104 protein-coding genes, 2 pseudogenes and 2 riboswitches (2 of these 108 running past the window's edge) are annotated in these 115,343 nt (G+C 66.9%); of the genes and pseudogenes, 38 read left to right on the top strand and 68 right to left on the bottom strand.

What is annotated here, in order from left to right; genetic code table 11:
- A protein-coding gene (locus GDI_RS17860; protein ID WP_231854166.1) for a sensor histidine kinase crosses the window boundary here: on the top strand, positions 1 to 438 show its final stretch. 1,800 nt of this gene lie to the left of the window's left edge; only the last 438 of its 2,238 coding nucleotides appear in the window; its start codon lies off the left edge, out of view; it ends in the stop codon at positions 436 to 438.
- Complete coding sequence (locus tag GDI_RS17855) at positions 435 to 1,376, top strand: response regulator (protein WP_012228534.1); 942 nt, start codon at positions 435 to 437, stop codon at positions 1,374 to 1,376. The genes GDI_RS17860 and GDI_RS17855 overlap by 4 nt, the downstream gene beginning before the upstream one ends.
- On the opposite strand, the gene GDI_RS19400 is transcribed toward GDI_RS17855, so the two are convergent.
- Both GDI_RS19400 and GDI_RS17850 read right to left on the bottom strand, forming a co-directional pair.
- The gene (locus tag GDI_RS19400; protein WP_231854165.1) at positions 1,260 to 2,621 is read right to left on the bottom strand and encodes a DNA cytosine methyltransferase; all 1,362 of its coding nucleotides are present in this window, start codon (positions 2,619 to 2,621) and stop codon (positions 1,260 to 1,262) included. The two genes, GDI_RS17855 and GDI_RS19400, sit on opposite strands and share 117 nt — an antisense overlap.
- Positions 2,622 to 3,061: 440 nt before the next feature.
- Positions 3,062 to 3,439, bottom strand: a complete 378-nt coding sequence (locus tag GDI_RS17850; protein ID WP_049762937.1) for a winged helix-turn-helix transcriptional regulator — start codon at positions 3,437 to 3,439, stop codon at positions 3,062 to 3,064.
- A 92-nt stretch (positions 3,440 to 3,531) separates the two neighbouring features.
- Here GDI_RS17850 and GDI_RS17845 point away from each other — a divergent pair, with 92 nt between their 5' ends.
- A complete protein-coding gene (locus tag GDI_RS17845; RefSeq protein WP_012228526.1) occupies positions 3,532 to 4,137 on the top strand; it encodes an FMN-dependent NADH-azoreductase in 606 nt (201 codons plus the stop codon).
- A 79-nt stretch (positions 4,138 to 4,216) separates the two neighbouring features.
- Here the strand turns inward: GDI_RS17845 and crcB are convergent, their stop codons facing one another.
- Both crcB and GDI_RS17835 read right to left on the bottom strand, forming a co-directional pair.
- A complete protein-coding gene (gene crcB / locus GDI_RS17840; RefSeq protein ID WP_012228524.1) occupies positions 4,217 to 4,639 on the bottom strand; it encodes a fluoride efflux transporter CrcB in 423 nt (140 codons plus the stop codon).
- A 217-nt stretch (positions 4,640 to 4,856) separates the two neighbouring features.
- The gene (locus GDI_RS17835) at positions 4,857 to 5,675 is read right to left on the bottom strand and encodes a universal stress protein (RefSeq protein ID WP_012554482.1); all 819 of its coding nucleotides are present in this window, start codon (positions 5,673 to 5,675) and stop codon (positions 4,857 to 4,859) included.
- A gap of 225 nt (positions 5,676 to 5,900) precedes the next feature.
- A riboswitch (Fluoride riboswitch) is annotated at positions 5,901 to 5,964 on the top strand.
- 65 nt (positions 5,965 to 6,029) lie between these two features.
- Between GDI_RS17835 and GDI_RS17830 the strand changes: the two genes are divergently transcribed.
- Together GDI_RS17830 and GDI_RS17825 are read left to right on the top strand one after the other, a co-directional pair.
- Complete coding sequence (locus GDI_RS17830) at positions 6,030 to 7,604, top strand: MutS-related protein (protein ID WP_012554481.1); 1,575 nt, start codon at positions 6,030 to 6,032, stop codon at positions 7,602 to 7,604.
- Complete coding sequence (locus GDI_RS17825; protein ID WP_012228517.1) at positions 7,601 to 9,127, top strand: MutS-related protein; 1,527 nt, start codon at positions 7,601 to 7,603, stop codon at positions 9,125 to 9,127. Before GDI_RS17830 ends, GDI_RS17825 begins: the two co-directional genes overlap by 4 nt.
- 60 nt (positions 9,128 to 9,187) lie before the next feature.
- On the opposite strand, the gene GDI_RS17820 is transcribed toward GDI_RS17825, so the two are convergent.
- Entirely contained in the window at positions 9,188 to 9,886 is a 699-nt protein-coding gene (locus GDI_RS17820; RefSeq protein WP_012228516.1) for a DUF4142 domain-containing protein, read from the bottom strand.
- A 158-nt stretch (positions 9,887 to 10,044) separates the two neighbouring features.
- Between GDI_RS17820 and GDI_RS17815 the strand changes: the two genes are divergently transcribed.
- Positions 10,045 to 10,644 (top strand): hypothetical protein, encoded by a 600-nt coding sequence (locus GDI_RS17815; protein WP_012554477.1) that lies wholly within the window; start codon positions 10,045 to 10,047, stop codon positions 10,642 to 10,644.
- Here the strand turns inward: GDI_RS17815 and GDI_RS17810 are convergent.
- The gene (locus GDI_RS17810; RefSeq protein WP_012228514.1) at positions 10,625 to 11,041 is read right to left on the bottom strand and encodes a hypothetical protein; all 417 of its coding nucleotides are present in this window, start codon (positions 11,039 to 11,041) and stop codon (positions 10,625 to 10,627) included. The two genes, GDI_RS17815 and GDI_RS17810, sit on opposite strands and share 20 nt — an antisense overlap.
- Positions 11,041 to 12,396 carry a PQQ-dependent sugar dehydrogenase gene (locus GDI_RS17805; protein ID WP_012554476.1) on the bottom strand — a complete coding sequence of 452 codons (1,356 nt, stop codon included), beginning with the start codon at positions 12,394 to 12,396 and terminating at the stop codon, positions 11,041 to 11,043. The genes GDI_RS17810 and GDI_RS17805 overlap by 1 nt, the downstream gene beginning before the upstream one ends.
- 267 nt (positions 12,397 to 12,663) lie before the next feature.
- Positions 12,664 to 12,742, top strand: a riboswitch (Fluoride riboswitch).
- Between the two features lie 87 nt (positions 12,743 to 12,829).
- Here GDI_RS17805 and GDI_RS17800 point away from each other — a divergent pair.
- Positions 12,830 to 14,152: a voltage-gated chloride channel family protein gene (locus GDI_RS17800; protein WP_173363426.1), complete on the top strand. Its 1,323-nt coding sequence runs from the start codon at positions 12,830 to 12,832 to the stop codon at positions 14,150 to 14,152.
- A gap of 192 nt (positions 14,153 to 14,344) precedes the next feature.
- On the opposite strand, the gene GDI_RS17795 is transcribed toward GDI_RS17800, so the two are convergent.
- The 4 genes from GDI_RS17795 to GDI_RS17780 all read right to left on the bottom strand — a co-directional run bounded on the left by GDI_RS17795 (position 14,345) and on the right by GDI_RS17780 (position 19,929).
- On the bottom strand, positions 14,345 to 15,874 hold the full coding sequence (locus tag GDI_RS17795) for an efflux transporter outer membrane subunit (RefSeq protein ID WP_041249594.1): 1,530 nt from the start codon (positions 15,872 to 15,874) through the stop codon (positions 14,345 to 14,347).
- A 197-nt stretch (positions 15,875 to 16,071) separates the two neighbouring features.
- Positions 16,072 to 16,983, bottom strand: coding sequence for an HlyD family efflux transporter periplasmic adaptor subunit (locus GDI_RS17790; protein ID WP_012228510.1), 912 nt, complete (start codon positions 16,981 to 16,983; stop codon positions 16,072 to 16,074).
- A 217-nt stretch (positions 16,984 to 17,200) separates the two neighbouring features.
- Positions 17,201 to 19,426, bottom strand: coding sequence for an FUSC family protein (locus tag GDI_RS17785; RefSeq protein ID WP_012228508.1), 2,226 nt, complete (start codon positions 19,424 to 19,426; stop codon positions 17,201 to 17,203).
- A complete protein-coding gene (locus tag GDI_RS17780) occupies positions 19,423 to 19,929 on the bottom strand; it encodes a MarR family winged helix-turn-helix transcriptional regulator (RefSeq protein ID WP_012554472.1) in 507 nt (168 codons plus the stop codon). The genes GDI_RS17785 and GDI_RS17780 overlap by 4 nt, the downstream gene beginning before the upstream one ends.
- A gap of 271 nt (positions 19,930 to 20,200) precedes the next feature.
- On the opposite strand from GDI_RS17780, the gene GDI_RS17775 reads away from it, so the two are divergent.
- Complete coding sequence (locus tag GDI_RS17775; RefSeq protein ID WP_012228504.1) at positions 20,201 to 22,645, top strand: TonB-dependent receptor; 2,445 nt, start codon at positions 20,201 to 20,203, stop codon at positions 22,643 to 22,645.
- A 40-nt stretch (positions 22,646 to 22,685) separates the two neighbouring features.
- The gene (locus GDI_RS17770; RefSeq protein ID WP_041249912.1) at positions 22,686 to 23,786 is read left to right on the top strand and encodes a glycerophosphodiester phosphodiesterase; all 1,101 of its coding nucleotides are present in this window, start codon (positions 22,686 to 22,688) and stop codon (positions 23,784 to 23,786) included.
- A gap of 9 nt (positions 23,787 to 23,795) precedes the next feature.
- On the opposite strand, the gene GDI_RS20675 is transcribed toward GDI_RS17770, so the two are convergent.
- On the bottom strand, positions 23,796 to 24,005 hold the full coding sequence (locus tag GDI_RS20675; RefSeq protein ID WP_408735219.1) for an extensin family protein: 210 nt from the start codon (positions 24,003 to 24,005) through the stop codon (positions 23,796 to 23,798).
- Positions 23,959 to 24,351: pseudogene (locus tag GDI_RS20670) on the bottom strand (extensin family protein); the annotation flags it as partial. The gene GDI_RS20675 and the pseudogene GDI_RS20670, both read right to left, overlap by 47 nt.
- Before the next feature lie 288 nt (positions 24,352 to 24,639).
- Between GDI_RS20670 and GDI_RS17760 the strand changes: the two are divergent.
- The 3 genes from GDI_RS17760 to GDI_RS17750 all read left to right on the top strand — a co-directional run bounded on the left by GDI_RS17760 (position 24,640) and on the right by GDI_RS17750 (position 27,444).
- Positions 24,640 to 24,888 (top strand): DUF2171 domain-containing protein, encoded by a 249-nt coding sequence (locus GDI_RS17760; RefSeq protein WP_012228485.1) that lies wholly within the window; start codon positions 24,640 to 24,642, stop codon positions 24,886 to 24,888.
- A 449-nt stretch (positions 24,889 to 25,337) separates the two neighbouring features.
- Positions 25,338 to 26,198: a glucose 1-dehydrogenase gene (locus GDI_RS17755; RefSeq protein WP_012228481.1), complete on the top strand. Its 861-nt coding sequence runs from the start codon at positions 25,338 to 25,340 to the stop codon at positions 26,196 to 26,198.
- Positions 26,191 to 27,444 (top strand): AGE family epimerase/isomerase, encoded by a 1,254-nt coding sequence (locus tag GDI_RS17750; protein ID WP_012554468.1) that lies wholly within the window; start codon positions 26,191 to 26,193, stop codon positions 27,442 to 27,444. The genes GDI_RS17755 and GDI_RS17750 overlap by 8 nt, the downstream gene beginning before the upstream one ends.
- Before the next feature lie 115 nt (positions 27,445 to 27,559).
- On the opposite strand, the gene GDI_RS20015 is transcribed toward GDI_RS17750, so the two are convergent.
- From GDI_RS20015 to GDI_RS17680, 15 genes are all read right to left on the bottom strand, one after another.
- On the bottom strand, positions 27,560 to 27,952 hold the full coding sequence (locus tag GDI_RS20015; RefSeq protein ID WP_162098037.1) for a hypothetical protein: 393 nt from the start codon (positions 27,950 to 27,952) through the stop codon (positions 27,560 to 27,562).
- Positions 27,949 to 28,845: a VOC family protein gene (locus GDI_RS17740; RefSeq protein ID WP_041249593.1), complete on the bottom strand. Its 897-nt coding sequence runs from the start codon at positions 28,843 to 28,845 to the stop codon at positions 27,949 to 27,951. Before GDI_RS17740 ends, GDI_RS20015 begins: the two co-directional genes overlap by 4 nt.
- A gap of 120 nt (positions 28,846 to 28,965) precedes the next feature.
- Positions 28,966 to 30,726, bottom strand: a complete 1,761-nt coding sequence (locus tag GDI_RS17735; protein WP_012228477.1) for an AMP-binding protein — start codon at positions 30,724 to 30,726, stop codon at positions 28,966 to 28,968.
- A gap of 15 nt (positions 30,727 to 30,741) precedes the next feature.
- A complete protein-coding gene (locus GDI_RS17730) occupies positions 30,742 to 31,989 on the bottom strand; it encodes an MSMEG_0569 family flavin-dependent oxidoreductase (RefSeq protein WP_012228476.1) in 1,248 nt (415 codons plus the stop codon).
- Positions 31,986 to 32,291: an MSMEG_0570 family nitrogen starvation response protein gene (locus GDI_RS17725; RefSeq protein ID WP_012554464.1), complete on the bottom strand. Its 306-nt coding sequence runs from the start codon at positions 32,289 to 32,291 to the stop codon at positions 31,986 to 31,988. Before GDI_RS17725 ends, GDI_RS17730 begins: the two co-directional genes overlap by 4 nt.
- Entirely contained in the window at positions 32,284 to 33,459 is a 1,176-nt protein-coding gene (locus tag GDI_RS17720; protein ID WP_012228473.1) for an MSMEG_0565 family glycosyltransferase, read from the bottom strand. Before GDI_RS17720 ends, GDI_RS17725 begins: the two co-directional genes overlap by 8 nt.
- On the bottom strand, positions 33,456 to 34,442 hold the full coding sequence (locus tag GDI_RS17715) for a sll0787 family AIR synthase-like protein (protein WP_012228471.1): 987 nt from the start codon (positions 34,440 to 34,442) through the stop codon (positions 33,456 to 33,458). The genes GDI_RS17720 and GDI_RS17715 overlap by 4 nt, the downstream gene beginning before the upstream one ends.
- Positions 34,442 to 35,032, bottom strand: coding sequence for an MSMEG_0567/Sll0786 family nitrogen starvation N-acetyltransferase (locus GDI_RS17710; RefSeq protein WP_012554463.1), 591 nt, complete (start codon positions 35,030 to 35,032; stop codon positions 34,442 to 34,444). The genes GDI_RS17715 and GDI_RS17710 overlap by 1 nt, the downstream gene beginning before the upstream one ends.
- Entirely contained in the window at positions 35,029 to 36,144 is a 1,116-nt protein-coding gene (locus GDI_RS17705; RefSeq protein ID WP_012228467.1) for an MSMEG_0568 family radical SAM protein, read from the bottom strand. The genes GDI_RS17710 and GDI_RS17705 overlap by 4 nt, the downstream gene beginning before the upstream one ends.
- On the bottom strand, positions 36,141 to 37,100 hold the full coding sequence (locus tag GDI_RS17700) for a Nit6803 family nitrilase (protein ID WP_012228466.1): 960 nt from the start codon (positions 37,098 to 37,100) through the stop codon (positions 36,141 to 36,143). The genes GDI_RS17705 and GDI_RS17700 overlap by 4 nt, the downstream gene beginning before the upstream one ends.
- Before the next feature lie 105 nt (positions 37,101 to 37,205).
- Positions 37,206 to 37,688, bottom strand: a complete 483-nt coding sequence (locus GDI_RS17695; protein ID WP_012228465.1) for an MSMEG_0572/Sll0783 family nitrogen starvation response protein — start codon at positions 37,686 to 37,688, stop codon at positions 37,206 to 37,208.
- Positions 37,689 to 37,937: 249 nt separating this feature from the next.
- On the bottom strand, positions 37,938 to 39,341 hold the full coding sequence (locus tag GDI_RS17690) for an aminotransferase-like domain-containing protein (protein WP_012228463.1): 1,404 nt from the start codon (positions 39,339 to 39,341) through the stop codon (positions 37,938 to 37,940).
- 247 nt (positions 39,342 to 39,588) lie between these two features.
- Positions 39,589 to 40,200 (bottom strand): hypothetical protein, encoded by a 612-nt coding sequence (locus GDI_RS19900; protein WP_157871084.1) that lies wholly within the window; start codon positions 40,198 to 40,200, stop codon positions 39,589 to 39,591.
- A gap of 683 nt (positions 40,201 to 40,883) precedes the next feature.
- Positions 40,884 to 42,629 (bottom strand): glycoside hydrolase family 32 protein, encoded by a 1,746-nt coding sequence (locus tag GDI_RS17685; protein WP_041249910.1) that lies wholly within the window; start codon positions 42,627 to 42,629, stop codon positions 40,884 to 40,886.
- Positions 42,630 to 42,666: 37 nt separating this feature from the next.
- A complete protein-coding gene (locus GDI_RS17680; RefSeq protein ID WP_157871083.1) occupies positions 42,667 to 43,689 on the bottom strand; it encodes a LacI family DNA-binding transcriptional regulator in 1,023 nt (340 codons plus the stop codon).
- A gap of 220 nt (positions 43,690 to 43,909) precedes the next feature.
- On the opposite strand from GDI_RS17680, the gene GDI_RS17675 reads away from it, so the two are divergent.
- Positions 43,910 to 44,698 carry an SDR family NAD(P)-dependent oxidoreductase gene (locus GDI_RS17675; protein WP_012228446.1) on the top strand — a complete coding sequence of 263 codons (789 nt, stop codon included), beginning with the start codon at positions 43,910 to 43,912 and terminating at the stop codon, positions 44,696 to 44,698.
- A 43-nt stretch (positions 44,699 to 44,741) separates the two neighbouring features.
- Here the strand turns inward: GDI_RS17675 and GDI_RS17670 are convergent, their stop codons facing one another.
- The 6 genes from GDI_RS17670 to GDI_RS17645 form a co-directional block, all read right to left on the bottom strand.
- On the bottom strand, positions 44,742 to 45,290 hold the full coding sequence (locus tag GDI_RS17670) for a VOC family protein (protein ID WP_157871082.1): 549 nt from the start codon (positions 45,288 to 45,290) through the stop codon (positions 44,742 to 44,744).
- 40 nt (positions 45,291 to 45,330) lie between these two features.
- Positions 45,331 to 46,326, bottom strand: a complete 996-nt coding sequence (locus tag GDI_RS17665; RefSeq protein WP_012228444.1) for a Gfo/Idh/MocA family protein — start codon at positions 46,324 to 46,326, stop codon at positions 45,331 to 45,333.
- 72 nt (positions 46,327 to 46,398) lie between these two features.
- Positions 46,399 to 46,710, bottom strand: coding sequence for a putative quinol monooxygenase (locus GDI_RS17660; RefSeq protein ID WP_012228443.1), 312 nt, complete (start codon positions 46,708 to 46,710; stop codon positions 46,399 to 46,401).
- A gap of 35 nt (positions 46,711 to 46,745) precedes the next feature.
- Positions 46,746 to 47,753: an autoinducer 2 ABC transporter substrate-binding protein gene (locus tag GDI_RS17655; protein WP_012228442.1), complete on the bottom strand. Its 1,008-nt coding sequence runs from the start codon at positions 47,751 to 47,753 to the stop codon at positions 46,746 to 46,748.
- Positions 47,754 to 47,812: 59 nt separating this feature from the next.
- On the bottom strand, positions 47,813 to 48,817 hold the full coding sequence (locus tag GDI_RS17650; protein WP_012228441.1) for an ABC transporter permease: 1,005 nt from the start codon (positions 48,815 to 48,817) through the stop codon (positions 47,813 to 47,815).
- Complete coding sequence (locus GDI_RS17645; protein ID WP_231854164.1) at positions 48,817 to 49,572, bottom strand: ABC transporter permease; 756 nt, start codon at positions 49,570 to 49,572, stop codon at positions 48,817 to 48,819. Before GDI_RS17645 ends, GDI_RS17650 begins: the two co-directional genes overlap by 1 nt.
- A gap of 61 nt (positions 49,573 to 49,633) precedes the next feature.
- On the opposite strand from GDI_RS17645, the gene GDI_RS19390 reads away from it, so the two are divergent.
- Positions 49,634 to 50,626 carry an IS481-like element ISGdi9 family transposase gene (locus GDI_RS19390; RefSeq protein WP_012224956.1) on the top strand — a complete coding sequence of 331 codons (993 nt, stop codon included), beginning with the start codon at positions 49,634 to 49,636 and terminating at the stop codon, positions 50,624 to 50,626.
- On the opposite strand, the gene GDI_RS17635 is transcribed toward GDI_RS19390, so the two are convergent.
- The 4 genes from GDI_RS17635 to GDI_RS17620 form a co-directional block, all read right to left on the bottom strand.
- Positions 50,554 to 50,877, bottom strand: coding sequence for a hypothetical protein (locus tag GDI_RS17635; protein ID WP_041249591.1), 324 nt, complete (start codon positions 50,875 to 50,877; stop codon positions 50,554 to 50,556). The two genes, GDI_RS19390 and GDI_RS17635, sit on opposite strands and share 73 nt — an antisense overlap.
- Positions 50,870 to 52,438 (bottom strand): sugar ABC transporter ATP-binding protein, encoded by a 1,569-nt coding sequence (locus GDI_RS17630; RefSeq protein ID WP_012228439.1) that lies wholly within the window; start codon positions 52,436 to 52,438, stop codon positions 50,870 to 50,872. Before GDI_RS17630 ends, GDI_RS17635 begins: the two co-directional genes overlap by 8 nt.
- 158 nt (positions 52,439 to 52,596) lie before the next feature.
- Positions 52,597 to 53,862, bottom strand: coding sequence for a sensor histidine kinase (locus GDI_RS17625; RefSeq protein WP_012228438.1), 1,266 nt, complete (start codon positions 53,860 to 53,862; stop codon positions 52,597 to 52,599).
- Between the two features lie 7 nt (positions 53,863 to 53,869).
- Positions 53,870 to 55,210 (bottom strand): sigma-54-dependent transcriptional regulator, encoded by a 1,341-nt coding sequence (locus GDI_RS17620; protein ID WP_012228437.1) that lies wholly within the window; start codon positions 55,208 to 55,210, stop codon positions 53,870 to 53,872.
- A 131-nt stretch (positions 55,211 to 55,341) separates the two neighbouring features.
- On the opposite strand from GDI_RS17620, the pseudogene GDI_RS19385 reads away from it, so the two are divergent.
- The 7 genes and pseudogenes from GDI_RS19385 to GDI_RS17585 all read left to right on the top strand — a co-directional run.
- Positions 55,342 to 56,571 (top strand): annotated as a pseudogene (locus GDI_RS19385) (efflux RND transporter periplasmic adaptor subunit); the annotation flags it as partial.
- A 100-nt stretch (positions 56,572 to 56,671) separates the two neighbouring features.
- Positions 56,672 to 57,358 (top strand): ABC transporter ATP-binding protein, encoded by a 687-nt coding sequence (locus GDI_RS17610; RefSeq protein ID WP_012228435.1) that lies wholly within the window; start codon positions 56,672 to 56,674, stop codon positions 57,356 to 57,358.
- A gap of 14 nt (positions 57,359 to 57,372) precedes the next feature.
- Positions 57,373 to 59,811, top strand: coding sequence for an ABC transporter permease (locus GDI_RS17605; RefSeq protein WP_231854367.1), 2,439 nt, complete (start codon positions 57,373 to 57,375; stop codon positions 59,809 to 59,811).
- Between the two features lie 36 nt (positions 59,812 to 59,847).
- Complete coding sequence (locus GDI_RS17600) at positions 59,848 to 62,289, top strand: ABC transporter permease (RefSeq protein WP_012228433.1); 2,442 nt, start codon at positions 59,848 to 59,850, stop codon at positions 62,287 to 62,289.
- Positions 62,290 to 62,398: 109 nt separating this feature from the next.
- Positions 62,399 to 63,769 carry a TolC family outer membrane protein gene (locus GDI_RS17595; RefSeq protein ID WP_231854163.1) on the top strand — a complete coding sequence of 457 codons (1,371 nt, stop codon included), beginning with the start codon at positions 62,399 to 62,401 and terminating at the stop codon, positions 63,767 to 63,769.
- Between the two features lie 301 nt (positions 63,770 to 64,070).
- The gene (locus GDI_RS17590; protein WP_012228431.1) at positions 64,071 to 66,356 is read left to right on the top strand and encodes a TonB-dependent receptor; all 2,286 of its coding nucleotides are present in this window, start codon (positions 64,071 to 64,073) and stop codon (positions 66,354 to 66,356) included.
- Positions 66,357 to 66,630: 274 nt separating this feature from the next.
- Positions 66,631 to 67,005: a VOC family protein gene (locus tag GDI_RS17585; RefSeq protein WP_012228430.1), complete on the top strand. Its 375-nt coding sequence runs from the start codon at positions 66,631 to 66,633 to the stop codon at positions 67,003 to 67,005.
- A 5-nt stretch (positions 67,006 to 67,010) separates the two neighbouring features.
- Here the strand turns inward: GDI_RS17585 and GDI_RS17580 are convergent, their stop codons facing one another.
- Together GDI_RS17580 and GDI_RS17575 are read right to left on the bottom strand one after the other, a co-directional pair.
- The gene (locus GDI_RS17580; RefSeq protein ID WP_012228429.1) at positions 67,011 to 67,229 is read right to left on the bottom strand and encodes a hypothetical protein; all 219 of its coding nucleotides are present in this window, start codon (positions 67,227 to 67,229) and stop codon (positions 67,011 to 67,013) included.
- 196 nt (positions 67,230 to 67,425) lie between these two features.
- Complete coding sequence (locus GDI_RS17575; RefSeq protein WP_012228424.1) at positions 67,426 to 70,083, bottom strand: TonB-dependent receptor plug domain-containing protein; 2,658 nt, start codon at positions 70,081 to 70,083, stop codon at positions 67,426 to 67,428.
- Positions 70,084 to 70,624: 541 nt separating this feature from the next.
- Between GDI_RS17575 and GDI_RS17570 the strand changes: the two genes are divergently transcribed.
- From GDI_RS17570 to GDI_RS17555, 4 genes are read left to right on the top strand one after another with little or no spacing between them, the layout of a single operon-like run.
- Positions 70,625 to 73,018 (top strand): TonB-dependent siderophore receptor, encoded by a 2,394-nt coding sequence (locus GDI_RS17570; RefSeq protein WP_012228421.1) that lies wholly within the window; start codon positions 70,625 to 70,627, stop codon positions 73,016 to 73,018.
- 7 nt (positions 73,019 to 73,025) lie between these two features.
- Complete coding sequence (locus GDI_RS17565) at positions 73,026 to 73,298, top strand: hypothetical protein (protein ID WP_012228420.1); 273 nt, start codon at positions 73,026 to 73,028, stop codon at positions 73,296 to 73,298.
- A 20-nt stretch (positions 73,299 to 73,318) separates the two neighbouring features.
- The gene (locus GDI_RS17560) at positions 73,319 to 74,749 is read left to right on the top strand and encodes a PepSY-associated TM helix domain-containing protein (protein ID WP_012228418.1); all 1,431 of its coding nucleotides are present in this window, start codon (positions 73,319 to 73,321) and stop codon (positions 74,747 to 74,749) included.
- Positions 74,725 to 75,045 (top strand): DUF3325 family protein, encoded by a 321-nt coding sequence (locus tag GDI_RS17555; protein ID WP_012228417.1) that lies wholly within the window; start codon positions 74,725 to 74,727, stop codon positions 75,043 to 75,045. The genes GDI_RS17560 and GDI_RS17555 overlap by 25 nt, the downstream gene beginning before the upstream one ends.
- Before the next feature lie 293 nt (positions 75,046 to 75,338).
- Here the strand turns inward: GDI_RS17555 and GDI_RS17550 are convergent, their stop codons facing one another.
- Complete coding sequence (locus tag GDI_RS17550; RefSeq protein ID WP_012222260.1) at positions 75,339 to 76,175, bottom strand: IS5-like element ISGdi1 family transposase; 837 nt, start codon at positions 76,173 to 76,175, stop codon at positions 75,339 to 75,341.
- A 75-nt stretch (positions 76,176 to 76,250) separates the two neighbouring features.
- On the opposite strand from GDI_RS17550, the gene GDI_RS17545 reads away from it, so the two are divergent.
- The 3 genes from GDI_RS17545 to GDI_RS17535 all read left to right on the top strand — a co-directional run bounded on the left by GDI_RS17545 (position 76,251) and on the right by GDI_RS17535 (position 81,552).
- Entirely contained in the window at positions 76,251 to 77,408 is a 1,158-nt protein-coding gene (locus GDI_RS17545) for a GAF domain-containing protein (RefSeq protein WP_012228416.1), read from the top strand.
- A 14-nt stretch (positions 77,409 to 77,422) separates the two neighbouring features.
- On the top strand, positions 77,423 to 80,347 hold the full coding sequence (locus GDI_RS17540) for an EAL domain-containing protein (RefSeq protein ID WP_012228411.1): 2,925 nt from the start codon (positions 77,423 to 77,425) through the stop codon (positions 80,345 to 80,347).
- A 92-nt stretch (positions 80,348 to 80,439) separates the two neighbouring features.
- A complete protein-coding gene (locus GDI_RS17535; RefSeq protein ID WP_012228409.1) occupies positions 80,440 to 81,552 on the top strand; it encodes a metallophosphoesterase in 1,113 nt (370 codons plus the stop codon).
- 310 nt (positions 81,553 to 81,862) lie between these two features.
- Here GDI_RS17535 and GDI_RS17530 read toward each other — a convergent pair whose 3' ends face one another.
- Entirely contained in the window at positions 81,863 to 82,855 is a 993-nt protein-coding gene (locus GDI_RS17530; RefSeq protein ID WP_012228405.1) for an IS481-like element ISGdi9 family transposase, read from the bottom strand.
- A 93-nt stretch (positions 82,856 to 82,948) separates the two neighbouring features.
- On the opposite strand from GDI_RS17530, the gene GDI_RS19895 reads away from it, so the two are divergent.
- From GDI_RS19895 to GDI_RS17500, 6 genes are all read left to right on the top strand, one after another.
- On the top strand, positions 82,949 to 83,599 hold the full coding sequence (locus GDI_RS19895; RefSeq protein WP_012228404.1) for a PIN domain-containing protein: 651 nt from the start codon (positions 82,949 to 82,951) through the stop codon (positions 83,597 to 83,599).
- Entirely contained in the window at positions 83,596 to 84,408 is an 813-nt protein-coding gene (locus GDI_RS17520) for an NACHT domain-containing protein (protein WP_012228403.1), read from the top strand. Before GDI_RS19895 ends, GDI_RS17520 begins: the two co-directional genes overlap by 4 nt.
- A gap of 19 nt (positions 84,409 to 84,427) precedes the next feature.
- Positions 84,428 to 85,252 carry an IS5-like element ISGdi2 family transposase gene (locus GDI_RS17515; protein ID WP_012553437.1) on the top strand — a complete coding sequence of 275 codons (825 nt, stop codon included), beginning with the start codon at positions 84,428 to 84,430 and terminating at the stop codon, positions 85,250 to 85,252.
- Between the two features lie 150 nt (positions 85,253 to 85,402).
- Positions 85,403 to 86,701, top strand: a complete 1,299-nt coding sequence (locus tag GDI_RS17510) for a hypothetical protein (protein ID WP_012228402.1) — start codon at positions 85,403 to 85,405, stop codon at positions 86,699 to 86,701.
- A gap of 86 nt (positions 86,702 to 86,787) precedes the next feature.
- Positions 86,788 to 87,780 carry an IS481-like element ISGdi9 family transposase gene (locus GDI_RS17505; RefSeq protein WP_041249588.1) on the top strand — a complete coding sequence of 331 codons (993 nt, stop codon included), beginning with the start codon at positions 86,788 to 86,790 and terminating at the stop codon, positions 87,778 to 87,780.
- Between the two features lie 222 nt (positions 87,781 to 88,002).
- On the top strand, positions 88,003 to 89,286 hold the full coding sequence (locus GDI_RS17500; protein ID WP_041249587.1) for a DEAD/DEAH box helicase: 1,284 nt from the start codon (positions 88,003 to 88,005) through the stop codon (positions 89,284 to 89,286).
- 79 nt (positions 89,287 to 89,365) lie between these two features.
- Here GDI_RS17500 and GDI_RS17495 read toward each other — a convergent pair whose 3' ends face one another.
- Together GDI_RS17495 and GDI_RS20420 are read right to left on the bottom strand one after the other, a co-directional pair.
- Positions 89,366 to 90,118 (bottom strand): hypothetical protein, encoded by a 753-nt coding sequence (locus GDI_RS17495; RefSeq protein ID WP_012228399.1) that lies wholly within the window; start codon positions 90,116 to 90,118, stop codon positions 89,366 to 89,368.
- Positions 90,088 to 90,342, bottom strand: coding sequence for a hypothetical protein (locus tag GDI_RS20420; RefSeq protein ID WP_231854162.1), 255 nt, complete (start codon positions 90,340 to 90,342; stop codon positions 90,088 to 90,090). The genes GDI_RS17495 and GDI_RS20420 overlap by 31 nt, the downstream gene beginning before the upstream one ends.
- A 272-nt stretch (positions 90,343 to 90,614) precedes the next feature.
- Here GDI_RS20420 and GDI_RS17490 point away from each other — a divergent pair, with 272 nt between their 5' ends.
- Positions 90,615 to 91,301 (top strand): hypothetical protein, encoded by a 687-nt coding sequence (locus GDI_RS17490; protein ID WP_041249586.1) that lies wholly within the window; start codon positions 90,615 to 90,617, stop codon positions 91,299 to 91,301.
- A gap of 53 nt (positions 91,302 to 91,354) precedes the next feature.
- Here the strand turns inward: GDI_RS17490 and bfr are convergent, their stop codons facing one another.
- Positions 91,355 to 91,843 carry a bacterioferritin gene (bfr, locus tag GDI_RS17485; RefSeq protein WP_012228393.1) on the bottom strand — a complete coding sequence of 163 codons (489 nt, stop codon included), beginning with the start codon at positions 91,841 to 91,843 and terminating at the stop codon, positions 91,355 to 91,357.
- 211 nt (positions 91,844 to 92,054) lie between these two features.
- On the opposite strand from bfr, the gene GDI_RS17480 reads away from it, so the two are divergent.
- Positions 92,055 to 92,897, top strand: a complete 843-nt coding sequence (locus GDI_RS17480; RefSeq protein WP_012228391.1) for a DUF3667 domain-containing protein — start codon at positions 92,055 to 92,057, stop codon at positions 92,895 to 92,897.
- Here the strand turns inward: GDI_RS17480 and GDI_RS17475 are convergent.
- From GDI_RS17475 to GDI_RS20410, 6 genes are all read right to left on the bottom strand, one after another.
- Positions 92,836 to 93,672, bottom strand: a complete 837-nt coding sequence (locus tag GDI_RS17475; protein WP_231854161.1) for a hypothetical protein — start codon at positions 93,670 to 93,672, stop codon at positions 92,836 to 92,838. The two genes, GDI_RS17480 and GDI_RS17475, sit on opposite strands and share 62 nt — an antisense overlap.
- 173 nt (positions 93,673 to 93,845) lie before the next feature.
- Complete coding sequence (locus tag GDI_RS17470; protein WP_041249584.1) at positions 93,846 to 94,586, bottom strand: hypothetical protein; 741 nt, start codon at positions 94,584 to 94,586, stop codon at positions 93,846 to 93,848.
- Positions 94,587 to 94,848: 262 nt separating this feature from the next.
- Complete coding sequence (locus tag GDI_RS17465) at positions 94,849 to 95,331, bottom strand: hypothetical protein (protein WP_012554426.1); 483 nt, start codon at positions 95,329 to 95,331, stop codon at positions 94,849 to 94,851.
- Positions 95,331 to 95,750, bottom strand: coding sequence for a hypothetical protein (locus tag GDI_RS17460; RefSeq protein ID WP_231854160.1), 420 nt, complete (start codon positions 95,748 to 95,750; stop codon positions 95,331 to 95,333). Before GDI_RS17460 ends, GDI_RS17465 begins: the two co-directional genes overlap by 1 nt.
- A 50-nt stretch (positions 95,751 to 95,800) precedes the next feature.
- Positions 95,801 to 96,346, bottom strand: coding sequence for a phage tail protein (locus GDI_RS20415; protein ID WP_012228386.1), 546 nt, complete (start codon positions 96,344 to 96,346; stop codon positions 95,801 to 95,803).
- Positions 96,347 to 96,703 carry a hypothetical protein gene (locus GDI_RS20410; protein WP_012228385.1) on the bottom strand — a complete coding sequence of 119 codons (357 nt, stop codon included), beginning with the start codon at positions 96,701 to 96,703 and terminating at the stop codon, positions 96,347 to 96,349.
- Between the two features lie 297 nt (positions 96,704 to 97,000).
- Between GDI_RS20410 and GDI_RS17450 the strand changes: the two genes are divergently transcribed.
- On the top strand, positions 97,001 to 97,750 hold the full coding sequence (locus tag GDI_RS17450; protein ID WP_012228384.1) for a YfdX family protein: 750 nt from the start codon (positions 97,001 to 97,003) through the stop codon (positions 97,748 to 97,750).
- A 48-nt stretch (positions 97,751 to 97,798) separates the two neighbouring features.
- Here GDI_RS17450 and GDI_RS17445 read toward each other — a convergent pair whose 3' ends face one another.
- The 16 genes from GDI_RS17445 to GDI_RS17370 all read right to left on the bottom strand — a co-directional run bounded on the left by GDI_RS17445 (position 97,799) and on the right by GDI_RS17370 (position 112,491).
- Positions 97,799 to 98,515, bottom strand: a complete 717-nt coding sequence (locus GDI_RS17445; protein ID WP_041249583.1) for a hypothetical protein — start codon at positions 98,513 to 98,515, stop codon at positions 97,799 to 97,801.
- Entirely contained in the window at positions 98,512 to 98,988 is a 477-nt protein-coding gene (locus GDI_RS17440; RefSeq protein WP_012228379.1) for a GNAT family N-acetyltransferase, read from the bottom strand. Before GDI_RS17440 ends, GDI_RS17445 begins: the two co-directional genes overlap by 4 nt.
- Positions 98,985 to 99,329, bottom strand: a complete 345-nt coding sequence (locus tag GDI_RS17435) for a hypothetical protein (RefSeq protein ID WP_041249582.1) — start codon at positions 99,327 to 99,329, stop codon at positions 98,985 to 98,987. Before GDI_RS17435 ends, GDI_RS17440 begins: the two co-directional genes overlap by 4 nt.
- Before the next feature lie 151 nt (positions 99,330 to 99,480).
- Positions 99,481 to 101,013: a hypothetical protein gene (locus tag GDI_RS17430; protein WP_012228375.1), complete on the bottom strand. Its 1,533-nt coding sequence runs from the start codon at positions 101,011 to 101,013 to the stop codon at positions 99,481 to 99,483.
- 106 nt (positions 101,014 to 101,119) lie between these two features.
- The gene (locus tag GDI_RS17425) at positions 101,120 to 102,121 is read right to left on the bottom strand and encodes a hypothetical protein (RefSeq protein WP_157871081.1); all 1,002 of its coding nucleotides are present in this window, start codon (positions 102,119 to 102,121) and stop codon (positions 101,120 to 101,122) included.
- A complete protein-coding gene (locus GDI_RS17420; RefSeq protein ID WP_012228372.1) occupies positions 102,118 to 102,576 on the bottom strand; it encodes a hypothetical protein in 459 nt (152 codons plus the stop codon). Before GDI_RS17420 ends, GDI_RS17425 begins: the two co-directional genes overlap by 4 nt.
- The gene (locus GDI_RS17415; protein WP_012228371.1) at positions 102,576 to 103,211 is read right to left on the bottom strand and encodes a hypothetical protein; all 636 of its coding nucleotides are present in this window, start codon (positions 103,209 to 103,211) and stop codon (positions 102,576 to 102,578) included. Before GDI_RS17415 ends, GDI_RS17420 begins: the two co-directional genes overlap by 1 nt.
- Entirely contained in the window at positions 103,211 to 106,843 is a 3,633-nt protein-coding gene (locus GDI_RS17410) for a hypothetical protein (RefSeq protein ID WP_012228370.1), read from the bottom strand. Before GDI_RS17410 ends, GDI_RS17415 begins: the two co-directional genes overlap by 1 nt.
- Positions 106,844 to 106,849: 6 nt before the next feature.
- Entirely contained in the window at positions 106,850 to 108,736 is a 1,887-nt protein-coding gene (locus GDI_RS17405; protein ID WP_012228369.1) for a phage adaptor protein, read from the bottom strand.
- Positions 108,733 to 109,236, bottom strand: a complete 504-nt coding sequence (locus tag GDI_RS17400) for a hypothetical protein (protein ID WP_012228368.1) — start codon at positions 109,234 to 109,236, stop codon at positions 108,733 to 108,735. The genes GDI_RS17405 and GDI_RS17400 overlap by 4 nt, the downstream gene beginning before the upstream one ends.
- The gene (locus tag GDI_RS17395) at positions 109,220 to 109,627 is read right to left on the bottom strand and encodes a hypothetical protein (protein WP_231854159.1); all 408 of its coding nucleotides are present in this window, start codon (positions 109,625 to 109,627) and stop codon (positions 109,220 to 109,222) included. Before GDI_RS17395 ends, GDI_RS17400 begins: the two co-directional genes overlap by 17 nt.
- A gap of 73 nt (positions 109,628 to 109,700) precedes the next feature.
- Positions 109,701 to 109,883: a hypothetical protein gene (locus GDI_RS17390; RefSeq protein WP_012554416.1), complete on the bottom strand. Its 183-nt coding sequence runs from the start codon at positions 109,881 to 109,883 to the stop codon at positions 109,701 to 109,703.
- Between the two features lie 109 nt (positions 109,884 to 109,992).
- Complete coding sequence (locus GDI_RS17385) at positions 109,993 to 110,901, bottom strand: phage major capsid protein (RefSeq protein WP_012228365.1); 909 nt, start codon at positions 110,899 to 110,901, stop codon at positions 109,993 to 109,995.
- A gap of 12 nt (positions 110,902 to 110,913) precedes the next feature.
- Positions 110,914 to 111,510 (bottom strand): hypothetical protein, encoded by a 597-nt coding sequence (locus GDI_RS17380; RefSeq protein ID WP_012554415.1) that lies wholly within the window; start codon positions 111,508 to 111,510, stop codon positions 110,914 to 110,916.
- Positions 111,511 to 111,664: 154 nt separating this feature from the next.
- Positions 111,665 to 112,108: a hypothetical protein gene (locus tag GDI_RS17375; RefSeq protein WP_012554414.1), complete on the bottom strand. Its 444-nt coding sequence runs from the start codon at positions 112,106 to 112,108 to the stop codon at positions 111,665 to 111,667.
- Positions 112,105 to 112,491: a hypothetical protein gene (locus tag GDI_RS17370; RefSeq protein ID WP_041249580.1), complete on the bottom strand. Its 387-nt coding sequence runs from the start codon at positions 112,489 to 112,491 to the stop codon at positions 112,105 to 112,107. The genes GDI_RS17375 and GDI_RS17370 overlap by 4 nt, the downstream gene beginning before the upstream one ends.
- A gap of 16 nt (positions 112,492 to 112,507) precedes the next feature.
- Here GDI_RS17370 and GDI_RS20010 point away from each other — a divergent pair, with 16 nt between their 5' ends.
- Positions 112,508 to 113,170: a hypothetical protein gene (locus GDI_RS20010; RefSeq protein WP_231854158.1), complete on the top strand. Its 663-nt coding sequence runs from the start codon at positions 112,508 to 112,510 to the stop codon at positions 113,168 to 113,170.
- On the opposite strand, the gene GDI_RS20405 is transcribed toward GDI_RS20010, so the two are convergent.
- Positions 113,059 to 115,343, bottom strand: partial view of a co-chaperone GroES gene (locus tag GDI_RS20405; protein WP_231854157.1) — the 3' portion only. It continues 406 nt past the right edge of the window; 2,285 of the gene's 2,691 nt are visible here — the last part of the coding sequence; the start codon falls outside the window, past its right edge — the gene reads right to left on this strand; it ends in the stop codon at positions 113,059 to 113,061. The genes GDI_RS20010 and GDI_RS20405 overlap by 112 nt on opposite strands.

Here is a 115,343-nt window from a genome sequence, read left to right as displayed (position 1 = left end):
CACGGCGACTTGCTCCAATTTCTCACCGAGTATTTCGAGGTTCGCCTTGTTGGTATTCCTGGCATGCCAGCCGCTACCTTTGATGCCGCCAATCTGGCGCTGGAACGGGAATTCTCCCCCGTGGACGTAGCAGTTCTCGTCGACAACCTGCTGGATAACGCACGCAAGGCGAAAGCGAGCAAGATCGAGTTCAAGGCCACGCGCAAGGGGCAGGACTCCGTGCTTATCAGGGTCATCGACGATGGCCTGGGTATCGACAGGCGCAAGGTCGACCCGTCCAAGATTTTCGAGCGGGGCTATACCGGTTCTGCCAACGGCACTGGACTAGGCTTGTACAGCATTCGCCAGATAGTCGAGGGAATGGGCGGCACCATCGAGCTTGCAGGAGATGGAACGCGAGCTGACTTCGACATCGTTGTCCCGGGGGAACGGCAATGAATCTCGACCTAGGAATCCTATGGATAGAGGATTCGTTTAGCCCAGAGGAGGAGCAAGCACTCAAGCGCAGGGTGCAAGATGCGGGCTTTCTAGCGCGCATCGAAACAATTCCAAATGGGACCGGGATCGATGACCTCTCGCGTAAGCACCAACTCTATCATATGTATGACCTCATCTTGCTGGACTACCGCTTGCGCGACGAGAAAGGTGATGAGCTAGCGCCGAGGGTTCGCGAGCTATTTCCTTCGACGACCATTCTTTTCTATTCGGGCAGCGCCGAGGAGCAGGAGCTTCGCAGTTTGATCGCCAGCAAGGCGGTCGAAGGCGTGTACTGCTGTTCACGCGGGCGCTTTACAGAGCGTGCTGGCGAGTTGATAGACCAAACGGCACGATCACTTGACAGGCTATCCGGCATGAGGGGGCTCGCCATGCGGGTAGTGGCCGAATGCGATGATCTCATGAAGGTTGCAATGTTGTCGATGTGCGCCCGGGATCCGAATTGCGCAGGCAAGATCGAAAGCCTTGATAGTGACGTCCTGAAGTTCTTGGACGAAGCCAAGCAGGCATATGAGGAGTCGAAAGCTAAAGACCTGCTTGCTCGCATTGAAACCCGGGCAGTCGATAGCATGAAGCTGTTTAAGCATTTTCGCCGGCTGACACAGGTTGCCGCTGCTAGCCCTGCTACTTTTGGCCTGAACGACGCGGATGCAGACCGGTTGCGCGAGTTACGCAAGTCCAGTGCTCAATATGACCAGAAGGTCCTCCGCAAGCGTAACCTTCTCGGCCATGTAGTGGAGGTCGAGGGAGATGCGGGATGGATACTACAAGGTAGCGGCGAAATCACCGTCAACGATTTTGCGGACATCCGTCGGGTATTCGCCGAGCATACTGAGGCTTTCCGCGAGATGAGGCGACTCGTCACGCTTTTGGACGGCTAAGAGGCCCATAAGCATCTCCCCAAGTGCCTCGGCCAAAAGCGGTGGCACCGCGTTCCCGACCTGAGTGAACCTCGGGCATGCATCCCGCCGGCGGCTGCCGCCGGTTGTGTAGGGTCCCTTGAACGAGAACCAATCTGGGAAGGATTGCAAGCGCGCGTGCTCCCGGACCGTCATTGCCCGTGGCTTGGAATAGTGCACGAAGTCATCCGGTAGCGTGCTAATGGTAGGAGCGGGCCCGTCCGGGGCGAGCGGCGTGGTTGAGCGTTTCTTGATGCCGAGGCGTTCCCGGTCCACTAGCCTCAGACAAACCCCGCGTTCGCAATTGTCCAATATGTCCCGCATCCGCCCGACTGAGGCGGTGCTGTGCCTAGGCAACCTGAGGTCGCCGGGCTGATTAAGGCTGTCAACCCTCATCAGTCGCTGGTACGGAGTCGCTGCTTCCCGCGAGCGCTTCAGCGCCCGGAAACCGAGATGGCCCCATTCGCTGTCAAGTCCGGGTTCCATATCGCTTTCCTCAAGGTCTGAGATCGCGGCACTGGCGCTCGTATGATCCGGCCCAAGCCCTCGTGCGACAAGGAATGCTTTCCTGGCGACGCGCAAGCGTTGCATTGGATCAATGCCGGGTAGTGTGCCCTTTGGTGCAGCGATGAGTACAAACCTCGGCCTGCGCTGCGGAACGCCCCAGTCCGCAGCCCGTAAGATTTCAATCCAGGTGTCGTAGCCAAAGGCTTCCAGCCTACGCTTGGTATAATCGCTGTAAGTTCCGCCTGTGCGATGCTTCATCGAGCGGAAGCCAACCACATTCTCCAACAAAATTAGGCGTGGACGGACGATTTCGACGTAATGGAGATAGACGTCCACCATTTTGCTGCGTGGATCATCAGGCCGCCGGAGGCCATTCATGCTGAAGCCTTGGCATGGTGGTCCGCCGGCGACCAAGTCGACCTTCCCGCGTAACTCGGCAAGTTCCGTTTCATGATGGACAAGTACATCCTGAGCCTGCCACGCTCGCTTGTCGAGCCATGCCGGCCAACTATGGCGGTTCCTGCCACTGTCAAGTAAGTTGGCTCGGTAGGTATCGAATGCATCAGCATGAGCCTCGATCGCGAACAGGGTCGAGAAACCGGCGGCTCCAAGACCGAGCGAGAGCCCGCCACAACCGGCAAATAGGTCGATGCATGATGGTATCATGGCAGCGCTATCGCACGTATTGCAGCAAATGTCCAGGACGATCGAATTGTACAAGTCTCAGCTTGGCTGCGGATCGGCGTCGATCAACGCTGAAGCGGGCCCCTCGAACCAACCGCTATCGTGGCGCTATATCGTAGAGTGTCGTACCACCCTCGGGCGTGTAACCAGCGACACGATTGGCCGTAATGTCGACGTAAACTAACGCGACCATCCTGCTGATTCGTCCGAGGGGGCTTGCCGGCATCAGCGAGTTGTTGCGCGAAGGTCGGCTTCCCATTTGTCGTGCCTGAAACCTGACAGGCAGAAAACGGCCCCAACTCGGCCGCGAGAGATTGTGCTGCTTATGTCCGCTATGCGGAAAGCTATTCACAGGCGCGTATGCCCGACATGAGGGCGCAAGCTGCCAGTCTTACATCCCGCCGCCTTCACCGCGATATTCACGCATCCGCCGGGCACCTCGTCACGACGCTATTTGGTTCGCGTGCCCTGATCCCTCACGCTTTCCGGCTATCGAATTCCCGTTGCGCCATCTCGATCTTGTCCAGGTTGGCCATCGCCCAGGTCCCCAGCGCCTGCACCGGTTCGCGCAGCGACCGGCCCAGCGGCGTCAGTTCGTAGTCCACGCGGGGCGGGATGGTCGGATAGACCGTGCGCGTTACCATGCCGTCGCGCTCCAGCCCGCGCAGGGTCAGGGTCAGCATGCGCTGGGAAATGCCGTCGACCATGCGGCGGATTTCATTGAACCGGCGCGGCCCGTTGCCCAGTTGCATGACGATCAGCACGCTCCATTTGTCGCCCAGGCGCGCCAGGACCGGACTGATCTTGCGGCAGTTTCCCTGGCCCGGATCGGGTGCCTCCCCGGTTACATGCATGTTCCCGCGTATCAAGAATGTGCCCCCTTGCGCGCCGTGGTGACAGTGGCAAACATATCCTCGGTTACAAACATATACCTAGGACCGACGCAATGAAACTCCTGCATCTCGACGCCAGCATCCTGCCCGAGGACAGTTCGGTCAGCCGCACGCTGTCCGCCGCCGTCGTGGCGCATGTCCGGGCCTTGCAGCCGGACCTGACCGTGACGCGGCGCGACCTGGTGGCCCACCCGCTGTCGCACATGACGCTGGCCAACCTGCCACCCGACCACCCGGCCTCGGTCCCCGGCAACGAGGTCGAGCGCGCCGAGAGCCAGGCCGTGCTGGAGGAGTTCCTGACCGCCGATATCGTGGTCATCGGCGCGCCGATGTATAATTTCACCATCCCCACGCAGCTCAAGAGCTGGCTCGACCGCGTCCTGGTCCCGGGCCGGACCTTCAAATACGGCCCCGAGGGCGTGAAGGGTCTGGTGGAAGGAAAGCGCGTGATCGTGGCGCTGTCGCGCGGCAGCTTCTACGGCCAGGAAACGCCGTACGCCACGGCGGAACACACGGAAACCTACCTGCGCACCGCGCTGGGCTTCATCGGCATCGCCACCCCGGAGGTCATCGTGGCCGAAGGCGTCAGCCGTGGAGAAGACCAGCGCGCCGCCGCCATCGAAGCCGCCCACCAGACGGTCGCGGCACTGCGCGTCTGACCCTGCCCGGACATGGCGGGCGGCCCCCAGGGCCGCCCGGTATCCGGGCGGTGCACGCCCTGCCCGTCAGGCGGCTTTTTCACGATGCCTGATGAAGCCGGCGCGCGTGCGCGTGATTGACGGCCTGGGCGGCGAGGTAGCCGGCCGAGACGGTCGCCATGCACAGGACGACCGACAACCCGATATTGAGAAAAGCCCTGACCGGCGCGCCATTCCGCAGCAGATCGAGCGTCTGGAGGCTGAACGAGGAAAAGGTCGTATATCCGCCGCACAGCCCGACCATGAAGACCACCCTTTGCGTATCGGACAGCGGGAAGCGCGCGCCCGCGACGGTCAGGCTGCCGAAGAACGCGATGGCGAACGAGCCGGTCGCATTGATCAGGATCGTGCCCCAGGGCAGCGACTGGCTCCAGCGCAGCGTCGCCAGCCCGATCCAGTAGCGCAGGAGCGTGCCTGCGGCACCCGCGAGAGCAATCCAGAGCGTCGGAAGAAAATTCGTCACGTCGGTTCAATCCCTGTCGGGGTGGAGCCTCGGAGCCTGTCCGGTCAGGCTCTCGGAGGCTGCTTCAAAAGTCCCGCTGCTGAGCGAGAGCGACCCGAAGGGTCGCGCCCGTCGTGCGTTTCCGAGCACCGAAGCGGAGTGGCCTTATGGGCCATGAGCATCGGAGCACAGGAAACGCGCGTCGGATCGCCGGCAGCGGAGCTTCTGAAGCAGCCTCTCAATGGTGGGTCAGGATCGGGAGGGTACCATGGGCGAGGATATCGCGCGTCGGCCCGCCGAAGAGCCATTCGACGAAGCGCGGATGGGTGTAGGACCCCATGATCAGGAGGTCGGCCTGCGCCGCAAGGGCATGGGCGCGGATCTGCTCGCCGGGATCGCCATCGTCGAGCGTGAACCGATCGACGACGGTCCTGACCCCCCTGGATTCCAGTTGGGCCGCCACCGGGGGCAGTTCGACCGTCCCGTGTCCGCCCTCACCGATGACCCACGTGACCACCTCCGCCCTGGACAGCAAGGGGGTGGCCGATGCGATCGCGCGTTCGAGCGCGTGGGACGGACGCCAGGCAATGACGGGCCGCGCGCCGACGGTCGGGTGATGATGAAGGGGCGCGATCACGACCGTGGACTGCGCATCGTACAACGCGCCGGTGAAGGCCTGTCCGACGAATGCGGGGTCCTTCGGGCGCGGGCGGCTCAGAACCGTCAGGTCGGCGTTCGCGGCTTCGCGCGCCACGATCTTCTGGACATCCCCCGCTATCTCGATCCAGCGGGCGGTCGCGGTTCGGCCCGACGCCGTGATCCAGTCCGCGCAGGCGGCGCGAAGCCGGTCCGCACGGTCGGACACGGACCGCGCGAAACGCAGGCGGTCTTCCCGCGTCGGCATGCCCTCGTCCGGTGCCCTGAAATCGGGATCGTCTTCCAGTTGGGGATGCAGCAGACGAATGTCCCGGCACGCGAACCGGTCCGCCAGTTGCCCGGCCACCTCGAGCGTGAAGGTCACGGTGTCAGGCCGGTCGAGAACGACGAGAATGCGCATGCTCACGCCTCCTGCCAGGACAACATAGTTGAAAACAGCGGTAAAAACAGGGTCCAAGGGAACGGGTCACGGGCAAGCATAATCGCCTGCCCGCGAACAGGAAACGGCCTTTTCCCGATCGGTTCCCGATCCGGCTGAAAATCGAGGGGGCGCGGATTCGATTTCCGGCCGTCCGTCAACCTGGCGGCGTTTCGTGCGTTGAGGTGGCTATCGGAGGGCTTACGCCGTCCGGTCGGAGATGGAGTACCTCCGTATAACCGCCCCCAGGGCTGATGACTCCTGCTCGCATCCCGTGTGTTGCGGCAGGACGTCTTGCATCCTTCCGTGACAGCAATGCCGGAAGGATACCGCACCATGGCGGCGCACGATGCCATCGGTTTCGAAAGCATTCTGAATCCCGACCCCGCGATGCAGGCCCGGACCGAGCCGGTGCCCGATCGTCCGGCACCCGAACCCCGCTGCTTCCACGACCTCTGCCTGGATCAGATCCTCGACCGGATGACCGCCGGGCGGGAGATGTTCGGGCTCGACCGGGTATTCTGCACGCCGGCGCCGGATCTCGGGACGATCCGCTATCGCCAGGCGTTCTGGCAGGATCTCGAGCAGCCGGATATCGGCGCGGCGTGCCGCGCTTTCACGCGGAAGATCCAGAGCAGCCGCGCTCAACAGCAGATGGTCGGGAAAAGCCAGGACGAATGGTCGGCGCGGCGCTGGTTCCTCGATGCCGCAAGGATGTACGGATCCGCCGTCCGGGACCTCGACCGGGCCCTGAACGGGCTGAAACCGACCTCCGACGCCGTCGGCATGCTGGCGCGGTGGCTCGACACGCATCTCTCATCGGACCATTTCCGCCGCCTCGCCGACGAGGGGGAGGCGATCGCGCGAGACCTGGAGGACATTGTGTATGCGGTATCCGTGGGCGAAGGGGATTTCCGGGTCCAGCATCCCGGACGCGAAAGCGATTACAGCGCGGAAATCGAGGACACCTTTGCGCGGTTCCGGCAGGGCGACGTCCGCAGCCACCTCGTGGACCTGCAGGACACCCTGGGGCTCGATCATATCGAGGCGACGATCCTCGCATTCGTCGCACGGCTGAATCCGAACGTGTTCGACCGCCTGCGGACATTCTGCGAGGATTTCGCCACCTACGAAAATCCGGTCCTGATCAGGCTGGACAGGGAACTGCATTTCTACCTCGCCTATGCCGATTTCATCGCGCCGATGCGTGCCGCGGGCCTGCCATTCTGTTGCCCGGACATGTCGGACACCGACAAGGCGGAGCGGGTAGCCGACATGTTCGATCCCGCCCTGGCCGTGCGGCTGGTCGATGACGGCAAGGCGGTCGTCACGAACGATTTCGAACTCTCCGGCCCCGAACGGATCATCATGGTCACCGGCCCCAATCAGGGCGGAAAGACGACCTTCGCCCGGGCATTCGGTCAATTGCACTATCTCGCCCGTCTCGGACTGCCCGTTCCCGGACGCGAAGCGCATCTGTTCCTGGTCGACGAGATCCATACGCATTTCGAGCGGGAGGAGAACGCGGCCGACCTGCGCGGCAAGCTGGAAGACGAACTGGTGCGGATTCACGACATCGTCACGCATGTCTCGCCGCGCAGCCTCGTGATCATGAACGAAAGCTTCAACGCGACGACGGCCGACGACGCGGCCAGCCTGTCCGCTGCCGTTCTGGAGGACTTCATCGGACAGGACCTGATCTGCGTCTGCGTGACCTTCATCGATGAGATCGCGACATTGTCCCACACGATCGTCAGCATGGTCAGTACGGTCGATCCGGACCGCGACGACGCACGGACATTCAGGATCGTCCGCCGCCCCTCCGACGGACGGGTCTATGCTGCCTCCCTGGCCCATAAATATCACCTCACGGGCGCCGATATCCGGCGCCGCCTGACGGAGGCACCATGAAAGCCCACCTGCTCTTTCGCGATCGGGACCTCGATCCGAAAGCCCCCCTGCCGCCGCAGGCGGACGCCCTGATCGACGATTTGCGCCTGAACGTCATATTCGACGCCATGGCGGCAGGCGACGAGCTGATTGCCCGGGTCAGCCCACGCGTGATGCTGAACACCCTGGCCGACCCCGAAGACATCCGCTACCGGCAGGAAATCACATCGGAAAGCCTCGACCGGGAGGACCTGGTCCGGGAACTGTACAGCCTGGCCTCGGACGCGATCGAGGCGGAACGCAAAAGCTATATTCATGCCGGTTTTCGCAGTCCCGGCAGCATCGTATTCGAATCCGTGTCGGTCCTGAAGCTGCTTCTGGGAACCCTGACGCGCCTGCGGGCCATCAGCGACGCGGAACGAGGCCGTTCAACGTCGCGCGGCCTGCGGACGCTGTTCGAAACGCTTTCCCGCGAACTGGATGACCCTTTCTTCGAACGCATTCGCGGCTATATCAGTGACCTGAGCCGGCCGCGCATGCTGTTTACCGCCCGGCTGGGCGTCGGGAACAAGGCAACCGACCATGTGCTGCGCAAGCCGCTGCCGCCGGAAGGCAACTGGCTGGCACGCGCCTTCGCGGGGAAGCCGGAAGGGTACAGCTTCCGGCTGAATGAACGCGACGAAAGCGGCGCACGCGCCCTGAGCGACATTCGCGATCGCGCGCTCAATCGCGTGGCGGATGCGCTCGGACAAGGGAAGGACCACGTGCTTGCCTTCCTGAACGCGCTTCGGAACGAGCTGGCTTTCTATGTCGGCGCGATCAATCTTCACGCGCGGCTGGTGGAACTGGCGCTGCCGACCTGCCTTCCGGACTTCCAGTCTTCCGAAGACCATGATTTCGCGGCGACCGGACTTTATGACGTCGCCCTTGCACTGACATCGGGACAGGCAGGTCGTGGGCAACGATATCGACGCCACGGGCCCGCACCGTACCGTCATCATCACCGGGGCCAACCAGGGGGGAAAACGACCTTCCTGCGCAGCGTCGGCCTGTCCTTCGTGATGGGACAATGCGGGCTGTTCGCCGGAGCCGGGTCACCGCGTACCGGCGCGGCCGGAAACGTGTTCACGCATTTCAAGCGCGAGGAAGACCGCGCGCTCGAAAGCGGAAAATTCGATGAGGAGCTGCATCGTATGAGCGTGCTGGTGGATCAGCTTCGGCCGCATTCGGTCATGTTGCTCAACGAATCGTTTGCCTCGACCAATGACCGGGAAGGTTCCGATATTTCCTACGAAATCGTCAGCAGCCTTCAGGATGTCGGCGTCCGGGTGTTTTTCGTGACGCATCAGTACAGCTTCGCCCACCGGTTCTTCGCGAACCATCGCGCCGATACGCTGTTCCTGCGGCCCGAAAGACTGGAGAACGGCACCCGTACCTTCCGTCTCCGCCCCGGAGAGCCGGAGACGACAAGCTACGGGCAGGATCTTTACGCGCGTATTTTCGGGCATGCCCTGCCCCGCCATGATACGCGCCAGACGCCCTGATCGCCACGCCGTGGGCCGCCCTGTTCCTACGCCCGGCAGCCGGGCGTAGGAAACGGTCTTCTATGCAAGCTGGGCTTCATAGGCGGCGAGCATGGTCTTGGTATCGTTCGCAAGCTTGACCAGGTCCGGATTCTTCGAGCTGGCGATCTCGGCGTCGATGACAGGTTTCATCCTGGCGCTGTTGCGTGACAGGGACCGGATGTAGCTTCGGTCGAACGCGGTGCCGTGAAAATGCTGTATCCGGTCGATAATTTTCTGATTTTCGGACGAAGGCTTGGGTGTCAGGGTGATGGCGTGCGCCGCCACCAGCTTCGTCAGCTTGTCCTGGTTTCCCGTCAGGTCCTTGGCGATGGTCGCACCCAGGGTCGCCACATCGCTGCGCGCCGCATGGGTCTGGGCACTCTTCGCCAGCGCGATCTGCATCACGTCCATCTCGTTGAGCTTCTGCACGAAATCCGCATCCGCGCTCGTCAGCGGGGCAGCCTTCGCCACGGCCGGCAATGGCGGCGGCAGCGGCTGTCCGGGGCTGACGCAGGCCGCCAGTGCCAGAAGCACCGCCATGAGAGGGAGCCGGGCAAACGATTTGCAACGAGACGGTAGCGACATGATCGGCGGATTCTCCTTCGTTTTCCGATGCAGTTCCGAATGATGGCCCCTGCCGGAGCGGCCTTCGAAGAAGCCGTTGCCGTGGCCCTGCTGACGATATGGTCCATGATGAGAGTGCGGAACGAGAAAGGCAATGGCGAAGTATCCGTACATAATATGGACACAATTCCGGCAACATTGTGTATCGCCATGGAAGAAACATTTTACGCCGCGCCGGGCCCTTGCGCCGACCGGAAAGAGCGCACTAGGTTTGGCGAACGGGTGTGCCGCGCCGGGCGCGTTCGGATCGGGATGGAGGGATAATCCAGGACATGAACCGCCGCATTCTTTGCTTGCTTGCCGTCTCCTCGTTTCCTCTCGGCCTGGGCGGCTGCGGATATTTCGATTCACGGGCCGCCCACAAGGCACAGGTGACGATGATCGGGATGACGTCCTACGACCTGCAGGCGTGTGCCGGACTTCCAACCTCCACCAAGCAGCTCAACGATACGACCCAGATCTTCGTCTACACCGGAACGCATTCGCAGCCGACCTACGGGGGTTCGACACTCATTCCGGTGGGCGATGTCGTCACGACGATCCTGCAGCTTGGCGGCGGCGGCGGCACGACCTGCACGGCGGTAATCCGCCTGGACCATGACCGGGTGTCGGACGTGCATTATGCGGGTGACGACGACGAAATGGTCGGCACGGACGGGATCTGTTCCATTATCACCCGTGGATGCGCCCGCCAGCCCGAAAGCACGATGAAGCGGTCCGACGGCGGCGTGTTCGGCCCGGTTTCGGCGTTCCATCCCCCCGTTACGCCGAATCAGTCGACATCCGATACGTATTCGCCGCAATCCGGCGCAACCATTCTCAATCCCGATCCGAAATCATCGGATTCGGCCGTTATTTCCCGGCCCCAGTAACGGCTCCCTCGGTCGCGGGGCCCGCTGCCCGCGACGGCGGGGCGGTGCCCTGGCCCTTCGTCCGCTGGATGGCCTGGTTCTGGGCCTTGGTCATGGCCCAGCGAAGGGCCGTCTCGGCCTCGGGCACGTCCAGGGTGCCGGCGTCAACGTCCAGGCCGATGCGTAACGAAGCCATGTCGGTCTGCGACACCAGGTCGTAATTGGGTCCGATCGCGTCCGGACCATATCGGAAATGGGCCGCGGCGATGCAGCGGAACCGGTCGTACGCGGTGCCTTTCCGGAACGGATAACGTGCCAGGCATCGCGACACCGCCGCATGCAGCGCGCCCGTACCGCGGTCGTCCGTGCACGCGGCGGAAAAGGCGCACAGGCAGGCGACGGCAAGCAGACGCCTCATTATTGTCCCTGCGGCATGCCCGGGGCGCCGGTCACGCGCCAGACGGTGTTGCCCACGTCGTCGGCCACCAGCAGCGCGCCCGTGCCGTCCAGCGCCAGGCCAACGGGGCGGCCGTGGACGTGCTTTTCGTCGGCGGTCAGGAAGCCGGTCAGCACCTCGCGCGGCTCTTCCACCGGGGCACCGTCGACGAACGGGACGTAGATCACGCGATAGCCGCTCTTGGGCCAGCGGTTCCACGATCCGTGCTGCGCCACGAACAGCCCGTGCCGCCAGGCTTCGGGCAGCGTGCTGGCCTGCGAAAACGCGATCCCCAGCGACGCGGTATGCGGCCCCAGCGCATAGTCGGGTGCAATGGCCTGCGCCACCAGGTCGGGCCGCTGCGGCGTCACGCGCACGTCCACATGCTGCCCGTAATAGCTGTAGGGCCAGCCATAGAACGCGCCCTCCTGCACGGCGGTGATGTAGTCGGGCACCAGGTCGCTGCCGATCTCGTCGCGTTCGTTGACGGCGGTCCACAACGCGCCGGTCTGCGGGTTCCAGGCCAGGCCGTTGGGGTTGCGCAGGCCGGTGGCGAAGGGGCGCAGCGTGCCGGTGGCGATGTCGAACCGGTCGATCCGCGCCCGTCCTTCCTCGACCGCCATGCCGTGCTCGGCCACATTGCTGTTCGACCCCACGGTGATGTACAGCGCGCTGCCGTCCGGGCTGGCCAGGATGTTTTTGGTCCAGTGATGGTTATAGCCCGCTGGCAGGTCGATCACCCTGGTCCCCGGCGCATCGATCCGGGTCTGGCCCGTTTGGTAGGGAAAGCGCACCAGCGAATCGGCATTGGCGACGTACAGCGTATCGCCCACCAGCGCCATGCCGAACGGCGAGCGCAGATGATCCAGGAACACCGTCCGCTGGTCGGCCACCCCGCGCCCCGTGGAGTCGCGCAGCAGGATGATCCGGTCCGGGCTTTTATCCCCCGCCCCGACCGCCCCCATGACGAAGCGGGCGATCCGGTTCTTCAGCGTCGTGATATCGGTCATGGGCGAATTCGATTCCGCGACCAGGATATCGCCGTTGGGCAGGCGGTACAGCCAGCGCGGATGGTCCAGGCCGGTGGCGAACGCCGCCACCGCCAGCCCGGGCACCACGCGGGGCGTGGCCCCCGCCGCCCAGCCCACCGGGGTGGCGATATTCACCGTGGGCAGCAGCGTCGGGTTGGGCGGCGGCAGCAGCGGATGCGCGCCCGTTCCGGCCGCAAGGGTCAGCGTCGCCTGTTCCGGCCGCGCCGCCATGCGGTAGCAGCCGGCCAGCAGCAGCAGAACGAGGGCGGCACCGCCCCCCAGTACCCAGATGCGCGAACGCCTCATGACGGGACCTCGGACCGACGGCGCCGCCGACACGCCATGACGGGACCGCATGGTCCGGCGCGGCAGCCGGGGTGCCGGAATTGAGGGACGATGGACCCGAAGCCGTTCCGCATCGCCCCGAAAGTGGAACATTCCGGGAAACACACCCTAAATTTCCCCCCCATGCAAGCATCCATGCGCGGCGCAGATATGCAGCCGGAACGCCGGCCCGCACCCACGCGGCCCGGCACGCGCGATCTTGACGCCGCCATCCGGTTCGGGGTTAACGTCGGCGCAGGCAATGGATTTCTGCCTGACCGTCCGGGTCGAACCGCCTCTTTCGGGGGCTGATGATTCCTACCCACCGCCTTCGGGCAACAAGGGCAGGAATCCGTTCGCAGCCATGTACATCCCTTTTTCGTTTCGTCCGCGCCGCGATCGGTATGTGGCCGTCATGGCCCGGTTCGTGACGGGCTGCATCCTCGCCGCCCGCGCCGCCGCCCGTTGGCTGTGCATGCTCCTGCCGATGGCCGTCTGTGTCGGCAGCCTCTGCGCCCTGTTCCTCTGGCTGCTCGACCGGGTAACGGACGACCGTCTCCATCATCCGGACCTGCTCTACGCCCTGCCCCTGGCCGGGGTTGCCGTCGGACTGACGTATCACGTCCTGGGACGCCAGGCGGAAGGCGGCAACAACCTGATCGTGGACCAGATCCACGAACCGGGCGGCGGCGTGCCCCTGCGCATGGCGCCCCTGGTCCTGGCCGGAACGGTGGTCAGCCATCTGTTCGGCGCCTCGGTCGGGCGCGAAGGCACCGCCGTGCAGATCGGCGGCAGCATCGCCAGCGGCTTCACGCGCATGTTCCGCCTGACGGCGCGCGAGGTCCGGACCCTGCTGACGGCGGGCATCGCCGCCGGATTCGGTGGGGTGTTCGGCACCCCGGTCGCGGGCGCGGTGTTCGCGATGGAGGTCCTGTCCATCGGGCGGATGGAGTATTCGGCCATCGTCCCGGTCGCCGTCGCCGCCATTGCCGCCGACTGGACCTGCCATGCGTGGGGGATTCATCACGTTACCTACACGCTGCCATTCCGGGGCTATCCGGACGCGGGCGGCACGGCATTCCATGCCGATCCGCTGCTGCTGGCCAGGGTAGCGCCCGCCGGGGTCGCCTTCGGGCTGGCCAGCCTGGCCTTCGCCCAGGCGGTGCATCGGCTGGGGGCCGTCTTCAGGGCGCTGTGCCCCGTCGCCTGGCTGCGTCCGGCCATCGGCGGCGTGCTGACCATCGTGCTGGTCTTCCTGGCCGGATCACGGGATTACCTTGGCCTCGGCATCACGGCGCCCGAACCGGGGGGCGCGTCCATCCTCGATTTCTTCGGTCCCGCACACTATGCATGGAGCTGGCTGTGGAAGCTGGCCTTCACCGTCGCGGCCCTGGCCACCGGGTTCAAGGGCGGCGAGGTCACGCCGCTGTTCTTCATCGGTGCCGGCCTGGGCAACGCGCTGGCGCCGCTGCTGCACGCGCCGGTGGACCTGCTGGCCGCCGTGGGCTTCGTCGCCGTCTTCGCCGGCGCCGCCAACACGCCGCTGGCCTGCACCCTTATGGGCATCGAACTCTTCGGTGCCGCGGATATCGTCTATCTCGCGGTGGGATGTTTCATCGCCTATCTGTGTTCCGGCCATTCCGGGATCTATCGGGCGCAGCGTATCGGCACGCGAAAGACGCATTGCGTGTTCCTCCAGCAACCTGCCCGCTCTTCCCGGGATGCCGTGGCACGGTAATGTCATGACCCGAAGCGTTTCCGCCTGCGCATCCCAGGTATATCGTCAATAAACGTGGAGCAGGGTGACATGACCGTCATGATCATCGACAGCCTGTCCCACCAATCTTCAACCGCGCCGTAGCCTAACGCAAGAAAATCCCTGAACAGATCAAAAGTTTTCTGGTTCTTTTTTCAAAAAAAACGTCTTCCCTCAATCCTGGAACGCCCGCGCCAGGACGTTCTGCTTCTCCAGCGACACCGGCAGGGCGGAGGCGGTCACCCCCACGCCCTGCCAGCCGGCACCCATGGCGGTATAGAGGTCGATGGCATCCTGCAGGCGTTCCAGCCGCGCCACGGCCTCGGCGTTCTCGGCGGCCAGGGCGGTGCGCTCGGTGGTCAGCACCTCCAGGAAGCCCACCAGCCCGGCGGCATACAGCTTGCGCGCCCGGTCGCTGGCCAGCCGGCTGTCCTCGGCGGCGCGGTGCAGCAGTTCGGTGTGCTCCACGTCGTCATGCCACGCCGCCATCGCGTCCTCGACCTCGCGGAACGCGCCCAGCACCGTCTGGCGGTAGGTCAGGCGGCTGGCTTCCGCCGCCGCCTGGGCGGCGCGGATCTGCCCGGTCAGCTTGCCGCCATGCATCAGCGGCAGCGACGCCAGCATGAAGAACTGCCAGCTCAGCGCCCCGGCCTCGAACACCTGGTACATCGCCGACGCGTTGGGGTTGAAGTTCAGCGGAATGGCGAAATTCGGATACATCTGCGCCACCGCCACCCCGATCCGCGCCGTCGCCTCGGCATAGGCGCGCTCGGCGCGGCGGATGTCGGGCCGGTTGCCCAGCACGATCGAGGGCACCGTCGCCGGGAATTCCGGCACCTGGGGCAGCGGCTGCGCCACCTTCAGCTCGGCCTCGGTGGTGCCGGGCACCTGGCCCATCAGCACGTCGATGGCGTGGGTGATCTGCGCGATATGGGTGCGCAGCGGCTCGCGCGCCGCCTGCTGGGCGTCCAGCTCGGCCTTCGCCTGGGCGATCTGCAGCGTGTTGCCCACGCCCTCCAGATACAGGCGCCGCGTCAGGTCGTAGGCTTCCTGCGCCACCCCGATGTTGCGGTTCGAGATCTCCAGCCGCAGTTGGGTGTCGCGCAGCACCATGTAGTCGCTGACCAGCGACGACAGCATGGTCATCAGCACCGCGCGCCGTTCCTCGACATTCTCCTCGACCGCGTGTTCCGAGGCCTCGACCGCGCGGCGGATGCGGCCGAACACGTCGATCTGCCAGCTGGCGCTGACGCCGTAGGACAGGTACGACGCCCCCGGCCGGTTGGCCGGATTGCCCGGGCGCAGCGGCCAGTTGTCCACGTTGATGGAATAGCGGGCGTCACCGTCGGTGGTGTTGGCATCGACCTGCGGATACCAGGCGGAGGCCTGGACGTCGCGCAGCGCGCGCTCGGCCAGGATGCGCTGGCCGGCGATCTGCAGGTCGTAATTGCCCGCGATCGCGCGGTCGACCAGCCGGTCCAGCTCGGCGTCGCCGAAGCGGTGCCACCAGTCCTTCAGCTCGGCATTGGTGCGGGCGATTTCCGCCGGCGTCGCGGCATGCTCGTCCTCGGCAAAGCCCGGCGGCAGCTTCATCCGGTCCGGCTGGTAGCGCGGCCCCACCGTGCACCCCGCCAGCATCGTGGCGGCCAGCAGCATCAGCCCGGCCCGGTGGAATGTGCGTCTCGTCTTCATGCTCGCGCTCATGGTCACGTTCGGGCCCGATGTCCGTTTGAAAGATGTGTGCCCGCAGACGTGGGCTGGTGAGCGAGAGCGGCCCGCAGGGCCGCGCCCGGCGTGTGTCCGCGCGCACCGGAGCGGAGCGGCCTTGATGGCCGTGAGCACCGGAGCACAGCGGATGCGCGTCGGATCGCCGCCAGCGTGCGTCTGCGGGCACACATCCCTTACAGGTGGTCTTGCAGCCAGGTGGTCAGGCGCCCCCGCTGGCCGCGCGACTGCGGGCCGACGGTGACGGTGCAGGTCATGCCGGCCGCCAGGGTGATGCTGTCGGGCACATGGTCCAGATGGACGCGCACGGGAATGCGCTGCGCCAGCCGCACCCAGGTGAAGATCGGGTTGACGTCCTGCAGGCCCAGCCGGTCGGGGGTGCCGTTCTGGTCGTTGATGCCGCGCGCGATGGACACGACATGGCCGGGGATGATCTGCTTGTAGCCCATCAGCTTGACGCGGGCGACGTCACCGACATGCACGCCCCACATCTTGGTTTCCTCGAAATACCCGTTCACCCAGTAGGAATCGGCGTCGATCACCGCCAGGCGCGGCTGCCCCGCCGTCAGGTAGTCGCCCACCCGCAGGTTCAGGTTGGTGATGTAGCCGTTGACCGGCGAATACAGCACCGAGCGCTGCAGGTTCAGCTTCGCCAGGTCCAGCGCCGCCCGCGCCGCATCCACCGCCGCGATCTGCGTCGCCACGTTCGAGTTGAACACCTCCTGCTCTTCCGCCGAGACGATGCCGCCCAGCCCCATGCGGCGCTTCGCGTCGTTCTGCTTCAGCTTCAGGTCCTCCAGCGCCCCGTCCAGCCGGGCCTGCGCCTCGCGGATCGCCAGCCGGAAGCGCACCGGGTCCAGCACGAACAGCGGGTCCCCCCTGTGCACGAACTGGTTGTCCACCACCGGAACCTGCACCACCGTGCCCGGCACTTCCGGCGCCACGTCCACCACATACACCCGCACGCGACCGTCGCGCGTCCAGGGGGCAATCATATACGTGTCCCACAGGGTCACGCCCATGACGATCGCCAGCGCAACAACGCTCAGGGTCAGGACCACGCGGATCAGGGTGCGCAGAAGGGGCATATCGCTCTCGAAACTTTTCTTTTTCGTTTGTCGGACGGACCTTACCGAAAACCATCGCACGCAGGCATACCTCGCCCCCGCGCACAGCGCGAGATGTCGCGGCGCACCTATGCCCCCCCGCCATGCCAGCACCGCGCGGACCGCGAGGCTGCTTCAAAAGTCCCGCTGCCGGCGCGTCCTTCGCGCGTTTCCTGCGCTCCGATGCGGCCCGTCGCGATCAGCCATGGACGACCCGCCCCAGGATCACGCTATAGGCCGGCACGGGCGCCGCCAGCGTGCGCCGTGCGCCCGGCATGTCGGGGGCAAGCTGCAGCGGCCCGTGCCGGTGGAAGAAGCCCGGAACGGCGCGCAGGATATGGGCCGCCTGGTCCAGGCACGCCGCCACGCGCCACGCCGCCAGCCCCGCGTCGGTGCCGGTGTCGGCGCCGGCCCGCATCGCGTCCGCCGCGCCCTCCAGCCCGCGCGCGGTGCCGTCCGGGTCGCGGCGCAGGCGCGCGAAGCCACCCAGCGCCGCATGCAGGGCCGCGCGGTCCCGCGCCGCCAGCGCCGGCCCGTCGGCGATGCGCCGCGCCCGGATCACCAGCCGCCCCAGCGACACCGACGCCAGCGCGGCGTCGATACGGGCCTGCCGTTCGGCCGGCGGCATGCACAGCGCCAGCCGCTGGACCATGCGGGTGGTCTTCTGGACCTGCAGCCCTTCCCACGCCACCCACGTCCCGGGCCCGTCGGGCAGCACCAGCGCCAGCCGGCGCAGCGAACGGGTGATCGACGCGGCCAGCCGCGCCGCGTCCAGCCGGTCGTCGGGCGGCAGGATGACGCGAAAGCCCAGCACCAGCAGCGCGCTGGCCATCAGGAACGCCATCCAGGTATTGGTCAGCGCGATGTCGTCATAGCGAATGGGGTTGGAGACATCGAGCTGCGCGGCAAAGAACACCGAATAGCCGAACGCCCCGATGCCCCAGCGCGGGCTGAACTGGATCCACGCGCCCGGCAGCACGAAGGCGCACAGCACGAGCCACAGCAGCGGAAAACCGTCGATGCGCGGCAGCGCCAGCATGTGGCACGCCACCCCCGCCGGCACCGACAGCGCGGTGCCCGCCGCCATCAGCACGCTGGCGCGCGACGCCGACGGCGTGGTCGAGATCAGGCTGGACGCGGCGACGATGTACAGCATCAGCATCGGCCCGGAATGCCAGTGCAGCACATACCAGATCAGCCCGGCCAGGAGCGTGATGATCCCGCCGCGCGCGCCGTTGCGCAGCGCGCTGGGCCAGTCCAGGAACCAGCGCAGCCGGACCCGGCGCGGCACCGCGTCGCCCGTCAGGATGCCCATCACCGTATCCAGTTGCGCCAGGATGTCGCGCACCGTGTCCATGGCCGCCAGCAGCGCCGTGCCGTCCGTGGCGGCCGCCGCGCGCTCGTCCGCCGCCAGCCGGTCCAGCGCCGCGCCGATCCGCGCGCGGACCGGGGCCGGATCGTCCACCCATCCCGGCCGCGCCATCAGGTCCAGCAATTCCGTCATCAGCGCGGCGATACGCCCGTGCAGCCGGCGCAGGTCGGGCGCGTCGCCATCCATGCCGCGCCACAGCGGATGATAGGTGGCGACGATGCCGGCCAGGCCGCTCAGCCCCACCCGCAGCGCATTGACCCGGCGGGCGATTTCATACGTGTCGGTCGCGGCATATTCCACCGCCGCGCCCAGCCCGCCGATCCGCGCCAGCAGCGCGCCGCGACTGTCGTACAGCGGCACCGGCATGGCACGGAAACCGGACAGCCCGGGCTCGGCCACCGCCTGGTCCCGCACGGGCGCGCCCTGGTGGAATTCGTGAAAGGCCAGCGCGTGGGCCACGACATCGCGCATCACCTGCCCGATCTGGGTCAGCACCTGCTGCGGCCGGCGGGGCGAGGTCGCCATGAACACGATCGCGGTGGCCACGATGCCCACCGTGACCGCCGACAGCCGCGACATGGCGCTGAGGAAGATCCCGTTGGGATCGGCATAGGACGGTGCCGCGACGATGACGATCGTATAGCCGCTGAGCACGGCGGCATAGGCGCGGAACAGCCGCAGGAAGGTCGCGACCAGGCAGGCGAAGGCCACCGCCACCGCCAGCACCATGACATACAGCACCGGCGACTGCGCCAGCCCGGCCATCAGCGCCACGCTGACGGCCGCCCCCAGCACGGTGCCGATGATGCGCCAGACGCTCTTGGACATCAGCGCGCCGACCGTGGGGTTGGCCACGATCATCACCGTGGTCACCGAACTCATGGGGGATTCGAGCTGGAACGTGAACGCGCAATACAGCGCCAGGCCGATCGACGCGAACACGCGCGCGCAGAACGCCGCGCGGCCCCCCATGTCCCGCCAGCGCACGGAGTCGGTGAACACCGCCGGCACAAGGCGCGGCCACACCGGGGCCGACCGGACCGGTCCGGTCACGGCACGTCCCGGCCGGCGGCCGACGCGCGCTCGGCATTCAGCAGGATGCGGTCCAGCAGGCCCACCAGCCCCGGAATGGCCTCACGCGGCAGGCCCGCCGTCATCTCGCGCTCCAGCCGGGCGGAAATCTCGTGGAACTGGCGGCATTTTTTCCGCCCCTCGGGCGTGATGAACAGCCGGTTGGCCCGCCGGTCGGCTTCGTCGGGCCGGCGTTCCACCAGGCTGGCGGCCTCCAGCAGGTCCAGCACCCGCACCAGGGCCGAGGTATCGGTGTTCATCGCCGCCGCCAGGTCCCGCTGCGAGGTCCCGTCCGGCATCATCATCAGGTACGCCATCGGCCGGAACCCGGCGACGCTCAGCCCGGTGGGCTTCAGCGCGCGTTCCAGCCGGGTGCGCCACACCGCGCCCAGCCGCATGATGCGAAAGGTCACCGCCATGTCCCGGAACCGGGATTCGTCGATATTCAGGAAGCCGCGCGGCCCCACCCCCTCATCCCGATCCACGATTCCTCCTTCTCCGGCGCCGGACCCATAATGGCCCAGGCACTAATTGCCATGGCAACTGGTTTCATGGCAACCGATTCCCGGGGTAATTCCCTCCGTCGGCAAACGCCGTGCCGACCGGCCCGCCTGTCTTCATTTCTTCACGATTCCGATCCGGTTTCCGAAGCCCTGTGTTCGGATCGCATCGTCATCAAACCTTCACTGCCAGGCGAGCGGAGCGATTGGATAGGAGGTCGGCCACAGCTTCACCTTCCGAAGGGTTGCCGCACCCATGTCCTTCCGTACGCCTTCCCGTCTCCAGGCCGCCGCGATCCGGACCGGCCTTCTTCGCACCAGCCTGGCCGCCTTCTGCTCGGCCCTCGCGCTCTCCACGGCCCATGCCGACCCGGCCGCCCAGCCCGCGAACGGCACGCCGGCCACGACGGGCACCCCGGCCCGCAAGGCGCCCGCCGCCGCCCCCCGCCTTACCGCCGCCCCGGCGGTCGAGCAGATCATTTCCACCGCCCGCCGCACCCGGTCGGAACAGAGCGTGGGCCAGGTGCAGATGCAGCGCATCCTGCCCGGCATCAACCCGGTGAAGGCGCTGGAAATCCTGCCCGGCGTCGTCTTCGAGGATGCCGATCCGTGGGGCAACAACGAACAGAACTCCTCGCTGTTCATCCACGGCTTCAACCAGAACCAGCTTGGCTTCACCATGGACGGCGTGCCGCTGGGCGACCAGTCGTACGGCAATTTCAACGGCCTGTCCCCGCAGCGCGCCGCGATCAGCGAGACGATCGGCATGGCCTCGGTCGCGACCGGCGCCGGCGCGCTGGGCACGGCCTCGACCAGCAACCTGGGCGGCACGCTGGAATTCCAGACGCAGGACCCGCTGCACCGCGCGGGCGGCCAGTTGGACCAGACGTTCGGAAGCTGGTCGACCTTCCGCACCTTCGCGCGGATCGATACCGGCGATTTCGGCAACGGCAATTCCGCCTATGTCGCATGGGCGCGGCAGGACGCGCGGGCCTGGGATTTCGACGGCCACCAGGGCGGCAACCAGGTCAACGCGAAATTCGTGCACCAAGGCGACAACGACAGGATCACGGGCTTCTTCGACTGGTCGGACAAGGTCGAGCCGAACGAGGACGGAATCGTCGAACCCCAAGGCGGCGACCTGTACAAGCGTCCCTTCCTGTATCCGAACCTTCAGCAGGCCATCAATTATTACAACAATTCGGCGGCCTACAAGGCGGCGGGGCTGAACTACCGCAACTACTATTCCGACGCCCAGCGCGAGGATTTCCTGTCCTACATCAAGTGGTCGCATGATTTTTCGTCCCACCTGCACTGGGACAACCAGATCTACTACCATCACGACCTGGGCGAGGGCGTCGTGGCCGGTCCGATCACCGCCGCCGGCCTGCCCGCCCTGTTCGGCGCCTATTTCCCCGACAATTCGGCCCCCCAGCTCTCGCAGGTCTTCGGCGGCTCGGGCATGGCCACGCGCACCACGGAATACTGGGACAATCGCGGCGGCCTGATGTCCACCCTGCGCTACCAGCTCGGCCATCACCATATCGAACTGGGCGGCTGGTACGAACGCAACAACAACACCCAGGCCCGGCGCTGGTACGCGTTCGACGCCGCCGACCCGACCTCGCCCTACGACCGGCAGCAGAACCCGCTGATCCACCAGTACACCAACTATTTCTACACCAACACCTGGGTCACGCATCTGCAGGACACGTGGCAGGTGTCGCGGAATTTTTCGCTGAATGCCGGCTTCAAGTCCGAACTGGTCTATACCAACGGCACCCTGCCGGTCGCGGGCCTGCCGGGATCGCTGTCCCCCAAGACCGCCATCACCGTACCGGGCGGCACGATCGCGGCGGTCAAGCCGTTCCTCCCCTCGTTCGGCGCGCTGTGGAACCTCACGGGCCACGAGCAATGGTTCGCGAACATCCAGGAAAACATGCGATCGTTCCAGGATACGGGCTACGGCAATGCGTCCCCCTGGGGCGTGACCAGCCAGCAGGCGTTCCAGGATTTCAAGGACCACGGCCACCCCGAAACCGACTGGACGTATGAAACCGGCCTGCGCACCAACCGCCCCCTGTCGTTCGGGCCGCTGACCAACATCAGCGGGCAGCTTGAATATTACCACGTCCATTTCTCGAACCGGCTGCTGGCGGTCTCGTCCTCGCCCAACCTGGCCTCGATCGTCGGCAGCGCCACCATCCTGACCAATGTCGGCTCGGTCACGACCGACGGCATGGATTTCTCGTTCACCACGCAGTTCGGGCCGCATTTCTCGTTCTATAACGCCCTGTCGTACAACAAGTCGGTCTATAACGATAACTATGCCAACGGCACCACGATCGTACCCACCGCCGGCAAGAACGTGGCGGGCGTGCCGAACTGGACCGAGAAACTCGTCGCCTCGACCAACTGGGGCGATTTCAACGCCCAGTTCATCGGCGACGTGATCGGCAAACGCTACACCACCTATACCAACGACCTGTCCGCCAGTTCCTACGCGCTGTTCAGTGTCAATGCCGGCTACACCATCCACGGCATCCCGCACGTGCGCGGCCTGAAGGTGCAGGGGAACATCACCAACCTGACCGACACGCGCGGCTGGTCCACCTTGAACATCAGCAACGCCTCGGGCCAATATACCGCCTTCCCCATCGCGCCGCGCATGTTCTTCCTGACCCTCAGCGCCACGTTCTGAAAAAGGCCTGGCGCCCAGCCCGGATTCCAAGGTTCCCATGATGCCGACACGCCGACATACTCTCGGGCTCCTGGCCGCGCTTCCTCTCGCCCGGCCGGCCCGCGCGGCGCCGTCGCTGGCGCCGCGCCCGCTGGTGATCGCCCATCGCGGCGCGTCCGCGCTGCGGCCCGAACACACGCTGGCCTCCTACGCCAAAGCCATCGCGGACGGCGCGGATTATGTCGAACCCGACCTGGTGCCCACGCGCGACGGCGTTCTGGTCGCGCGCCATGAAAGCAACATCGCCGGCACGACCGATGTCGCAACCCGGCCGGAATTCGCATCGCGCCGCCGCACGCTGACGATCGACGGCACGCAGGAAACCGGCTGGTTCACCACCGATTTCACGCTGGCGGAACTCAAGACCCTGCGGGCGCGCGAACGGCTGGGCCCGGTCCGGCCGCAGAACACCCGCTATGACGGGCATTTCGACATCCCGACCTTCGAGGAGGTCATCGATTTCGTCGCCGCGGAATCCGCCGCGCGCGGCCGCGTGGTCGGGCTGATCCCCGAGATCAAGAACTCGACCCACTTCCACGCCCTGGGCCACACGCCCGAGGACACGTTCCTGCGCGTGATCGCGGCGCACGAATACACCCGCCAGGCCCCGCTGGAGGTCCAGTCCTTCGAGACCGGAAACCTGCGCGCCCTGCGCGGCAAGGTGCAGGCGATCAACCCCCGGGCCCGCCTGATGCTGCTGATGGGCGAGCGCGGACAGGCCGTGCCCGACATCGCGGCGGCGGGCGGCCGCGCCACCTTCGCCGACCTGATGACCCCGGACGGATTGCGGGAGGTCAAATCCTATGCCGACGTCATCGGCCCGTCCAATACCGACCTGATCCCCCGCGACGCCTCCGGCGCGTGGCAGGCCCCCACCACGCTGATCGACGACGCGCACCGCGCCGGCCTGCTGGTCCATTCCTATACCTGCCGCCCGGAAAACCGTTTCCTGCCCCGGCAGCTTCGCAACGCGGCGGGCGACGACGCCCGCAATCCGGAAGGCTCGATCGCCGAAATCCGGCGTTATCTCGACATGGGGCTGGACGGCTTCTTCACCGACGATCCGGCACTGGGCCGAAAAGCCGTGGACGACCCGATTTAAGGGGCGGCCTCAATCGCACAACCCGCCGCCCGTGGCCTGCAGATGCAGATGGCCGGCGTGCCACGCATTGTAGTCGGGTGACAGGACGATGCCGAACAGACGGCATGCCCCCGCCCGCACGCGGTGCAGGAACGCCGCCTTGCCGCCCGTATCCTTGCCACGCCCCGACCGAAACCTCCCGCCCGTCCGCCAGGATGAAACCCGATACGTCGATCGCATCGGCCCCGGCATGGCTGCTGGCGGCGCCCGGCCGGTCGCGGATGTCGCGGCAGGCATAGGTCCCGGCCTGGCGGATGGCCCGTACGCCCTGGCCGAACACGGCGCGGGCCGCGGGTTCGGCCACGTCGGTCTGGAACATCGCCCACCGCACCGCCAGCCGGCACGAGGCCGGGAATCCGTCCGGCATGGCGGGGGCCGCTCCCCCCTCCACCCGCACCGCATCCGGCACGACGCAGCGCCCGCCGGTCCCCAGCGCCACCGGCCGCACGCGCAGCGCCGCCGTCGCCAGCGCCGCGCGGCACAGGGACGGCACCGCGTCCAGGACCCGCAGCTTGACCGGCGTCATGAACGTGCGTTCGGCCCGCAGGTCCAGCGGGCGGGTGGGGTCATAGGCGGCGGGCAGCCACGCCCGGTGCAGCACCAGCGCCATGGCCAGCGCGGCCAGAAGCGCGCACCACGCCACCAGACGCAGCAGGCGACGGTATCCGCTCATGCGGTCGGGTCCTCGCGCCTCTGTGATTCAACTCTGCCGGCCCCGGGCGTTGACTCGGTATGGCATGCGGGCCGGGCCGGACATCCTGCCCGATGACGTCCGCATGCCGAAACCGCAATCGCCCGATGCAAGGAAACCGACATGATCGCGAGCGACACAATCCATCCCGGCATGGCCGTCATGGGGTCCGACGGCGTCAAGATCGGCGTGACGGACGAAGTGGAAGGCAAGACCCGGCTGAAACTGACCAGCGAGGACGGCGCCTACCATTTCCTCCCGCTGGACGAGGCCATGCGCATCGAGGGCGAATCGATCATCCTGCCCACCCCCGCAGCGAAGGCGATCGCCGATTTCGACCGCGACATTCCCGCCGGCGAGGACACGACCTGACCGGCGGGACCACCACGCCTCAGTTCAGCGTCACGTCCGCATGGGTGGCGGGGATGAAGGTGGACAGCCGAGCCTGCCGCCCTGGCGCGAGAGGTAGCGCTTGGCATCGCGGGTCGTGACATCCACGTCGCCCATGTCCAGCGGCATGATCCTGCCGAACCAGCAGAGCGAGCAGGCCGTAATATCCCTCGGGCGGCGGTGTCGTAATTCGAATTCAACATCGCACCCGATACTGGACGACCGGATCCAGTGTGGAAATACAGTCCGATTCGGCCGCAGTGTACGGCCCGCCATGCGGCGACTCATCAGCAGCAGGACTTCCGCAACCGCCCCTTAACCGGAAATTCAGGCAACAGCCCGTATCCCGGGGCGTTCCCCCTCTGGAACCTGCCGGCTGCCGCACCGCGATCGCCGCCGGCCTGTCACGCCCCTCGACGCGGAGAACCCCCATGGCCCAGAGCATTCCCCCCCAGAGCCAGGACCATCAGCCGGGCGTCGAACGCCTGCTGCAACCGCCGGCCGAACATATCCGCCCGGATTATCGCGGCAGCGGCAAGCTGGCGGGGCGCCGCGCCCTGGTCACGGGCGGCGACAGCGGCATCGGCCGCGCGGTGGCACTGCATTTCGCGCGAGAGGGCGCGGATGTCGCGATCCTGTACCTGGAAGAACAGGACGACGCCCAGGAAACGGTACGCCTGGTCGAGGCCGAGGGCACGAAGGCCCTGGCCATCCAGGGCGACGTGTCCAGCAGCGCGGTCTGCGACGACGCCGTGGCGCGCACCGTCGCGGCCTTCGGCGGCCTGGATATCGTGGTGAACAATGCCGGCGTCCAGTATATCAGCGACGACCTGACCGACATCACGGACGCCGTCTGGCAGCGCCACATGAACGTGAACGTCAACGGCTATTTCTACATCACGCGCGCGGCCCTGCCCTACCTGGGCAAGGGCAGCGCGATCATCAACACGTCCTCGATCAACGCCTTCGCCGGCAACAAGTCCCTCGTCGCCTATTCCACGACCAAGGCGGCGGAACTGGGCTTCACCCGCGCCCTGGCGCTGCAGCTTGCCGGGAAGGACATCCGCGTCAACGCCGTGGCCCCCGGCCCGATCTGGACCCCGCTGCAACCCGCAAGCTGGGGGCCGATCGACCCGCAGGCCGTGGCCGACATGGGCAAGAGCACGCCGTTGGGCCGGATCGGGCAGCCCAGCGAAATGGGGCCGGCCTACGTCTATCTGGCATCGGACGACGCGTCCTACGTCACCGGCCAGACCGTCCACGTCAATGGCGGCATGATCGTCAATGGCTGAGGCGCTTCCGTCGCTGATGCTGCCGGCGTCAAGCTGGCTGCGCTCGGCGCCCCATCGCCGCTGGCTGGATCTCCAGGGCCAGCGATTGCTCGATTTCTCGAAACCCGCGCGGATTCCGGACGGTTTCACCGCCCTGGGCGACGACGGCCGGCCGATGAAGGACGGCGGCGCGGACAGCATCCTGACGGCGCGGATGACCCACGTGTACGCGGTCGCCGCCGGGCGCGGCCTGCCCGGCTGCGCGCCGCTGGCGGCCCATGGCGTCGCCAGCCTGCTGGGGCCGCTGCGCGATCCCAGGCATGGCGGATGGTTCGAAGGCCCGGCACAGGCGGGCGGGCGCAAGCAGGCCTACCTGCACGCGTTCGTGGCCCTCGCCGCGTCCTCCGCCGTCGTGCAGCACGTCCCGGGCGCGGACCAGCTTCTGAAAGAGGCGCTGGATGTCTGGGACCGGCATTTCTGGAGCGAGGACGAAGGAATCTTCCGCGAGAGCTTCGCCGCCGACTGGTCGGACGAGGAGGACTATCGCGGCGCCAACGCGAACATGCATTCGGTGGAAGCATGCATGGCGGTCGCGGACGTCACCGGAAACGCCATCTGGCGCACGAGGGCGCTGCGGATCGTCGAACGCGTGATCCACACGCTGGCCAGGGGCGCCGGATACGCGGTCCCGGAACATTACGATCGCAACTGGACTCTTCTGAAGGACTTCCACCGCGACAGGCCGACCGACGACCTGCGGCCCTACGGCATGACGCCGGGCCATTTCGTCGAATGGGCGCACCTGCTGCTGAAGCTGGAGGCCGCGCTGCTGCGTGAGGGCGGCTCCGCACCGCCCTGGCTGCTGGACGACGCCATCGGCCTGTTCCGCACGGGCATGCACGCCGGATGGGCGCGGGACGGCGCACCTGGCCTGCTCTACACCGTGGGCTGGGACCTGGAACCCGTGGTGCATAACCGCCCCCACTGGTGCCAGGCCGAAGCCATGACCGCCGCCGCCGCCCTGCTGAAACGCACCGGCCACGGGCAATACGAACACTGGTACCGGACCATCTGGGACTATATCGACCTTCACATGATCGACCGCGGGCAGGGCGGATGGCTCCAGGAACTCGACCGCCACAACCAGCCTTCGGCCGTGGTGTACCAGGGCAAGGCCGATCTCTACCACGCCTGGCAGGCCACGCTGACCCCGCTGCTGCCCCTGGCCCCCAGCTTCGCCACCGCCGTCGCGATCATGGATAACTGACGCACCCTGCGAGGCGGAGTGCGCGAGCGGTCCGGGCCTTGAGGGCATGATTGGGCAAGGCCGATCATGCCCTCAAGGTTTTTGCTTTCAGAGCATCTTCACGTCACGATCTGCCCTAGCGGCCGTGGCCGCCGCCCCCGTGACCGCCCCCGCCGCCGCCGCCACCATGGCCGCCACCACCCGGACCACCGCCGCCACCATGGCCACCACCGCCGGGCCCGCCGCAATGCCAGCCGCCACCGCCGCCACGACCGCCGGGTCCACCGCCGCCATGCCAGCCGCCGCCCCCGCTGCCATGCCAGCGCGGGCCGACGGCATAGCCCCGGCCCCAGCCGCCGCCCCAGCCGGGTCCACCCCAGCCGCCGCCGCCCCAGCCGCCGCCATAGGTCGAATAATACCCGCCGCCATAATCGTCGTAGCCGTCATACCCGACGCAGCCGCCCAGCAGCGCCACCATGGCCCCCGCGCACCCGAAAGCGACCCACCATCCCGATCGTTGCCGTGTCATTTCGCGTCCCCCGCGGGCGTGCCGCCCGGATATTCCATCACACCGAAGACGGCACCGGACGGATCGGCCAGCAGGGCCACCATCACGCCGTCACGGTCGGGATGCGGCTGCACCACGACATGCCCGCCCAGCGCGGCCACCTGCTCGGCGGCGGCGCCCACGCCGGGCACGCGGATGAAGCGGACCCAGCGCGCGATCGCGGTCGGCGGAAAGCCGGGCGGCAGCGCATTGAGCGTGCCCCGCGCGTTGCCCTGCGAACTGACGATGAAATGGCCACTGTCCACGGCATCGCTCTGGTAGCCGAACAGCGTGCCGTAGAACGTCGCGGCCCCCTGCGGGTCGCTGGTCAGCAGCGCGCTCCAACTCCACGCGCCGACCGGGTCCTCGCCGTCGGCCGGGTCACCGCTCGACGAGGTCAGGGCGGCGAACACCGCCCCCTTCGGGTCGGCCAGCACGGCCTCGCGCCCCAGGCCGGGAACGTCGCGGGGCTTGAACATCACGTGCGCGCCCAGCGCCGCGCCCTGCGCCGCCAGGTGATCGACATCGCCGGTCGCGATGAAGGGCAGCCAGATCGGCCGCTGGTCGGGATTGGTGAAGGGACGTTCCAGCAGCGCGGCGACGATGTGCCCGCCGTTCAGCGCCACGGCATAATGCAGCCGCCGGACCGGCACATCCTGGAACGTCCAGCCGAACATCGCGCCGTAAAACCGCTCCGCCGCCGCCAGGTTGGGCGTGACCAACTGCGTGAACACGATCTTGCCCGGCATCTGGCTGCCGGTCGCGGGCGTCGTCAGGGGCGGAAACCCGCCGGAATGCGCATGGGCCGCCGGTGCGGCGACCGCAACGGTCAGCAGGGCCGGAAGCAGGCAGGATCGTCGCAATGAACGGGGCACGTCGTCTCTCCATGATATTGCTCGTATTCCTACGCGCGGCATGGCGTTTCGTCCGTCCCCCGGCCCGGACGCGCAGGCCGGGGCAGCCCTGCCGGAACGTCATGGCCCGTCCGGCGCCCGTCAGGCGACGGCCAGCCGCCTGCGCAGGATCTTCCCCGATCGCGTCGTCGGAAGCGCCGCGACGAACCGGACATCGCGGATGCCTACCCACCGTCCCAGGCCGCGCCCGACCTGCTCGATGATCTCGCCGGCCCGGGCGGGGGGCACGGGCCACGCGTCGGGCACGACATAGGCGACCGGCCTCTGGCCCCTCAGCCCGTCGGCTACCGCGACGACGGCGCAGGCATGGACGGCGGGATGGCGCGCGATGATGGCTTCGATCTGCACGCCGGAAATCCGCCGCCCCGCGACCTTGATGACGTCGTCGGACCGGCCCAGCATGTGCACCGCGCCGTCCGCGCCGATCGTCCCCTCGTCGAACGTGCGGTAATGGCGGCCGGTGGCGTCCAGGCAGGCACGCGGCGCCTGAATCCCCCCGTCCATCCACACGCCCGCCAGGCAGCCCGGCGGAAGCGGCAGCGCCAGCAGGATCTCGCCGGACGCGTCGCCCGCCCCGACGGCGGCGTTAAAGCCCGGCGCGGGCCGGCCGATATCGTTCATGGCCGACGGGGCTTCCTCTTCCGGCAGGCCCAGGAAATGCGCCGTGATGCTCCACCCGGTTTCCGTCTGCCACCAATGGTTGGCGACGGGGCAGCGGAAATAGGACCGGGCCCAGTCCAGCAGGGTCGGATCGGCATATTCCCCGGCCACGAAGACGCGGGCCAATGCCAGCGGCGCGCCCCCCGCCGCCCCCCGCTCCGCCTGGCGGAGCAGACGCAACTGCGTGGGCGTGGTGAACAGGCAGGTCACGCCCCGCGCACGACACAGCGCCGCGATCGACGATGCCGAGGCCCCGCCTTCCATGATCACGCTGGTACAGCCGCCCAGCAGCGGCGCATAGACGCCATAGGAATGGCCGACCACCCAGCCCAGGTCCGACGTCGTGAAGAAGACATCCCCTGCCCGGCAGCCATAGATCAGCTCCATGGACAGCGCCAGCGCCACCGCATGGCCGCCATTGTCGCGGACGATGCCCTTCGACGCGCCCGTCGTTCCCGATGTATGCAGGATATAAAGCGGATCTTCCGATTTCACCGGAACGGGCGCCGCCGGCGCATGCCGCTCCAGCCCATGGAAGTCATGATCGCCGGGCGCCAGCCGCGCCGGGCAGGCCGGACGCTGCAGCACGACGCAGGCATCGGGCGCATGCGCGGCCAGGGCCAGCGCCTCGGCCAGCACGTCGTACGAGGACACGGGCACGCTGCCCTGGAAGCTGCAACTGGCGACGATGACGATCTTCGGCGCCACGTCGTCGATCCGCCGCGCCAGTTCCGGCGCCGCATATCCCGCGAACACCACGACATGCACCGCCCCCAGCCGGGCACAGGCCAGCATGGCGATCGCGGTCTCGACCAGGGTCGGCATCGCGATCAGCACGCGGTCGCCCTTTTCCACGCCCAGCGCGCGCAGCCCCCCGGCAAACCCCGCGACCCGGCGCTGAAGGTCCGCATAGGTGACGATCTGCTGCTCCTTCGTCGCGCAGGACTGCCAGACCAGCGCCGCCTGCCCGCCCCGCCCGGCCGCGACATGCCGGTCCACGGCGTTGTGGCAGGTATTCAGCCACCCGCCGGGAAACCAGTCGTGCCACCCGTCCGCGCGCGGCGCGCACCCGGCGGCGGGCGGCCGCGTCCACGCGATGCGCCGCGCCGCGTCCAGCCAGAACCCGTCCGGATCGGCGGACACGGCATCGCGCATGTCCTGGTATGTCGTCCACGGCAGCATGGCATCGGCCTCCGCTCAGGCGACGGGAATGTCTTTGCCGGTGATCTGCCCGGCCAGCCACGCCGCATCGCGCGAGATGCCCGAGAACCGCCCGGACCCCCAGGTGTGCAGCCACGGCAGGCCGAGGAAATAGAATCCGGCCTGCCCGGTCACGCCCCGGTTCCACACCGGCTTGTTGGCGCCGTTGAAGACGGGAACGTCGATCCAGCGATAATCGGGACGGAATCCGATGCACCAGACGATGGACGTGATGCCGGCCGCCTTCAGGTCCAGCGGCGCGTTCTCTCCGTCCGGTTCCCACACCGGCACGTAAGGCGCTTCCACGGGGGCACTGATCCCCTCGCGCGCGATATAGGCGTCGATGGACGCCTTGATGTCGGCATTGGTCCGGTCCGCATCGTCCAGATTGTCCTTCAGGTCCGGCTGGAACAGCGCCACCTCGTCGCGGATCGTCCGCAGCGTGCCGTGCAGGCCGACGCCCTGCTTCGCGAACAGGCGCAGGTCCAGGTCGTGCCCCCCATGGCGGCCGGTGACGTAATGGTTGGTCTTGTCGCGCGCGCCGTCGCGCAGCGGATGATCGTCCACCGTCAGGTCATAGAATTTCATGTCCGCCAGCCAGTCCACGACATCGCGGCCGCGATAGAAGCGCGAGACCCGGGGCGCGGACCCCACGCACAGATGCACCTTGCGGCCTTCCAGATGCAGGTCCTCGACGATCTGCGCCCCCGACTGGCCACTGCCCACGACCAGGACCGCCCCCTCGGGAAGCTGCGCGGCGCTCCGGTAAGCCTGCGAATGTACCTGCATGATCGACGAATCGATGGCGCCGGCGTAACCGGGAATCACCGCGTCATGATACGCCCCCGACGCGATGACGACATGCCGCGCATGCCACGCCTCGCCCCCGGCGACGACGCGATACCCCCCGCCCTCATGCCGCGTGACGGAGGTCACGCGAGTATGCTCGCGCAGGGGCGGGGTGAAGGAATCCGTGAAACCCTTCACGTACGCGATGATCTCGTCCTTCACCATGAAGCCGTGCGGGTCGGTCCCGGCATAGGGATGGCCGGGCAGCGCGCACTGCCAGTTCGGCGTCACCAGGCAGAAATTGTCCCAGCGCTCGTCATCCCAGGAATGGCAGGCCGTCCGGGCCTCGAACACCACATGCCCGACCTGTTCGCGGCAGAGGTACCAGCTCAGCGACAGGCCGGCCTGCCCGCCGCCGATGATGATGACGGGAATGGTCTTTTCGCTCTGTGTCATAGGGTTTTTCCGTCTGGCGATTCAAGGGAGAGGACGCGGACACGCGCGTCCGGCCGGTCGAGGAAGCCGGCGCAGATCTGGCGGATGGTGCGAAGCTGCCCCGCCGCGCGGCTGCACGGAAAGCCGTAGCGGGCCCGCACGCGCTCGCTAGCCTCCGTCAGGGCGACACCGGCCCTGTCCATGAAATCCGCGACCGGATAATCCGTCCCGGGGGTGAAGTGATCGCGCACGACCAGCGAGGGCGAATAGCAGTCGCTTTCCGCACCATCCGGCCAGCGGACGCGAAAGATCATTTCAGGCATGGTCACGATACTCCCGTTTCGGCCCAGGCGGCGTGGTGACGTGTGGCAGGGCGGCCAGGCGCCGGTAGGCGGCCATGTGCCGCGCCGCGACGCCGCGCCAGTCGAAGCGCCGCGCCGTCGCCGGGCCGCCGGCGCGAAAGCGCGCGCGGGCGCCGAGGGCGTCCCGCAACGCGGCGACGAGGGTTTCGGGCCGGTCCGGCGCGCACCACAGCACCTCGGGCCCGTGCAGATGTTCGGTAAAGGGCGCGGCATCCGGCACGATGACCGGCGTGCCGCAGGCCAGGGCCTCCAGCGGGCACAGGCCGAACCCCTCGGTCCGGGACGGATAGGCCAGCACCAGCGCCTGCCGGTAGAAGGACGGCATGTCCCCGTCCGCCACCGGTCCGGTCACCGTCACCGCCCCGGCGCAGCCGCTGTCCCGCACCCGCCGGTCGAACAGCCGGCGATACTCCGAATGGTCCAGCAGCGACGCGCCCCCGGCGACGACCAGGTGCAGGTCCGGCCGCTCCCGGCGCAGGGCCAGGAAGGCGTCCAGCAGCATCAGCGTGTTCTTGCGGCGCTCGATGCCGCCCACCGACAGGACCAGCCCCCCCTCCGGCGGCAGGCGATAGCGGGCGCGCAGCGTGCCGTCGCACGGGCCCGGTTCCGGCGAGAACCGCACCGCATCGACCCCATTGCCCACGACCGGGGCCATGCGCCCGTATTCGTCGGCCAGGATGCCCTGCCACAGCGTGCTGACGGTGAACAGGGCGGTCGCCGCCGTGACGCCGCGCGCCTGCCGCGCCGCCAGCCCGGGATGGGAGAAATGATCCAGGTGATGCACCGTGCGGGCAAAGCCGCGCAGCCCGCCCTCCCGCACCAGGTCCGCCAGGGCGTTGGCGCCGATGGGGTCCTGCGCATGCAGCACGTCATGGGGCGCCCCGCGCAGGGCCTCGCGCAGTTCGCCGATCCGCCGTTCGACCTGAACGGGCAGGTCCCGCTCCGGCCGGACCGGAATGCAGCGCACGGCGCAGCGCGGCGCGCGGAAGAACCCCGCCCCGGTCGCATCCGGCGCGATCAGCGTCGCGTCGTGGCCGGCGTCGCACAGTGCCTCGGCCAGCGCCATGCCGTGCACCACCCCGCCGCGCGGGTTGGTCGAATGGGTCACGATGCCGATCGACAGGCTCATGGCCCGCATCCCATCAGCGGCGCCTGCGCCAGGTCCCAGAACGTTTCGCGGTCGCCGCCCGAAACGACATCCAGCCGCCGCGTGCCGTCGCAGCATCCGATGACGGCGGCCGCGATGCCCCGCCCCCGGAAGCGCGCCAGGATGGCGTCCGCATCCCCGGGCCGCGCCGTCAGCAGGAAGCCATAGCTGGGAAAGGCCCGCAACCAGCGTTCCAGGGGCGCGCCCTCGGGGCGGGGAACATCGTCCAGCGTGACCGTCATCCCGATGCCGGAGCATTCGGCCAGCATCAGGGCGGTCCCCAGCAGGCCCGCCATGCTGATATCCTTGGCCGCCCGGCTCAGCCCCTCCTCCGCGATGGCGGGCAGCAGGTCGAGGTCGGCGCGCAGCCGCGCGGCGCTGGCCGTCCCGCACAGCGCGGAACTGGCGTCCCAGAACGGATGCGGGTCGTGCCAGCGCCCCCGCAGGTCGATGGCCGCGATGACGGCCTCGCCCGGCCGGGCGTCGAAGCTGGTCAGCAGGCGCCGCGCCCGGCCCAGGATCGCCACCGACAGGGAGTTATGGAGGCTGCCCATGCTGGTATGGCCGCCGACGACCGGCACGCCATAGGTGCGCGCGCCGTCCCGCAGGCCCCGCAGGATGGGGGCGGCGGCCTCCGCCCCCTCGCTCCACAGCGCATCCACCACGGCCACGGGGCGCCCCCCCATCGCGGCGATGTCGCTGACATTCACCATGACGCCGCAATACCCCGCGAACCACGGCATGGCGCCGACGAACCCGTCCTGGAACCCCTCGCCGGCCAACAGCAGGTACCCGTCCCCGTCCGGGATGGCCGCGCAATCGTCGCCCAGCCGGATGGCGTCCCCGCCATCATATCCCAGCGCCGCACCCCCCAGCGCCGCAACCGTGGCGGCGATGTCCCGCTTGGCCGACAGTGCACCACCGTCGCGCAGGTCCCGCAGCAGGGCGGCCAGCGGGCCCGTCATCACGCCGCCTGCCGGGTACGGGGCTGTGAATTCCGGGGCTGCGGGCGCAGCAGCCATGTCTGCTCGCGCCCGGTGGCCGGATAGCGCGACAGGTCGGCCTCCATGTCATGGTGCGCCAGGCCATGCAGCGTGATCTCGCCCAGACTTTTCCAGTACAGGCGGCGGAAGAACGGCACGTTCTGTTCCTGCACCTGCGCCAGGAAGCGGCTCGCGCCCAGCCCGTGGGCGGTACACACGGCCATGCGGATCAGTTCCGCCCCGATCCGCCCCAGCCTGCGGTGGTCGGCATGGACGGCCAGCCGCGACCCGCGCCACAGCCCGGGCTCGGCCTCGTGAATGCGCACGGCGCCCACGATGCGGTCCGGCATGCCCGCCACGCAGCACGCGGCGACGATGGGAATGGCCGACGCGTCGATCCCATCCCGGTCGTCCTGTGCGAAGATCCCCTGTTCCACGCAGAAGACATCCCGCCGCAGCGCATGATGGCCCGTGACCTCCCACGGCGTGCGCGCCAGGCGCACGACATATTCCATGGGCACGAACGGACGCGGGTCCAGCCCGTCCAGCATCATGCTTCCCTCCGCCATCATGCCGCAGCCTCGTAGGCCGAGAGCGAGGAACACGCCCCGCACCGCCCGCACCCGGCGCGGATGTCGCTGGATGTCATCCCCGCCGTGCGCAGCATCTTGCCCAGCGGCGTGAAGAGCGACGCCATGAACTCCGCCGAAGGCGGCGCATGGTCTTCCAGCGGGGTGCCCGAAATAGGTACGAACGGCACCACGAAGGGATAGACGCCCAGCGCGATCAGCCGCCCGGCCAGCGCCAGGATCTCCTCGGCGGTATCGCCCAGCCCGGCCAGGATATAGGTGTTGACCTGCCCCCGCCCGAAGACGGGAACCGCGCTGGCGAAGGCGTCCATGTAGCGATCGACGCTGACGGTGGCCTTGCCGGGCATGATCCGCTCGCGCACGCGCTGCGTCGCGGCTTCCAGATGCATGCCCAGGGTATCGGCCCCCACATCGCGCAAGCGCTGGAACCAGTCATGGTCGCGCGGCGGCTCGCACTGGACCTGAAGCGGCAGGTCGACCGCCGCCTTGATGGCGCGGGCCGACTCCGCCAGCACAGCGGCGCCGCGATCGACGATATTCGGCGTTCCCGTGGTCAGGACCATGTCGCGGACCTGGTCCAGGTCCACCGCCGCCTTCGCGACCTCGGCAAGCTGCTGCGGCGTCTTGTAGGCGATCGTACGGCCCGCCTCCAGCGACTGGCCGATGGCGCAGAACTGGCAGGACGTGCGCCGGTCGGCATAGCGGATGCAGGTCTGGTGCACGGTGGTGGCCAGCGTGTCGCGCCCATGCAGCAGCGCGATCTTCCAGTAGGGCACGCCGTCCGCCGTCGTCAGGCCGTAGAAACGCGGCGGCGCGGGAAAGCGGATGGTTCCGACCGGCCGGCCGTCCCGCACCAGCACGTGGGACCCGTCGGCGCCCGGCGGCCCGGCCTGGAACGGCGACCGCCGCGCACCCGCCGTATAGACCGGGACCATCACGGTCTGGCCCGCGATGGTGACCGTCCTGTGGTCCGACGGACCGGCCCCGCCCTTGCGGGCAATCCCGCCGACCTGCCCGTCGACCTGCAGGCCGAAGGATTGCAGGTCGGTGACAAGCTGGCGCCCCGCCAGCGTGCCGGATGCCGGAACGGTCATGGCGCACCTCCTTCGCACGCCGCGTCGTCCACATAATGGACGGTGCGGGCCGGACGCCGGTCCAGCAGCAGGCTCAGCAGTTCGGGGCGCGCGTAATGGCCGACCGAATCCATCATCCGCTTGCGCTTGGTGATCAGCGCGAAATCCAGGTCGGCAATGACCATGCCCTCGCCGTCCGTGACCGGCGTGCCCAGCAGCCGCCCCTCGGGCGAGACGATGGCGGTGAAGCACCCGCCCCGCAGCGGCCCCTCCAGCGCCGGGTCGCCCGCGACCTGCCGGACCTGTTCGTCGTCCAGCCAGCCCGTCGCGTTGACCACGAAACAGCCCGATTCCAGCGCGTGATGGCGGATCGTGACCTCCATCTGGTCCGCGAAGACCTGCCCGACCAGCGAGCCCGGGAACTGGGCGCAATGGATCTCCTCGTGCTGCGCCATCAGGGCATAGCGGGCCAGCGGATTGTAATGCTCCCAGCACGCCAGCGCCCCGATGCGCCCGGCGGCGCTGTCCACCACCGTCAGCCCCGACCCGTCGCCCTGCCCCCACACCATCCGCTCGTGATAGGTCGGGGTGATTTTCCGGCGCTTGAGCACGATCTCGCCCGTGGCGTCGAAGATGACCTGCGCGTTGTACAGCGTGCCGTGGTCGCGCTCGTTCACCCCCAGCACGACGACCATGCCGGTCTCGCGCGCGGCCTCGGCCACCATGTCGGTGATGGGGCCGGGAACGCTCACCGCCCGTTCATACAGCGCCAGATGCTCCGCACCGAAGCGGAACGCCGGCTTGATGAACGAGAAATAGGGGTAGTACGGCACGAAGGTTTCGGGAAACACCGCCAGCTTCACGCCCTTTTCGGCGGCCTCGCGGATGGTCCGGCAGACTTTCCGGGCGGTTCCCATGCCGTCATCCCCCAGCACGGGGCTGATCTGGACGGCGGCGGCGCGAACGATACGTGACATGCTGGCGGTCCTTCCCGTTCCAGTTCCAGTCAGAGCCTGTGTGAAAATGTGGGCTGGCGAGCGGGAGCGGTCCGAAGGCCGCGCCCGGCGTGTTCAAACAGGCTCTCAGAGCGTCCAGGTATCGAGGATGAACGCGTTGTCGCGGCGATGCAGCAGCACCAGGTCCAGCACATCCTGCGGATTGATGGGCGTGATCCCCGGAATCAGCGACTGCTCGCCATGGCCGTACAATGCCTGCAGCGCGAACCGGCAGGCATAGACCTTTCCGCCTTCCTCAAGGATTTTCGCAATCTGCTTGTTCCCGTTCATATGACCCGGAAACGCCTCATCCCCCAGGCGCGGAAAGCCGCGCTGCACGCCCAGCGTGACACCGGGCCCGTACAGCAGGACGGACGTCTCGAACCCCTTGCGGATCAGGCGCGTCGCCTGAAGCAGATTCACGAATCCGATGGAGCCTTCGAAGGCGACGGTATGGAAGGTAACCAACGCCTTTTCACCCGGATTGGCTTTGACGTCCTCGAACACCTTGTTCTCGTAATCGACGAAGCAATCGCCATCCTTGTGGGGGGCCTGTTCGACTTTCGGCATGATGGATCTCCCGTATGCAACGAGAGACGTGGTGGCACGGGACCGGGACGGGCGCCAAATCTTGTATGGCCATCACACCCCATACAATGGCTACAATGATCCCGACCCGATGCATGAAAGGGCCATCAAAGCCATACAATCCCTGTCATGAGGGATACAATCTCCGGCAGGCGCCATAACCCTCTGTTTTATAGTCGCTTATTTATCACGCTTTCGTGATCACCACGCGTTTTTGTTTTTGCAACCGCTTCAGACAATATCCGCGAACCCCGGCGACCGCTTGTGCTGGAGCACGGACACGACCCCGCGCAGCGATTCCTCCAGGCTTCCGGCGTCGGCGGCGCTTCCCAGCGCGATCCGCACCCGCTGCGGCGGGTCCCCGCTGATGGTGAAGACGGTGCTGGGCACCAGCGCCAGGCCCCGGCGACGGGCATAGGCCACGAAATCCGCGCTGCCCCACCAGTCCGGCAGTTTCAGCCACACATGCGGGCCCTCGGGGTTCATGCAGTGCCCCTCGCCCAACACCGTGCGGGCGATCGCCTGGCGCAGGCGCAGTTCCCGCCTGATGGCATCCAGGATCTGCCCCGCCTGCCCGGTCTGCATCCAGCGGGCCGTCAGCGCGCCCAGCAGCCCGGCATTGGTCAGCGCGATGGCCCGGATCGCCGCCGTGACGCGGCGGGTCATGTCCGCGCTGGGCAGGCAGACATAGGCGGTGCGCAGGCCGGGGCTCAGGGTCTTGGCCAGGGTCGCGACATAGCTGACGCGGGCATGGTCCAGCGCCGCCAGCGCCGGCGGCGCGCCGTCCATCAGCAGGCTGTACGGGTCGTCCTCCACCACATGCAAATGGTGGCGTTGCGCCACGGCCAGGATGTCCCGGCGGCGCTGCAGCGACATGGTCGCGGTGGTAGGGTTGTGGATGGTGGGAATGCAATAGAGCAAGCGGGGATGATGCTGCGCGCAGGCACGGTCCAGCAGGTCGGGCACCATCCCCTCGCCGTCGCTGTCCACCCCCGCCAGGATCAGGCCGAACTGGGCGGCGATGGTGCGGATGCCGGGATAGGCGATACGGTCGGTCACGATCACGTCGCCGGGCTGGGCCAGCGTGCTGACGATGGCGGCCAGCGCAGTCTGCGCCCCGGGCGAGACCAGGATTTCATCCACCCGGCGCGGCCCGACCGCGGGCGCGATCCATTTCGCGCCAAGCTGGCGCTCCTCTATGGTGCCGCCGGTCACCCGGTAGGACATCAGGCTGTTCAGGTCCTGCTGCTTCAGGATCGCGGCGATGTCGCCCTGGATCATCCGTTGCAGCGGCGGGTCCTGCGGAATGGGCGGCAGGTTCATGGTCAGGTCCACCACCGCCGGCCCGGTATGCCGCCAGTGGCTCTCGCCCGCCCCCACCCGCACGAACGTCCCTCGCCCGACCGTGGCATCGACCAGCCCCCGCCGCCGCGCCTCGGTAAACGCCCGGGTCACGGTCGTCAGGTTGGTCCCCAGAAAATCGGCGATGACCCGCTGCGGCGGCAGCCGATCCCCCTCCCGCAGATCCCCCCGCCGTATCGACAGCGCCAGCGCATCGACCAGCGTCAGATAGATCGCCCCCGCACTATGGTCGATCTGCTCCTTCCAGCGAGCAAGGTAAGGCTTGTCGAGCATAAGGCCGGCCGATATCCATGAGGGAACGAGGATTGTTTACGCCGCTCTCCGTACAATACATACAATCCATTCACAACATTGCATGCCCCCCCGGAAGGCAGATCATTCCCCGTGAGCGGACATCGATCTGCATTCGCCGAATGGCAGAGTTGGTCGGGCAGGCGAAGGTCTGCTTTTTGAGACGACCGCAGTAACGACCTGAGATTAGATGGAGAAATATTCAGGCTGATCATAGAAAATGACAATATCAATTTATACATTTTTCTTTTTTGCTGTGTTGAATTAATTGCACAGATTTAGAGTCAACGATTTTTATATTATTTTTATTATTTCTTTCTATTAAATAAAGAAAATCATTTGTCCTGAGAAGGAGGCAATATTCGCGTTGATCATGATTATATTTCTCATCCTGAATTTCCACTTTTTCATCTCCAACATTCATACTTCTAAGACCTATACCAACCAATGAATCAGTTTCGGATGAAAAATAAAATGGAGCAAAAATAATACATAAAGACAAAACCAAGAGAACCCACCATGATTTTATTTTGTTTTTTGGACTAAGAAACAAAACTATTACAGAATAGACGCCGATCAAAAACGAAAAAAATAATACGCTACCTATGGCAGATATATTGCCGCTAGATTGCGCAGCAAAAAACAAAGCTATTATCATTATAAATGAACATGAAATCAGTCCAAAAGATAACAAATACATTCTTTTCCCCAAAGTATATATCCAAAATGTCATATATAAAAACAAAATTGCCAACATAAAAATAATATTGACTGTAGAAAAAACAGCCATATTGCGGTTTGCGTTAAAAATTTCATAGGAATAAAACCCAAGATGTCTCATGTATTGAGTCATGTATAAAATTGGAGCATATGTTATGCATATAGTCATAAATGCAGACATTCCAATGTATTTTAATTCTTTTTTTGGATTATTTATAAGAGATTCTTTTAGTTATACCAAAAACACATTAATTTTTGAAGGAAATAGTTCGTATGCTATGATTGCAAATGAGATAATAGATAGATAAATTTCCATCATTCTGAATCCTTATTTTATTTTTCACCGGAGCAAGGTCGATACAAGTAGAGTTTAATATTATAAATTATAGAGTTGTACGAAAATATCGAATGCAGAGGGCCCAAAATTCTATGGCTACCTATGTCCGCTATGAGCGGCGTATCCTGCCTGTCGGCCATGCGGGTAGCTGACAAGCAACTTGGGCCAGGAGAGCAGAATGTTCGCTTTTAGCGCTACTCGCGCGCGGAGACGGACGCCCAACACCGCAACCGGCAGCACAACGCTGCGCCGACCCAACCCGGTATGGGAGAGTGACTACGCTGCCGGCCGCCGAAAGTATCGGCAGCGGCATCGGTGCATCTGCTGCCGCCGGATCATCGCTTCGGGCGAACGTGTCCTGATGTGCCGCAAGCACAAAGGCACCGTGGCCGCGCATACCGCCTGCGCCGATCGGCAGCACGTGCCGCAAGATCCCCGCGACAATGCACGCCCCTCCGCTCAGACACTTACACCGCCGTTTCGCGGTCCATCGCCTTTTGCAGCGGATACAGGGCGAGCTTTTCGACCGTGGCGGCGGCGCCGCTGGCTTCCAGGCGCAGGACATCGAGCGGGGCGACGGGGTAGATCAGGGCCGTGCCGACCGACAGGCCGCCATTGGCGAAGATTTCCAGCGTGCAGGCATCCAGCACGATCCGGACCTCGAAATGCCGGTCGTCCGGGTTCAGCACGGTCGAGAACTCGCCGGTGAAGAATGGCTGCTTGAAACCCCGGAGGTCGTTGCGGTCCAGCCAGATCTGGCCGGAAAACGCGTCGAACCCGATGGTCAGGGATTCGCCCTGCTCGTTGCCGAAGACGATGACGAAACGGCCGGTGCGTCCCTTGTCGCCCAGCGGCAGGCCGTGCGGACGTTCGTCGACGGTGACGCTCATCGCCAGGTCCAGCGCCGTGCCGGGCGGCAGCGCGACCTGGGTGCTGGACCCGGCGGCCAGGCGCGTGACGGGGAAGGGAATGGCCGGCCCGCGCAGGGCCTCCAGCCCGCGCGGGGCCTGCGCCAGCCGGATCCAGCCGGCGAAATCGCGCCGCAGCGTCATCGTCCGGGGCAAGGTCATCGTGCCGCGCCAGCTTTGCGTCGGCAGTTCCTGGCAATACTGCCAGTTGCCGAACCAGGCGATCGACACCGCCTGGCCGTCCGGCATGCCGCTATAGACCTGCAGGGCGTAGGCGTCCTTGGCGAAGTCGGTCAGGCCGATCACCGTGTCGTCCGGAATGAAGCGCGTGCCGTCGAACGTGCCCACGAAATACTGGGTGATGCTGCCGCCGGTCGGGCCGCCCGGATTGACCGAAACGAACAGCACCCACCGCGTGCCGCCGCCCTCCAGCGGGATTTCGATCAGGTTCGGACATTCGTAATCGACCCCGAACAGGCCGGAAGGGCCGAAATCGCTGAGATGCACCCAATGGATCAGGTCGATGGAGGCGTAGAACGCGATCTGGTGCAGGCGTGACTTGGCGATGACCATGACCCACTGGTTCGTGGGCTTATGAAACAGCACCTGCGGGTCGCGGAAGGAATTGCTGCCGATATCCAGGATCGGATTATGGGCGTATTCAGTGAAGGTCTGGCCGTTGTCGCGGCTGGTGGCCAGGTACTGCGCCTGCCTTTGCGGGGTGGCGCGGGTGTAGATCGCGACCATCCCGCCTCCGGTCCTGCCGTCCTGGACCTTGCCGTCCGGGCCGGGCTCGAACAGGCCCGAGGCATTCGCCGTGTCCATGACCGCGCAGCCGGTATAGGCCTCGCCGTCCTTCGTTTCGGGAATGGCGACGGGCTGGTCCTGCCAGTGCAGCATGTCGCTGCTGGTCGCATGGCCCCAATGCACGCGCCCCGCATAGGGGGCGAACGGATCGTACTGGTAATACAGATGATAGCGCGTGCCGTCGAAGATCAGGCCGTTGGGATCGTTCATGAACCCGCTGGTCGGCGAGAAATGGATCGTCGGGCGGTAGAAGATATCGCTTTGCGTCTTCACGACCGGGCGCGAGACCACGCCCGGCTGGTCGGCAGGCGAGGGATGCGAGGCATTGGGTTCGGCCTTGCGCTGCCGGTCCGGCGCCTTGGGCGGCGTGGGCGCGGCGGGGGCCGATGGCGCGGGCGTGTCGGCGCGTGCGCCGCCGCCCATTCCGGCGGCCCCCAGGGCCATGAGCGAGGAAAGCGCGCCACGGCGGCTCAGGCGGGAAAATCGATCGTCCGTCATGCCGTCCAGTGTAGAAAGCTCCGGCGCGTCGGGCCAGTCAATCGTCGCAGCGCACACCCCGGTCGCGCCCGCCATCGCCCCCTGCATCACCACCCCCCGTCGAGGCCCGCTCCACCAGGGTTGCGGGAATCACGACGTGCTCGCCCGTGCGTCCGGGCGTCTCCAGCGCCTGTGTCAGCAGGTGCACGGCGTGCCGGGCCATGAGGTCGACATCCTGGACGAAGCTGGTCAGGCCGTAGCTGCTCCATGACGCCATATCGATGTCGTCGAAGCCGGCCACCATCAGGTCCTCGGGCACGCGCAGCCCGAACTGCCGCCGCGCGGTGTCCATCACCCCGAGCGCCAGCAGGTCGTTCGCGCAGAAGATCGCATCGCATGCATCCCGCCCGCCCAGCAGGGCATGCGCCGCCGCGACCCCGCCCTCATACCGGAAATCGCCCGGCGCCGTGCGCGGCGCGCCCAGCCCCAGCCCGCGCAGTGCCCGGCGATATCCCCGTTCCCGGTCGTCGCTCGCCGGACTGCCCTTCGGCCCCTGGACGAAGCCGGGGCGCCGGGCTCCACGCCGCGCGAACAGGGCCGCGATGTCCCGCCCCGCCGCCAGCCCGTCGGTCGAAATCGTCGAGATCAGGCCGCCCCGCACCGGGGTATTGAACGACACCACGGGAAGGCCCAGCCGGTCCAGCGCCTCGGCCGTCGCGGCGGACATGACCGCCAGCGGACTGACGATCGCATCGACCCGGTAGCTGGCAAGGCGCGGCAGCGCGATGTCCAGCATATGGCCGCTTTCGGCATGCACCAGCAGCGTCTGTAATCCCGCATCTTCCAGCCTGACCGACAAGGTGTCGATGATCCCGGCATAGAGCGGATTGTACAGTCCCCCCACCACGACCGCGATCAGGTTCGACCGTTCGGTCAGCATGATCCGGGGGATCAGGCTGGGCCGATATTCCAGTTCGGCCGCCGCCGCCATTATCCGGCTGCGCATCTCGGGCGAGACGTAACCGCCCTTCTTGTAGGCACGGGACACCGCGGATTGCGACACGCCGGCCAGGCGTGCCACATCGGTCGAGGACGCATAGCGTTTTCCGTTCTTCAGTTCAGCCTCCCGACGATGCGCGCGCGGGTCCGTATTCTATAGAGTCCAGTAAAATAAAGGAAGTACCGCGCGAAAGACCTTGACTTCCATCCTCGTGTGACTAGCTATTCACATGCAGGTCCGCGGCCCCGACCGTCCGGCCGCCGACCGCGAAGCGTTCAAGAAGAAACGATAGGAAAAACAGATGGACCTGGAACTCCGTGGCAAGACCGCGATCATAACCGGCGCCAGCATCGGCATCGGCGCGGCGGTCGCCGCCGGCCTGGCCGCAGAAGGCTGCAACCTGCTGCTGGTCGCGCGCAAGGTCGAACGGCTGGAAGCCGAGGCTAAACGCATCGAGGGCGAATACGGCACGAAGGTTTCGATCGTCTGCGCCGATGTCGGCACGCCCGCCGGCACCGACGCCATCATCGCGCAGGCCGAAAGCCTGGGCGGGGTGGACATCCTGATCAACAATGCCGGCGCCGGATCGAACGAGACGATCATGGAGGCCCCCGATGAAAAATGGCAGATGTACTGGGACCTGCACGTCATGGCCGCCGTCAGGCTGGCGCGCGGCATCGTTCCCATGATGAAGAAGCGCGGCGGCGGCGTCGTGCTGCATAATGCCTCGATCTGCGCGGCGCAGCCGCTGTGGTACGAGCCCATCTACAATGTCACCAAGGCCGCGCTGATGATGTTCAGCAAGACGCTGGCCACCGAGGTCGTGCGCGACAATATCCGCGTCAACTGCATCAATCCGGGCCTGATCCTGACCCCGGACTGGATCAAGACCGCCAAGGAACTGACCGCCGACAAGGGCGGCGACTGGCAGGCCTACCTGCAATCGGTCGCCGATGAGCACGCCCCGATCGGACGCTTCGCAACCCCCGAGGAACTGGCCAACTTCTTCGTCTTCCTGTGTTCGGACAAGGCCAGCTACAGCGTCGGATCGGCCTATTTCGTCGATGGCGGCATGCTGAAGACACTCTGAACGCCCCGCCCCGCCCTTCGCGGGCGGGGCGACGGTCCCCGAATCACGCCGTTTCCGCCTCGGGCGGGAAGACGGTGAAAATGCCGGGCGGCAGGTCCAGGTCCGGGCAGTTGCCAAGCTCGTACACGAAATCCAGCTTGGGCCCGGTATCCAGATAATGATGAAAATCCGTGAAGAAATAGCCACTTTGCGTGACCGGAACCTGCTTGTCGCGATAGGACTGCAACACCGATGAAATCGCCTCGGTGCTGATCTGTTCCTTGATGTGGTGCAGTCCCTCCCCCTTCTCGGCCAGGAAGGCCGCGTAGATGTTGGGTCCATAGACGGGCTGGATGATTTCGATCTCCATGTCGCCCACCCAGGAAATACCGATCAGGAACTTGAACGGCTCGTCCACCGGCACGCCGCCGACGTGGAAATTCTGCACCGTCTGTTCGGTAAAGGCCGCGACGCGCCAGGGGCCCACGCCCAATATCTCGATCCAGTGCCGCATGCTGCGTTCCAGGTCGTGCGTCACGAACGCGATCTGGAAGATCTTGCGTTTCTGATTGAACGCCCGCAGCGCCTCGTTATTCATCTCGGCGTAATCCATATCGACATCCCTCCGCGCCGGGACCCGGCGCATGATCCTGTCAGGGCATGACCGGCTCGGCCTTGCCTGTCTCCGCGGAACGGCGCGCGGCGAGTGCTACGGCCAGCGACACCAGGCCGTCCGCGCCCGTGGCCACCGGCCGTCCCTGCCCCGCGATCGCGGCATGAAAGGCCCGCACGCCGCGCTGGTAATAATCCTCCTGCTCCAGCGGCAGGGATTCCTCGCCCGCTTCGGTCCGCAGGGTGACCGTGCCGCCGGGCGTCTGTGACATGCAGTCCTGCGCGATCACCGACCCGGCCGTGCCGTGCACCTCGAACGACGTACGCAGGAACGGCGTCGTGAAGCTTTCATAGATCTGGGCGATCAGCCCGCTGCCGAACGCAATGGTGCTCATGGCCGCGTCCTCGATCCCGGGCTGCGCCAGCCCGCCATTCTGCGCCAGCGTCATGGCGGTGCGCGGTTCGTCGTCCAGCGCGAAGCGCAGCAGGTCGGAATCATGCACGGTCAGGTCCAGGATCGCACCGGCGCCGGCCGATACGTCCTTCAGCCGCCAGCCATGCAGATGCGCCGGCAGCGCGCCGCCATGCACGATCCGCGCGGCAAGCGGGCGCCCGATCCGGCCCCCGGCCACGACGTCGCGGATCGCCCGGTGCGTGGCCGCGTTGCGCAGATGGTGGTTGGTGGCCATGACGACGCCGGCGGCCTCGCAGGCTGCGACCATCTCGACCGCGTCCTGGTAGCGTGTCGCCAGCGGCTTTTCGCACAGGACATGCCTGCCCGCCCGCGCCGCCGCCAGGCATTCCGCATGATGACGGTCGTTGGTCGTGGAAATATAGACCGCATCGACGTTTTGCAGAAGCGTGTCGAGGTCGGTCGTCGAATCCGGAATGTCGAATTCGCGGGCATAGCGCCGGCCGCGCTCGGCGTCGGTGCTGTAGACGGACGTGATGGTGCCGCCGGCATCACGAATGGCGCGGATCATCCATTCCCGGCCGATGATGGTCGCACCGATCAAACCCCAGCGCATTGCAGTCATGACGTGATCCTCTCAGGGGATTTTCCAGGGGCCACCCGGACCGGCGGGCGCCGGTCCGGACGTGGCGGGCGATCAGGGCGCGTCGTGATCGCTCAGCATTTCAAAGAACTTCAGGTCCGCGTCCTTCGTCAGGAATTCCTTGTGCCGTCCGAACCATTCCTGCTGGTACGGCAGCTTCAGGTGACGGTCCAGGTCGGCGCGGCTGGTCCAGTTCTCGTAGAAATAAAAGACGTTCGGGTCCTCCGCGCTGACATGGAAATGGTAATCGATGCAGCCCGGTTCGGACCGCGACGGTTCGACGAAGCTTTCCAGAAGCTCTACCAGTTCGGCGCGCTTCTCGGGGCGCGCATTCAGCGTGGCGGTCAGGGTACAGGTCGGTCGCATGGGTATTCCCTTTTCTGCTTGTTGGCCGGTTCCGATCAGAATCCGGCGGCTTCTATGTTGTCCTTCGTGAATATCAGCGGTTTTCCGTAATCTATTTCTCCGTCCTCTCCCACCTTGTAGGTGCCGGCCGTGCCGGCGACGAAGCTGGTTCCCGGTTTCAGGTCCAGCTTACCGGCAAGCCTGAGATGCGTGACATAGGTCGCGAGGTACCCAAGCTCTTCCGGATTCCACAACGCGAAGGCCTTTTCCGAACCGTCCTGCAGATAGTTCTTTATGGCGGACGGCAGGGCGAAGCCTGTCGCGAAAACCTTGCCGGCGTGGCCGCTGGCGTCGATCGCCCGGGCCGCCGCGGGCGCGCTGACCGCCGACGACGAAATGATGACCTTCAGGTTGGGGTGCGCCTGCATCAGGTTGATCGCGACGTCATAGCTCTTGGCGTCGTCGTCCTGCGCATATTGCCGATCCACGACCGTGAAGACCTTGTATTTCGGATCGGTCTGCGTCAGTTGCGTCATGATGCGCATATGCGCCACATGGTTGGGCGCGGTGGGCGACGCCGAAATGAACGCGATCTCACCGCCCTGCGGCGCATCGATCAGCGCCGCATCCAGCATCGTGCGCGCGGCCTGTTCGTAGGAAAGCTGGTTGACGAACATGTCGCGCGCCGGAAGGGCGGCGTCGGAATCGAAGGTCGTCACCACCACGCCACGCTTGCGCGCGCGTTTCAGGACCGGCGCCACCGCATTCAGGTCCACCGCCGACAGGATGACGCCATTGGGGCGCTGGGTCAGGAAATTTTCCAGCGTCTCCACCTGCAGGGACGCATCGGCCCGATCCGGCCCGGCGTAGACCAGCGTATCGCCCAGTTCCTTCGCGGCCCGGCGCGCGCCGTGCGCGGCGGCCTCGAAATACGGGAACCCGGTCCATTTCGGGGTCATCATCAGCCGGAAACCGCTGTCCTGCGCATGGACCGCCGAAACCGGATTCATTCCGCTCAGCAGCACCGCGCCGATCAGGGCCGCACGTCGGGTTATGGCTGGCACGATCGTTCTCCCGTCTTGTTGTTTATTGTTTGTTATTCGGGACTCTTCCGTCAGGGTCGTCAGGTTCCGGCGGCCTGCGCCTTTCCCCGCGCCGCCCCGGACCGCACCGCGTGATAGGCCCGCAGGGCGACGGGACGCAGCACGCCAAGCAGCAGCAGGGCGCCCAGGACGACCGTCTGGACCGGCCCCCCCACATTCGCAAGCCCCATCCCGTTGCGCAGCGTGCCCAGCAGCAGAAGCGCCAGCGTCACGCCCAGCACCGTCCCCCTGCCGCCATTGATGTCCACGCCGCCCAGGACGACGGCGGTGACGACGAACAGCACGCTGCCGTCGGCATTGTCCCCGCGCGCCGATCCGTACTGGCCGATCCAGACCAGCGCGGCCAGGCCGGCCAGGGCCCCGGCCATCGCGTAGGTGACGATCTTCAACCGCGTGACGTCGATACCGACGATCCGCGCGGCATCGCTGTTCCGGCCCACCGCGAAGATGCGGCGTCCGAAGACCGTTCCATGGATCACGAAGGCCATCACCACCGCCACGCCCAGGAACAGGACCAGCGAAACCGGGACGATCCCGAACACGTAGCCGGACCCCACGGACAGGTAGGCGTCGTCGAAATCGGTATATCCGGTGTCCAGGCCGACGACATAGGCCAGGCCGCGATAGGCGCCCATCGTGCCCAGCGTGATCGCCAGCGACGGCAGCCCCATCCAGGACACCAGCACGCCGTTGACCGCGCCCAGCAGCGCGCAGACCGCCAGCACCACCGGCACCGCCAGCCACGGCGACACCCCGGCGGCGGACAGGTGCCCCAGCAACACCGCGCCGATGGCCAGGTTCGAGGCCAGCGAGATGTCGATCTCGCCCGTCAGGACGATCGGCAGCAGGCCGAAGGCCAGCAGACCCGGAATGATGAACTGCCGACCGGAATCCAGGATCTGGCCGATATCCAGGTAATAGGGCGAGAGATAGGCCGACCACGCCCCGGCCATCAAAATCAGCGCGACCAGGCACGCCTCCCAGGCGGTGGGGCGCCACCGCAACCAGCGATCCGCGCGTTTCATCAGGGCATCCTCGCAATACGTTGGGCACGCAGCGCCAGGCGGACCTGGCGCGCCACGGCGCCATCGGCCGCGATGGCCAGCACGATGGCGCACCCCTGCACGAAGATGCGCCAGAATTCGGGAATATGCAGCAGCACCAGTCCATTATCGATCATGGACAGCAGGATGGCGCCCAGGGCCGCGCCGATGACGGACCCGGACCCGCCGGCAACGCTGATCCCCCCCAGCACGGCGGCGGCCAGCGAGGACAGTTCCCAGCCGGACGCCAGCACCACGGTCACGGTGCCCACCCGCGCGGCATAGAGCAGGCCGGCAAATCCGCACATCACGCCGCACAGGATGTAGGCGAACAGCACGACGCGTTCGGTGCGCAGGCCGCAGAACAGGCTGGCGGTGGCATTCGACCCCACGGCATAGATCCGCCGTCCCAGGGGAAGATGGCGCAGGAAGAACGCGGTCATCCCCACCACGATCGCGGACAGCAGCACCAGGGCCGGCACGCCGGCGATGCGCAAATCGACGAAGGCCAGCACCCAGTGCGGCAGGCGGCTGGCGGTCACTTCCTGCCCGTGGGCATAGATGTAGGTCACGCCACGATAAAGCGACATCGTGCCCAGCGTCGCGATCAGCGGCGAAATGCGGCCATACGCGACCAGCAGCCCGTTGATCGCCCCCAGCGCCCCGCCCAGCGTGACCGCGATCACGGGCAGCAGCAGCCCCGCCTGCGGATGGTGCGCCGCGAAATCCGCGGTCACATAGGTGTTTGGTCCCGGGATTTGGTGGTGCATTATTTTCACATGAGTGGAAGGATGCGCTATGGGCCAGGTTCACCACGGAAGCGCCACGACGACAGCGGCAGTCCGTCGAGCGATACAACATAGTCAAGAGAGCCTGAGGGTTCTGGCGAAACGCTACGGGATCAACCCGAAGACGGTCGCCAAATGGAAGGGGCGGACCGATACGTCGGATCGACGCACCGGTCCGAAGGTCGCATCCTCAACCATCCTGTCGACCGAAGAAGAAGCGATCGTTGTGGCCTTCCGTCGCCATACCCTGCTGCCTCTTGATGATTGCCTTTATGCGCTTCAGGCGACGATCCCGCATCTGACGCGATCTTCCCTGCACCGTTGTTTTCAGCGCCATGGGATCAGCCGCCTGCCCGAGACCGAAGGCGACAAACCAAAACGGTCGAAGTTCAAGAGTTATCCGATCGGCTATTTTCACATCGACATTGCTGAAGTCCGCACTGAAATGGGGCGCCTTTATCTTCTGGTGGCGATCGACCGGACCTCGAAATTCGCTTTTGTCCAATTGCACGAGAAAGCGACACGTCGCGTTGCCGGTGACTTCCTGCGTGCTCTGGCCGCTGCGGTTCCCTACCGCATCCATACCGTGCTGACCGATAACGGCACGCATTTTACCGATCCGGCCGGCAATGGATGGACACCCGAAGACATCAAGGCCATGCGGGCGGATGGTGTCCTGTTCCGGTGCCACTCTTTTGAACTGGCCTGTGCTGATCTCGATATCGAGCATCGACTGACAAAGCCGCGACATCCCTGGACGAATGGCCAGGTCGAGAGGATGAACCGCACGATCAAGGACGCCACCGTCAAGCGCTTCTACTACGAAACACATGACCAGTTGCGTCAACACCTCGCCGACTTCGTTACCGCCTACAATTTCGCCCGCAGGCTCAAGACCCTGCGCGGCCTCACTCCATATGAATTCATTTGTCAGCAGTGGGAAAAAGAACCATCACGGTTCATACATAATCCGCACCACCAAATCCCGGGACAAAACACATAGGCCGCGAACCCCATCATCGCGCCCACGGACACATCCAGGTTACGCGTGATCAGGACGATCCCCTGGGCGGCCGCCACGATCGCGAGGATGGCGGCATTGGAAATCACCACCTCGCCATTCTGCAGGGTGCCGAAATGCGGCGCGACGGCCGCGAAGACGGCCGCCAGCACCACCATGAAGGCCAGGACACCCGAAATACGCTGCTGAAGCAGGCGCGCGGCCAGCCCGCCGCGTCGTGCGATGCTAGCCATGCCCCGTCTCCATGCTGTGCGTCGCCGCGCGCATGACGCCTTCCTGCGTGGCGTCGTCCCGCGCGATCTCGCTGACGATCCGCCCGGCCGCGACGACGAGGATCCGGTCGCTCATCGCCAGGATCTCGGGCAGGTCGGATGAAATCATCAGGATCGCCAGGCCGGACACCGCCAGGTCGGCAATCATCTGGTGGATCTGCGCCTTGCTGCCGATATCGACGCCATGGGTCGGCTCGTCCAGGATCAGCACGGCGGGTTTCGTCGCCAGCCATCGTGCCAGCGCCACCTTCTGGCGGTTCCCGCCCGAAAGCTGCCCGACCGGCTTGTCGATGCCCCTGGTGCGAATATCGTAGGTAGCGACAGCCTCCGTCGCGACCTGCCGCTCGGCGGCCCGGTTGCGCAGGCCCGCATGGCCCAGCCGCCCCGCTATGGGCAGGGTCACGTTGTCCGCCACGCTCTCGCTCATGATCAGGCCCTGCCCGTCGCGGTCTTCCGGCAGGTAGGCCAGGCCCAGCCCCAGCATCTGCGCCGGCGTGGACGGCGTGACGGCACGGCCGCCCAGCGTGACATGGCCGCTTTCGGCGGGCGTCATGCCGAACAGCGCCTGCGCGATTTCCGACCGCCCCGCCCCCACCAGACCGGCCATGCCGACGATCTCCCCGGCATGGAGCGAGAACGACACGTCCCGGAAACTGCCCGGCAGGGTCAGGCCCTCGACACGAAGCAGTTCCCGGCCCCGGGACGCGGCGCGGCCATGGGATTGAAGCAGCGAAAGCTCCCGCCCAACCATCAGCTTGACCATCACCCCCCGTTCCATCTGGGACATCGGCCGTGTTGCGACATGCCGGCCGTCCCGCAGCACGGTCGCCTCGTCCGCCAGGGCTTCCACCTCCTCCAGCCGATGGGTGATCAGCAGGACGGATTTCCCCTGGCCGCGCAGGCGGCGGACGATATCGAACAGCCGTTCGGCCTCCGCCGGGGTCAGGGGCGAGGTCGGCTCGTCGAGGATCAGAAGCTGCACGTCGCCGGACAGCGCGCGGGCGATTTCGACAAATTGCAGTTCCGCCATGGACAGTGCGCCGACCAGCGCGCGCGGGTCCAGCGCCACCCCCAGGTTGCGGAATGCCTCCCCGGCCCGGCGGCACATCGCCGCGCGATCGACGGTTCCCCAGGCGGTACGCGGATAGTTTCCGACGAACATGTTCTCGGCGACGTCCAGGTGGGGAAACAGCTTCGGGTCCTGGTACACCGCCGTCACACCCTGCGCCCGCGCCTCCAGCGGCGTATGGAAGACGGCGGGCCGGCCCTTCACCAGGATTTCACCCGCGTCCGGGCGGACCAGGCCGGTGATGATCTTGACCAGGGTCGATTTTCCGGCCCCGTTCTCGCCGACCAGCGCATGGACGCGCCCCTGGCCGATATCGAAGCTGATATCGCTCAGGACCCCGAGCGAGCCATAGGATTTGGAAATGCCGGAAATCCGCACCGCCGGTTCCGCGACCGCGCCGGGCGCAGCCGTACGACCGATCGCCAGATCCGGCAATCTTTGGTGGATGCTCATTTTTTGAGACTCGATATGCTATTGACTAGCTATTCATATTTGCAGGCAGGAACTCATATTTTTAATCCCGAGTCAAGAAGAAACCCGGACGGCACGGACAGGGACGCGGAAAGCCGATCCGGAAAAAGTGAAGCTATCGCGGTAGAACTTTCCAACCCTCAGATCCGGATCAGGAAAGTGGCCCCCGCATCCTCGGCGGGCGGCGCCAGCACCAGGCTGCCGCCATGGTCCTGCACGATCTGCCGCGCGACGCTGAGGCCGATGCCGGTCCCCCCCTCGCGCAATGAAAAGAACGGCCGGAAGATCAGCGCCGCCTGGTCCGGCGCCACGCCCGCGCCGCTGTCGCCGACGCCGATCGTCACGTGATCGGCGTCCGCGCGGGCCCACAGCGCCACCCAGGCCGGGCGGCGCGGACCCGCCAGGGCCGCCTGCGCGCCGTTGGTCATCAGCGCGATCAGCGCCTGCACCAGCAGGTCGCCGTCCAGCCACGCCACGATGTCGGGCACCGGCACGTCCAGCCGCAAGGCCACGCCCTGCCCGTCCCACCGGCTGGCGAACAGCCGCCCGGCATCGCGCAGCATCGCCGCCACCGACATCTGGCGCGGCGCCACCGCCGGCAGGCGGGCCAGGTGGCGGTACCCCTGCACGAAGCGGTCCAGCCCCTGGACCCGGCGCAGGATGGTGGCCAGCGCCTGCGCGGCCTCGGGCATCGCCGCCGCGTCGCCCGCCGCCAGCATCTCCTGCGCGCTTTCCGCCAGAGAGGACACGGGCGTCAGCGAATTCATGATTTCGTGGCTCAGCACCTGCAGGATCTCGCGCAGGGCCGTCGCCTCGCCGGCATTCAGCTCGGCCTCGATATCCGTCAGCGCCACCAGCCGGGCGTACCTGCCGTGCAGGCTGCCCAGCGCCACCGACAGCGCGTAGTGCCGCCCGTTCCCCGCCCCGCCGGCATCGCCCCCGCCGGGCCGGTCCAGCCGCACCACCAGCCGCCCGCCATCCTTCAGCCGCGCCAGCCCCGCCATCAGGGCGGCCGGCGGGTCCAGCACCCGGTCGTCGGTCCCGAACAGCCGCCGCGCCGCGCGGTTCGACGCCACCAGCACCCCGTCATGCGTCACGCCCAGCAGGGGCACCGGGGCATGGTCCAGCATGGCGCGTAGCACCACCGCCTGGTCCACGCGCGGCGGGGCCACGCGCACCGGCACCGCGCGCTCGGCCAGGCGCTGTTCCAGCCGCGCCATCCGCCCCAGCACGAACGCGCCCTGCACCAGCGCGCCCGCCAGGGCGACCATCGACGCGGCATAGAACCGGTGATGCAGGCACACCACCGCCAGCGCCCCGCCCGCCGCGATGCCCACCAGCCCCAGCGCCGCTGGGCCGATCCCCGGAATCCGCCTGCCCGCGCGCCCGCGCGCCGCACCCGTCATCGCCGCGTCACAGCCCGTGGCGGGCCATGCGCCGGTACAGGGCCGGGCGCGTCAGGCCCAGTTCGCGCGCCGCGTGGCTGACATTGAAGCCATGGCGGCGCAGCGCCGCCTCGATCATCGCCTTTTCGGAACGCGCCAGCGTCGGCGCGGCATCCGGCGTCCCGGCCTCCGTCCCCTCCGCGTCCGGCCCGGGCCCCGCGACATCGGCCACGCCCAGCACCGCGTCCCGCGCCATGACCGTCGCGCGCTCCATCGCCTGGCGCAGCGCGCGGACATTGTCCGGCCAGGGCCGCGCCGCCAGCGCCTCCTCGGCCTCGGGCGACAGGGTACGGTCCGCCACTCCGTGGCGCAGGGCGAACAGACGCAGGAAATGCCGGGCCAGCACCGCGATCTCCTCGCCCCGGGCCGCCAGCGGCGGCAGCGCGATGGTCACGACATCCAGGCGGCAGAGCAGGTCCGGCATCACCGACGCGCGCAGCGCCGCCCCGCCCTCGCGCGCCGTGGCCAGCAGGCGCGCCCCGCCGCCCGCCTGCACCCGCGCCAGCAGCCGGTCCTGCAGGGCGGGCGACCAGTCGCCGATCTCCTCGACCAGCAGCGTGTCGCGCGCGTCCGCGCCCGCCAGCCGCACCGCCACCGTGTCCTCGCCCAGCCGGGGGTCCAGCACCAGCAGCCGCCCGGCCCGCTGCGCCGACAGGCGATGGATACGCCGCGCCAGCGCGGTCTTGCCCACCCCCGCCGGGCCGGTCAGCAGCACGCCGGCCTGGGTCGGCGCCACCCGGTCGGCACGCTCCAGCACGTCGCGCGTCTGCGCGCAGCCGGCGATCATCATCCCGTCATCGGCCGGGGCGGCCGCCCCGTCCGCCGGTCCCCCGGCCCCCACGGGCTGGCGCGCGGCCAGGCGGCGGCGATGCGTGGCCAGCGCATCCTCGATCGTCGCCACCAGCCGGTCGTTCTTCCACGGCTTCATGACGAAATCCGCCGCCCCCGCGCGCATCGCCGCCACCGCGATCGCCACCCCGCTATGGCCCGTCACCACCACCACCGGCAGGCCCGGATCATGCGCCAGCAGCGCCCGCAGGCACTCCAGCCCCTCGGCCCCGGTGGTGGCGCCGCGCGTATAGTTCAGGTCCAGCAGCACCACCGACACCGCCGTCGCCGCCAGCACGCTCAGCGCCTCGCCGGGGTCCGCCGCGCCGACCACCGCGAACCCCCGGCGGCGCAGCAGCAGCGCCGTCGCCTGGCGGATATCGGCATCGTCGTCGACGAACAGGATGCAGGCGCCCTCGGGGTCCTGACCGGCGGTCGAATCGACTGCGGGCTCCATGGGGCTTGACGGCGCTTGGGACATGTTCGGATCCGGACAGTCTGTTCGCTGGCGGACACCAGCCTCGGACACACTCGATAAAATCGTTATTATTCAAATAGATAAAAAACGCTTCCGCAAGCCTTACACTGTTCGCCAGGCAAGGGAAGTCGATTATGTCGCACGGTATCGAACAGGCATCGAAAGCAGGAACCGCCCCGGGCGCGGGCATGGACCGCCGTGTCGCGCCGTCACGCGCGCGGCGGCTGAAGCCCTGGCTGAAATACGGCGCCGCCGCGCTGGCGCTGGTGGCGGCCACGGCCGCGTGGCGCATGGTCCCGGCGTCAGGCACGCTGGCGGTCGGCGCGGACGGCGTGACGATCGAGCCCGTGCGCACCGCCGCCTTCCTGGACTACCTGCCGGTGCGCGCGACGGTGGCGCCGCTGCACGTGGTGCTGCTGGGCGCGGTGCAGGGCGGGCAGGTGGCCTCGGTCGCGGTGCAGGACGGCGCGCTGGTCCATCCCGGCGACGTGCTGGCGCGCCTGACCAACCCGCAGCTCGAACTGGACGTGACGTCGCGCGAGGCCGATATCGCCGGCCAGCTGGGCGGCATCAGCGCCCAGCGCCTGACCCTGCAGCAGTCCCAGACGACCGAGGACGGACAGATTGCCGAGGCCAGCTACAATCTTCTGAAGGCCGCCCACGAACTGGACATCCGCCGCCAGCTCCTGGCCCAGGGCTTCGAATCCGACGCCAACGTCAAGAGCTTCGCGGACGAGGACGCCTATTACACCCGCCGCCTGGCCCTGCTGCGCGCCGCCCGGGACAAGGACCGCGCCGTCGCCCAGGCCCAGGCCCGCGACATCGACCGCACGGCCGAGCGCCTGCGCCACACCCTGGCGGCGGTCGAGGACAGCCTGACATCGCTGATCCTGCGCGCGCCCGTGGAAGGACGGCTGACCAATTTCACCCTGCAACCCGGCCAGACGCTGAAGGCCGGCGACCCGATCGGCCAGATCGACAGCCAGGGCGCATGGCGCCTGGACGCCGACATCGACGAATTCTACCTGGCCCGCGTCGCGGTGGGCGAACACGGCATCGCCCATATCGACGACCACGACGTGCCCTTCACCGTCGCCCGCGTCCATCCGCAGATCACCAGCGGCCAGTTCCGCGCCGAACTGACGTTCGACACGCCCCCCTCGAAGGCGGGGACCACCAGCGCCCTGCGCCGGGGGGAAAGCGTGGAATGCCGCCTGACGCTGGGCCAGACCCACCAGGCGCTGATCGCCCCCAACGGCGCGTGGATGGACGGCAGCGGCGGCAACTCGGCCTTCGTCGTCTCGGCCGACGGCCACCACGCGACGCGCCGCCCCATCACCGTGGGCGGCCGCAACCCCGAACAGGTCGAAATCACCTCCGGCCTGCAGGACGGCGATCGCATCGTCACATCCGCCACCACGCGCTTTCACGATTTCACCCAGCTTCTGATCCGTAGGACCCGCCATGCTGATCCAGCTTTCCGACATCAACCGCCTGTACCGATCGGACGAGGTCGAGACCACGGCGCTGCACGACATCCACCTGGGCATCGCGCGCGGCGAATTCGTCGCCATCATGGGGCCCAGCGGCTGCGGCAAATCGACCCTGCTGAACATCCTGGGCACCATCGACCGCCCCACCAGCGGCAGCTACCGCTTCGCCGAGCACGATCTGAGCCACATGGCGGAATCCGAACTGGCGCTCTTCCGCCGCACCCACCTGGGCTACGTGTTCCAGAGCTTCAACCTGATCGACGAACTGACGATCGAGGAAAATGTCGAGCTGGCGCTGGTCTATCGCAAGATGCCGCGCGCCGAACGCCGGGCGCGCGTCGCCGCCGCCATGGACCGCGTCAGCATCGGCCACCGCGCGCGCCATTACCCCAGCCAGCTTTCGGGCGGCCAGCAGCAGCGCGCGGCCATCGCCCGCGCCATCGTGGGCGAACCCGACCTGATCCTGGCCGACGAGCCGACGGGAAACCTGGATACCGAAAACGGCGCCCAGGTCATGGATATTCTGCAAACCCTGAACGCCGAGGGCGCCACGATCGTCATGGTCACCCATTCGCCCAGCCACGCCGACATGGCGCAGCGCCGCGTCGACATGCTGGACGGGCAGATCGTGTATTATCCGTCCGCAACGCCATTCTGAAAGGGACGCATCCAGTGCTGACCCACGGCCTGCTGACCTTCTGCCGTATGCTGTCGCGCCACCGGCTGTATGCCATCCTCAACATCGCGGGCCTGGGGCTGGGCATCGCGGTGTTCGTGGTCCTGTCGCTGGTCGTGCGCTTCGAATACGGCTTCGACCGGCAGGTGCCCGGCGCCGCGACGATCGCCCGGGTGGACGAGATCTGGACCCTGCCCGGCCAGCCCCCCATCCACAGCCTGGACACCACCTTCGCGGCCTACGACCCGCTGCTGGCCGACTTCCCGCAGATCGCCGCCGCCACCCGCATCGACGACAATCCGTGCGCGGTCGATGACGGCCGTGGCCATCCGGCGATGATGACGGTCGATTACGTCGACCCCACCTTCTTCGACGTGTTCGCCCTGCCCATGCGCGAGGGCAGCGCGCGCGATGCGCTGGCCGCCCCCGACCGCGTCGCGATCAGCGAATCCACCGCCCGCCGCCTGTTCGGCACGGCGGACGCGCGCGGCCGCCAGGTCGGCATCACCGAGGACGACCGGCGCACGCTCCATACCGTGTCCGCCGTGTTCCGCGACGTGCCGCGCGACTGGACGGTGCGCCCCGACATCCTGACCGTCATCCCGCAGGACATGAAGGACCGCGAGGCCTCGTTCCGTCACTGGGGGTCGGATTCCGGCATGGTCTGGCTGCGCGTCCGCACCCCGGCGGACATCCGGCCGGTGGCCGCCGGCCTGCCCGATTTCCTCCATCGCCGCATGACCGACCCGGACGTTTCGCACGCCTCGTTCAGGATGACCCTGATGCCGCTGCTGAACGCCCATTTCGGCGATGTGGACGTCTATGGCGGGCAGAGCGGCAGCGACCGCCGCGTCATCGACGCGCTGGGCCTGGTGGGCCTGCTGGCCCTGGTCGCGGCCGTGATCAATTACGTCAACCTGGCCACCGCCCGCGCCGGCCTGCGCGCGCGTGAGGTCGCATTGCGCAAGGTGCTGGGCGCCACCCGCCTGCAATTGCTGGTGCAGTTCCTGACGGAATCGGTGCTGCTGCTGCTGCCGTGCGCGGTGCTGGGCCTGGCACTGGCCGAACTCGTCCTGCCCTTCGTCAACACCATGGGCGGCTGGGCGGTCACGATCGATTATGGCTGGCTGCTGCCCCGGCTGGCGCTGGTCGTCATCGTGGTGGGCATCGCCGCCGGCCTGTATCCGGCGCTGGTGCTGTCCGGCTACCGCCCCGCCGCCGTGCTGGCGGCGTCACGCGTGCCGTCGGGCGGCCGGATGGGCCAGCGCCTGCGCAATATCCTGGTGCTGGCGCAGTTCAGCTTCGCCATCGCCTTCGCCATCTGCACGCTGGTGGTCAACGCGCAGGCCGCCTTCATCCGCACCGCCGATCGCGGATTCCGCCAGCATCATCTGTACCTGGTCTCGCTGCTGGCCTCGGACCGGATGCAGGCCCGCCAGCAGGCGATCCTGGACACGCTGCGCGCCGTGCCGGGGGTGGACGCGATCACGCTGTCGGACCGCCAACCGCGTTCCACCAGCCGCAACACCAGCGATTTCAAACGGATGGACCGCCCCTCGGTCGACCCCAGCCTGACGAGGGAGCGGGTCGGCCGCGACTATCCCCAGACCTACGGCATCACCCTGCTCGCCGGACGCTGGTTCGACGCGGCGCATGGCCAGGACAGGGCGACCAGGTCCCTGTTCACCGGCCCGGCGCCGGCGACGGCCAGCGTCGTCATCAATGAACGCGCCGTGCGGGCGCTGGACTTTCCCGACGCGGCGGCGGCCATCGGCCACGTCCTGACGGAAAGGCAGGCGCGCCTGGTGATCATCGGCGTGGTCCGCGACGTGCGCTTCATGTCGGCGCGCGAACCCGTCGAGCCACTGCTCTACCTGCGCACCGACGACATCATCACCGACACCGTCATCGCCGTGCGCGCCGACGGCGTGCCCCCGGACGCGATGCTGCGCCGCCTGCAGGACGCCTGGCGCACCATCGCGCCCGACCTGCCCTTCGTAGGCGAATCCGCCGACAGCCGCCTGGCGGATTATTACCAGCCCGACCAGCGGCGCGGGCAGCTCTTCACGCTGGGCGCCGGGGTCGCGGTCGTCATCGCCTGCCTCGGCCTCTACGGCCTGTCCTCGTTCAACGCCGCGCGGCGGGTGCATGAAATCGGCATCCGCAAGACGCTGGGTGCCGACACGCGCGACGTGCTGGTCCTGCTGGCCACGCAGTTCCTGCGCCCCGTGCTGCTGGCCAATTTGATCGCCTGGCCCGTCGCCTGGATGGCCATGCGCGGCTGGCTGGCCGGCTTCGACCAGCGTGTCGGCCTCTCGCCGCTCTATTTCGTCGTCGTCAGCCTGGCCGCGACCGCGCTCTCGCTGCTCACCATCATCGGCCAGACCCTGCGCGTCGCCCGCGCCGAACCCGCGAAGGCCCTGCGCCATGACTGACGCCCCCCATCCCCCTTCCGATCGAGGTCCACCGTCATGCTGATCGCGAATGCCCTGATCGCCTTCTACCGGTCCGCCCTGCGGCACCGGCTCTATGTCGCGCTCAACGTCGCGGGGCTGGGGCTGGGCATCGCGGTGTGCCTGGTCCTGTCGCTGGTCGTGCGCTTCGAATACGGGTTCGACCGCCAGGTTCCCCACGCCGCCCTGATCCAGCGAATGGATGAAATCTGGTCGCTGCCCAGCCGCGCGCCGATGCGCAGCATGTTCACCACCTTCGCCGCCTACGACCCGCTGCGCGCCGATTTCCCGCAGATCGCCGCCGCCACGCGCGACGCGCAGCGCGACACGGCCGTCGATACCAGCCACGGCCATCCGGCGATGACGGTGGTCCATTACGTCGATCCCACCTTCTTCGACGTCTTCGCCCTGCCCATGCGCGACGGCGACGCCCATGACGCGCTGGCCGCCCCCGACCGGGTCGCGATCAGCGAATCCACCGCCCGCCGCCTGTTCGGCACCGTGGACGCGCGCGGCCGGCAACTGGGCATGACCGAGAACGACCGGCGCACGCTCTATACCGTCTCCGCCGTGTTCCGCGACGTACCGCGCGACCAGACGATGCGCCCCGACATCCTGGCGGTCTTCCCGCAGGACATGAAGGACCGCATGCTGGCCTTCCACAACTGGGACTCCAGTTCGGGACAGACCTGGCTGCGCTTCCGCACGGCGGCGGACGCCGCCTCGGTCCTCGCCGGCCTGCCGGATTTCGTCCACCGCCGCATGACCGATCCCGAGATCAAGCCGGGCTGGTTCCAACTGTCGCTGACCCCGCTGCTGACCACGCATTTCGGCAACCTGCAGCTTTTCGGCGGCGAGGACGGCAGCGACCGCCGGGTCATCGACGCGCTGGGCATCGTCGGCATCCTGGCCCTGGCCGCCGCCGCGATCAATTACGTCAACCTGGCCACCGCCCGCGCCGGCCTGCGCGCGCGTGAGGTCGCGCTGCGCAAGGTGCTGGGCGCCACCCGCCCGCAATTGCTGGTCCAGTTCCTGGCGGAATCGGTCATCCTGCTGATCCCCTGCGCGCTGCTGGGCACCGCCCTGGCGGAAATCGCCCTGCCCTTCGTCAACACCATGGGCGGATGGGCGGTCGCGATCGATTACGGCTGGCTGCTGCCCCGGCTGGCGCTGGTCGTGCTGGTGGTGGGCATCGCCGCCGGCCTGTATCCGGCGCTGGTGCTGTCGGGCTATCGCCCCGCCGCGGTGCTGGCGGCCTCGCGCATTCCCTCGGGCGGGCGGATGGGCCAGCACCTGCGCACGATCCTGGTGGTGGCGCAGTTCGGCTTCGCCATCACGTTCGCCATCTGCACGCTGGTGGTCAACGCCCAGGCCGCCTTCATCCGCCAGGCCGATCGCGGCTTCCGCCAGGACCAGCTCTTCCTGGTCTCGCTGGAACGCTCGCAGCAGGTCGCGGCCCGGCAGCAGACGGTCATGGAGGCCCTGCGCGCCCTGCCCGGCGTGCGCTCCGTCACCCTGTCCGACCGGCAGCCCCGCTCGAACAACCAGAGCAACGAGGACTTCCGGCGCGCCGACAACCCGCAGATCGACGCGCTGCTGACCATGGAATGGGTGGCGCGCGACTACCGCCAGACCTACGGCATCACCCTGCTGGCCGGCCGCTGGTTCGACGCCGCCCACGGGCAGGACATCTCCCCCACCGCCAGGGTCGACGCCAGGCACCCCGGCACGGCCAACGTCGTGATCAACGAACGCGCGCTGGGCCCGCTGGGCTTTTCCAGCGCGGCGGCGGCCATCGGCCACGTGGTGACGCAGGACGCGGCGCGGTTCACCATCGTCGGCGTGGTCCGCGACGTGCGCTTCATGTCACCGCGCAGCCCGGTGGAACCCCAGGTCTACATGCGCACCGACGCGGTCATCGAAAATTCCGTCGTCGCCGTGCGCACGGCCGACATCGCGCCGGACGTGATGCTGCAGCGCCTGCAGGCGACATGGCGCACCCTGGCCCCCGAAATTCCCTTCACGGGCGAATCCGCCGGCAGCCGCCTGGCCCCCTATTACCAGCCCGACCAGCAGCGCGGGCGGCTGTTCACGCTGGGCGCCGGGGTCGCGGTCGTCATCGCCTGCCTCGGCCTCTACGGCCTGTCCTCGTTCAACGCCGCGCGGCGGGTGCATGAAATCGGCATCCGCAAGACGCTGGGCGCCAGCACGCGTGACGTGCTGGTCCTGCTGGCCACGCAGTTCCTGCGCCCCGTGCTGCTGGCCAACCTGATCGCCTGGCCCGTCGCCTGGATGACCATGCGCGGCTGGCTGGCCGGCTTCGACCAGCGCGTCGGCCTCTCGCCGCTCTATTTCGTCGTCGTCAGCCTGGCCGCGACCGCGCTCTCGCTGCTCACCATCATCGGCCAGACCCTCCGCGTCGCCCGCGCCGAACCCGCGAAAGCCCTCCGCCATGAATAAGATGATCCTCGCCGGACTGGTCGCGGCCGCGGCCCTCCAGGAACCGGCCCCGGCTTCGGCCCAAAATACGGCCCAGGCTACAGCCCAAGGTACGGCCCAAGGTACGGCCATGACCCTGCAGCAGGCCCTGGCGCTGGCCTACCGGGGCAATCCCGGCCTGCTGGGCCAGCAGGCGGCGCAGCGCGCGGCGACCGAGGATTCGGCCCAGGCCCGCAGCGGCTGGCGCCCGACCGTAACCGCCAACGTCAACGCCGTCTACCAGCAGGGACCCTATACCGGCGAATACGCGCTGGGATCGTTCCAGACCAACGACGCCGAGACCTACCTGGCCGTCAACCAGCCGATCTATACCGGCGGCCAGGTCGCCAACAAGGTCCGCGCCGCCGACGCCCGGTCCTACGCCGCCGGCCACGCCCTGCGCCTGACCGAGGCCCAGACCTTCCAGACCGTCGTCTCCGCCTACATGGACGTGCTGCGCGACCGCGACATCCTGGCGGTGCGCCAGGCCGACCTGGGCACCCTGACCCGCCAGGCCCGGCTGACCACCACCCGCTTCAACCTGGGGGGCGACGCCACCCGGCAGGTGACGCGGACCGACGTCGAACAGGCAGAATCCCAGCGTGACGCCGCCGAAGCCGCGCTGGCGGCTGCCCAGGCGCAACTGACCGCCAGCAGCGCCACCTTCCGCGCCGCCGTCGGGGCGGACCCGGGGCCGCTGACCCAGCCCGAGGCCCTGCCCGCCCTGCCCGCCACCCTGCCCCAGGCGGTGGCGCTGGCCCAGCAATCCAACCCCGCCCTGGCGCGCGACCGCGCGGCCCAGGACGCCAGCGCGGCCGACATCGACGTCGCCCGCGCATCGTGGAACCCCACGATCGGCGTGCGGGCCACCCTGGGGTCGATCGGCGCGGCCTCGCCCTTCCACGGATCGTCCTACGACCAGGAGGTCACGGGCATGGTCACCTTCAGCCAGCCGATCGAAAGCGGCGGCCTGTACAGCGCGCAGATCCGCCAGGCGCGCGACAGGTTCGAAACCGCGCGCCAGACCGTCGAGGCCTCGCGCCGCGCCGCGATCCAGGGCGTGGTCACCGCCTGGCAGCAGGTCCAGTCCGGCATGGTGGCCATCCGCGCCGGCCGCGCGCAGGTGGCGTCGGCCACCACGGCCCTGCGCGGCTACCAGACCGAATACGGCTACGGCATGCGCAGCACCATCGACGTGCTGATCGCCGACCAGAACCTGCGCGCGGCCGAGGTCTCGCTGGCCGAAAGCCGCCACGACACGATCGTGGCCGAGGCCAGCCTGCTGGCCACCATCGGCCGCCTGTCGGCCGCCACCCTGCTGCCGGGCGAACGGACCTACGACCCGAACACCGCCCTGCGCCGCGCCCGCGCCCCCGGCTGGGTCCCCTGGACCGGCGCGGTAGCGACGCTGGACCGCGTCGGCTGGCAGGATGCGTGCCCCGACTCCGCACCATGCCAGTAACGGGCTGTTCAAAAGCCCTGCTGCCGGCGATCCGACGCGCATTTCGGGCCGCTCTTGCTCAGCATCAGGGCTTTTGAAACAGCCTGTAACAACCCCGCGGGACGCGCCGGAGCCAGTGCGTCCCGCCCACCCGGAATGACAGCCCCGCACAATTTGCAATTGCGAGCCACTCGCATGTGTCGGCCGCGCCACACATCCCGCGAAAGGCCGTAAAACATTGTCCGGAACCGAAATTCATGTTGCGAATAATTCTCAGTGTCGAATATCACGTGGCCTCGAAATTGCTGTCACCGAGGCCCCCGTGACCCTGTTCCTTCGCCCGTCGCCCGATCACCGGCCCCACGCCGCCGGGTTCGTCCTCCTGACCGTCGCGACCGGCATCCTGCCGCTGGCGCCCGCCCGGGCAGCGGACCAGACCCGGATCCCAAGCCAGAGCCAGAACCAGAACCAGAGCCAGAACCAGACGCACCCCCAAAAAACACCCGACGCCGGCAAGCAGGACACCCCGACCCGGTCCGAAGCCACGAAGGACGAAAAGATCGTGGTGACGGCCAGGCGCCAGAACCAGATGCAGGTCATCAGCGGCGGCCAACTGGGCGTACTGGGGACCAAGAAGGGCCTGGACGTCCCCTTCAACGTCCGCAGCTACACCTCCAGCCTGATCCTGAACCAGCAATCCCAGACCCTGGGCCAGGTGCTGGAGAACGATCCGTCCGTCCGCACCACGTACGGATACGGCAATTTCTCCGAGATGTTCGTGATCCGCGGCTTCCAGATCGACGGCGACGACGTGTCGATCAACGGCCTGTACGGCATCACCCCCCGCCAGCTCGTCTCGCCGCAGCTCTACGACCAGGTGCAGGTGCTGAACGGCGCCAGCGCATTCCTCAACGGGGCCGCGCCCGGCGGCTCGGCCATCGGCGGCAACATCAACCTGATGTTCAAGCACGCGACCGACACGCCGATCACCCAGGTCACCGGCGACTACACCAGCAACGCCCTGGGCGGCGGCAGCGTCGATTTCGGCCGCCGCTTCGGCCGGGACAACGCCTTCGGCTTCCGGCTGAACGTCGCCGGCCAGTCCGGCGAGGATTCCATCGACCACGAACATCGCCATTCCGCCGCCCTGGGCGCGGATTTCGACTGGCACGACGACCGCACCCGCATCTCGCTGGACATGGACTACCAGAACCAGGGCGTGGACTGGGGCCGGCCGGCCATCTTCCTGGGCACCGGCGTCACCGCCGTCCCGCGCCCGGTAGCCCCCGCCGGCAATTTCGGCCAGCCCTGGGCCTATAACCAGTTGAACTACATCTTCGGCATGCTCAACGTCGAACACGACCTGTCCAAGCACGTCACCCTCTACGGCGCGTTCGGCGGCATGGGCGGGAACGAGCAGGGCAATTATTCCAACCCCACCGTCACCGACACCGCCACGGGCGACGGCACCGCCGGCAGCATGTACGTCCCCTACGTGCAGACGAACGAAAGCACCCGCGCCGGCGTGCGCGCCCATTTCGACACCGGCCCGGTCCGGCACGAGATCAACGCCGGCGGCTCCGCCCTGTGGGAGGAAACGGACACGGCCTATTCGATGGCCCTGACCTCGATTTCCACCAACATCTACCGCACGGCCTATACGGCGCCGCTGGCCAACACCTTCAACGGCGGCAATGTCGGCAACCCGCAGCCGATCAACGACACGCGGCTGTACAGCCTGTTCTTCTCGGACACCATGTCCTTCTTCCGCGACCGCGTCGCGCTGACGGCCGGGTTCCGCTACCAGAACATGCTGATCGACGGCTACGACTACGTGCCCTCCGGCCGGGGGCCGGTCAATTCGCGTTACGACCAGGACGCCATCACCCCGGTCGTGGGACTGGTCGTGCACCCGACGCGCCGCACCGCGCTCTATTTCAACCGGATCGAAGGGCTGTCGCCGGGCCAGACGGCATCGGGCAACGTCGTCAATGTCGGGCAGGTGTTCGCGCCCTACAAATCGACGCAGTACGAAGTCGGCGCCAAATACGATACCGGCCGCTTCAGCACGTCGCTCGCGGTCTACGAAATCTCGCAGCCCAACGCCTACACCCAGGCGATCGGCAACACCGGCACCTACCGCTTCACCGAGGACGGGCTGCAACGCAATCGCGGCGTCGAACTGAACGTCAACGGCCAGATCCTGCCGGGCCTGCGCTTCAACGGCGGCGGCACGGTCATCGACGCCGACCTGCGGCGCACCGCCGGCGGCCTGCAGGACGGCCACAGCGCGATCGGCGTGCCCAACTACACGATCAACGGCAACCTGGAATACGACCTGCCCTTCCTGAAGGGGGCGACGGTCGTCGGCCGCGTGGTCAATACGGGCAAGCAGTGGGTCAACACCGCCAATACGCTGCACCTGCCGGTCTGGACGCGCTTCGACCTGGCGGCGCGCTACACCTTCGCGGTCGATCACAAGCCGCTGACGCTGCGCTTCGGCGTCGATAACCTGGCCAATACCCGCTACTGGGCCTCGGCCTTCAACGGCTACCTGCTGGAAGGCCTGCCCAGGACCTTCAAGTTCTCCTTCACCGCCAACCTGTAAAGCCTGACCGGAAATGCGCGCTGGTGGCGATCCGGCGCGCGTTTCCTGTGCTTCGCGGCGGGCGGCCATCCAGGCCGCTCCGCTCCGATGCTCGGAACCACACGACGGCCGTGCCGCTATGCGGCACTCTCGCTCACCAGCCCGCATGTCCGGTCGCACAAGCGTGATCGCGCGATGGCCGGCGACCATGCCACCATCCCCCCGCCCCACATCAGCGGCCGCAGAGCCGCGGCGATGCGCGCATCCGCTGCCCGCCACCGGGGGAGGACAGGCGATGATCGATCATATCTCCATCCGGGTCACCAGCCTGCTGCGCGCCTGCGCCTTCTACGACCGGGTCCTGACCCCGCTGGGTCTGGTGTGCACGGTGCGGGACGGGCTGGAATATGCGGGCTACGGCCTGACGGGACGGGACCCGTTCCTGTGGCTGACCCTGCACGACGCCCCACCGGGGCACGTCCAGATCGCCTTCGCGGCGCACAGCCGCACGGCGGTCGAGGAATTCCACATGGCCGCCCTGGCGGCGGGCGGGCGCGGCCGCACCACGCCATGCCTGCAGACCGACCATGGCGGTCCCTATTTCTCGGCCAGCGTGCTGGACCCGGACCGGCATGAAATCGAGGCGATCTGCCGCACGCCGGGACTCTGAACCGGTTACGCCCGGCCCGACTTCACCCGGCCGCGCGACTGACGAAGCCCCGCATGATGGGCGGCGTGAATCTGCTCGGGCGTCCGCGCCGCCGCGTCGCGGCCCTTGGCCGAGACGACCGGCCCGGCCCCTTGGGCGAAAGAGGCGGATGCGGCGCGCGCGACCTCGCGCGTGGCGACGGCAGGGTCGGGGATCACGGGACCGTGAAGGATGTCGGCCAGCATGACGATCTCTCCGATACGGGGCGCCGCCCGCGATGCCGGGCAGCACGTCCCTTGCGAAACAATAGGACGGAATACCCCCCCGCCCTAATTCTATTTCCGCATGCGGTCATACCGTTGCGTCATGCGTCCCAGAACGACGAAACCCGCGGTTGCAATGCAACCGCGGGCCCCGAAGCGTCGGACTGGAAAAACCGGGTCAAAACGATGCGTTGATCCGGCCGTAGTAGTAGCCGCCGGTGAAGGGGATGCCGGACGAGTTCTGGTCGAACTGGTTGGCGCCCAGGTAGTTGGCGATCAGCGGCAGGCGGCGCGGGCGGACGTTGAAGATGTTGTTCGCACCCACGGCGAAGTGCCAGATGTGGTTCAGGCGATAGCCCACTTCCAGGTCGGTCATCCACGCGGCGGTGTTCTTGAACGACAGCCACTGGGTGTTCGAGTACTGCAGCGCCGCCGGGGCCTGGTCCTCGTAGGTCTGCAGGATCGTGGTCGCGCCATAGCGGGTCTGGCGGACGTTGACGTCCCACTGGCCGATGGTCCAGTGCGCCTGCAGGACGATCTTGTTCTTCGGCGCGCCGTTGGTCAGGTAGGACGCGGTCTGCGCGTTCAGCGCCGGCAGGCCGTTGGCCAGGGTGTTGGTGCGGGTCACCTTCGTGCGGTTCAGGTTGACGCCCAGGCTCAGGTCCACGTTGCCGTACTGGTTCAGGCGCAGCAGGTAGTCGGACATGATGTCCAGGCCCTGCGTCTTCGTGCTGCCGACATTGGCGAAGTAGTTCACGAACACGTCGGAATTGGTGATGCCGGCCGGCAGCGAGGCACCGGTCATGGCGATCGCATTCAGCGCATCGCTGTCACTGAAGGTCGAGCTGCCGAAAATGCGGTCGCGGATGTTGATCTGGTAGACGTCGGCCGACACGTGCCAGCCGTCGACCGGCTCCAGCACCAGGCCGGCCTCGGCGCTGAACGAGCGCTCCGGCTTCAGCGGCAGCGCGCCGACCGACTGGCCCGCGGCGCTGGTGGTCGACAGCAGGCCCGTGGCGCCGGTGGGCGACACGTTCAGGGCGCTGAAATGTTCTTCCGGCAGGGTCGGCGCGCGGAAGCCGTTGCTGACCGTGCCACGGATGGCGATGCGCTTGGTGAAATCGTAGCGCGTCGAGACCTTGCCGTTCTCGGTGTTGCCGAAATCGGTGTAGTGCTCGAACCGGCCCGCGAAATCCAGGTCCCAGTGCGGCAGCAGGTGGAAGTCGCCGTCCAGGTAGCCGGCCCAGATGTCACGGCCCCACTTGCCCGCGTTTTCCGGCATCAGGCCGGCATAACCCTGCGTGCCGCCGATCTGGTAGGACGGCGGATTGCCCGGCCAGATCTGGTACTGTTCCAGACGATGCTCGGCGCCGAAGGCCACCGTCACCGGCACGACGTTGGCAATCTTCAGGCGACGGCGGAAATCCGCGTTGTTCGTCCATTGCGCCAGCGAATACCGCTCGGCCAGCACCGTGGTCGGCGACCAGCCGCAGCCGTCCGTCGAATAGGTGGCCGCGTTCGCCGGGTTCGTGCCGCACACCGTGGGGTCGGTGCTCAGCATGTTCGGATTGGCGGTGTTCTTGTTGCCGATCGTATCGTCATCCTGGCCGTAGGTCGTGCTGACATCCCAGTCGAAGCCCAGGAAATTGTCGCCCTTCAGGCCCAGCGTCGCGGCGAAGTCGTTTTCGTCGATCGTCTCGAGCGGCGAGAAGCCGGCCGGATAGATCTGCGGCGCCTTCGTCGGCGTGCGGTAGTTCTCGTACGCCTCGCTGTGGCGATGGGCGTAGGTGATCTGGCCGTAGAAATCGATGCCCTCGGTCACCGTCTTGCCGAAATTGATCAGCAGGTTTTCGCGCGTCTCCTCCGGCGTGCTCATGATCATGTTCGAATTGCTAGGGAAGTTCACCCCCCCGTAATCCGCGTTGTTCGGGTCCGTACGCAGGTCGGACGCGCCCTTCGGCACCATGTGGTCGGCATGCTCGACCTGTCCGGAAATATGGACATAGCCATCGCCCAGGAAGCTGAAGCCGCCATCGATACCGGTCTGGTACTGCCAGCCGTCGCCGTTATAGGCATTGGCCCCGGTCTGCCCGGTCAGGTTCAGCCCGTGCGCCGTCTTCTTCGTGATGATGTTGACCACGCCCGCGATGGCGTCCGAGCCGTACATGGCCGCCGCGCCGTCACGCAGGATTTCGATATGGTCGATCGCATTCGCCGGCAGCATGTTCAGGTCGACCGGCGTCGAACCCTGCTGCGGCCCCTGGTCGGCATAGATGTTGGCCGTGGTGTGGCGGCGCTTGCCATCCACCAGGACCAGCACTTCGTTCGGGTTCAGGCCGCGCATGCGGATGGACGAGGTCAGCGCGCCCGCGTCGGCGCCCATCGTCTGCTCGGTGATCGACGGGTCCATGCGCGTCAGCGCGTCGGCGAGGTTGACCGCGCCGGTCCGTTGCAGGGTGGCGGCGGAAATGACCGTGATCGGCGCCGTGGAATCGCGGGCATGCCGGTTATAGGCGTGGGTGCCGGTGACGATCACCGCCTCGCCGGCATCCGGCGGCGGCGCATGATAGACGGGCGCGACCGGGACCACGGGCGCCACGGCGGCGGTCGATACCGCGGCAGCCGGCACCACGCCCGGCGTCGCGGCCGAAGCCGTCGCGGCATGCGCCTTGGGGGCGCCGGCCTTCTTCCCGGCCTTCGCGACATGGCGATGACCGGAGGTAGCGGGTTTTTGGGGCGTTGCCGTCTGGGATGGCGCTGTCTGGGCCAGGGCCGCCGACAGGTCAAACTGCATTGCTAAAATCGTGGCCGCGATAAGGCTTCGCCTCAGGGTCATAGACTCAACCGCTCCTGCATACGTTATTATTTAACACTCCCAGTGGAACCGAATCCAACCGGCGCTTCAATACGAAACTGGAATCACTCGTATCGATTCCACAATATATGACATTTTTATCACAGCCGCTGCCGCGCCTCTGACGCATCGGGACCGATCATCCCCATCGAAACGGCCGTGCCCCTTATTGTGTCATAATATTTTTCCGTATCCACCGCCGTCGCAACAATAGCAAAAATCACACAATTCCGCCGTTTCCGGCACCGGACCCGGCCGCCTCGCGCGGGCGATCGATGTCCGCCTTCGTCGTGCCGCAATTATATTGTTGTCGCCAAGCAACGATTCTCCCGGTTCCGGCGGACCGCCCGGAACAGGCAATCCGGGACGGGCCAGCGCCCCGGCGTGCCCCCGGCATGCCGCGCCGCGATGCAACGTGACACGCCCGCCACACGATTCGCCCCCGGCTCATCCCGCAAATTATGATATTGCGAATCAGTCTCATTCATAAGATGGTGCCCCACCCTCGAAAGGACCCATCCCAATGAAGGACCGGCAGACCATGTGGACCAGCGCGCGCAACAGGATCGTGAGGCGGTATCCGCCCCCTGCGTCCGGACAGCCCGCCTTCAGGCAGGGCGCGCGAACCGTCACGCTCTCCCTGACGCTCAGCCCGGTGGTCGCCGGGTTGGTGTTCGGCCTGGGCGCCGCGTCCGCCGCCGACCGGCCCCAGGCCGAGACCGAGGCCGGAACGAAGACCGAGACGAAGGCCGGCACCAGGACCGCCCCGAAGACCGCCCCGAAGGCTGGCACGCGGGCCGCCGCGACGCCCCGCAAGGGTCCGGCGCAGGACGCGGCGAAAGCGAAGGAGGAACGCATCCTCGTCACGGGCCGGAAATCCCCAACCGTCGCGTCCTCGGGCACCAAGACCGACACGCCCCTGGTGGACACGCCCCAGTCCGTCACGGTCATCGACCGCCATGAAATGGACATACGCGGCGTCCTCAGCCTCAGCCAGGCGGTGCGCTATACGGCCGGCATCACGCCGGACCAGCGCGGGTCCACGGCCACGCGCTACGACCTGTTCGCGCTGCGCGGCTTCACGATCCCGAACTTCCTCGACGGGCTCAAGCTGCAGGACAGCCCCACCGGCTACGCCACGGCCCAGATCGACACCTCGCGCCTGGACCGGATCGAAATCCTCAAGGGCCCGGCATCGGCGCTGTACGGGCAGTCCAGTCCCGGCGGCCTGGTCGCGATGTCCAGCAAGCTGCCCACCAGCGCCACGTCCTACGGCAGCCTGGTCGCGACCGGCGGCAGCTTCGACCTCTATCGCGTGGATGGCGACGTCGGCGGCGCGCTGACCGGCAACGGGTTCGTGCGCTACCGGCTGTACGGCACCGCCAACGGCTCGCACAGCCAGCTCAGCCAGACGCAGAGCCGCCGCTACAGCATCAGCCCGGCCGTGACCTTCGGCGGCGACGGCGACACGACGCTGACCCTGCTGGGCAATGTCCAGGACGACCCGCAGAATGCCTCGTACGGATCGGTGCCGCTGGAAGGCTCGCTCAAACGCGCGGCCTTCGGGTACATCAGGCAGAATTTCTACGACGGCGACCCGAATTTCGAGGAATTCAACCGCCGGCAGTGGGCGACGACCTATATCTTCAACCACCGCTTCAACGCCGACTGGGCGTTCTCGTCACGCGGCCGGCACGACGACGTCAAGACGGTCTATGAAAGCGTCTATAGCGAGGGCGTGTATCTCGACCCCGACTATGAGCGCGATTACGCGCAGGAAGCGCTGGGCAATTTCAGCCGGGGCACGGCCTACGCCCGCGAACATCTCCGGAACCTGGCCTTCGACAACCAGCTGACCGGCCATTTCTCCACCGGGCCGCTGCGCCACGCGATCATGCTGGGCTTCGACTACCAGGAAAGCGAGGCGACGGAACTGGACGGATTCGGCTCCGCGCCGTCCATCAACGTGCTGCACCCGGTCTATCGCCAGCAGATCACGCCGCCCGCGATCTCCAACAACTACCTGACCGACCAGCACCAAATCGGCGTCTACGCGCAGGACCAGGTCGATCTCGGCAACCTGCACCTGACCGGCAGCCTGCGCAACGACTGGTACCGCAGCCACCAGCAGGATACCATCGGCGGCAGCTACAGCAGCCAGAACCCGGAAATGATCACCTGGCGCGCCGCCGGCCTGTATCATTTCAAGTTCGGCCTGGCCCCGTACATCAGCTATTCGACCTCGTTCCAGCCGCAATCCGGCGTGGTCTCCAGCAATGGCGGCCAGTCGACGCGCCAGGCGGACCCGACGGTCGGCAAGCAGCTCGAAGGCGGCTTCAAATACCAGATCCCCGGCCTGCCCATCCTGCTGACGGCCGCCGGCTTCCATATCGAACAGACGAACGTGCTGGTCGCGGTCCCGAATTCCAACTACAGCACCGAAAGCGGCAAGGTCCGCTCCGACGGGTTCGAGTTCGAGGCGCACGTGAACGTGTACAAGGGCCTGACCGTCGTCGCCACGGCCAACACCCAGAAGGTCCGCGACCTGTCGACCGGCAAGCCGCTGATCCAGGTCGGCAAGGGCGGCGAGACCCTGTTCGGCTACTACACCATGCCGTCGGGCCGGCTGAAGGGCCTGGGGTTCGGCGGCGGCCTGCGCCACGTGGACAGCGCCTTCGGCGGCACCGCCTCCTATGGCGACATCACGGTGCCGAGCTATACTCTCTTCGATGCATCCGCCAGCTACGACCTCGCCAATCTCGGGCATGCCTTCATCGGCTGGAAAGTCCAGGCCAGCGTCCGCAACCTCTTCAACAAGCGGTACGTCGCAAGCTGCTACGGCTACGCCCCGTACGACGAATGGTGCTGGTACGGCGAACGCCGGACGGCCCAGGCCTCGCTCGGCTTCAGCTGGTAGGGACGCGATGAACCGGCGGATCTCGATCGCGGCGCGGATCGCGGCCGGCACGGCCGGCGGCTACGGCGTGGCGGCGCTGGTCGCCGTGGCCGTGGCCTGCTGGTGGCCGGCCGACCGGGCGCAGGCTTCGGTCGCGGGCACGCTGGCGGCCCTGCTGGCCTGGCCCGCCATCGTGATGGCCTGCTTTCACGCCGGCAGCGCCACGCGGGCGTGGGCGGGCCTCGGCGGCACCGCGATCGTGCTGCTGGCGGCCGCGATGGGTGCCGGGTGGCGGCCGTGAAGCCCGATTTCCGCGCTTCCATGACCTGGCTGCACACCTGGTCGGGCCTGGTCGCGGGGTGGCTGCTGTTCGCGATCGTCCTGTCGGGCACGCTCAGCGTCTTCCGGCCGGAAATCAGCGCCTGGATGCGGCCGGAACTGGCGGGGCGCACCGCCGATCCCGTCACCGCGACCGACGCCGCCGTCGGGTGGCTGTCGGTCCACGCCGCGCGCGCGCCGGCCTGGTTCCTGGAACCCGCCGGCCCCCGCGCCGCCTGGACCCAGGCCGTCTGGGCCGCCGATGGCGGGTTCGTGCAGCGCGCGCTGGACCCGCGCACCGGCAGCCCGGCGGCCATCCGCGACACGCTGGGCGGCGAATTCTTCTACCGCTTCCATTTCGAGCTTCAGTTGCCCTACCCGTGGGGCCGCCTGCTGGCGGCGGTGGCCGCCATGGCCCTGGTGCTGGTGCTGCTGACCGGGATCGTGGCGCATCGCCGCCTCTTCGCCGATTTCTTCACCTTCCGGCCCGGCAAGGGCCAGCGGAGCTGGCTGGACGCCCACAACCTGCTCGGCGTCGCCGCCCTGCCCTTCCACCTGATGATCGCCTTCACCGGGGCCGTCACCCTGGCCACGCTGCTGATGCCGTGGGGGACGCAGGCGCTCTACCACGCCGACCAGGCGGCGGTGCAGCGCGACCTGAACCCGGGCACGGTCGACCGACCGGCCGGCAACCGGCCGGCAACCCTGGCCCCGATCGGGCCGATGCTGCGCGCGGCGCAACAGCGGTTCGGCGGCGCGGGCATCGCGCGGGTGACGGTCCTGAATCCGGCCGACGCGGCCTCGGTCGTGATCATGGTGGCGGGCACGGACAGCGGGATCGGCGTCGAACGCCACGTGATCAGCTTCGACGGCCCCACCGGCCGGGTCCTGGCCGACCAGGCGGAAACCCGGCCGGCCCTCGGCCTGTTCCGCTTCCTCTACGGCCTGCACGTCGCCCGCTTCGCGCCGGGCGTCACGCGCTGGCTCTATTTCCTCTCGGGCCTGATGCTGGCGGGCCTGATCGGCACCGGCCTGCGGCTGTGGACGATCAAGCGCCACCGCCGCGCGCCCGGCTTCGGCACCGCGCTGGTCGAACGGCTGAATGTCGGCTTCATCGCCGGCACCCCCGTCGCCTTCTCGGCCTATTTCCTGGCCAACCGCCTCCTGCCGCCGGACCTCGCCGGCCGATCCCGCATGGAAGTCCGGGCGGTATTCCTGACCTGGGCCGCGATGCTGGTCCTCGCGGCGCTCCGCCCCCCCGCGCGCGGCTGGGGGGAAATGCTGGGCCTGTCCACCCTGTGCTGCCTGGCCGTCGCGGCCGCCGGCAGCCTGACGGGCCATCCCACCCCCGTCACGACAGGCGTCACCCTGGTCGCCCTCGCCCTGGCGGCGGGCTTCGGCTGGGCCGCATGGCGCTCGGCCCCACGGCCATGACCCCCGTGATCACGATCCTCGGCTTCGTCGCCGTCCTGCTGCTGGCCGCCGGCACGCCCAGACAGGCCGCCACGCTCTGGGGCGCCACCCCCCGCGACCGGCGCCCCCATCGGCTGCGCGCCGCCGGCCTCCTGCTCCTGTGCACCGACGCCGCCCTGATCGCGTGCGGCGGGGACCCGGCGCGCACGCTGACCGCCTGGATCGGCCAACTCGGCCTGGACGCGCTGGCGGCCGCGCTCCTCTGCGCGGCCCTGCCGAAACGGCCCCCGCCGCCCCGTAAAGGCGCCCCCCCATAAAGGTGCCGGGCCCGCATGCGACCCGACAGATGCAGCCACGCCGCCGGCGCGATAGTTCTCCCCCCGAAATGACGAAATAACAATTCCGTGCCCGCACGCCCGGCCGGCCATGGCCCGCATTCGCTGAACCATGCGGAAAATCGCCCGGATCGGGCTTCGGCCCACTGTATTGAACCAGCCAGAAATATCACAGATATCAATCTGGAACGGGGCCCGCTTTCCAGTATAATAAGCAATATATTTAATTTTTTCTTGAAGACTGGAACGACCTGAGAGCCCGATCCGAAAGTTCTTCAACCGTGACAATGCCTTGCTGTCCGTCGTGTGAGCATTCGGATCGAGGCGATCAATGTCCATGCGGTTGAGGAAGCAATGGATTGTTCCCAGTCTTTGGCGAGCCGCCTGCACCGTCCCAGCCATGCGAATGTCCGTTCAACCACCCAGCGGCGCGGCAGGATCTGAAAGCCCTTCGCCGTATCGGACCGCCTGATGATTTCAAGGGTCCATTTTCCCATGGAGGCGAGCGCGGATCGCAATTTGTCGCCAGCATAGCCGCCATCAGCGAAGATGTGGCGCAGCCAGGGAAAGCGCCTGCGTATCGCTGCCAGGACATCAACAGCCCCATCACGGTCCTGGATGTCGGCGGCATGAACGAGGAGAAAGATCAGGAAGCCGCAGGTATCCGTCACAATATGGCGCTTGCGGCCCTTGACCTTCTTCCCCGCGTCATAGCCCGAAAGCCCGCCACTTTCCGTGGTTTTCACCGACTGGCTGTCAATCACGCCCGCGCTCGGAGAGGCTTCACGCCCCTCGATCTCGCGCAGGCTCATGACCAGCACCGTATTCATGACTTCGAACACTCCGGCACCACGCCAGGCGTAAAAATAGCGCCTGACGGTCGAGACCGGCGGAAAGCATTTCGGCAGCAGGCGCCACGCACACCCGGCCGAGGCTATGTAGAGCATCGCGTTGACCACCTCGCGCATATCCGTAGTGCGGGGGCGACCGCCCCGTTTCGCCGGGGGTACAAATGGCATGATCAAAGCCCACTCCCCGTCCGTCATATCCGATGGATATCGCAACCCTTCCCGGCTATGTTCACGTCGGGCAATACCAGTCCATGTCACCATTCACTCCATCTCTTCGCAAAGACGGATGAATCACAACAGGCTGGTATTGTTCAAAAACTTTCGGATCGGGCTCTGATGCGTGTGCCGCGTCCCCTGCTACCCGCTTCGCGCCACCTTGCCACGCTGGCGGAAGGCGCGCGGGACAACGGGCAGCGCAAGCGGTTGCAACGGCTGGAGCGGCTGAACGGCTTCAACGCCTTCCTGGCACGCGTCGGCATGGCGTTCGATCCCGCCATGGACGAAACCGCCCTGCTGCACGCGGCATGCGAGGCCGCGACCCGGACCGCGCGCCTGCGGGCCGCCTTCGTCGCCCGGCCGGACGCCGGGGGGGATTTCCATCCGCTGGCGTATAGCGGGCCGGTTCCGCAACTGCACGATCCCGCTTTCTCGGCCAGCCCCGACATGCCGGCGCGTCACGGCCATGTCGGGCGCGCCTGGCATGACAGGCAACCGGTCTTCTGTGCCGATATCGCGCAGGAGGACGATCTGCGGCCCTGGCAGGCCCGGATGCGCAAGCTGGACGTGCGGTCCTGCGCGGCGCTGCCGCTCTGGCGCGCCGGCAGGGTCTGGGCCGTGTTCGGCGTCTATGACGCGCAGGACGATACGTTCGATCCCGCGGTCAGGACGATCCTGCTGGACGCGGTGGCCGGCCTGTCGCGCGCACTCAGGACACAGGACGAACTGCGGTCGCGCGCGGCCCAGATCGACCGGTCGCAGGTGGGGATCGTGCTGCTGCGCGACACGCGCATCCACCGTGCGAACGCCTTCGCCGCCGCCCTGGTGGGCTGCACGCCGAACGACCTGCACAACGCCCCGGCGGACGCGATCCTGGCCGACAGGACCCATGGTCCGCAACTGGAGCGGGCGCAGGCGCAACTGCGCGACACCGGCCAGGCCAGGCTGTCCGGCGTGCATCTGCCCGGGCCGGACGGGCAGGACGTGATCGCCGACCTGTCCGCCGTGATGCTGGACGACCCGCCGGGCACGGATTCGGTCTGGACCATCGAGAACGTGACCGCGCGCGAGGAGACGCAACGCCTGTATCGCGCGCTGATCAACGCCGTGTCCGCCATGCTCGCCGCCGAGGACGAGGCCGAAAAATGCCGCGCCGTATGCGACACGCTGGTCGACGGCACGCTGTTCAACGCCGTCTGGCTGGCGCAGCCCGACCTGTCCGGCCGGATACGCGTGCGGGCCCATGCGGGCAAGGGCGGGGACGTCATCACCGGCTGAAATGGCAAATCGATATGGACGCCGACACCCTGCCGATGACGGTCCGGTCCTGGCGGGAGGAGGACCTGGTCTATACGAACGATCCGGCGACCGACCTTGCCGCGGTCCAGGGCTACTGGCAGATCGCGGACTACCGATGGCGCGGCGTGCTGTCGGTCCCGGTGCTGCGGGGCGGCCAGATCTGGGCCGTCCTGGCCTTCACGACGCAGCGGATCGGCGGCTTCGACGACAAGAGCATCACGCTGTGCCGGCGGGTGGCGGACCTGATGGGCCAGAGCCTGGACCGGCTGGACACCAGCCGCAACCTGGAAAAACTGCGGCACGAGGAAGCCCGGCTCGCCCGGCGCGACGCGCTGACCGCGCTGCCCAACCGGCTGGCGCTGGAGGAATACCTGCCCAAGGCGCAGGAACGGGCCACCGAGCGCGGCATGTCCATGGCGATCGGGCTGATGGACCTGGACGGCTTCAAGGCCGTCAACGATACCTACGGCCACGCGGCCGGGGACAAGGTGCTGGCCGAACTCAGCCGGAGGCTGTGGGAGGCCCTGCGCGAGACCGGCTATGTCGCCCGGCTGGGGGGCGACGAGTTCGTGGTCGTCCTGGAAAACCTCGACGCGGCCACGGCGAACGAACAGGCCGCGGCGGCGCTGGACAGCCTGGCCTCGGTCGTGGCGGAGCCGTTCGTCCTGGACGACGGGAAGACCGCCAAGGTGGGCCTCACCATGGGGGTCGCGCTCTTTCCGCAGGACGGCGACAGGGCGGAGGCATTGCTGCGCCGGGCCGACAACGCGATGTACAGGGCCAAGCAGAACCCGAACAAGCGCGAGGCCAACTGGCATTTCGCGGCCGGCCTCGACGAGGCGCTGGATCTTGAAGACGACGCCGCCGCGGACCTGTTCCCGATCGCGCCTTACGGGACGAAGGCCGCGGACCTGCTGGGCCGGGCGGCCAGGGCCGCCGCGCGGATCGCGGACAGCGTTCGCATGGCCGCGATCCCGGCGATCTGGAAGAAGAGCGGCGGCGCGCCGGTGCTGGCCAATCTGACGCAGGAACAGCACGAGCGCCTGAACGACCGCGAGGCGAAGCATCTGGAATTCCTGGTCGCCCCCACGACGGGCCGGAAGGACGTGCTGGCGGCCGCGCGCACGCTGGGCACGATGTATACGCTGTTCGGCGTCGATCCGGTCGTGTTCGTCGCCGAGCAGAGCGGCTATCTGCGCCTGCTGCTGGCGGAGATGGAGGCCGGCGGCGTCAGCGGCGACGACCGCTACCTGGTGCAGCAGATCGTCGAGGCCCGCTATCGGGACGACCGCAGGATGCGGCGCCTGATCGGGACGGGCGTGCACAAGGCCTATGCCGCGTCCCTGTCCGACGAGGGGGCCGGCGGCGCGTGGGGCCAGGTCAGCGCCGACGCGCTGGCCGCCCTGGCCAGGCTGCCCGGTATCCAGGCGGCCTTTCTGGTCCGCCCCAACGCGGCCGGGGAACTGGTCGCGCAATCCATCGCCGGGCCGTGCGCCCCCGCACTGGACGAGGCGCTGCTGCGCGGCGACGCGCGGCCGGTGATCGCCCGGTCGCATCATGGGGCGCACCATGGGGCGCACCCCGGGTCGCACCAGGGCAGCTTCATCGGCGCCCGGGCCTGGCGCACGGGCGAACGGCAGACCTGTCCGTCCATCGAACTGGATGACGCCATGGCGCCGTGGCACACGCTGATGGCCGATCTGCGGATTCATTCGGCCATGAGCGTGCCCGTCCGGCGCCAGGACGGGACGACGGCGCTGGTGCTGACCCTGTTCGGCGCCTGCCCCAACCAGTTCGAATCGACCGAGATGCGGAAGTTCGCCATTGGATTGCAGGAAAAATGGGAAAGACTGTGGCGGGACGGGCAGGGCATGTCCGCCGAGCGGTCGTCCCACCTGCGCGAACGCCTGTTCTCGGGGGGCCTGCATATGTTCATGCAGCCCGTCATCGACCTGCGCACGGGCCGGCTGCTGAAGGTCGAGGCGCTGGCCAGGCTGAAGGACGCCGACGGCACGATCCTTCCTCCGGCGACCTTCCTGACGCTGCTGGGGCATGACGAACTGGACCGGCTGTTCCAGATCGGGCTCGAACAGGGCCTGGCATGGCTGCAGTCGTGGGACGGAAGGGGCATGTCCACCGAACTGTCGGTCAACATGCCGCCCTCCTGCCTGTCGAACGCCAACATCCTGCGCATGGTCGGCGACATGCTGGACCGCTACAACATCGCGCCCAGCCGGCTGACGCTGGAAGTCCTGGAAAACCAGGCCCTCGATTCCGACAGGCAGGGGACGGTGCTGCGGGATTTCCGTGCGATGGGCGTGCAGATGGCCATCGACGATCTCGGGGCGGGCCACAGCAACCTGCTGCGGCTGTCCGCGACGCCTTTCGACTGCATCAAGGTGGATCGCGGCCTGCTGCGCCATATCCGCGACGTGCCCCTGCAGATCTTCAGCGTCATCCGCTCGCTGCGGGAAATGGGCCACGACCTGCGCAGCCAGGTGGTGATGGAAGGCCTGGAAGACGCCGACATGATCGAGGCCATGCGCCATCTGGGCTGCCGCTACGGGCAGGGATTCGGCATCGCCCGGCCGATGCCGGCGGATGATTTCCTGGACTGGTACCGCACCCGTTCGGACCAGGATCGGAAGGAGGAAGACGGCAGGATTCACAGCGACCTCGGCGCGCTGGCCTATCTGTGGGCGGCCACGCGCGGCCATCCGCCAGCGGAAGGGTTCCACCTGAAGGACGGGCCGCTGACGCGGTGGCTGGAAGGGCGCGGCCGGGACGACCGCGATGCCGTGCGATGGTACAGCATCCTGTCCGCCGGCCCCGTGACCGAGGAAACGGCGCGGGACCTGCGGGAATGGCTGGCGGACCGCGTGACCAACGCCCAGGGCGACAGAGGCGGCCGCGCCTGACAGCGGCCGGAATACCGCGTATCAGGAAAGGCAGGGCCGCTCTCGCGCAGCATCAGGATTTTTGAAACAGCCTTTTAAGGAGCCTGACGACGGTGCGCCTTATCTTCGCTCTCCCCTGCCTGATCGTCATCCTGAACTGGCTGTTGCCGCTGACGCTTCCGCTATGGCTGAAAGTGCCGGCGGCCATTCTGCTGCTCGTGGCGTCCCAATATCATTTCTGGTCCCGGCTTTCCTCGGGCTCCGTGTTCGCGCCCGAATTCCCCCGTCCCCTCGTCATCGCGTTCAACTGGGCCTTCGGGGCCATCCTGTTCCTGGCCCTGTTCCAGATCGCGCTCGATCTCGGCGCCCTGGCCACGGCGCTGGCGCGATGGCGACTGGTCCCTATTCCCGATGCGGCGCGCGAAGCGGCCGGCGGCCTGGCCGGCCTGCTCGCCGCAATCGGCGTCGCCAATGCGGTACGCGTCCCCCCGATCAGGGACGTGACGGTCACGATCGCGGGCCTGCCGCCATCATTCGAAGGCTATCGACTGCTCCAGTTGAGCGACCTGCATGTCAGCAAACTTTTCCCCACGGCCTGGAGCCAGGCGGTGGTGACACGGGCCAACGCCGCCGCGGCGGACCTGATCGTGGTGACGGGCGATTTCATCGACGGCTCGGTGGCCATGCGCCGCACCGACATCGCGCCGCTGCAAGGATTGCACGCCCCGGACGGCGTGTTCGCGGTCCCCGGCAATCATGAATATTTTTTCGACTATGCCGACTGGATGCGCCATCTGTCGGATCTGGGCCTGCGCATGCTGGCAAACACCCACGCCGTTGTCACACGTGAAACCACACACCTGGTCGTCGCCGGCGTGACCGACCTGTCCGCCCCCGGACACGGCCATGCCGGCCCGAACCTCGACGCGGCGCTCGAAGGCAGCCCCCCGGGCGCCCCGGTCGTGCTGCTCGATCATCAACCCCGCCACGCGCGATCCACCGCCGAACGCGGCATCGCCCTTCAACTGTCGGGCCACACGCACGGCGGCATGATCCCGGGCCTCGACCGCCTCGTCGCACGCGGCAACAACGGCTTCGTCTCCGGCCGCTACACCCTCGGCACCATGACCCTCTACGTCAGCAACGGCACCGGCCTATGGCCCGGCTTCGCACTCCGGCTAGGAAAGCCCTCCGAAATCACCCGTTTTTCCCTGCGCTCGGAGTAATCATTTTACTGATGCCTGATGCCTGATGCCGAAAAGTCCATTCCTCAACCCCGGACTGTCGATCAGTTTTTCCGCATTGGTCAACCGGGCCGCTTTCGCCTCATGTCGGCCATTCAGGCCCATGCACCGGTCGCCCGAAAGCCGACATAAGCTGTACATCAGCTGTACATCCGCTTTTCAGCTTGAGGTCGATACCAGCTTGGTCGCTGTCGAGAATTGAAGCAGAAAAGCTGCCGGTCACGAGCATTATAGGGAGCATTTTCACTTTCTGTAACGGGCCTTCAGCAGTTAACCGTTCCCGACCGCCTCCCTAGCTGTTTTGTCCCGGGATTTGGTGGTGCGGATTATGTATGAACCGTGATGGTTCTTTTTCCCACTGCTGACAAATGAATTCATATGGAGTGAGGCCGCGCAGGGTCTTGAGCCTGCGGGCGAAATTGTAGGCGGTAACGAAGTCGGCGAGGTGTTGACGCAACTGGTCATGTGTTTCGTAGTAGAAGCGCTTGACGGTGGCGTCCTTGATCGTGCGGTTCATCCTCTCGACCTGGCCATTCGTCCAGGGATGTCGCGGCTTTGTCAGTCGATGCTCGATATCGAGATCAGCACAGGCCAGTTCAAAAGAGTGGCACCGGAACAGGACACCATCCGCCCGCATGGCCTTGATGTCTTCGGGTGTCCATCCATTGCCGGCCGGATCGGTAAAATGCGTGCCGTTATCGGTCAGCACGGTATGGATGCGGTAGGGAACCGCAGCGGCCAGAGCACGCAGGAAGTCACCGGCAACGCGACGTGTCGCTTTCTCGTGCAATTGGACAAAAGCGAATTTCGAGGTCCGGTCGATCGCCACCAGAAGATAAAGGCGCCCCATTTCAGTGCGGACTTCAGCAATGTCGATGTGAAAATAGCCGATCGGATAACTCTTGAACTTCGACCGTCTTGGTTTGTCGCCTTCGGTCTCGGGCAGGCGGCTGATCCCATGGCGCTGAAAACAACGGTGCAGGGAAGATCGCGTCAGATGCGGGATCGTCGCCTGAAGCGCATAAAGGCAATCATCAAGAGGCAGCAGGGTATGGCGACGGAAGGCCACAACGATCGCTTCTTCTTCGGTCGACAGGATGGTTGAGGATGCGACCTTCGGACCGGTGCGTCGATCCGACGTATCGGTCCGCCCCTTCCATTTGGCGACCGTCTTCGGGTTGATCCCGTAGCGTTTCGCCAGAACCCTCAGGCTCTCTTGACTATGTTGTATCGCTCGACGGACTGCCGCTGTCGTCGTGGCGCTTCCGTGGTGAACCTGGCCCATAGCGCATCCTTCCACTCATGTGAAAATAATGCACCACCAAATCCCGGGACCAAACACCTAGCCATGGGTCCAAAACCGAGCTAAATTCTCCCTATGAGTCAGTCCCTGCGGATCACCACCGTCACCGCTTTTATAGATTGGAACTCGCAGATCCACGCTGCGCGTGCTGCCCCCGGTGCGTCGCCGGTGGCCCTCGGTTACCATACGCTTCGTTATGTTGGACGCACAATTGGCCGAGTCCTTACTGGCGTCGACAATACCGCACGCTTCGATGTAACTTTGAGACTTTATCATGGATGGTATCGGGGCTTCGAGGCAACGCCCCGACGAAAGGCAATGACTGAAGTTTTCGCGGCGGCAGACTTTGTATCCCTCTCGAGCCAGGCAAATGTAGTAATCCGTTCTGTGCTGAACTTCGGTGACGCATTGTCATCGGCGACTGCAGCTCGTTATTTTCCTAGGCTAGGATGTCATATCCCTAATACTGTGCGCAAAGACATCAACAACAAAGATGAGATTGAGGAGAAGATGGTCGATACGGCGATTGCGAGCGAATTCGTCGATCTTGCCCATCGTGAGCCGGATCGTTGGCTTATGCTCGTCGGTGAGGATGACGACCTCGTCCCGCCAACGTATGTCGCCGAAGGTATTCGTGGAGGACGAGGAGGAAAAGTAATCCTTGTTCGGAGCCGAAACGATACCCCGTTCCTCAAACTTGATCAATTGAGGTATACGCCATCATGACGCCCGAAGCCCTATTGAATGACCTCTCAATGTTCGCGGATCTTGGTACCTCTCCGCCGCAGTTGGTCGAGGTCGATGACTCGCTTGTGGTCCGGCTTGTTCGGGACGGTCAGCCTATAACACTTACCGTAGCAGCCGATGGGCGCGTCCGTGAGAACATAGAGGCCAACGAGCGTCGTCACGCAAACTTTCGTGCACTTCTGGCCTCGTCGGGCTGGGCCAACCTTGGAAAATGGGCCGACAGTCAGCGCACCCTTCTCCAGGAACGTATCGCAGGGGATACGATTCCGATTGCGGGGATGCTGGCGCAGAGCCAGGAAGAAGGCGGCGTTGCCCTCATTGACGATACCCTCGCGTCGGGTAGCGACGACGGAACTGAGCCCCGCACTCTTGTCCTGCTGATTGACGGACCAGCGGGCATTGGCAAGACAAGCCTGATCCGCTCACTCTCCTACAATCGAGCAGTCAACTTCCGCCGCGATCAGCGTCCACTTATTCTTCATGTGGAAAGTCGTGGAAGGATGCTGCAAAACATTACCGATCTGATGGCTTTCAGTCTTCAGACGTTGCGGCTTTCTGTAACCTACGACCAAGTGCCAATCCTCGTCCGGCATGGTCTCATCACCCTTGCGATCGATGGATTTGACGAGCTGGGCGACCCGAATGGCTATGATCTGGCGTGGGCACAGGTAAACGAGCTCGTCGTTGAAGCGCGCGGCCAAGGACGGGTCATTCTCGCAGGGCGGGAAACGTTCATCGGGCGTGAACGTATGAAGAAGGCTCTTAGAGCCTGTTTGGAAAGTCGCTGAAGTGTGATTCAAGCTCTGGATGTGGACGCCAGAGCAGAGAGGCCGCATGGCCAGGATTACCCGCAAGACGAAGCGTTATCCGTCTGATATGACGGAGGAGGAATGGGCGCGCATCGCGCCACTGATGCCCGAGCCGGGACGCACGGGGCGTCCGCGCGAGATCGAATTCCGCGAGGTGATCAACGCGGTTCGTTACCTGGTTCGATCCGGCTGCGGCTGGCGAATGCTGCCGATCCATTTCGGGCATTGGCGTACGGTCTATGGTTGGTTCAGGGAATTGGCCCGGCGGTTCCTGTTCCAGACCATTCATGATGTGGAACTGATGCTTGACCGGGAGCGCTCGGGCCGTGAAGCCAGCCCTTCGGCCGGAGTGATCGACAGCCAGAGCATCAAGGCGCCGCACGCGAAAACAAGAGGTTACGACGCTGGAAAGAAGATTGTCGGGCGCAAGCGGCATATCGCCGTGGATACGGACGGACGCCTGCTGATGGTCAACCTGACGCCGGCGGACATCTCCGACAGCGCCGGAGCGCAGATGATCCTGGACGCGATCCGCAAGCGCTGGCCGTGGGTCAAGCATCTATTCGCGGACGGTGCCTATGACCGGCTCCAGTTGATGGACAAGGCTGCCTACCTGGACTTCGTCGTCGAGGTGATCCGTCGCAGGGACGGAGCGAAAGGCTTTGAGGTTCTCCCCCGGCGCTGGGTCGTGGAGCGAACCTTCGGATGGATGACCCGATGGCGACGCCTCGTGCGCGATTACGAGCGTCGCATCGATGTCTCACAGGCCATGATCTTCGTCGCCATGGGCGCCAATCTCACCCGAAGAAACGCTCATCCATGACTTTCCAAACAGGCTCTTACTGCACTCGACGAAACGGTTGATCAGCTTGAAGCCTATACGCTGCGTCCCATCGGGCCCAACACCGCCCGGTCTTGGCTGGCTGGCAAGGGTTGGTCAGACGAATTACTCTATTCGGAAGCGGTCAATCCGTTGTTCGAGCCTGATTCCTACGCCCTTCGTCCATTCTTCCTTTCCGAGCTAGCTCGCGATGGGGTGGCGCAGCAGATCCAGGATGGTGACATTGGCGATCTCCTGTCCTTCCTGATTTTAGCGATGACAAAACGAGAGGCGACGAAGTTCGGCCGAGATGTTGAGGCAGTCACGACGACAGAAAGTCGGGCTGAATTCATCACGCAAGTTATGGAGGAGATCGCGCGCGACCTAGCAGAGAATCAGTCAAGCGCCATCCCCTCAGAAACTGTCGCTTGGCTGGCTGAAATGTCAGCGGAAGATATTGTGCCAATCAGTCTCAGCGGTATCTTGAGGAATCGATCAGGCGTGCTCGCTTTCCTTAAAGATGACGATCGGCGCGGCTATAAGAATTTCGTTCATGAACAGGTATACAACTACTTTCTGTCACGCGTAACGATCCGATCTGTCGCCCGAGGTGAAGTCCCAAAATTTATCCGTCGAAATATTCTGGGTACCGACTTTCTCGAGGCCTTCGCCGACGCGTTTCGTCTGATCAATAACGAGCAGGCTGACCAGTTTGTTCAACGGGCATTGGAGAATCTTAAAATTCTCGGCGAGCAGGACCGAGCCAGGCAAAATCTCGGATCGCTCGTCATGAGCGCATGCTGCGTTTACACACCCTCCGGCGTCCCAGTTCTCCAGGATCTATCGATCGACGAAGTCTTCCTCGCGGAAACTGTGGCTCACATGCAACTTGAGGGCGTAGTGATCAATCAACTGACAGCCGTCGGCGCGGACATGCGCGCGCTCAATTTCGATGAACATTGCGCAATTGTCTCGCTCATTTCCGATGAAGGCACAATTCCCAATCGAAGCTTTCCGCCGCCAACTGTGGTGTCGCTTCCGACAAGAACGACTTATGATCCTGTAGAGATCCTCGATTGGCTGCGCCATAAGTACAATACTTCGCGCATACAATCTGGAAATAGTCTAAATGATCTACTCAGCAATTTTGGCCTTTTCGACCTTCTGGCGAGAGTCGCTCGTTACAAACCTTTCTGGATCAAAGATAGCGATGAAAAGGGGGCTCGTCGTATCCTCGACGATGAGAATTGGCCGATTCTGAAGAATTTCATGACGAAATACGACCTTTTGGTGGAGCGAACTGACATTCAAGCATCAGGCCGACCTGCTCCATTCTACCACATCAAGAACCGAGCGGCGTTGATGAACCTTGATGATGTACGTAGGGGTATGCCGGACTTCTTTCACGACTTACTCAAAGCTAGCTTCGAGATCGAACACGCGAGGGATTAGGCGGTCACCAATCCAGAGTCACCGGCTAGATGTTTGGTCCCGGGATTTGGTGGTGCATTATTTTCACATGAGTGGAAGGATGCGCTATGGGCCAGGTTCACCACGGAAGCGCCACGACGACAGCGGCAGTCCGTCGAGCGATACAACATAGTCAAGAGAGCCTGAGGGTTCTGGCGAAACGCTACGGGATCAACCCGAAGACGGTCGCCAAATGGAAGGGGCGGACCGATACGTCGGATCGACGCACCGGTCCGAAGGTCGCATCCTCAACCATCCTGTCGACCGAAGAAGAAGCGATCGTTGTGGCCTTCCGTCGCCATACCCTGCTGCCTCTTGATGATTGCCTTTATGCGCTTCAGGCGACGATCCCGCATCTGACGCGATCTTCCCTGCACCGTTGTTTTCAGCGCCATGGGATCAGCCGCCTGCCCGAGACCGAAGGCGACAAACCAAAACGGTCGAAGTTCAAGAGTTATCCGATCGGCTATTTTCACATCGACATTGCTGAAGTCCGCACTGAAATGGGGCGCCTTTATCTTCTGGTGGCGATCGACCGGACCTCGAAATTCGCTTTTGTCCAATTGCACGAGAAAGCGACACGTCGCGTTGCCGGTGACTTCCTGCGTGCTCTGGCCGCTGCGGTTCCCTACCGCATCCATACCGTGCTGACCGATAACGGCACGCATTTTACCGATCCGGCCGGCAATGGATGGACACCCGAAGACATCAAGGCCATGCGGGCGGATGGTGTCCTGTTCCGGTGCCACTCTTTTGAACTGGCCTGTGCTGATCTCGATATCGAGCATCGACTGACAAAGCCGCGACATCCCTGGACGAATGGCCAGGTCGAGAGGATGAACCGCACGATCAAGGACGCCACCGTCAAGCGCTTCTACTACGAAACACATGACCAGTTGCGTCAACACCTCGCCGACTTCGTTACCGCCTACAATTTCGCCCGCAGGCTCAAGACCCTGCGCGGCCTCACTCCATATGAATTCATTTGTCAGCAGTGGGAAAAAGAACCATCACGGTTCATACATAATCCGCACCACCAAATCCCGGGACCAAACAAATAGTGTCGAGCGAAGGCAGTCGTGGAATATGACAGCCCGCTCCGACGCTGGGCCCGGCGGTTCAGCGGGCAAGGTCTGCGACGGGCGCTAGCAGAGGGAAAAACCACCCCCCCCCCTCCCCTCCGCGTTGACGCGGTGCGGCATCACCCGTAAAAGGTCCGCGTTCCGAACCAGCGAAGCCCGACCAGGCGCAGCCTTACTCAGCGCCGGAGGCGCCGCTTGACCATGTCCATGACATTTGCCGACCTCTCCCTGGCGCCGACCCTGCTGCGCGCACTGGCCGAGGAAGGGTATGCCAACCCGACCCCGATCCAGGCCCAGTCGATCCCGATGCTGCTGGAAGGCCGCGACCTGCTGGGCATGGCCCAGACCGGCACAGGCAAGACCGCCGCTTTCGCGCTGCCGCTGCTGCATCGCCTTGCCATGGCCCCCCGCCCGGCGCCCAAGGGCGGCGCCCGCGTCCTGGTCCTCGCGCCCACGCGCGAACTGGTCTCCCAGATCGCCGACGGCTTCACAAGCTTCGGTCGCCATCAGCCGCCCAGCGTGACGACGATTTTCGGCGGCGTCAGTCAGTTCCATCAGGTCAACGCGCTCAAGGCCGGCGTCGACATCATCGTGGCCGCGCCGGGGCGGTTGCTGGATCTGATCGACCAGGGCCTCTGCGACCTGTCGCAACTCGAGGCACTGGTGCTGGACGAGGCCGACCAGATGCTCGACATGGGCTTCGCCAGGCCGATCGAGCGCATCGTCGCGACGCTGCCGAAGGATCGGCACACAGTGCTGTTTTCGGCAACGATGCCGAAATCCATCGCCGCGCTGGCCGAAAGCCTGCTGCGCGATCCGGCGAAGGTCGAGATCGCCCCGCCCTCGACCACCGTCGACCGGATCGAGCAGTCGGTGATGTTCGTCGATGCCGCCGACAAGAAGGCGGCGCTCCTGTCCATGCTGCGGACGCCGGGAATCGGCCAGGCCGTGGTCTTCACCCTGCAGAAGAACATCGCCAACGAAGTCTGCGCCTTCATCACCGAGGCCGGCATCACGGCCGAAGCCCTGCACGGCAACAAGTCGCAGGGCCAGCGGGAGCGCGCGCTGGACGCCTTCCGCGCCGGAACCGCGCAGGTGCTGGTGGCGACGGATATCGCGGCGCGCGGCATCGACGTCGATACGGTGACGCATGTTTTCAACCATGACCTGCCGAGCCTGCCGGAAAGCTACGTCCACCGCATCGGCCGCACCGGCCGCGCGGGCCGCAACGGCTTCGCCATCACGCTCTGCGATGCCGAGCAGCGCGCCTGGCTGCGTGATGTGGAGCGGGAAATCGGTCGCGCCCTGATCGTTCAGGACGATCACCCGTGGCATTCCGAAGCGGCGCGGAACTCGACCATGCGCCCCCCCGTGCTGGGCGGCGCGCCGCCCAAGGAAGTCAAGCCGCAGAAGAAGCGCGAGCGCAAGGTCTGGACCGAGGAAGAAAAGAACGCCGCGCGGGCAGCAGCAGCCCGGACGGCTTGAGAGGAAGCCTGATCAGGCTGGCGGACGGGTCACGAAGGGTCCCGGGCACCCGACCCGGCCAGCATTTTCAACCAGGCTCTCAAACGCACCGCCTGGGCCGGTGGTACAGCACGCCGTCCAGCAGCGCATCCATCTCGGCCCTGACGAGGGGATCGAGGCAGGTGGCGACATAGGCCCGGGCGCGCCGCCTGACCGTATTGGCCATGCAGGGATGGATGTCCCGCCCGTCGCCCTCCTTCATCGCGTCCGCCAGCGCCATGTGCCGTTGCACCGCCATCCGGGCGATGTCGAATGCCAGCTTGTTGACGATGGCGCGGAATTCGCTCCGCCCGAATTCGGACCGGCAGCCCGACAGATGCGCGTGGGCGTCGGCATAGAGCGGGATGGCCGGGCGTGCGTCGCAGCGGTGGAAATGCCGCTGGTGCCAGGCCCGCGCGGCATCGTGCTCGCGCTGCGCGGTCTCGAACTCCCGCCGGCCCGCCTCGTCGTCGCGGATCAGGGCATGGACGGCCCACGCCGCCAGCCAGGCGCTGGCGAAATCGGGATAGTCCTGCCGGTTCCAGGTCGGCTCCCGCCCGGGTGATCCGATGGCGAAGCGGAAATGCCGCTGCCCGTCGACGCCGTACAGGACGCAGATCGCCGGATCGGCGCCGGGGTCGCGCCCCAGGACCAGGATATGGCCCGGGTCCCCGGCATGCATGTGGCGCTGCATCGTGAACAGGTCGAACAGCGCCTCGTCATCGGCCGATCGTTCAACATGCGCCTTGACGCAGGCCATGAACAGCGGGTTGCGCACGCCCGTCACCCCGCGCGGACAGAAATCGAAGCCCACCAGCGCGACATCTTCACCAGGTGGAACGCCAGCTCATTACGCAGCCGCACGAACTCGGGCCGCGCCTCGCCGCCGTCGCATAGGCGCTGCACATCGCCGAAGCGCCCCACCAGCGTGTTGATCCGCAGGGCAAAGGGGCGGCGCGGATCGAAATACTCCAGGAACAGGCCCGGGCGGGAATGCGCCAGATGCCAGTCGGCCGTACACCCCGTGGTTTCGCTCATGGTCGGATCGGCCTCCATGCAGGAAAGGGAAAGGCGGCATCGTCCCCGCACGGGGAACGATGCCGCGTGAGTTGTCACGGCGACAGGGTTGGGAAATCGACACTCGGTCGGGCAACGCCGTGAGAACCCGACCGTATTGCGATCGACTATCAATTGCAACCACCTTTCGACGACAGCCGGGCGTGCGCATTTACACATTGCAATTGCGAGGCGATCGCAATTAGAGTGGGTCATCACATCAGAGGACCGAGTCCACGGATTCGGATGGTGCCATGACAGCAGGCCTGACGATCCTGAATGATCTCTCATGCAGCGAAAGGCTGGCGGTGTGGACGCTCCGCCGCCTGGCCGGCCCGCCGCACCCGGCCGGGGGCCAGCGGACGGGCCGCGCGCCGGCCGGCCTGTTCATGCCGTGCTTCCGCCGGGATTTCGACGACGTGACGGCGGCCTTCCGCACGGCGCTGAACCGGCTGGCGGTGCTGAAGATGCAGGCGCTGGATCTCGGCCTGCCCGCCGCGCAGACCCTCAGCACGACCGAAAGCCGCTTCCTCGATGCGATTTCGGCGGCCCAGGCCGGCGAGGACGCCCGCGTGCGCGGCATGCTGCGCCGGGTCATCCCGCATCGCCACGTGCTGGCCCCCTTCGCGGCGGCGGTCACGCTGCTGGGCGCGTGCCTGGCCGGCGCCGGCCACTGGCTGCCACGCCGCACCCCGGCGGACGATATATCGGCGGAAGACTTGGCCGAAAACGGCCCGCCCGCCCTCGCCCGCCGGAGGGAGGGCGATCCGGGCGAGAGGAACCGGGGCGGCAGGATTCAGGATTGCGGGACTGATGGCCGGCGCACCGTGGACCTGATCGGCCCCGGCTGTCTGACAGCCATGGCGCGCTGGCACGACCTGGACATGGGCATGACCCAGATCATGTGGCCCCGCCCGGAAGACATGGGCGCGGCCCGGTAGAATGAAATGGTCCGGTTTCAGGGCATCCCCGTCGGGGGACGCCCTGGTCCCGCTCAGTCCTGCTCGGGCGCCGGGGCGGCGTTCAGGTGGATGTACCGCTCGATCCCGACCTGCTTGATCAGGTCGAACTGGCGGTCGAGGAAGTCCTCGTGCTCTTCCTCGTTCTCGAGGATCTTCAGCAGAAGGTCGCGCGAGACGTAGTCGCGCACGCTCTCGCAATACGCGATGCCTTCACGCAGGTCGTTGATCGCCTTTTCCTCGAGCTTCAGGTCGCACTCCAGGATCTCCTTCACGTCCTGGCCGATCAGGATGGTGTTCAGCCGCTGCACGTTCGGCAGGCCACCCAGAAACAGAATGCGCTCGATCAGCCAGTCGGCGTGGCGCATCTCCTCGATCGATTCCTCATATTCCTTCTTGCCCAGCAGGGTGACGCCCCAGTGGCGCAGGGTGCGGGCGTGCAGGAAATACTGGTTGATCGCCGTCAGCTCGTTCGTCAGCTGGGTGTTCAGGTGCTCGATGACCTTCGGGTCCTTGATCGGCATGGTTCGACCTCGTCAATGGGTGGAATCGTCTCGATTCTATCCCTAGCGCGGCCAGCCCCGCCTGTAAATCGAAAAAACCATTCAATATCAATACGATAAACTTATTCATTCTCAATCGCAACGCCCGGCACGCCGCGCGCGGGCCGCATCTGTTCGAAACTGGAAGGTTTATCCTAGACTGGCCCCCCACCAGCCGGAGACCCCTTTCGCCATGACGCACGACGCCCCTTCCCCGGCCGGCACCGCCTGCCTGAACTGCGGCACCGTCCTGGTCGGGGAATGGTGCCACCATTGCGGGCAGGAGGGCGGGCCGCCCCACCGTTCGGTGTGGGAACTGTGCGCCGAGTTCATGGAGATGCTGACCCACGCCGACGGCAAGTTCGGCCGCACCATCCACCGGCTGGTCCTCGCCCCCGCCGGGCTGACGCAGGATTACATCGCGGGCCGCCGGGCGTCGGAAATCCCGCCGATCCGCATGTTCTTCGTCGTGCTGCTGATGATGTTCACCATCCATTCGCTGGTGTCACCGGCCCGGCACCATTCCGGCCTGGACCCTGCCTCCCGCGCGGAACTGGCCGCCGGGATGAACACATGGTCCTGGGCCGGCCACGCGCGGGCCACCGCATGGGTCCGCACCCACGCCCTGAACGCGGCGGACAATCCGGGCGAGGTGCTGAACGTGATGGGCGAGTGGTCGGAACGCTTCATCCTGCTGCTGCTCCCGATCTCGGCGGCCATCCTGTGGGTGCTGTACTACTGGCCGACGCGCCGCCCGCTGTACGACCACGTCATCTTCTCGGTCCATTCGCTCAGCTTCGCCTTCGTGGTCTTCACCGCCTCGACGATCGCCACCCGCCTGGTGGGCGATGCGGGAAACCTGCTGCTGCTGGGGCCGCCGGTGCATCTGTACCGGCACCTGCGCGGCTTCTACGGCCTGGGCCCGCTGCCCACGCTGGCGCGCATGGCCATCCTGTTCGTCACCTCGGCCTTCTTCAGCCTGCTGCTGCTGTCGGGCCTGGCCCTGCTCGCCCTGGCGCTGGGGGCCGGCGAGTAAGGGGCGCCGGTTCCCCCGCCAGATACGCCGCGTTGGCCGCCACCAGCGCATCCCAGTCCTCGCCGTCCGGCGCCAGGCCGCCGGCCGGCATCAATTGCCGCCAGGCCAGGCCGTGGCACTCCATGATCCGCGACCGCACCCAGCGCCAGGTCGCGTGCCGCATACCGCCCCAGGTCAGCAGCGACACCCGCGAATCGTCGGCGGTCCCGTCATAGGCCCAGGCCAGCAGGCAATGCCCGCCCCACGACCCGGGCGTCTGGTCGCCCGGCGTGGTCGTATCCCACACCCCGTCCTCCGGCTGGTCCGCCAGTGCCAGTTGCACCCCCAGATAGGCCGCGCCCAGCCCGGCCATGATGTTGCGCAGCCCGTTCAGGTCGTCCGGCGCCGCCGACCCCCACAGCGGATAGAAGGTCGCATCCGCCAGCGCATAGCCGTCGCGCCCCGCCACGGTCAGGACATCGACCTCCACCCCGCCCCGGTCGGTGGACGGATCCCCCGGAACATAGCCGGTCGAGGCCGCATAGAACGCCTCGGCATCCGCCGTTTCCACCGCAACCTGGAATCCCGCCAGCGCGGCGGTAGCCCGCAGATGATTGCCGATCCCCGCCGACGTGCAGTCGCCCAGCACGTCGTTGCCCAGCATCAGCGGGGCCGGGTCGATGGACTCGCGCCGCAGCGTGGGCGGCGCCGTGCGCGCCATCATCCGCAGCGACGACAGGCGCGGCTGCCCGGGGCGCGCCCGCGCCGGCAGGCAGCCCAGCCGCCGCGCCATCACGCCCTCCCCCCATGCATCAGGCACATGACAATGATGTTATTTCCACAACCCATGCAGGTCATGCCATGGTCCCTTCATTACAGATCGTTTTCAGACGCACGGTTTATTTTTCAGCCAGGTTATTATCGACGGGACAGGCGGCGCTGCGCAGGCGCCGCCTTTTTTACGTGCCCCTACGCGACGCCCCGATACAGCGCCGCCCGCAGGGCCGGCGCATCGCCCCCGCCCGGCCTCGCCCCGCCGACCCCCGCCATGCTGGCCGGCGCCAGACCCACGGCGGCCTCGATCAGGGGAATGATCTGCTCGGCGGTCTGGATGTAGGTGCCCACCCCGGGCGCGAAGGCGGACACGACCGGCGCGGCGATGGTCAGGATCGTCTGGAATTCGGACGCCAGGGACGACGCCCAGTCCTTCCCGGTCTGGATATCGATCGTGCCGCCGGACGCGGCGTTGATCTGCGCGGTGATCTCCTTGATCCGCGTCAGCGCCGCGTTGACCTCCGCCACCTGGTCGGCACTGAGGTGGCTCGACAGCGCGGGGACGGATTCGATCGCCTGCGCCGCGAAGGCGATGGCCCCGGCATCGGCATTCAGTTCGGCCGTATCGATCGTCACGCCGCCCGTACCGGCGGTACAGCCCGAAAGCGCCATCCCGCCCCCCAGCAGCAGCGCCAGCCCCAGCGGAGGCAGGCGCCGCCCGCCTTCCGCCCCGGGCGCCGACCCGGGCCGCATGGACGACACCTGGCCGGGCTGGACCATGTTCGTGACATTGCGAAAATTCTGCGCCACGACATTCAGGACGACATACAGCCGGCCATAGGCCGAACCCGCGCGCCCCGGCACCGGCAGCCACGGCATCACCGCCGCGCAGACCCCGCACAATGCCGCGACATCGACCAGATACCGCCCCGGCACAGCCCGCCAGAAGCGTACGAAAAACCGTCGTCGGGTCCATGAGACTCTCCGAATTCCATCGTTTCGAGTAATTGTGAAAAAGCCCGCGCCCATCACTCCGAAGCGCGCCTGGAGAGGCGTGCTGGTGAGCGAGAGCGGAACGAAGTGAAGCGCCCGGCGTGTGTCTGCGAGCACCGGAGCGCAGCGGCCTGGTGGCCGTGAGCACCGGCGCGCAGCAGACGCACGTCGGATCGCCTCCAGCGCGCCTCTCCAGGCACGCTTTTCAGGCCGCGATCGCAGTCGCGAAGGCCGCCACATGCACCGCGTCGACCGCCCCGGCGCCCAGTGCCGTGTTATAGACACGCTTCCAATAGGCGCAGAGTGCGTCCGGGTTTTTCTCATCCGGAAGCGCCTCTGGGTCGAAGCGGTACTTCACCCGCGCCATCGCGCAGCCATAGCGCAGGTTGCCGATCATCTGCCGCACGCGCGGAATGTCCGAACAGGTCATGCGCCGCACACGGGTTTCCAGGTCGGCATGGGCCGAATCGCCGCCCATCATCCGCCACAGGGCGTCATGCGTCGCGGGTTCCATCTGCCACAGGCCCAGGGCCGGCCCGCCACCGCCCTGCACCAGCCGCGCGGCGCGCGATTCCACCAGCGCGGTGCCGGTCAGCAGGTTGACGGCCGCCGGCCCGCCCAGGCCCAGCCGGTCCAGCGCCGGCGCCACGATCCGCCATTTCAGATCGCCGGGATCGATGCCGCCCATCACGACCCCCCGCCCTGGATGATTCGGCCCAGCCACGCGGTAAAGGGCTGATAGCCCAGCAGCGCCGACACCACACCCCCCAGCGCGAATCCCGCATTGCGGATCATCTTGACGCCACCTGCGATTTCCGCGTTCATCCGGATCAGCGTCCGCTGCGATTCCGCCAGCGGCGCGGTGGTCTCGGCAATCGCCTCGCGCATTTCGCGGCGTAAATCCACGATCGCCTGGCGCGTCTGCTCCAGGTCGCGATCGGCCCGCCGGTCCTGATGCGCGCCGCGCGCGCGCCCTTCGGCCGAAATCTCGACCAGCTTCATCATCATGTCCTGCTGCCCGGCCTCCAGCCGCCCGATCCGCGCACCGTGCCGGCGCAGCGTTTCCGACGTCTCGGCAGGGTCCAGAACCAGGTTTTCATCCACCATGGTTTTCCCGCTTTCTTTCGGATAGTCCGAAATGTGCGCTCCCGCGCCGATCATCCCCCCACCCCGGTGTAGATGATCTTGTTCAGCATCAGCGTGGGCTGCACGTTCTGGCTGGCGCCCGTCCCGGCGGCGGCCAGGGTGATGCCCGTCGTCGCCGTATCCACCGTGACACCGGTGGTATCGGCCGTCGTCTGCGCGGTCGCATGTTCCGGCGTCAGGCTTCCGCCATCGAAGGTCACGATCTCGCCGCCCGTTCCCTGCGGGACGACGAAGCCGGTGCCGCTGCCCGGCCCGTGCGCATGGCCCGGGTCCGTCACCGCGTGCGCATGGCCGGGGTCGGTCACGGCGTGGGTATGCGACGGCGCCATCTGGCTGCCGCCCGCGGCCCCCAGTTGCACGCCGTTGATGCCGGACCCCGCCATCGTCAGCAGGTTGGCCGCCGTGCCGCCCATGCTGTCGACGCCCGTCGCCACCCGGCCGCGCAGGTCCGGAAGCCCGAACGTGGTCGCCCCGTCCCCGGCCCCGAACGTGGTGCCGATGACGGCGAACAGCGCGGCATAGGTCGCGCGGCTGACCGCCTGGCCGCAGCACAGCATTCACCCGGCGGGGGCCGTGGCGCCCGCGTAATCCGCAACGGTCCCGACCGGCACCGCCCCAACGCCCCCGCCCGCCGCGCCGACCGGGTCCATCGTCCAGACCGGATTGCCCTCCCCATCCTCCAGCGCCACGGCATAGGACGGGGCGCCCAGCAGGAAGATGCTGCCGAACTGGCCGTTTTCATCGGCAATGACGGGGTTCGCATTGGGAACCGTCAGCCCCGCATCGGCATAGGTCGCCTGCGGCGTCGTCGTCCCGGTCTGGTAGAAGAACAGTCGCGCGCCCGCGCGCGGCACGCCGGCCGCGTCCACGCTGAAACTGTTGGGCCAGACGAAACGGGCGGCTGAACCGGACATGCACCACTCCCACCCACGCCCCGCACGGGGGGCGCGTGTCGTTGACGGGCGGTGCCTGTGCCCTGATGCGTCATCCTAGCCGACGGCGGCCCATGCTGGCAATGACGCAGGCACGCGCATGAAAAATCCTGATCCCGGATCACGATATTTCGACAGGCCCCATCACGGCCGGCGCGCCGCCACGCGCCACGGCCACACGCCATCGCCATGCGCCACGGGGGACTCCGCCTTGCGCCTGCGGGCCTATGCCCCGCGCGGCATCGGCGCGATCCTCGGGGGTCAACAGGAGAATTCCAGATGCCTCTTCGCCGCCGCCTCTCCGCGTTCGCACTCGGTACCGGACTCGCCACCGCGGGATTGACGATTTCCGGCGTGGCCACCCCGCAGGCCCACGCCGCCAGGCCGAACCGTCACGCGGTCGAGCACGATTTCCGCCGCCTGTCGCATGACGGGCTGCGCGCCTATGCCGATATCGACATGGCCCGCCAGGCCCTGGCCCAGGGCGACAAGGCCGGCGCGACCAAGCTGCTGGCCGACGCGAACCAGGCCCTGGACCGGGCCCAGGGCGACGACCACCGCTTCGTCCGCGCGGAAGCGGCCCTGACCCCGGCCCCGAAGGCCCCCGCCGGCAAGCCCGGCCACCTGCCCGCGCCCACCGCCCCCACGCAGGACGTGACCTGGATTCCGGTGGACGGCGAATATGTCGTCAGCCGCGACCCGGAGGCCACGCCGGCCAAGGCCCAGGCCGTCCAGGCCGCGAACAGCAGCCTGAAGAAGGGTGATACCGCGTCCACCAGCCACGCGCTGGCCAACGCCGATATCGACGTCGATTTCATCATCGCCGTCGCCCCGCTCCAGCCCGTGACGGCGGATGTCTACCGCGCCTCCAACCTGGTGAACACCGACCCGCACGGCGCCGACACCGCCCTGGCCGACGCGCAGGACGCGCTGCGCTTCATCGCGGACGACATGGTCTTCGCCCCGCGCACCAAGGACACGAAGGCCCCCGCCGCTGCTCCGGCCGCGCCGGCCGCTCCGGCCAAATAACGAACCACGCGTGCCGCCGCCCGCCGAGGCGGCGGCACGCGCCGGGCATCAGAATCCCGTCGCCGTCGTGCCGCCCCCCCCGAACGGGTCCGAATACGACGTCCCGCCCCCGACGGACGACAGAAGGGCACTCAGGTTCGTACTGCTGCCCAGTCCACCCAGCAGGCCGGCAATGCCGTTGGCCAGCGCGCTGGTCGATCCGATCGTGCCGCCGGCCAGCGCGCTGGCCAGGCGCGACGCGATCGAACCGTCGGTCGAGGCCGCATTGGCCCCGGCCGACGCCAGCGTCCCGGCGGCACTCGATCCCTGCCCCGCCAACTGCTGCAGGGCGGTCATGTAATTCCCGAAATTCTGGCTGGCGTAATTCTGGGCATAATTGCCCAGCGCCGAAAGCTGCCCGCCTGAAAGCGACAGCCCCTTCGCCGCCGCCGCCTGGTTCAGCGCCTGCTCGCCCTGCTGCAGCGGGAAAGTGTAATAGGGCGTCTGGGTATATTGGTTATAGGCCGCCAGCGCGCCCGCCCCCTGCCCGTTCGACCCGCCGCCCAGCCCCATCAGGTCCGCAAGGCTGTACAGCGCGTTGGTACCGGTCGAGACATACGGGCTGAGGTTCGTGGTCGCCGTATTATAGATGCCCTGGTCGTAATTCAGGGCATTCTGTTCGACCTGGGTCTCCTGTTCCGCGGCCTTCTTCTCGGCGCCGGACCCCATGAGCCCGCTGACCAGCGATCCCACGCCCCCGGCGACCCCGCCGATGATCGATGTCATGGTGCGATCCACCTTTCATAAAGCGTCTCGAACGGCGCCCAGCCCAGCCGCCGCAGGATCGCGCCGTTATCCAGCGGCCGCCCGTCGGGCGCATGATGCAGTTTCGTGCCGGCGACCACGCGCCGCACGCCCCGCGCGGCCAGCGTCCGTTCGGCCGCGCGCAGCAGCGCCGGCCCCGCCATCCAGCGCCGGGCCTCGGGCACGACGTAATACAGGTCCAGCACCGCATGCAGGACCGTCTGGTAATGCAGGTGGGTCTGGATGATGGCAACGACATAACCGACCAGCCGGCCGTCACACCGCATCGTCACCACATGCAGGCAGTCCTGCGCATCGATCGCCGCGTATTTCGCCAGATCGGGCGAGAGCGGCATCGCATCATGGTCGCGCCCGACCTCGCGCCAATGGCCCTCCCACAACGCCTGCAACTCCGGCAGGACCCGTGCCCAGGGCTCGACCCGATACGCGGTCACGACGCGGTCACCTGCAGGCCGCCGGCCGCGATCGTCAACGCATTCGCAACCGAGGACAGGACGGCGATGGCATCGCCCGCGCCCAGCACCTTGCCGATCTCGTTCGGACTGTTCCAGGTCTGGCCGGGCAGGATGGTCTGGCCGGACGTCGTGACGTTGCCGGACCCGGCCGCCGCCCCAGACGGCACCAGATTGATCGTGACCTGCGCTGGAACGGCCCCGACATTGCACACGCTCAGACTGTCGATGCGCGAGATCACGCCCACGGGCGACGTATACAGCACGGCGGTCGCGGACGGCACGGCCTGCGCGGGAATCAGGGAAAGGGGCTGGACGGACATGGCACCTGCATTCGCGTACACATCCCCCGGCGGGGGACGTTCGGATGATGGGCGGTGCCTGTGCCCGATGCGTGGTTTGTATCGCGGATCGGCATGCCCGCGCAAGCACAAGAGCGGACGCCGATCCCGCCCGCTTCCAGGGACCGAGGTTTCAGTGTCCCGATACGGCGGGCACCATCCTTTTGCAGTCCGTCCCGGCCTCGAACACCGTCACATCCGCGTCCCTGAACGCCGTTCGGCACAGGACTCCGCGTTGCCTGAGCGCCGGCGAGACATAGTCTTCCGTAGCCGGATTTCGGGAAAGGACATAAAAATGATGATTGTCCCTCAAGAAATCGTCGAACTGACTGACCCGCATCCACGGCACAACCTTATGGAGGTACCGTATCGCATGTTCATTCGTGCGGTCGACGTTCGGAACGTTTTCCAATCCATAAAGATAGACGGCATGCCTCGAAAACGGCCGATAAATTTTCTGCTGCAATTCGATAAAGAGCAGCCCCTCGCCAATCACCACAGGAAGGCCGGAAGGAATGGCCTGCAGACTTCTGACCGAACTCAGGTCCATCGTGTCATCGGCCGAATACAGCACGATCATGCAGGCCAGGGCCGGGCACATCAACATCGAAAACAGCGTCGCGCGTCGCGTCCACCCTATCGCGAACGGGATGGCGACAGCATCGAAGGTCAGGAAATCAGCCATATAGCGCGCACTGAAGGAACCGGTCAGAAAACGCGCCAGGCAAAACACGATCAGGGGAACGCAGCCGACGGACAGCACGATGCATCCCAGGACGCGGCGTCCCGCTTGCGCATTCTCCGGCGGGACGTCCCCGGAACCGGGGAACAGGAAGGAAGCCGCGAGACACGACACCGCAATGATCGGAAAAACATAGTTCCCCCCCATGAAGAGAACCGTATAGGACCATAATTTTTCGAACGTGGGATAAGCATAATAAAAAGGACCATTCTGATCGCCGGCATTCAGCATCTGCAGATGACGCGCCCACGGGATCCAGGCCATGCCGACCGGGCAGGTCGCCGCAAGCGTGATCCATACCGGCCAGCGGATACGCCTTGTCCGCAGGTCCCAGACCGTTTCGCACAACGCCATCACGATGATCGACACGACACCATAAAAATGCGTGCAGAGTGTCAGTGACAGGAAAACCCACAGAAGGAACAGGTTCTTTCTGTCGTTATTCCCGTCACACACATTGCTCCACACCAGCAGGGAAGCGGAAAACAGGAAAACGATCAGCGCATACTCGCGCGCCTGCACGGCAAAGAAGAAAAAATAGGACGCCAGCAGCAGGCTGAAAGACAGAACCGCCACCGGCAATTCAAAATATTTCCGCGCAAGCCGCAACAGGCACAGCGCGGCACCATAAGCGGAAAAAATTGAAAGAATGCGTGGAGACAACAGGTCGCCCTGGTCGACAGGCGGTATGACATGAAGCACGGCATGCATGAAAAACGGCGAAAAATCGGTCCCGCTCCAGACAGCCCTCAAGACGTGGGACAGGTCCGCCTGTCGAATGGTGTAATAAGTCAGGACTTCATCCATCCACAGCGGGGCATGACGCGCATACCGCACCGCGGAATAAAAATAGACCAGAGTCACGACAAGGAAAATGACAGCACTCGTACGCTGGGGTCTCTTTAATATGTCACCGTTACTCATGGTTTTCCGCAGGTCTGGGGAAGCGTATGGGCTACAATATAGATCAGGCAGGCAAGGGCAATCCTGTGCCCGGCCCCGTCCTGTCGCCCCGTCCTGTCGCACCGTCCTATCGCACCGGACTGATCGCGACCGCCCCCATGATGTTGGCCCCGGTCGCGACACTCGAAAACGCCGCGCCGATCGTGGCCCCGCCCCTGGGCAGCGGGCCGGTCGAAAACGATGCGACGAACCGGTTTCCACCATTGGATGACCCGGTCGCCCATGTCGATTGTCCCTGCGTCGCGCCGGTCAGCGTCACGGTGGGCTGGGTGGCGGCCCCTTCGGAAAAGACGATGCCGACCAGGATGCTGTCGTCGTCGGGCAGCCCCGACCCCGCGCTGACCGAGGTACCGCCGCCCGAATAATTGTCGCCCTCCTGGACGGAAACGATATTGCCCGCCGCCACCCCGGAGAGTTCGAACAGACACCCCGACCACCCCGTCGCCTGGGTCGAAAGCGTGATGCTGCCGGTATCCCCGGGCATCGCATACCGATAGACGACCATCAGCCCGTCGTTGGACTCGGACCCGGCCCAGTAGAGCTGCGTCCAGCCCGGAACCATCGAGGGACTGGTACTCCATTTCGTGCCGACGAACAGCAGCATGTTTCCCGGCTGGGGCACGGCCGGAAGCGCCACCGACAGCGCCGAGGACGGATAGGCCACCACCTGGCTCTGGACGATCCGCGGCGTGGCGGCGCCCCCTCCTGGTGGCGCCGCCCATGTCCCGTCGGCACGCAGGAAATTGGTCGTCCCGCCGCCGCTGGCCGGCACCGCGCCCGACAGGCCGGCGGTGAACGGCTGGACCAGCGCCGTCAGTTGCCCCTGCGTCAGCGCCCCGGCCGCCGCGCTGCCGCCGCTGACATTGCCCAGCACCGTATCATTGCCGATCGCGGGCACGTTCCCCGTCGTCCCGCAGGAAAACACCCCCGTCAGCGGCTGGTAATTCAGGTGATTCCCCCCGCTGTCGGGGCAGGCCGGCACGTCGCGATGCGAAACCGGCCCCACGACCTGCGCGCGGGCCGGGGCGGCCAGCGCCAGCGCGCCGGCCAGGATCAGCAGTGTCTTCATTCCGAATACCATTGCGTTGCACTGTTCTGCCAGAAGGTCGCGCCCCCGCCGGCCAGGATGGTGGCCGGCGCATCCGCCGCCCCCGCGTCGATCGCCCCACCCGGCGGCGGATAGACCAGCAGCGATGCCGCCCCCCGGTTCAGCACCTTCTGCCACGTGCCGGCCGCGCCGGCGCTCAGCACCGCCCCGCTCCCGGCCGCCACGGTGGTGAACAGGTTGACGTCCGCCGCCAGCACGGCGGCCGTCCCCTGCGAGGTTCCCGCCCCGGCCAGCGACCCGGCGAAGGACTGCCCGGGCGGCGCCCAGGCCTGCCACGCCCCGTCCCAGACATAGACCTGCCCGATATCGGCCGCGTAATAGAGCCCCAGGCACCCGGCCGGAACCGCCGGCGCCGCCGGCCGGCCGGCCGCGGGGCCATAGCCGAGATAGTCGGTGATCAGCGTACTGTTGCCCATCAGATCGGCACCCCGATTGTCTGCCCCGCCGGGTCGGACAGGATGCCGACCGGACCCGTGTCGCCATTGACCAGCGGCAGCACGCCCGCCGCGCCGCCGGCGGGCGCCCAGCCCGTTTCGGTGCCGGCCCCCCGCCGCTTCGACCACAGCGCGCCGGCGGCACCGCCGTCCCGCTGCAGGTACAGGTCCCCGATCCACCCCGCGACCCGGCCGGCCGGCACGCCGAACCCGTCCAGCACCCGCGCACCGTTATGCAGCACCACGACACCCGGCGGCGGCGCGGCAGGCGGCGGGCCCGCATCCCGGGCCGCCACGGGGCGGGACACGTCGGGGCGGGACGCGCCGGACAGCATCGCCAGCAGCCGCGCATCGGCCACGGCATCGCGCAGGCCGGCGGAAACGTCCGGCACCGGCGGATAGGACGCCGGCAGCGTGACGGGCGCCGATCCGTCGGCCGGGATGGACGCCACCGGCACGCCCAGCGCCGCCGCGATCACCTGGACGTTGCGGATCGTCGCGGAGGCACCAGCCTGCAGCCGCGCCAGGAACTGATAGGCCGACAGGGTCAGCACCCCGGTGCCGTCGACGAACGGACGATCCCCGACCGGAAGGGTCTGGCGCGATGGCTCCGGCATCAGTCCATCCCCGCTTCGATATCCAGATAGAACCCGATTAGGTTGCGCCGCACCGGGTCCGTCACCTGCAGGCGCAGCACCCGCTGCCGCGCCTGCCCCAGCTTCATCCAGCGCAGGCGCGTCAGGTATTCGCCCTGGCGGCCCATGGACCGGCACAGCCGCAGCGCGCTCCATGTCCGCGCCCCGTCGTCGGACCAGTCCAGCATGATCTGCGGGTCGGCCCCCACGGGCGTGTTGGCGGCCTGGTCCATGACCTCCTGATAGGTGCTGCCGGGCGGGTTGGATTCTGCTGCATCAAGGGTGCCCGAAAGGGCAAACGGACCACCGCTGCCGCCGTTATTCGCGAAGGTGTCCACCTGCGTCCCCGGCGCTACGGTCAGGAACACCGGCGGCGCGACACCCAGCGGCACCGATCCGTCCGCCCCCGGATACCGCGCCCCCCCGGCCGCGCTGCGGAACAGGCGCCGGTTCGCGACCACCGACAGATCCACGGGCGCCGGCGGGGTCGCGATGAACAGGTCGGCAAGCTGCGCCACCGCCAGGGCCAGCGTGCCGAACCGGGTGCAATATTGCGCGCCTTCGGGGGCCGGATAGGCCCCGGCCGCCGTGCCGTACATATTGCCGAAGACCAGAACCGTATCGTCCCGCACATAGGCGACGGCGTTCCAGTCGCCCCACACGCCCGTCGATCCCGGCAGCGTGTATCCGGACCAGTCCGCCGCCCCGGCATACGCCTCGCCCGAGACGGCGCCCCCGAGTTGCACGGCTTTCCCGCCGGCATAGACGAACGTGCGCACCGTATCCCACACGCTGGCCCCGGACAGGTTGGCCTGGCTGTCGGACCGCCCGACCTTGAGGAACGTGACCAGCCAGTGCGACGTTCCGGGAATCGGCATCAGGCCAGGCTGGCCGCCATAGACATCCGTTCCGCCCGGCTGTCCGGTGGTGATGTAGGCATATTCGTCGGAAAACGGAATCTGCGCCGCCCCGGCCCCGTTCACCCAGTTCGCATTGTCGATGCTGTACATCGGCAAGGTCGCAGTGAAGGACGTGGCGCCGTTTTTCGCGAAGTTCGCCTCGATCAGGGCGTCATAGCTGACCGCGCCCATGGCGATCCTGACCATCGCGCCGTCCGGACAGGCCGGCCCGATGACGTTCGCGATTTCGCTGTTGGCGTTCCCACCGGCAACGGCATTCGCCGCCATGTCGCCCCGGCTGAAATACAGATAATGATTGGTGCCTCCCTCGCCGTCCGGCAGGAAGAACCCCACGTTCCCATTATACGCCCACTGGGTCAGCAGATTCGTCCCCAGTGCCGCCGGATACGCGTAATTGATCTGCGGCACCTGGCACGCCGCCCACGTCGCCGTATTGCCCAGCGACGGATACAGCCCGCCGAGTCCGCCAGTCCTCGCGGCGCCCGAGACGATCTGCGAAATCGACGGAAAGACGCACACATTCTTCACGGTACCCGGCCATCCGTCCTGCACCATCAGGATCGGATCGTCGATCGTCTGGGCGCCGGCCAGGAAGCACCGCCCGTCTCCGTCATCCACGCCCAGGGCGCTCGTCCAGTAGCGGACAAAGCCCAGGAAAGCCGGCGCGGCCCCGTCATTCAACCGGTAGACCGACAGCCCGACATACCACGAACCGAACCCGGTCGCGATGGCCAGATACTGGCCCTGCATCAGCACGCTGGGCGTCGCGCCCGATGAAAACCAGTTCGTGACGGCGCCGATCTGCGACACCACATCGGCCTGGATCGTCGCGTAAGGCAGCGACCACGCGATCGCGCCCGCCTGCGAAACAGCATTCACGTTCCCCACCGGGTCCCGCGAGATCATGTTGCCGAACTGGTCGGGCATGGGCGACGTGTTCACCCAATGCGTTCCCTCCCCCGCCGTATGGCCGCCGAAGGCCGGGTCGGCCAGCACCCCGGGCGGGTTGCCGGTCCCGTCCGAAGGCGCCACGATCCAGGATTGCGCCCCGGGATTGGCCACCGGCAGCGCCGACGACCAGGTCACGCCGGCCGGCACCAGCGCCACATCGTTCGCATAGACCTGCACCTGCTGTAATGCCGGAGACAGCGAAACCTGCACGTTCACCCACCCCGACCACCCGGCATAGCCATAGCTGGCCGCCACGATCGGGTTGCCGCCCGCATCCCACGCCCGGATCACGACCTGCGCCCCGCCGCCGGCCGGGTCGTCGGCCAGCAGCACGGCAAAGCCCGGCCCGCCATCCAGCGTGGGGGCATTGCCGACCAGCAGCCCGCCGGGCACGCCGCCATCATCCGGCAGGCAGACCCACATGCTGGCCAGCAGGTTGGCGATGGATGCCGGCGAACCGGACGGCGCGCCCGCGTGCGCCAACCGCGCGGGCGACGACAGCACCACCCCCATGGGCGCATAGGCCACGCTCCGCGTCGTGGCCGCCCCCGGCAGCCCGACCCCGGTTTCCACGTCCAGCTCGAACCGCTGCATGAACACCCGGCGGCGCGTGTCGTGAATGGGCGGCGAGACGATCATGCCGCGCATCGTCGCCCCCAGTTCGGTATAGACCTGGAAACTGACCTGCCCGACCGTCCCGCCCAGGCAGTCGCCGACCAGCACCCGCCCATAGGCCATGATCGCAGCGTTGCCGCGCCAGCGCCCGATGGAACTGTCCGCGCTGGCGCCGGCCCAGGATTCCCGCTCGTGCCACAGGCCGGTCGCCACGTCGAAGACCCAGCTTGCCGGGGCCGAGGGAAACAGCAGGTTGACGAATTTATGCCCCTCCAGCGTGTAGCTGAAGCAACGCGCATCGCGCATCGTCGGATAAGCCTGCCATGCCCCCTCGGTCGCATGGGTGGACACGCGCTGCGGCTGGAACCCGCTCAGCCGGTAGAACATCCCGTCATCGCCCAGGAAGAACGTCGTGTTGTCCTCCAGGCAATGGGCATGCGGTCCGGCAATCCCGCGCTGGATGAAGGCCCCGTCGAACCGCTGGAACGGAAAGGCCGGCGGCGCATTGCCCGCGTCGTACCACACCTCGGTCCGCGACGCGCCGAACAGCAGCAGTTGCTCGTGCGTGTTCACGACGGCCAGCAGCGGGTCCGCCGTCGCCTCCTTGGACGCGAACTGCGTGCCGTCGAACGGCAGCAGCCCCCCCTCCGGCGACAGGAAGAACTGCTGCGTCCCCGACCGGTTGAACACGAAATAGGTATCGAAATACACGACATTGTCGGCCGGGTAGAAGTTTTCGTCCGTGATCCGCTGCACCCCGCCGGCCACTGAATAATGCCAGCCGGATTCCCCATCGACCCAGACCAGCTCGGTGCCGTTGGTGTCCATCGAAACCGGGCCCGTCACCCAGGTCGCCCCCAGTTCGACCGACGACCCGTCCGCATCGACCCGGTACAGCGCCTGGCCCGAGACGACATACAGCACGCCGCCCATCATGCACATGCCCTGGACCGGCCCCGCCCCGCACTGCGCGAAGGGCACCATCCCCGGACATCCCCAGACCCCTACGGGCGATTTCGCATCCTTCGGTTCGGATTCGGCATAGAAATTGACGCAGCGCTGCGCGTCCAGCGCGACGGATCGCGCCCGGTAGGACTGCACCGCGAACGGTATGGCCTGCACCGCCATGGCGCCCTACCCCGACCGCCCGGCCGGGCCGACGCCCGCGCCGAACAGCACCGATTGCGGCTCGCGATCCCAGCCCTGGGCCACCATCAGCTTGCCGCGCGCTTCCTCCTTCAGCAGGGCGTACTGCGCCGGATTGCCACGGGCGCCGTTATATTCGGGCCAGAGTTCCACCGCCAGGTTCCAGCGCAGCGCCGCCAGCCACTCATCCGGAAAATCCGGCACCGAGGCCAGGGTCGCGAATGTCGTCAGCGGCCGCTGCGCGGTGAATTTCAGCGCGCTCCCATCGTCGCACGGCGCCGGCCAGACATGCAGGACCCCCGCCCCAAGCTGCGGATCGTAGAAGAACTGCGTCACCGTCCCCGGCGTGGCCTTGTTCGGCACGGCGGCATAATCCAGCCGCGACATCGGCACGACCGGGATCTCGATCGCCTGCCCGCCCGGCGGCGCCAGACGGCAGCGCCGCGCCGCCGGCACCCGCAGCGGGCGGATCAGCGGCGTGGCATAGGACACCACCCGCGCCCCGGCCGACGCCTGCGACGGCAGCGCCGCGGCCAGCGTCACCGTCCCGCCGCCGACCGAGGCAGCGGTCGTCCAGAAGGTGCACCCGGCATCCAGCCACACCCCGACCCTGTCGCCCGCCGCCACCCCGGCCAGGGCGGCCGACACCTGCACCGCCCCCGCCGCCCCGCTCACCGCCAGCGCGCCCTCGACCCACTGGCTGCTCAGGGTGGCGGCGTCGGGCGACCCGGCGCCCAGCAGGTAGCGCACCTGCCCCGGCTGCAGGAACAGCGTGCAATCCTCCTCGGCCCAGACATGGATGCCCGAGGCCTGCCAGGACTGTACCATGGCGTTCAGCGCCGTGAACGCGTTGTCCACCAGCCCCAGCCGCGGCACATCCTGCGGGCCGACGGCCCCGCACAGCCGCAGCGCCCCCGCGATCATCTGATAGACCGGCTGGCCGAAGGGAGAGGTGGCGGTCCCCTCGGGCTCGATATCCCACTTGGAAACAACAGCGAACTTCTCGTCCGCCATGCCCTTCAGCATCGTCATGCGCGCCTGCGGGCAGTCATATTCCGGCCCCAGTTCCACCGCCAGGGCGAAGCGCAGGGCCGACGACCATTCCTGCGGCACATCCGCCGTATCGGCCTGGCTGCTGAAATCCTGCAAGGGCCGCTGGCAGGTGAACCGCACCACCGTCAGGCCGGCCGCCGGAGCCGGAAACACGCTGAAAACCCCCGACCCGAGCTGCGGATCGTAGAAATACTGCGCCGGCACGCCCGCCGGCGCGGTCTTGCCCGACAGATTGGCGTAATCCAGCCGCGACATCGGGATCAGCGGCGTCTCCACGCCGGTCGCCGGATCGACAACCCGCGCGCCGCTGACCTTCAGCGGACGCGCGAACGGCGCACCACAGGCCACCACCGCCGCGCCGGCCGACGCCTGCGACGGCAGCGCCGAAGCCAGATAAACCGTCGAACCGGACACCGAGACGACCGAAGACCAGAACACCGGCCCGGCATCCAGCACGATGCCGACCTGGCTCCCCACCGCGATACCGGCACCGGAAGCCAGCGCGACCTGCACCGCCCCCGCCGCCGCCAGGACGGTCGATGCCGTGATGCCGGCGGCCCCCGTCGCATGATCCGCGCTGTTCACGCCGATCGCGTACTGCGCCTGCCCCGGCTGCAGGACCAGCGTGCCCTCGGCCTGCGCCCACACATGCACGCCCGACACCTGCCAGGACTTGATCAGCCCGTTCAGCGCCATCAGCGCGTCGGCATATTCGCTGGCGGGCGGCGTCTCGCCGCTGGCAATGGCCCCGATCAGCCGCAGCGCGCCGTTGATGATCGAGGACGCGCCCGGGTTCCAGGTCGCGGTGCCGCTGGTCGTCATGCCGGCCCCGCCGCGCTCAGGTCCAGCACCATGTTCCCCGCCGGATCGCCCGCCCCGACCGACGCCGGCAGCGGCGCGGCCAGCGTAATCGTGCCGCCCGCGATCCCCCGCACCTGCGTGACGAAGTTCACGCCGCTATCCAGCATGACCTGCACCGTGTTGCCCACGCCCATGCCGGCGACGGACGCCACCATGATTGGCACCGCGCCGGCCGGGGGCGGTCGCGTCACGAGCGTCCCCACCATCATGAACCGGTCGTCCTGCCGGGGCCGCGCGACATACACGCTCTGGTCGTCCGGCACCCCGCGCACGAAATCCTGCGGCTGCTGCGGCTCCCACCGCCTGCGATCGACCACCGCCTGCCCGGTCTGCCCGCCGGGGATGGTGCGCGTCCGCGACCGCCGGACCTTGAAGCCCGACATGTCGTCCAGCACGTAATGGTCGCCGGGATTGTAGTACCACGCCTCGGTCATGCCGCGCCCCTCAGAATTGCGGAACACCCTTGATCATCTCGAGATGGATCGTGAACGCCCCGCCCGCCGCCGCCCCGATGGTCGTCAGCAGGATCGACCCCGTCGCCCCCGGCGCCGCCGTGACGCCGGGATTGGACAACCCCTGGCACCGCCGGAAATCCAGGTGCCCGAACCCCGACAGCGTCGCCAGGTCCACCGGCGCCTTGGCCTCCCATTGCAGCCGCACCACCATGCCGTGCACGTCATAGACGATGCGCCGCACCTTCAGGTGCACCCCGGGCACCTGCCCCCCGGCGGCATAGGCGGCGGACTGCGCATCCACCACCTTGAACCCCGACAGGCCGGTGCCGTCGCTGACATCGGTCAGCTTGATGATCAGGTTGCGGGGACCATTGGCGATCACCTGCGTCGTCGTCATGTCGGCCATCGTTTCCCCCGTGATGACGGGGCCCCGCCCGACCGGCAGGGCCCCCTTTCCTCGGACCCGGCCCTCAGACCCGGCGCGTCGCCTTGCGCGCGGGCGCGGGCCTGCGCCGCACGCCCCGCGCCGCGACATCGGCCACGGCGGCGGGCTTTGCCCCGCCGTGATAATGGTGATGATGATGCACATGCATCTCCGCCCCACCCCGGGCGGTGGTGGATGCAGCCTTGGTACCCGTCTTGCGTTCGGTCATAATTCCGTCCTTCAGTTTGAAAATCCTGTGATCCTGGAGGGACATGTGGGCTGGTGAACGAGAGTGCCGCGCGTCGGATCGCCACCAGCGCGCATGTCCGGACAGGATCTCAGACGCCCGGCGTACCGTACAATCCGCGCCAGTCGGCCCAGTAGCCGGAATAGCGCTCGTAGCAGGCGGCCTTCGCGTTCTTGGTGTCGAAATCGTTGTCCTGGTCGAAAGCGATCGGATCGCGCTCGAAATAGGTCAGCGAATTGGGCACGTTGGTGCGGATGAACCACGCCGTCTGGCTGGTGAAGTAATGGTTCAGCTTGATCCCTTCCGGGAACGCGTTGGTCGCGCGCAGCACGTTGATGGCGTTGTTCGCCGTGTCGTTCTGCAGCACCGAATTGCACACCCGGTTGGCCTCGAACCACAGGGCGGACGGCACGTTCAGCGTGCGCGGCAGGGCAGAAATCCGCATGCCGCGATTGTTCTGGCACTGCATGATCTGGACCGTCAGGTCCTCGATCGCGGCTTCGGACAGGTCCGCCGCCGTCGCCAGCAGGTTGGACTGCATGCCCGACAGCGTGGGATGCGCGCCGGAAATCAGCGCCGCCCCGTCGCCGCCCGGCGCGCTGGCCGAAAACGCCATGTTATAGATGCCGGCCAGCACGTTTTCCTTGGTCTGGCGCATGGAAAACGCCAGCTGCGCCGCCCGCCTCTTGGACACGGTCTCGTACAGGTTGTCGCGCAGCTCCTCGTACGTCACGATATAGCCCAGCGCGTACGCCACGTGCGTGAAGCGGCTGACCGACCCCTGCGATTCCACGTCGTAATAGATCTGCTGCCCCTGCGGCTTCACCGGCGCCAGGCCGAAGCCGGTGATCTCGACCTCCTCCTCGTACGCCTTGTCCGAGGTCTGCCTGTCGAACAGGTCCAGATATTCCACGTGATGTTCGTCATAGCTGCGCCCCCACCACGCCTTGATGCCGGGCCACAGGGCCTTGGGGTGGGCGCCCGTCGTAATTACGGCCATCGGGAATGCTCCTTAAATGCCGGTCGTGCCGGTGATGGAATGCAGGTTGATGCGGCACAGCCACTTCGCGTTGACGCCGATCGCATTGTCGATCGACTGGTACGCGCGCAGGATACGCAACTGCCCGGTGGCCAACGTGCCCAGGCTACTGGACTGCGCCTGCCAGCCGGACAGGCTGGACGTCACCGATCCCGCCCCGGCCACCAGGTCGATGTTGCTCGACGCCGCCCCCGCCGCCAGCGCGCCGCCCACCGAATCCTCCTGCACCGCGAAGACCAGGTTCGGATCGTCGGCAACGTAGACATAGGCCGCCTGCCCCGCCGGCAGGTACGGCGTCTGGTTCTGCAGCAGCGGCAGCACCAGCTCGCCGGCATTGCTGGCAATGCCCTGCATCGACCCGGTGATCATGCCCGACGCCCCGGCGGTGGCGATGCCCACGCCCGGCACGCCGTTGGCGTCGGCCACGCCGGCCAGCACCACCAGCGGGTCGCCCAGGAACAGCGGCGTGGCATTGGACGGCGGCACGTAATAGACCTGCACGCCGCCGCCATACGGCGCCCCGGACGCATAGGCCATCGGCCGCAGGCCGAAGGGAGTATTGGAATTCATCTGGCAGAGCCTCTGCACGGTTGAAATCACGACGGCCGCACACGCGCCGCCGAACTGTCATTGCCTGCTGGTCTGCCTTGGGGGGGGCGCCGTGCCTGGACGCCCCGTCTCGTATCCGTCCGTCCCGTTTCGGGCCGTATCGGGCCGTCTCGCCTCAGCGCCGTTCCTCGCGGATCGTGATGCCCACGCCGTTGGGAACATATTGCGCGTTGCGGTCCGCGCCGGTCGGGCCGCCGGGAACCCGGCCTTCCCTGATCTGGGCCATCAGCTCCCGATGGCCCGCTTCCTGCGCCGCCATGTCCTCCCGATACCATTCGGCCGGTATTTCCATCAAGTACGCAATCTGCGGCCCACCCCCGCGCGCGACACCCACAGTCCTGCTAACGGGTTTTCCGGATTCGTCCATCACCTGCGCGTATCCCGCGTCCTGCGCGCGGGCAACGCGGCCGGGTTCGTCGTTGAACCAGTGCCGGTGGTAGCCCTCGCGCTCGGGATAGGCCAGTTTCTGCTCGCGCAGCCCGAAGGGGCGGCGCGACGGCGCGCGGCGGCCGCGGGGCGCATCGGCCTGCGGCGCGCGATGGCGTGCATCGTCGCTCATGCTTCGTTCTCCCAGTAATATCCGGCCCATTCGTCCTTGGTCAGCGGCTTGCCCTTGCCCGACAGCGCGCGGGCATAGCGGTCGTATTCCCGCCGCACCTCGGCGGGCAGCGCCTCGAACCCGCGCGGGTTCGCCCCGCGCGCGCCCTCGCCGCGCGACGCGCTGACCTGGGCCGGGGCCTCGCGCCGCCGGTTCTCGAACAGCGCCGGATGCAACTGCCGCACCTTGCGCCGCGTGATCTCCAGCCGCTCCGCCAGCGGCAGGCCGGCATGCTGGCGGTCCACCGCCGACTGGATCGCAATCGCGTCCTGCCGGGCCTCCTCGTTGCTGGCAAACCACGGATTGGCCTGCACGAAGGCCACGATTTCCGGCGCCGGCGCCACGGGTCCGCCCGCCCCCGTGGCGGGTGCGGCGGGCGCGGCCCGCCTCCCGCCGGGGCACCTCCCGCGCGCGCTCGGGCGGGGGCGCCTGGTCGCGCAGGTCCTGCAATTCGCGGTCGGCGGCGGCGAAGGCCGTGGTGTCGCCGCTGGCCACGGCGGCCTGCCGCCGGGCCTCGATCTCGCGCGTCGCGCGCTGATAGGCCCGCTCGTCCGCGCGCCGCGTGCGCTCCGTCAGGTCGGCCAGCGCCTGCTGGCTGTCGCGCAACTGCGCCTGCATGGCGGAATACCGCCCGTCCAGCGCGCGATATTGCTGCTGCAGCACCGGCAGCAGCGTCATCCCCCGGTCCAGGAATTCCCGCGCCGGCCGCCATTTTTCCGCATCGCCGCGAAATTCCCCGCGCGGCACCCAGCCCATCCGCCGCGCCTGCGCCTCGGTCTCGTCGCCCGCGCCCTCCGGGGCGGCGGACGGCTCGTCCCCGTCCTGCCCCGCCGCCTCCCGCCCCGCGCTCTCCGCATGGGGGGCGCCGGCCTCCGTCACATCCCCTTCCCGCATGTCCTCGTCCCGTTCCATCATGCCCCTTCTCCTTTCCCGTCCGCCGCCGTACCGATCGCCGCAATGCAGCGCTGCGACATCAGCCGGTACAGCAGCCCGTCCTCGCCCTTCAGCAACTGGCCGGCATAGCGCTCGAAATAAACGCGGTCCCCCGGCGCGGGCACCTGCCCCACCCATTGCCGCGTGCCGTCATCGTTCCAGCGGAACGCCGCCGGGCCGACCGCGATCACCGTGCCGTGCTCGGCGGCCAGCGTCTGCCGTTCGACATACTCCGCCGGCAGTTGCACCGCGCCGCTGGTCATGTCCGCATGCACGTCCGCCAGCACCAGGATCTTGTCGTCCAGCGGCACGTACCCCGCCCGGTTCACGCCGTCCCAGTCGGACATCACGTATTCCTGCTGGTCGAATTTCAGGATCCGCCCCTCGCGCATCACGCGCCTCCCCCACCATAGAATGCCGCCATCTCGGCCCATTGCAGCGCCGCGATCTCGCCCGCGACGGCGGCGCGGCCGCGCGCCTCGTGCTCCTGCGCCAGGGTTGGCGGTCCCGGCCCGCCACTGCCCCAGCATCCGCTGCTCCACGCTATCGCGGTAATCCTCCAGGAACCGCAGCACCGCCCGGCTCACCGGATGGTGGCGCCACGCCCGGAACGAGTCCTCGCCCAAATCCCCCAGCACTTCCAGCCGCCGCGCCCGCGCCGCCTCCAGCGCCGCACTCCGTCTCGTGGTCCATGCTCTCCCTCCCCATCCAGTTCCGAAACCCTGGCGTTCCAGCCACGCCAGTTCGCCATCTCCCTCCCCGTTTCCTCCCGCCCCGTTTCCTCCCGTCTCGCCCTCCACGCGGCGGGCCTGCGCCAGGTGCAGGATCGCATCGGCCAGCGTGGACACCTGCTGCACCTTCTGCTGGTCGGCGCGGATCTCCATCTCCCGCGCGTCGCGCCGGGCGCGGCGCTGCACCTCGGCGGCCTGGCCGATCGCTGCCAGGTCCGGGGCCGGCTGGGCGCGCAGCACCTGGTCGATGTCGCCGATCGCCGCGGCCTCGAACGCGCGACGGCGGATCTCATGCCCGTCGCACCACGGGTCGTCCTTGAACGACAGCAGGAAATTGGCCCGCGCCAGTTGCTGCATGTCGGTGACGACTTCCGGGTCCGACACCGGCTCCACCCCGCTGCCCTGCTCGTAATCGGCACGGGTGACGCGGAAATACTCCGCCCCGGCGCGAAACCCCGCCTCGTCGGGCAGATAGATCCGGTTCAGCCGGTACAGCTTGCGAAATTCCATGCCCAGGCTGCGATGGATGCGCTTGAAGATGGCGCTGAACACCTTCAGCCCCTGCTGGATCACCGCCAGCCCCAGCACGCCCGGCACGTTGCCCCCCGGCATGGCGCCGGACAGGATATCCTTGACCGAGGCGATCTCCCGCCCCGCATCGACCAGGAAGCCCAGAAGCTGGAACAGCACCGGATTCGGCCCGGAAAACTGCATCGGCACCAGGTTTTCGCGCAGCGTCGCGCCGGGCGTGTTCACCACCTTGTATTCGCCGATCTGGAAGCGCACCGACCCGCTGTTCAGCGACATGCCGGACCCGATGAACCCGCCCCCCGCATTGGCCAGGTGCGCCGCGTCGAACATCTGGTTCAGGCTGGTGTTCACCGCCGCGTTCAGCGGATGCAGCAGCGTGCCGAACCCGATATCGTAGATCGCGGAGTCCGGCGACGGGATGAAGGGAAACTTGGTGTAGTACGCCACCGCGTCGATCCGGCGAATGCGGTGGTCGGCGGCGCCGAAGATCACGCCCTCGGACTCGAACCCCGCGACGATGCGCGCCAGCCGGCCGGAATCCCGCGCGATGGTCACGATGTACGGCTCGGCATAGCCGTCGCCATCCAGATCGTAGCGGCGATGCTGCTCCAGGAACGTGACCGGCGCATCCTCGTCGTCGCCCGCATCGTGGTTGCACCCGTACTCGTCGTCCAGAAACAGGCCGGCACGGATCTTCTCCTCGACCTCCCACGGATACAGGTCGATCTCCTCGGTGATGCGCGGCGCGGCGGCGAAGGATTTGGCGTTGTAGTCGATGCACAGCCGCAGCGGGTCCACCGTCTCGCTGACATTGCGCTGCAGGCCGGGGTCGAAATAGGTCTTGCGGAACATCGTGCCGACAATGGACAGTTTCAGCAGCAGCTTGTCGGTCTGCTCCTCCCAGTCCTCCATCTCGTTCAGCAACTGCCAGCTCATGTGCCGGCCGATCGCATTCGCCCGGGTCCGCTTGGCCCCCGGCGGCACCAGCCAGGCCGGCCCGC

This window comes from Gluconacetobacter diazotrophicus PA1 5, from assembly GCF_000067045.1.
In the GTDB taxonomy this organism is placed as follows: domain Bacteria; phylum Pseudomonadota; class Alphaproteobacteria; order Acetobacterales; family Acetobacteraceae; genus Gluconacetobacter; species Gluconacetobacter diazotrophicus.
This window is presented reverse-complemented; position numbering and strand designations above follow the sequence as displayed.

Coding starts and splice junctions, on each gene's coding strand:
- GDI_RS17855 (WP_012228534.1), top strand. CDS start 435: ATGAATCTCGACCTAGGAATCCTATGGATAGAGGATTCGTTTAGCCCA.
- GDI_RS17850 (WP_049762937.1), bottom strand. CDS start 3,439: ATGCATGTAACCGGGGAGGCACCCGATCCGGGCCAGGGAAACTGCCGC.
- GDI_RS17845 (WP_012228526.1), top strand. CDS start 3,532: ATGAAACTCCTGCATCTCGACGCCAGCATCCTGCCCGAGGACAGTTCG.
- GDI_RS17835 (WP_012554482.1), bottom strand. CDS start 5,675: ATGCGCATTCTCGTCGTTCTCGACCGGCCTGACACCGTGACCTTCACG.
- GDI_RS17830 (WP_012554481.1), top strand. CDS start 6,030: ATGGCGGCGCACGATGCCATCGGTTTCGAAAGCATTCTGAATCCCGAC.
- GDI_RS17825 (WP_012228517.1), top strand. CDS start 7,601: ATGAAAGCCCACCTGCTCTTTCGCGATCGGGACCTCGATCCGAAAGCC.
- GDI_RS17820 (WP_012228516.1), bottom strand. CDS start 9,886: ATGTACGGATACTTCGCCATTGCCTTTCTCGTTCCGCACTCTCATCAT.
- GDI_RS17815 (WP_012554477.1), top strand. CDS start 10,045: ATGAACCGCCGCATTCTTTGCTTGCTTGCCGTCTCCTCGTTTCCTCTC.
- GDI_RS17810 (WP_012228514.1), bottom strand. CDS start 11,041: ATGAGGCGTCTGCTTGCCGTCGCCTGCCTGTGCGCCTTTTCCGCCGCG.
- GDI_RS17805 (WP_012554476.1), bottom strand. CDS start 12,396: ATGAGGCGTTCGCGCATCTGGGTACTGGGGGGCGGTGCCGCCCTCGTT.
- GDI_RS17800 (WP_173363426.1), top strand. CDS start 12,830: ATGGCCCGGTTCGTGACGGGCTGCATCCTCGCCGCCCGCGCCGCCGCC.
- GDI_RS17795 (WP_041249594.1), bottom strand. CDS start 15,874: ATGAGCGCGAGCATGAAGACGAGACGCACATTCCACCGGGCCGGGCTG.
- GDI_RS17790 (WP_012228510.1), bottom strand. CDS start 16,983: ATGCCCCTTCTGCGCACCCTGATCCGCGTGGTCCTGACCCTGAGCGTT.
- GDI_RS17775 (WP_012228504.1), top strand. CDS start 20,201: ATGTCCTTCCGTACGCCTTCCCGTCTCCAGGCCGCCGCGATCCGGACC.
- GDI_RS17770 (WP_041249912.1), top strand. CDS start 22,686: ATGCCGACACGCCGACATACTCTCGGGCTCCTGGCCGCGCTTCCTCTC.
- GDI_RS20675 (WP_408735219.1), bottom strand. CDS start 24,005: ATGCGATCGACGTATCGGGTTTCATCCTGGCGGACGGGCGGGAGGTTT.
- GDI_RS17760 (WP_012228485.1), top strand. CDS start 24,640: ATGATCGCGAGCGACACAATCCATCCCGGCATGGCCGTCATGGGGTCC.
- GDI_RS17755 (WP_012228481.1), top strand. CDS start 25,338: ATGGCCCAGAGCATTCCCCCCCAGAGCCAGGACCATCAGCCGGGCGTC.
- GDI_RS17750 (WP_012554468.1), top strand. CDS start 26,191: ATGGCTGAGGCGCTTCCGTCGCTGATGCTGCCGGCGTCAAGCTGGCTG.
- GDI_RS20015 (WP_162098037.1), bottom strand. CDS start 27,952: ATGACACGGCAACGATCGGGATGGTGGGTCGCTTTCGGGTGCGCGGGG.
- GDI_RS17735 (WP_012228477.1), bottom strand. CDS start 30,726: ATGCTGCCGTGGACGACATACCAGGACATGCGCGATGCCGTGTCCGCC.
- GDI_RS17730 (WP_012228476.1), bottom strand. CDS start 31,989: ATGACACAGAGCGAAAAGACCATTCCCGTCATCATCATCGGCGGCGGG.
- GDI_RS17725 (WP_012554464.1), bottom strand. CDS start 32,291: ATGCCTGAAATGATCTTTCGCGTCCGCTGGCCGGATGGTGCGGAAAGC.
- GDI_RS17720 (WP_012228473.1), bottom strand. CDS start 33,459: ATGAGCCTGTCGATCGGCATCGTGACCCATTCGACCAACCCGCGCGGC.
- GDI_RS17715 (WP_012228471.1), bottom strand. CDS start 34,442: ATGACGGGCCCGCTGGCCGCCCTGCTGCGGGACCTGCGCGACGGTGGT.
- GDI_RS17710 (WP_012554463.1), bottom strand. CDS start 35,032: ATGATGGCGGAGGGAAGCATGATGCTGGACGGGCTGGACCCGCGTCCG.
- GDI_RS17705 (WP_012228467.1), bottom strand. CDS start 36,144: ATGACCGTTCCGGCATCCGGCACGCTGGCGGGGCGCCAGCTTGTCACC.
- GDI_RS17700 (WP_012228466.1), bottom strand. CDS start 37,100: ATGTCACGTATCGTTCGCGCCGCCGCCGTCCAGATCAGCCCCGTGCTG.
- GDI_RS17695 (WP_012228465.1), bottom strand. CDS start 37,688: ATGCCGAAAGTCGAACAGGCCCCCCACAAGGATGGCGATTGCTTCGTC.
- GDI_RS17690 (WP_012228463.1), bottom strand. CDS start 39,341: ATGCTCGACAAGCCTTACCTTGCTCGCTGGAAGGAGCAGATCGACCAT.
- GDI_RS19900 (WP_157871084.1), bottom strand. CDS start 40,200: ATGAGACATCTTGGGTTTTATTCCTATGAAATTTTTAACGCAAACCGC.
- GDI_RS17685 (WP_041249910.1), bottom strand. CDS start 42,629: ATGACGGACGATCGATTTTCCCGCCTGAGCCGCCGTGGCGCGCTTTCC.
- GDI_RS17675 (WP_012228446.1), top strand. CDS start 43,910: ATGGACCTGGAACTCCGTGGCAAGACCGCGATCATAACCGGCGCCAGC.
- GDI_RS17670 (WP_157871082.1), bottom strand. CDS start 45,290: ATGGATTACGCCGAGATGAATAACGAGGCGCTGCGGGCGTTCAATCAG.
- GDI_RS17665 (WP_012228444.1), bottom strand. CDS start 46,326: ATGACTGCAATGCGCTGGGGTTTGATCGGTGCGACCATCATCGGCCGG.
- GDI_RS17660 (WP_012228443.1), bottom strand. CDS start 46,710: ATGCGACCGACCTGTACCCTGACCGCCACGCTGAATGCGCGCCCCGAG.
- GDI_RS17650 (WP_012228441.1), bottom strand. CDS start 48,817: ATGAAACGCGCGGATCGCTGGTTGCGGTGGCGCCCCACCGCCTGGGAG.
- GDI_RS19390 (WP_012224956.1), top strand. CDS start 49,634: ATGGGCCAGGTTCACCACGGAAGCGCCACGACGACAGCGGCAGTCCGT.
- GDI_RS17635 (WP_041249591.1), bottom strand. CDS start 50,877: ATGGCTAGCATCGCACGACGCGGCGGGCTGGCCGCGCGCCTGCTTCAG.
- GDI_RS17630 (WP_012228439.1), bottom strand. CDS start 52,438: ATGAGCATCCACCAAAGATTGCCGGATCTGGCGATCGGTCGTACGGCT.
- GDI_RS17625 (WP_012228438.1), bottom strand. CDS start 53,862: ATGACGGGTGCGGCGCGCGGGCGCGCGGGCAGGCGGATTCCGGGGATC.
- GDI_RS17620 (WP_012228437.1), bottom strand. CDS start 55,210: ATGTCCCAAGCGCCGTCAAGCCCCATGGAGCCCGCAGTCGATTCGACC.
- GDI_RS17610 (WP_012228435.1), top strand. CDS start 56,672: ATGCTGATCCAGCTTTCCGACATCAACCGCCTGTACCGATCGGACGAG.
- GDI_RS17600 (WP_012228433.1), top strand. CDS start 59,848: ATGCTGATCGCGAATGCCCTGATCGCCTTCTACCGGTCCGCCCTGCGG.
- GDI_RS17595 (WP_231854163.1), top strand. CDS start 62,399: ATGACCCTGCAGCAGGCCCTGGCGCTGGCCTACCGGGGCAATCCCGGC.
- GDI_RS17585 (WP_012228430.1), top strand. CDS start 66,631: ATGATCGATCATATCTCCATCCGGGTCACCAGCCTGCTGCGCGCCTGC.
- GDI_RS17580 (WP_012228429.1), bottom strand. CDS start 67,229: ATGCTGGCCGACATCCTTCACGGTCCCGTGATCCCCGACCCTGCCGTC.
- GDI_RS17575 (WP_012228424.1), bottom strand. CDS start 70,083: ATGACCCTGAGGCGAAGCCTTATCGCGGCCACGATTTTAGCAATGCAG.
- GDI_RS17570 (WP_012228421.1), top strand. CDS start 70,625: ATGAAGGACCGGCAGACCATGTGGACCAGCGCGCGCAACAGGATCGTG.
- GDI_RS17565 (WP_012228420.1), top strand. CDS start 73,026: ATGAACCGGCGGATCTCGATCGCGGCGCGGATCGCGGCCGGCACGGCC.
- GDI_RS17560 (WP_012228418.1), top strand. CDS start 73,319: ATGACCTGGCTGCACACCTGGTCGGGCCTGGTCGCGGGGTGGCTGCTG.
- GDI_RS17555 (WP_012228417.1), top strand. CDS start 74,725: ATGGCGCTCGGCCCCACGGCCATGACCCCCGTGATCACGATCCTCGGC.
- GDI_RS17550 (WP_012222260.1), bottom strand. CDS start 76,175: ATGGTGACATGGACTGGTATTGCCCGACGTGAACATAGCCGGGAAGGG.
- GDI_RS17545 (WP_012228416.1), top strand. CDS start 76,251: ATGCGTGTGCCGCGTCCCCTGCTACCCGCTTCGCGCCACCTTGCCACG.
- GDI_RS17540 (WP_012228411.1), top strand. CDS start 77,423: ATGGACGCCGACACCCTGCCGATGACGGTCCGGTCCTGGCGGGAGGAG.
- GDI_RS17530 (WP_012228405.1), bottom strand. CDS start 82,855: ATGGGCCAGGTTCACCACGGAAGCGCCACGACGACAGCGGCAGTCCGT.
- GDI_RS19895 (WP_012228404.1), top strand. CDS start 82,949: ATGAGTCAGTCCCTGCGGATCACCACCGTCACCGCTTTTATAGATTGG.
- GDI_RS17520 (WP_012228403.1), top strand. CDS start 83,596: ATGACGCCCGAAGCCCTATTGAATGACCTCTCAATGTTCGCGGATCTT.
- GDI_RS17515 (WP_012553437.1), top strand. CDS start 84,428: ATGTGGACGCCAGAGCAGAGAGGCCGCATGGCCAGGATTACCCGCAAG.
- GDI_RS17505 (WP_041249588.1), top strand. CDS start 86,788: ATGGGCCAGGTTCACCACGGAAGCGCCACGACGACAGCGGCAGTCCGT.
- GDI_RS17500 (WP_041249587.1), top strand. CDS start 88,003: ATGTCCATGACATTTGCCGACCTCTCCCTGGCGCCGACCCTGCTGCGC.
- GDI_RS20420 (WP_231854162.1), bottom strand. CDS start 90,342: ATGAGCGAAACCACGGGGTGTACGGCCGACTGGCATCTGGCGCATTCC.
- GDI_RS17490 (WP_041249586.1), top strand. CDS start 90,615: ATGACAGCAGGCCTGACGATCCTGAATGATCTCTCATGCAGCGAAAGG.
- bfr (WP_012228393.1), bottom strand. CDS start 91,843: ATGCCGATCAAGGACCCGAAGGTCATCGAGCACCTGAACACCCAGCTG.
- GDI_RS17480 (WP_012228391.1), top strand. CDS start 92,055: ATGACGCACGACGCCCCTTCCCCGGCCGGCACCGCCTGCCTGAACTGC.
- GDI_RS17465 (WP_012554426.1), bottom strand. CDS start 95,331: ATGGGCGGCATCGATCCCGGCGATCTGAAATGGCGGATCGTGGCGCCG.
- GDI_RS17460 (WP_231854160.1), bottom strand. CDS start 95,750: ATGGTGGATGAAAACCTGGTTCTGGACCCTGCCGAGACGTCGGAAACG.
- GDI_RS20415 (WP_012228386.1), bottom strand. CDS start 96,346: ATGCTGTGCTGCGGCCAGGCGGTCAGCCGCGCGACCTATGCCGCGCTG.
- GDI_RS20410 (WP_012228385.1), bottom strand. CDS start 96,703: ATGTCCGGTTCAGCCGCCCGTTTCGTCTGGCCCAACAGTTTCAGCGTG.
- GDI_RS17450 (WP_012228384.1), top strand. CDS start 97,001: ATGCCTCTTCGCCGCCGCCTCTCCGCGTTCGCACTCGGTACCGGACTC.
- GDI_RS17445 (WP_041249583.1), bottom strand. CDS start 98,515: ATGACATCGATCATCGGCGGGGTCGCCGGGGGCGTGGGATCGCTGGTC.
- GDI_RS17435 (WP_041249582.1), bottom strand. CDS start 99,329: ATGTCCGTCCAGCCCCTTTCCCTGATTCCCGCGCAGGCCGTGCCGTCC.
- GDI_RS17430 (WP_012228375.1), bottom strand. CDS start 101,013: ATGAGTAACGGTGACATATTAAAGAGACCCCAGCGTACGAGTGCTGTC.
- GDI_RS17425 (WP_157871081.1), bottom strand. CDS start 102,121: ATGAAGACACTGCTGATCCTGGCCGGCGCGCTGGCGCTGGCCGCCCCG.
- GDI_RS17420 (WP_012228372.1), bottom strand. CDS start 102,576: ATGGGCAACAGTACGCTGATCACCGACTATCTCGGCTATGGCCCCGCG.
- GDI_RS17415 (WP_012228371.1), bottom strand. CDS start 103,211: ATGCCGGAGCCATCGCGCCAGACCCTTCCGGTCGGGGATCGTCCGTTC.
- GDI_RS17410 (WP_012228370.1), bottom strand. CDS start 106,843: ATGGCGGTGCAGGCCATACCGTTCGCGGTGCAGTCCTACCGGGCGCGA.
- GDI_RS17405 (WP_012228369.1), bottom strand. CDS start 108,736: ATGACGACCAGCGGCACCGCGACCTGGAACCCGGGCGCGTCCTCGATC.
- GDI_RS17395 (WP_231854159.1), bottom strand. CDS start 109,627: ATGACGACGACGCAGGTGATCGCCAATGGTCCCCGCAACCTGATCATC.
- GDI_RS17390 (WP_012554416.1), bottom strand. CDS start 109,883: ATGACCGAACGCAAGACGGGTACCAAGGCTGCATCCACCACCGCCCGG.
- GDI_RS17385 (WP_012228365.1), bottom strand. CDS start 110,901: ATGGCCGTAATTACGACGGGCGCCCACCCCAAGGCCCTGTGGCCCGGC.
- GDI_RS17380 (WP_012554415.1), bottom strand. CDS start 111,510: ATGAATTCCAATACTCCCTTCGGCCTGCGGCCGATGGCCTATGCGTCC.
- GDI_RS17375 (WP_012554414.1), bottom strand. CDS start 112,108: ATGAGCGACGATGCACGCCATCGCGCGCCGCAGGCCGATGCGCCCCGC.